This is a genomic window from Actinosynnema sp. NPDC050801, from assembly GCF_040673975.1.
Lineage (GTDB): Bacteria > Actinomycetota > Actinomycetes > Mycobacteriales > Pseudonocardiaceae > Actinosynnema.
Genome location: NZ_JBFAQZ010000009.1, coordinates 158,102 through 272,553, shown reverse-complemented (window position 1 = coordinate 272,553; position 114,452 = coordinate 158,102). Strand labels below are relative to the sequence as shown.

Annotated in this window: 104 protein-coding genes (2 of these 104 running past the window's edge); 54 read left to right on the top strand and 50 right to left on the bottom strand. The window is 72.2% G+C overall.

The features are described from left to right. Positions 1-221 carry the 5' portion of a VOC family protein gene (locus AB0K14_RS22185; protein ID WP_360455479.1) on the bottom strand. Its footprint begins 139 nt before the window's first position, so the window shows 221 of its 360 coding nt (coding positions 1-221); the start codon lies at positions 219-221; its stop codon lies beyond the left edge, outside the window. Between the two features lie 74 nt (positions 222-295). Between AB0K14_RS22185 and AB0K14_RS22180 the strand changes: the two genes are divergently transcribed. From AB0K14_RS22180 to AB0K14_RS22170, 3 genes are all read left to right on the top strand, one after another. Further along, positions 296-478 (top strand): CsbD family protein, encoded by a 183-nt coding sequence (locus AB0K14_RS22180; RefSeq protein ID WP_360455476.1) that lies wholly within the window; start codon positions 296-298, stop codon positions 476-478. Then, positions 462-1,106, top strand: coding sequence for a UdgX family uracil-DNA binding protein (locus AB0K14_RS22175; protein WP_360455473.1), 645 nt, complete (start codon positions 462-464; stop codon positions 1,104-1,106). The genes AB0K14_RS22180 and AB0K14_RS22175 overlap by 17 nt, the downstream gene beginning before the upstream one ends. Before the next feature lie 364 nt (positions 1,107-1,470). Next, entirely contained in the window at positions 1,471-2,199 is a 729-nt protein-coding gene (locus tag AB0K14_RS22170) for an SDR family oxidoreductase (RefSeq protein ID WP_360455470.1), read from the top strand. A 125-nt stretch (positions 2,200-2,324) separates the two neighbouring features. Here AB0K14_RS22170 and AB0K14_RS22165 read toward each other — a convergent pair whose 3' ends face one another. Beyond that, positions 2,325-2,840: a lytic polysaccharide monooxygenase auxiliary activity family 9 protein gene (locus AB0K14_RS22165; protein WP_360455467.1), complete on the bottom strand. Its 516-nt coding sequence runs from the start codon at positions 2,838-2,840 to the stop codon at positions 2,325-2,327. A 362-nt stretch (positions 2,841-3,202) separates the two neighbouring features. Between AB0K14_RS22165 and AB0K14_RS22160 the strand changes: the two genes are divergently transcribed. After that, positions 3,203-3,742, top strand: coding sequence for a hypothetical protein (locus AB0K14_RS22160; RefSeq protein ID WP_360455464.1), 540 nt, complete (start codon positions 3,203-3,205; stop codon positions 3,740-3,742). 154 nt (positions 3,743-3,896) lie between these two features. Continuing rightward, the gene (locus tag AB0K14_RS22155) at positions 3,897-4,706 is read left to right on the top strand and encodes a hypothetical protein (RefSeq protein WP_360455461.1); all 810 of its coding nucleotides are present in this window, start codon (positions 3,897-3,899) and stop codon (positions 4,704-4,706) included. A gap of 223 nt (positions 4,707-4,929) precedes the next feature. Here AB0K14_RS22155 and AB0K14_RS22150 read toward each other — a convergent pair whose 3' ends face one another. Beyond that, positions 4,930-5,733 (bottom strand): hypothetical protein, encoded by an 804-nt coding sequence (locus AB0K14_RS22150; protein WP_360455458.1) that lies wholly within the window; start codon positions 5,731-5,733, stop codon positions 4,930-4,932. Positions 5,734-5,845: 112 nt separating this feature from the next. Beyond that, positions 5,846-6,829, bottom strand: a complete 984-nt coding sequence (locus AB0K14_RS22145) for a helix-turn-helix domain-containing protein (RefSeq protein ID WP_360455456.1) — start codon at positions 6,827-6,829, stop codon at positions 5,846-5,848. A gap of 197 nt (positions 6,830-7,026) precedes the next feature. On the opposite strand from AB0K14_RS22145, the gene AB0K14_RS22140 reads away from it, so the two are divergent. After that, entirely contained in the window at positions 7,027-7,533 is a 507-nt protein-coding gene (locus AB0K14_RS22140) for a hypothetical protein (RefSeq protein WP_360455453.1), read from the top strand. A 271-nt stretch (positions 7,534-7,804) separates the two neighbouring features. On the opposite strand, the gene AB0K14_RS22135 is transcribed toward AB0K14_RS22140, so the two are convergent. Further along, the gene (locus tag AB0K14_RS22135) at positions 7,805-8,695 is read right to left on the bottom strand and encodes a DUF4231 domain-containing protein (RefSeq protein ID WP_360455451.1); all 891 of its coding nucleotides are present in this window, start codon (positions 8,693-8,695) and stop codon (positions 7,805-7,807) included. Beyond that, positions 8,695-9,321 carry a hypothetical protein gene (locus tag AB0K14_RS22130; RefSeq protein ID WP_360455583.1) on the bottom strand — a complete coding sequence of 209 codons (627 nt, stop codon included), beginning with the start codon at positions 9,319-9,321 and terminating at the stop codon, positions 8,695-8,697. Before AB0K14_RS22130 ends, AB0K14_RS22135 begins: the two co-directional genes overlap by 1 nt. A 216-nt stretch (positions 9,322-9,537) precedes the next feature. On the opposite strand from AB0K14_RS22130, the gene AB0K14_RS22125 reads away from it, so the two are divergent. Both AB0K14_RS22125 and AB0K14_RS22120 read left to right on the top strand, forming a co-directional pair. Then, positions 9,538-9,723 (top strand): hypothetical protein, encoded by a 186-nt coding sequence (locus AB0K14_RS22125; RefSeq protein WP_360455448.1) that lies wholly within the window; start codon positions 9,538-9,540, stop codon positions 9,721-9,723. Between the two features lie 89 nt (positions 9,724-9,812). Beyond that, positions 9,813-11,534 carry an HEXXH motif-containing putative peptide modification protein gene (locus tag AB0K14_RS22120; protein ID WP_360455445.1) on the top strand — a complete coding sequence of 574 codons (1,722 nt, stop codon included), beginning with the start codon at positions 9,813-9,815 and terminating at the stop codon, positions 11,532-11,534. Between the two features lie 5 nt (positions 11,535-11,539). Here the strand turns inward: AB0K14_RS22120 and fxsT are convergent, their stop codons facing one another. The 6 genes from fxsT to AB0K14_RS22090 are packed head-to-tail and all read right to left on the bottom strand — an operon-like array spanning position 11,540 to position 20,816. Continuing rightward, positions 11,540-15,892, bottom strand: a complete 4,353-nt coding sequence (gene fxsT, locus AB0K14_RS22115; RefSeq protein WP_360455442.1) for an FxSxx-COOH system tetratricopeptide repeat protein — start codon at positions 15,890-15,892, stop codon at positions 11,540-11,542. Continuing rightward, positions 15,889-16,899 carry a MoxR family ATPase gene (locus tag AB0K14_RS22110; protein WP_360455440.1) on the bottom strand — a complete coding sequence of 337 codons (1,011 nt, stop codon included), beginning with the start codon at positions 16,897-16,899 and terminating at the stop codon, positions 15,889-15,891. The genes fxsT and AB0K14_RS22110 overlap by 4 nt, the downstream gene beginning before the upstream one ends. Then, positions 16,896-18,458, bottom strand: a complete 1,563-nt coding sequence (locus tag AB0K14_RS22105; protein WP_360455437.1) for a hypothetical protein — start codon at positions 18,456-18,458, stop codon at positions 16,896-16,898. Before AB0K14_RS22105 ends, AB0K14_RS22110 begins: the two co-directional genes overlap by 4 nt. A gap of 31 nt (positions 18,459-18,489) precedes the next feature. After that, complete coding sequence (locus tag AB0K14_RS22100) at positions 18,490-19,203, bottom strand: hypothetical protein (RefSeq protein WP_360455434.1); 714 nt, start codon at positions 19,201-19,203, stop codon at positions 18,490-18,492. Between the two features lie 3 nt (positions 19,204-19,206). After that, positions 19,207-20,637 (bottom strand): aldehyde dehydrogenase family protein, encoded by a 1,431-nt coding sequence (locus AB0K14_RS22095; RefSeq protein ID WP_360455431.1) that lies wholly within the window; start codon positions 20,635-20,637, stop codon positions 19,207-19,209. After that, positions 20,634-20,816, bottom strand: a complete 183-nt coding sequence (locus AB0K14_RS22090) for a hypothetical protein (protein WP_360455428.1) — start codon at positions 20,814-20,816, stop codon at positions 20,634-20,636. The genes AB0K14_RS22095 and AB0K14_RS22090 overlap by 4 nt, the downstream gene beginning before the upstream one ends. 81 nt (positions 20,817-20,897) lie before the next feature. Between AB0K14_RS22090 and AB0K14_RS22085 the strand changes: the two genes are divergently transcribed. The 4 genes from AB0K14_RS22085 to AB0K14_RS22070 all read left to right on the top strand — a co-directional run bounded on the left by AB0K14_RS22085 (position 20,898) and on the right by AB0K14_RS22070 (position 24,856). Next, positions 20,898-22,166, top strand: a complete 1,269-nt coding sequence (locus tag AB0K14_RS22085) for a PucR family transcriptional regulator (protein ID WP_360455426.1) — start codon at positions 20,898-20,900, stop codon at positions 22,164-22,166. Positions 22,167-22,221: 55 nt separating this feature from the next. Further along, positions 22,222-22,686 (top strand): hypothetical protein, encoded by a 465-nt coding sequence (locus AB0K14_RS22080; protein WP_360455423.1) that lies wholly within the window; start codon positions 22,222-22,224, stop codon positions 22,684-22,686. A 31-nt stretch (positions 22,687-22,717) separates the two neighbouring features. After that, positions 22,718-23,206 (top strand): hypothetical protein, encoded by a 489-nt coding sequence (locus AB0K14_RS22075; protein ID WP_360455420.1) that lies wholly within the window; start codon positions 22,718-22,720, stop codon positions 23,204-23,206. Between the two features lie 288 nt (positions 23,207-23,494). Beyond that, positions 23,495-24,856, top strand: a complete 1,362-nt coding sequence (locus AB0K14_RS22070) for a serine/threonine-protein kinase (protein WP_360455418.1) — start codon at positions 23,495-23,497, stop codon at positions 24,854-24,856. A 121-nt stretch (positions 24,857-24,977) separates the two neighbouring features. On the opposite strand, the gene AB0K14_RS22065 is transcribed toward AB0K14_RS22070, so the two are convergent. From AB0K14_RS22065 to AB0K14_RS22045, 5 genes are all read right to left on the bottom strand, one after another. After that, positions 24,978-25,934, bottom strand: coding sequence for an LLM class F420-dependent oxidoreductase (locus tag AB0K14_RS22065; RefSeq protein ID WP_360455415.1), 957 nt, complete (start codon positions 25,932-25,934; stop codon positions 24,978-24,980). A gap of 8 nt (positions 25,935-25,942) precedes the next feature. Next, a complete protein-coding gene (locus AB0K14_RS22060; protein WP_360455412.1) occupies positions 25,943-26,590 on the bottom strand; it encodes an HAD family hydrolase in 648 nt (215 codons plus the stop codon). A gap of 216 nt (positions 26,591-26,806) precedes the next feature. Further along, a complete protein-coding gene (locus tag AB0K14_RS22055) occupies positions 26,807-27,724 on the bottom strand; it encodes a sensor histidine kinase (RefSeq protein ID WP_360455409.1) in 918 nt (305 codons plus the stop codon). 55 nt (positions 27,725-27,779) lie between these two features. Continuing rightward, positions 27,780-28,274, bottom strand: a complete 495-nt coding sequence (locus AB0K14_RS22050) for a GNAT family N-acetyltransferase (protein WP_360455406.1) — start codon at positions 28,272-28,274, stop codon at positions 27,780-27,782. A 10-nt stretch (positions 28,275-28,284) separates the two neighbouring features. Beyond that, the gene (locus AB0K14_RS22045; protein WP_360455404.1) at positions 28,285-28,656 is read right to left on the bottom strand and encodes a hypothetical protein; all 372 of its coding nucleotides are present in this window, start codon (positions 28,654-28,656) and stop codon (positions 28,285-28,287) included. A 51-nt stretch (positions 28,657-28,707) separates the two neighbouring features. Between AB0K14_RS22045 and AB0K14_RS22040 the strand changes: the two genes are divergently transcribed. Continuing rightward, positions 28,708-28,890: a hypothetical protein gene (locus AB0K14_RS22040; RefSeq protein WP_360455401.1), complete on the top strand. Its 183-nt coding sequence runs from the start codon at positions 28,708-28,710 to the stop codon at positions 28,888-28,890. A 142-nt stretch (positions 28,891-29,032) separates the two neighbouring features. On the opposite strand, the gene AB0K14_RS22035 is transcribed toward AB0K14_RS22040, so the two are convergent. After that, positions 29,033-29,839, bottom strand: coding sequence for an SDR family NAD(P)-dependent oxidoreductase (locus AB0K14_RS22035; protein WP_360455398.1), 807 nt, complete (start codon positions 29,837-29,839; stop codon positions 29,033-29,035). Between the two features lie 98 nt (positions 29,840-29,937). Here AB0K14_RS22035 and AB0K14_RS22030 point away from each other — a divergent pair, with 98 nt between their 5' ends. From AB0K14_RS22030 to AB0K14_RS22010, 5 genes are all read left to right on the top strand, one after another. Beyond that, the gene (locus AB0K14_RS22030) at positions 29,938-30,894 is read left to right on the top strand and encodes an exopolyphosphatase (protein ID WP_360455396.1); all 957 of its coding nucleotides are present in this window, start codon (positions 29,938-29,940) and stop codon (positions 30,892-30,894) included. Then, positions 30,866-31,396, top strand: coding sequence for an STAS domain-containing protein (locus AB0K14_RS22025; protein WP_360455393.1), 531 nt, complete (start codon positions 30,866-30,868; stop codon positions 31,394-31,396). The genes AB0K14_RS22030 and AB0K14_RS22025 overlap by 29 nt, the downstream gene beginning before the upstream one ends. Positions 31,397-31,401: 5 nt before the next feature. Continuing rightward, positions 31,402-31,842, top strand: coding sequence for a DUF4383 domain-containing protein (locus AB0K14_RS22020; protein ID WP_360455390.1), 441 nt, complete (start codon positions 31,402-31,404; stop codon positions 31,840-31,842). Further along, a complete protein-coding gene (locus AB0K14_RS22015; protein ID WP_360455387.1) occupies positions 31,826-32,464 on the top strand; it encodes a hypothetical protein in 639 nt (212 codons plus the stop codon). Before AB0K14_RS22020 ends, AB0K14_RS22015 begins: the two co-directional genes overlap by 17 nt. Before the next feature lie 197 nt (positions 32,465-32,661). Beyond that, positions 32,662-34,236 (top strand): S8 family serine peptidase, encoded by a 1,575-nt coding sequence (locus AB0K14_RS22010; protein ID WP_360455384.1) that lies wholly within the window; start codon positions 32,662-32,664, stop codon positions 34,234-34,236. 66 nt (positions 34,237-34,302) lie between these two features. Here AB0K14_RS22010 and AB0K14_RS22005 read toward each other — a convergent pair whose 3' ends face one another. The 5 genes from AB0K14_RS22005 to AB0K14_RS21985 all read right to left on the bottom strand — a co-directional run bounded on the left by AB0K14_RS22005 (position 34,303) and on the right by AB0K14_RS21985 (position 38,732). Then, positions 34,303-34,662, bottom strand: coding sequence for a DUF2203 domain-containing protein (locus AB0K14_RS22005; protein WP_360455381.1), 360 nt, complete (start codon positions 34,660-34,662; stop codon positions 34,303-34,305). 133 nt (positions 34,663-34,795) lie between these two features. Beyond that, a complete protein-coding gene (locus tag AB0K14_RS22000; protein WP_360455378.1) occupies positions 34,796-35,953 on the bottom strand; it encodes a glycoside hydrolase family 6 protein in 1,158 nt (385 codons plus the stop codon). Between the two features lie 120 nt (positions 35,954-36,073). Continuing rightward, entirely contained in the window at positions 36,074-37,003 is a 930-nt protein-coding gene (locus AB0K14_RS21995) for an ornithine cyclodeaminase family protein (RefSeq protein WP_360455375.1), read from the bottom strand. Further along, positions 37,000-38,091: an alanine racemase gene (locus AB0K14_RS21990; RefSeq protein ID WP_360455372.1), complete on the bottom strand. Its 1,092-nt coding sequence runs from the start codon at positions 38,089-38,091 to the stop codon at positions 37,000-37,002. The genes AB0K14_RS21995 and AB0K14_RS21990 overlap by 4 nt, the downstream gene beginning before the upstream one ends. Beyond that, entirely contained in the window at positions 38,088-38,732 is a 645-nt protein-coding gene (locus tag AB0K14_RS21985; protein ID WP_360455369.1) for a helix-turn-helix transcriptional regulator, read from the bottom strand. The genes AB0K14_RS21990 and AB0K14_RS21985 overlap by 4 nt, the downstream gene beginning before the upstream one ends. A gap of 62 nt (positions 38,733-38,794) precedes the next feature. Between AB0K14_RS21985 and AB0K14_RS21980 the strand changes: the two genes are divergently transcribed. Next, complete coding sequence (locus AB0K14_RS21980; RefSeq protein ID WP_360455366.1) at positions 38,795-38,977, top strand: hypothetical protein; 183 nt, start codon at positions 38,795-38,797, stop codon at positions 38,975-38,977. 115 nt (positions 38,978-39,092) lie between these two features. On the opposite strand, the gene AB0K14_RS21975 is transcribed toward AB0K14_RS21980, so the two are convergent. Then, entirely contained in the window at positions 39,093-39,785 is a 693-nt protein-coding gene (locus AB0K14_RS21975) for a hypothetical protein (RefSeq protein ID WP_360455363.1), read from the bottom strand. Between the two features lie 323 nt (positions 39,786-40,108). Here AB0K14_RS21975 and AB0K14_RS21970 point away from each other — a divergent pair, with 323 nt between their 5' ends. Together AB0K14_RS21970 and AB0K14_RS21965 are read left to right on the top strand one after the other, a co-directional pair. Continuing rightward, positions 40,109-41,101: a glycosyltransferase gene (locus tag AB0K14_RS21970; RefSeq protein WP_360455360.1), complete on the top strand. Its 993-nt coding sequence runs from the start codon at positions 40,109-40,111 to the stop codon at positions 41,099-41,101. Continuing rightward, positions 41,098-43,218 (top strand): glycogen debranching N-terminal domain-containing protein, encoded by a 2,121-nt coding sequence (locus AB0K14_RS21965; protein ID WP_360455357.1) that lies wholly within the window; start codon positions 41,098-41,100, stop codon positions 43,216-43,218. Before AB0K14_RS21970 ends, AB0K14_RS21965 begins: the two co-directional genes overlap by 4 nt. Here the strand turns inward: AB0K14_RS21965 and AB0K14_RS21960 are convergent. Beyond that, complete coding sequence (locus AB0K14_RS21960) at positions 43,198-43,446, bottom strand: hypothetical protein (protein ID WP_360455354.1); 249 nt, start codon at positions 43,444-43,446, stop codon at positions 43,198-43,200. The genes AB0K14_RS21965 and AB0K14_RS21960 overlap by 21 nt on opposite strands. A gap of 470 nt (positions 43,447-43,916) precedes the next feature. Here AB0K14_RS21960 and AB0K14_RS21955 point away from each other — a divergent pair, with 470 nt between their 5' ends. Further along, positions 43,917-44,135: a hypothetical protein gene (locus tag AB0K14_RS21955; RefSeq protein ID WP_360455351.1), complete on the top strand. Its 219-nt coding sequence runs from the start codon at positions 43,917-43,919 to the stop codon at positions 44,133-44,135. Positions 44,136-44,173: 38 nt separating this feature from the next. Here AB0K14_RS21955 and AB0K14_RS21950 read toward each other — a convergent pair whose 3' ends face one another. After that, on the bottom strand, positions 44,174-44,980 hold the full coding sequence (locus AB0K14_RS21950; RefSeq protein WP_360455349.1) for an alpha/beta hydrolase: 807 nt from the start codon (positions 44,978-44,980) through the stop codon (positions 44,174-44,176). Between the two features lie 360 nt (positions 44,981-45,340). Between AB0K14_RS21950 and AB0K14_RS21945 the strand changes: the two genes are divergently transcribed. The 4 genes from AB0K14_RS21945 (at position 45,341) to AB0K14_RS21930 (ending at position 49,247) form a co-directional block, all read left to right on the top strand. Beyond that, on the top strand, positions 45,341-45,622 hold the full coding sequence (locus AB0K14_RS21945) for a metal-sensitive transcriptional regulator (protein WP_360455346.1): 282 nt from the start codon (positions 45,341-45,343) through the stop codon (positions 45,620-45,622). A 29-nt stretch (positions 45,623-45,651) separates the two neighbouring features. Then, positions 45,652-45,858 (top strand): heavy-metal-associated domain-containing protein, encoded by a 207-nt coding sequence (locus AB0K14_RS21940; protein WP_360455343.1) that lies wholly within the window; start codon positions 45,652-45,654, stop codon positions 45,856-45,858. A 148-nt stretch (positions 45,859-46,006) separates the two neighbouring features. Next, the gene (locus AB0K14_RS21935; protein ID WP_360455340.1) at positions 46,007-46,963 is read left to right on the top strand and encodes a hypothetical protein; all 957 of its coding nucleotides are present in this window, start codon (positions 46,007-46,009) and stop codon (positions 46,961-46,963) included. Beyond that, the gene (locus AB0K14_RS21930; RefSeq protein ID WP_360455337.1) at positions 46,956-49,247 is read left to right on the top strand and encodes a heavy metal translocating P-type ATPase; all 2,292 of its coding nucleotides are present in this window, start codon (positions 46,956-46,958) and stop codon (positions 49,245-49,247) included. Before AB0K14_RS21935 ends, AB0K14_RS21930 begins: the two co-directional genes overlap by 8 nt. 187 nt (positions 49,248-49,434) lie before the next feature. Here AB0K14_RS21930 and AB0K14_RS21925 read toward each other — a convergent pair whose 3' ends face one another. After that, on the bottom strand, positions 49,435-50,460 hold the full coding sequence (locus AB0K14_RS21925; RefSeq protein ID WP_360455334.1) for a LacI family DNA-binding transcriptional regulator: 1,026 nt from the start codon (positions 50,458-50,460) through the stop codon (positions 49,435-49,437). 167 nt (positions 50,461-50,627) lie between these two features. On the opposite strand from AB0K14_RS21925, the gene AB0K14_RS21920 reads away from it, so the two are divergent. The 8 genes from AB0K14_RS21920 (at position 50,628) to AB0K14_RS21885 (ending at position 63,907) form a co-directional block, all read left to right on the top strand. Continuing rightward, on the top strand, positions 50,628-52,538 hold the full coding sequence (locus tag AB0K14_RS21920) for a beta-L-arabinofuranosidase domain-containing protein (protein ID WP_360455331.1): 1,911 nt from the start codon (positions 50,628-50,630) through the stop codon (positions 52,536-52,538). A 49-nt stretch (positions 52,539-52,587) separates the two neighbouring features. Continuing rightward, a complete protein-coding gene (locus tag AB0K14_RS21915; RefSeq protein WP_360455329.1) occupies positions 52,588-53,856 on the top strand; it encodes a sugar ABC transporter substrate-binding protein in 1,269 nt (422 codons plus the stop codon). A 19-nt stretch (positions 53,857-53,875) separates the two neighbouring features. Then, the gene (locus tag AB0K14_RS21910; protein ID WP_360455326.1) at positions 53,876-54,913 is read left to right on the top strand and encodes a sugar ABC transporter permease; all 1,038 of its coding nucleotides are present in this window, start codon (positions 53,876-53,878) and stop codon (positions 54,911-54,913) included. Then, the gene (locus AB0K14_RS21905) at positions 54,910-55,713 is read left to right on the top strand and encodes a carbohydrate ABC transporter permease (RefSeq protein WP_360455323.1); all 804 of its coding nucleotides are present in this window, start codon (positions 54,910-54,912) and stop codon (positions 55,711-55,713) included. The genes AB0K14_RS21910 and AB0K14_RS21905 overlap by 4 nt, the downstream gene beginning before the upstream one ends. Positions 55,714-55,776: 63 nt before the next feature. Further along, complete coding sequence (locus tag AB0K14_RS21900) at positions 55,777-56,619, top strand: hypothetical protein (protein WP_360455320.1); 843 nt, start codon at positions 55,777-55,779, stop codon at positions 56,617-56,619. A gap of 66 nt (positions 56,620-56,685) precedes the next feature. Further along, positions 56,686-59,184: a beta-L-arabinofuranosidase domain-containing protein gene (locus AB0K14_RS21895; protein WP_360455317.1), complete on the top strand. Its 2,499-nt coding sequence runs from the start codon at positions 56,686-56,688 to the stop codon at positions 59,182-59,184. A 29-nt stretch (positions 59,185-59,213) separates the two neighbouring features. Further along, on the top strand, positions 59,214-60,644 hold the full coding sequence (locus tag AB0K14_RS21890; RefSeq protein ID WP_360455314.1) for a glycoside hydrolase family 43 protein: 1,431 nt from the start codon (positions 59,214-59,216) through the stop codon (positions 60,642-60,644). Further along, positions 60,641-63,907 (top strand): discoidin domain-containing protein, encoded by a 3,267-nt coding sequence (locus AB0K14_RS21885; RefSeq protein WP_360455311.1) that lies wholly within the window; start codon positions 60,641-60,643, stop codon positions 63,905-63,907. Before AB0K14_RS21890 ends, AB0K14_RS21885 begins: the two co-directional genes overlap by 4 nt. 54 nt (positions 63,908-63,961) lie before the next feature. Here AB0K14_RS21885 and AB0K14_RS21880 read toward each other — a convergent pair whose 3' ends face one another. Then, complete coding sequence (locus tag AB0K14_RS21880; protein ID WP_360455308.1) at positions 63,962-64,507, bottom strand: hypothetical protein; 546 nt, start codon at positions 64,505-64,507, stop codon at positions 63,962-63,964. Positions 64,508-64,765: 258 nt separating this feature from the next. On the opposite strand from AB0K14_RS21880, the gene AB0K14_RS21875 reads away from it, so the two are divergent. The 3 genes from AB0K14_RS21875 (at position 64,766) to AB0K14_RS21865 (ending at position 68,408) form a co-directional block, all read left to right on the top strand. Further along, complete coding sequence (locus AB0K14_RS21875; RefSeq protein ID WP_360455305.1) at positions 64,766-65,353, top strand: redoxin domain-containing protein; 588 nt, start codon at positions 64,766-64,768, stop codon at positions 65,351-65,353. Further along, entirely contained in the window at positions 65,353-66,195 is an 843-nt protein-coding gene (locus AB0K14_RS21870; RefSeq protein ID WP_360455302.1) for a cytochrome c biogenesis protein CcdA, read from the top strand. Before AB0K14_RS21875 ends, AB0K14_RS21870 begins: the two co-directional genes overlap by 1 nt. 191 nt (positions 66,196-66,386) lie before the next feature. After that, positions 66,387-68,408 carry a translation factor GTPase family protein gene (locus AB0K14_RS21865; RefSeq protein ID WP_360455580.1) on the top strand — a complete coding sequence of 674 codons (2,022 nt, stop codon included), beginning with the start codon at positions 66,387-66,389 and terminating at the stop codon, positions 68,406-68,408. Positions 68,409-68,459: 51 nt separating this feature from the next. Here AB0K14_RS21865 and AB0K14_RS21860 read toward each other — a convergent pair whose 3' ends face one another. After that, complete coding sequence (locus AB0K14_RS21860; RefSeq protein ID WP_360455299.1) at positions 68,460-69,029, bottom strand: GNAT family protein; 570 nt, start codon at positions 69,027-69,029, stop codon at positions 68,460-68,462. Positions 69,030-69,087: 58 nt separating this feature from the next. After that, positions 69,088-69,474 carry an STAS domain-containing protein gene (locus AB0K14_RS21855; protein WP_360455296.1) on the bottom strand — a complete coding sequence of 129 codons (387 nt, stop codon included), beginning with the start codon at positions 69,472-69,474 and terminating at the stop codon, positions 69,088-69,090. A 132-nt stretch (positions 69,475-69,606) separates the two neighbouring features. Here AB0K14_RS21855 and AB0K14_RS21850 point away from each other — a divergent pair, with 132 nt between their 5' ends. After that, positions 69,607-69,753, top strand: coding sequence for a hypothetical protein (locus AB0K14_RS21850; RefSeq protein ID WP_360455293.1), 147 nt, complete (start codon positions 69,607-69,609; stop codon positions 69,751-69,753). A gap of 3 nt (positions 69,754-69,756) precedes the next feature. Further along, a complete protein-coding gene (locus tag AB0K14_RS21845; RefSeq protein WP_360455291.1) occupies positions 69,757-70,800 on the top strand; it encodes a TerC family protein in 1,044 nt (347 codons plus the stop codon). 230 nt (positions 70,801-71,030) lie between these two features. Here AB0K14_RS21845 and AB0K14_RS21840 read toward each other — a convergent pair whose 3' ends face one another. Further along, entirely contained in the window at positions 71,031-71,903 is an 873-nt protein-coding gene (locus tag AB0K14_RS21840) for an alpha/beta hydrolase (protein ID WP_360455288.1), read from the bottom strand. 188 nt (positions 71,904-72,091) lie between these two features. Here AB0K14_RS21840 and AB0K14_RS21835 point away from each other — a divergent pair, with 188 nt between their 5' ends. Continuing rightward, the gene (locus AB0K14_RS21835) at positions 72,092-75,274 is read left to right on the top strand and encodes a BTAD domain-containing putative transcriptional regulator (RefSeq protein ID WP_360455285.1); all 3,183 of its coding nucleotides are present in this window, start codon (positions 72,092-72,094) and stop codon (positions 75,272-75,274) included. Between the two features lie 71 nt (positions 75,275-75,345). Beyond that, positions 75,346-76,554, top strand: coding sequence for a lipase (locus AB0K14_RS21830; protein ID WP_360455283.1), 1,209 nt, complete (start codon positions 75,346-75,348; stop codon positions 76,552-76,554). Positions 76,555-76,558: 4 nt separating this feature from the next. On the opposite strand, the gene AB0K14_RS21825 is transcribed toward AB0K14_RS21830, so the two are convergent. Both AB0K14_RS21825 and AB0K14_RS21820 read right to left on the bottom strand, forming a co-directional pair. After that, positions 76,559-77,230 (bottom strand): response regulator transcription factor, encoded by a 672-nt coding sequence (locus AB0K14_RS21825; protein ID WP_360455280.1) that lies wholly within the window; start codon positions 77,228-77,230, stop codon positions 76,559-76,561. Beyond that, positions 77,227-78,606 (bottom strand): sensor histidine kinase, encoded by a 1,380-nt coding sequence (locus AB0K14_RS21820; protein ID WP_360455277.1) that lies wholly within the window; start codon positions 78,604-78,606, stop codon positions 77,227-77,229. The genes AB0K14_RS21825 and AB0K14_RS21820 overlap by 4 nt, the downstream gene beginning before the upstream one ends. A gap of 205 nt (positions 78,607-78,811) precedes the next feature. Here AB0K14_RS21820 and AB0K14_RS21815 point away from each other — a divergent pair, with 205 nt between their 5' ends. After that, the gene (locus tag AB0K14_RS21815; RefSeq protein WP_360455274.1) at positions 78,812-79,504 is read left to right on the top strand and encodes an ABC transporter ATP-binding protein; all 693 of its coding nucleotides are present in this window, start codon (positions 78,812-78,814) and stop codon (positions 79,502-79,504) included. Beyond that, entirely contained in the window at positions 79,501-81,846 is a 2,346-nt protein-coding gene (locus tag AB0K14_RS21810) for an FtsX-like permease family protein (RefSeq protein WP_360455272.1), read from the top strand. The genes AB0K14_RS21815 and AB0K14_RS21810 overlap by 4 nt, the downstream gene beginning before the upstream one ends. Positions 81,847-81,867: 21 nt before the next feature. Here the strand turns inward: AB0K14_RS21810 and AB0K14_RS21805 are convergent, their stop codons facing one another. Continuing rightward, on the bottom strand, positions 81,868-83,058 hold the full coding sequence (locus tag AB0K14_RS21805) for an MFS transporter (RefSeq protein WP_360455269.1): 1,191 nt from the start codon (positions 83,056-83,058) through the stop codon (positions 81,868-81,870). A 115-nt stretch (positions 83,059-83,173) separates the two neighbouring features. Between AB0K14_RS21805 and AB0K14_RS21800 the strand changes: the two genes are divergently transcribed. Continuing rightward, positions 83,174-84,169: a LacI family DNA-binding transcriptional regulator gene (locus AB0K14_RS21800; protein WP_360455266.1), complete on the top strand. Its 996-nt coding sequence runs from the start codon at positions 83,174-83,176 to the stop codon at positions 84,167-84,169. On the opposite strand, the gene AB0K14_RS21795 is transcribed toward AB0K14_RS21800, so the two are convergent. From AB0K14_RS21795 to AB0K14_RS21770, 6 genes are all read right to left on the bottom strand, one after another. Continuing rightward, positions 84,133-84,738: a hypothetical protein gene (locus AB0K14_RS21795; RefSeq protein WP_360455263.1), complete on the bottom strand. Its 606-nt coding sequence runs from the start codon at positions 84,736-84,738 to the stop codon at positions 84,133-84,135. The two genes, AB0K14_RS21800 and AB0K14_RS21795, sit on opposite strands and share 37 nt — an antisense overlap. Before the next feature lie 4 nt (positions 84,739-84,742). Then, positions 84,743-85,579: a carbohydrate ABC transporter permease gene (locus tag AB0K14_RS21790; protein ID WP_360455260.1), complete on the bottom strand. Its 837-nt coding sequence runs from the start codon at positions 85,577-85,579 to the stop codon at positions 84,743-84,745. Continuing rightward, on the bottom strand, positions 85,576-86,547 hold the full coding sequence (locus tag AB0K14_RS21785) for a sugar ABC transporter permease (RefSeq protein ID WP_360455257.1): 972 nt from the start codon (positions 86,545-86,547) through the stop codon (positions 85,576-85,578). The genes AB0K14_RS21790 and AB0K14_RS21785 overlap by 4 nt, the downstream gene beginning before the upstream one ends. Beyond that, a complete protein-coding gene (locus tag AB0K14_RS21780) occupies positions 86,544-87,815 on the bottom strand; it encodes an extracellular solute-binding protein (protein ID WP_360455254.1) in 1,272 nt (423 codons plus the stop codon). Before AB0K14_RS21780 ends, AB0K14_RS21785 begins: the two co-directional genes overlap by 4 nt. Positions 87,816-88,021: 206 nt before the next feature. Beyond that, positions 88,022-88,990 carry an arabinan endo-1,5-alpha-L-arabinosidase gene (locus AB0K14_RS21775; RefSeq protein ID WP_360455252.1) on the bottom strand — a complete coding sequence of 323 codons (969 nt, stop codon included), beginning with the start codon at positions 88,988-88,990 and terminating at the stop codon, positions 88,022-88,024. 302 nt (positions 88,991-89,292) lie between these two features. After that, positions 89,293-90,150 (bottom strand): alpha/beta hydrolase, encoded by an 858-nt coding sequence (locus tag AB0K14_RS21770; protein ID WP_360455249.1) that lies wholly within the window; start codon positions 90,148-90,150, stop codon positions 89,293-89,295. 131 nt (positions 90,151-90,281) lie between these two features. On the opposite strand from AB0K14_RS21770, the gene AB0K14_RS21765 reads away from it, so the two are divergent. The 5 genes from AB0K14_RS21765 to AB0K14_RS21745 all read left to right on the top strand — a co-directional run bounded on the left by AB0K14_RS21765 (position 90,282) and on the right by AB0K14_RS21745 (position 94,084). Then, complete coding sequence (locus tag AB0K14_RS21765) at positions 90,282-90,848, top strand: CGNR zinc finger domain-containing protein (protein ID WP_360455246.1); 567 nt, start codon at positions 90,282-90,284, stop codon at positions 90,846-90,848. Between the two features lie 166 nt (positions 90,849-91,014). Next, entirely contained in the window at positions 91,015-91,302 is a 288-nt protein-coding gene (locus AB0K14_RS21760; RefSeq protein ID WP_360455243.1) for a hypothetical protein, read from the top strand. Positions 91,303-91,356: 54 nt separating this feature from the next. After that, positions 91,357-91,920, top strand: a complete 564-nt coding sequence (locus AB0K14_RS21755; RefSeq protein WP_360455240.1) for a YdeI/OmpD-associated family protein — start codon at positions 91,357-91,359, stop codon at positions 91,918-91,920. Between the two features lie 281 nt (positions 91,921-92,201). Continuing rightward, positions 92,202-93,662, top strand: a complete 1,461-nt coding sequence (locus AB0K14_RS21750; protein WP_360455237.1) for a family 43 glycosylhydrolase — start codon at positions 92,202-92,204, stop codon at positions 93,660-93,662. A 5-nt stretch (positions 93,663-93,667) separates the two neighbouring features. Then, on the top strand, positions 93,668-94,084 hold the full coding sequence (locus AB0K14_RS21745) for an RbsD/FucU domain-containing protein (RefSeq protein WP_360455234.1): 417 nt from the start codon (positions 93,668-93,670) through the stop codon (positions 94,082-94,084). Positions 94,085-94,191: 107 nt separating this feature from the next. Here the strand turns inward: AB0K14_RS21745 and AB0K14_RS21740 are convergent, their stop codons facing one another. Beyond that, positions 94,192-94,533, bottom strand: a complete 342-nt coding sequence (locus AB0K14_RS21740) for a hypothetical protein (protein ID WP_360455231.1) — start codon at positions 94,531-94,533, stop codon at positions 94,192-94,194. 167 nt (positions 94,534-94,700) lie between these two features. Further along, positions 94,701-94,868, bottom strand: coding sequence for a hypothetical protein (locus AB0K14_RS21735; RefSeq protein ID WP_360455228.1), 168 nt, complete (start codon positions 94,866-94,868; stop codon positions 94,701-94,703). Positions 94,869-95,060: 192 nt separating this feature from the next. On the opposite strand from AB0K14_RS21735, the gene AB0K14_RS21730 reads away from it, so the two are divergent. After that, the gene (locus AB0K14_RS21730; protein WP_360455225.1) at positions 95,061-95,486 is read left to right on the top strand and encodes an Hsp20/alpha crystallin family protein; all 426 of its coding nucleotides are present in this window, start codon (positions 95,061-95,063) and stop codon (positions 95,484-95,486) included. A 42-nt stretch (positions 95,487-95,528) separates the two neighbouring features. Beyond that, a complete protein-coding gene (locus tag AB0K14_RS21725; RefSeq protein WP_360455223.1) occupies positions 95,529-96,659 on the top strand; it encodes a winged helix DNA-binding domain-containing protein in 1,131 nt (376 codons plus the stop codon). Positions 96,660-96,725: 66 nt separating this feature from the next. Here the strand turns inward: AB0K14_RS21725 and AB0K14_RS21720 are convergent, their stop codons facing one another. The 5 genes from AB0K14_RS21720 to AB0K14_RS21700 all read right to left on the bottom strand — a co-directional run bounded on the left by AB0K14_RS21720 (position 96,726) and on the right by AB0K14_RS21700 (position 102,143). After that, on the bottom strand, positions 96,726-97,946 hold the full coding sequence (locus AB0K14_RS21720; protein ID WP_360455220.1) for a DUF6239 family natural product biosynthesis protein: 1,221 nt from the start codon (positions 97,944-97,946) through the stop codon (positions 96,726-96,728). Positions 97,947-97,950: 4 nt separating this feature from the next. Beyond that, the gene (locus AB0K14_RS21715) at positions 97,951-98,514 is read right to left on the bottom strand and encodes a hypothetical protein (RefSeq protein ID WP_360455217.1); all 564 of its coding nucleotides are present in this window, start codon (positions 98,512-98,514) and stop codon (positions 97,951-97,953) included. A gap of 373 nt (positions 98,515-98,887) precedes the next feature. Beyond that, complete coding sequence (locus tag AB0K14_RS21710; protein ID WP_364338553.1) at positions 98,888-99,571, bottom strand: winged helix-turn-helix transcriptional regulator; 684 nt, start codon at positions 99,569-99,571, stop codon at positions 98,888-98,890. Positions 99,572-100,309: 738 nt separating this feature from the next. Then, positions 100,310-100,705 carry a RidA family protein gene (locus tag AB0K14_RS21705; RefSeq protein WP_360466724.1) on the bottom strand — a complete coding sequence of 132 codons (396 nt, stop codon included), beginning with the start codon at positions 100,703-100,705 and terminating at the stop codon, positions 100,310-100,312. Positions 100,706-100,958: 253 nt separating this feature from the next. Continuing rightward, the gene (locus AB0K14_RS21700) at positions 100,959-102,143 is read right to left on the bottom strand and encodes an acyl-CoA dehydrogenase family protein (protein WP_360466720.1); all 1,185 of its coding nucleotides are present in this window, start codon (positions 102,141-102,143) and stop codon (positions 100,959-100,961) included. 387 nt (positions 102,144-102,530) lie between these two features. On the opposite strand from AB0K14_RS21700, the gene AB0K14_RS21695 reads away from it, so the two are divergent. Beyond that, entirely contained in the window at positions 102,531-104,000 is a 1,470-nt protein-coding gene (locus tag AB0K14_RS21695; RefSeq protein ID WP_360466717.1) for an MFS transporter, read from the top strand. A gap of 423 nt (positions 104,001-104,423) precedes the next feature. Here the strand turns inward: AB0K14_RS21695 and asnB are convergent, their stop codons facing one another. The 3 genes from asnB to AB0K14_RS21680 all read right to left on the bottom strand — a co-directional run bounded on the left by asnB (position 104,424) and on the right by AB0K14_RS21680 (position 108,838). Next, positions 104,424-106,259, bottom strand: coding sequence for an asparagine synthase (glutamine-hydrolyzing) (asnB, locus tag AB0K14_RS21690; protein WP_360461552.1), 1,836 nt, complete (start codon positions 106,257-106,259; stop codon positions 104,424-104,426). Positions 106,260-106,342: 83 nt separating this feature from the next. Further along, positions 106,343-107,860 carry a GMC family oxidoreductase N-terminal domain-containing protein gene (locus AB0K14_RS21685; RefSeq protein ID WP_360461555.1) on the bottom strand — a complete coding sequence of 506 codons (1,518 nt, stop codon included), beginning with the start codon at positions 107,858-107,860 and terminating at the stop codon, positions 106,343-106,345. A 135-nt stretch (positions 107,861-107,995) separates the two neighbouring features. Beyond that, a complete protein-coding gene (locus tag AB0K14_RS21680) occupies positions 107,996-108,838 on the bottom strand; it encodes an SAM-dependent methyltransferase (RefSeq protein WP_360461558.1) in 843 nt (280 codons plus the stop codon). A 702-nt stretch (positions 108,839-109,540) separates the two neighbouring features. On the opposite strand from AB0K14_RS21680, the gene AB0K14_RS21675 reads away from it, so the two are divergent. Together AB0K14_RS21675 and AB0K14_RS21670 are read left to right on the top strand one after the other, a co-directional pair. Then, entirely contained in the window at positions 109,541-110,233 is a 693-nt protein-coding gene (locus tag AB0K14_RS21675; RefSeq protein ID WP_360461561.1) for a Crp/Fnr family transcriptional regulator, read from the top strand. A gap of 88 nt (positions 110,234-110,321) precedes the next feature. Next, a protein-coding gene (locus AB0K14_RS21670; RefSeq protein ID WP_360461564.1) for an amino acid adenylation domain-containing protein crosses the window boundary here: on the top strand, positions 110,322-114,452 show its 5' portion. It continues 2,760 nt past the right edge of the window; the window shows 4,131 of its 6,891 coding nt (coding positions 1-4,131); it begins with the start codon at positions 110,322-110,324; its stop codon lies beyond the right edge, outside the window.

Here is a 114,452-nt window from a genome sequence, read left to right as displayed (position 1 = left end):
GCGAGGTCGAGGTGCAGCCGGTTCTTCACCTGCTTCGGCTCCGCCACCGGTTGCAGCAGGAGCATCGGGCCGTCACCGGTCAACTCGGTGTACTCGATCCCCTTCGGGTCCTTCCAACGGCGTGCCACGCGGTGTCCCAGGGCCGCGCACCAGAACTCCTCCAGGGCCTTGACCTGGTCCGACGGGCAGTCGACGGCGATGGCGACGATGTGTGAGGTCATGTGGTCGGAGTTTCCCCGTCCGGGTGAGGGGTATCCCCCCGGAGACGGAAGAGACGCAGACGAGAGGAGCGGTCATGGGGACCGACGACAAGCTCAACAACAAGGCCGAAGAGCTCAAGGGCAAGGCCAAGGAAGCGGTCGGGGACGCCACCGACAACGAGCAGTGGCAGGCCGAGGGGCGCGCCGAGCAGACCAAGGGCTCGCTCAAGCAGGCGGGGGAGAAGGTCAAGGACGCCTTCCGTGGCGACAACCGCTAGTTCCACCGGTCGAAGGCCCAGCGCCGCCGAGTTCGTGCCCGAGGGCGCGGACCTGGCGGCGCTCCGCCGTGCGGCGGCCGGGTGCCGTGGCTGCGAGTTGTACAAGCCGGCCACCCGGACCGTGTTCGGCACGGGGCCGGAGAACGCCAGGTTGGTGCTCGTCGGGGAGCAGCCCGGCGACGTCGAGGACCGGCAGGGCGAGCCGTTCGTCGGTCCGGCCGGGCGGTTGCTGGACAAGGCGTTGGACGAGGCCGACCTGGCCCGTGAGGGCGTCTACCTGACCAACGCGGTCAAGCACTTCAAGTTCGTGCCCGCCGAGCGCGGGAAGCGGCGCATCCACAAGAACCCGACGCGGGGCGAGGTGGTGGCCTGCCTGCCGTGGTTGCGGGCGGAGCTGTCGCGGGTGCGGCCGGACCTGGTGGTGTGCCTGGGTGCGACGGCGGCCAAGGCCGTGCTGGGCACCGAGTTCAAGGTCAGCGAGCGCCGGGGCCAGGTGGAGCGGGTCGAGGACCACGACGTGATCGCGACCGTGCACCCGTCGGCGGTGCTCCGCGCTCCGGACCGGGACGAGGCGTACCAGGCGTTCCTTGCCGACCTGCGGGTCGTGCGCACCCACTTGGGCGAGTGATCCGCAGCCGGTTGGCGTTCCGCCGCTGCGGTGGACGTGAAACGGCCCCCTGACCGCTTCCCGCACCAGGTGCGGGCCGAGCTGGACTGGGCTCGGGGTCACGGGGGCCGGGTGGCTGCCTGGGATTCGCCCAGACCACCTGGGAAAGGTCGGTCCTAGCGGACAGCCACCTCACGACGAGTCCTATAGCTATTCAACTTCGGACCACCTCCTTCCTCGTGTACCACGAACTTATGCGAGCCTCGGCGGGCCTCGCAACGTGAATTCCTGCTCGGCCCGGGGAGAGGCCCGGTCACCTGCCCGGTGGGACGTGACGTCCGTTTCCCGCCGGACTCGCGGGCCGCGGGGCCGCAGGATCGGTGGCATGAACTTCGACGGCAAGGTCGCCCTGGTCACGGGCGGCAGCAGGGGTATCGGCGCGGCGATCGCGGTGCGGTTGGCGGAGCTGGGCGCGGACGTCGCGTTCACCTATCGCAACGACCCGGGCGACGTGGTCGACCGGGTGAAGGGGTTGGGGCGGCGGGTGGTCGCCGTGCGGGCGGACAGCGGTGACGCGGCGGCGGTGGTCGCCGCGGTCGAGGAGGCCGTCGCGGTGCTGGGGCGGTTGGACGTGCTGGTGAACAACGCGGGCGAGTTCATCGTGGCGCCGGTCGAGGAGTTGGGGGTGGCGGAGTTCGACCGGACGTTCGACGTGAACGTGCGGGCGGCGTTCCTGGCGGTGAAGGCGGCGTTGCCGCACCTCGGTGACGGTGGGCGGGTGATCGGCATCGGCAGCAACGTGGCCGAGCGCGCGGTGTTCCCCGGCTTCTCGCTGTACTCGGCGAGCAAGTCCGCGTTGGTGGGGTTGACGAAGGCGTTGGCGCGGGAGTTGGGGCCGCGGGGGATCACGGTGAACCTGGTGCACCCCGGTGCGACCGACACCGACATGAACCCGGCGGACGGTGCGGCCGCGGACGTGATCCGCGGCTTCACCGCGCTCGGGCGTTACGCGCAGCCGGCGGAGGTGGCGGCGGCGGTCGCGTTCCTCGCCTCCGACGAGGCCCGTTACGTGACGGGCGCCCAACTCCACGCCGACGGCGGCTTCACCGCCTGACCCCGCGAGTCGAACCTCCGAGTTCCGCGAGTCGAACACTCAGGACCCCCGAGTTCGCCACCTGGGCGTTGAACTCGGGGGTCCTGAACGTGGGACTCGCGGGACCTGGATGTTCGACTCGCGGGTTAGCTGGCGTTGACGTCGATGCAGGCGTAGAAGGCGTTCGAGGTGTCGCCGATGTTCCAGATGGCGAGCACGGTCTGGCGGCCGGACGCGCCCAGGTTCACCGTGTGCGACACGGTGGCCGGGGGCTGCTGGTTGCCGCCGTCGAAGAAGCCGACCCGCCTGCCGCTGACGTAGTACTCGTAGTTGGCGGTGCGGTGCCGGGCGGTGAAGGTCCAGTTGAACGTGACGGAACGGCCGGTGCTCGCGACCCTCCAGCCCTTGTTGTTGTCGTTCAACTCGGCGAACCTGGCGACGCCGCCGTTGCAGCTGCGCAACCCCTTGGGCCCTTCGACGCTCTGCGGCTCGTACTTGATGTCGCCGCACGGCACCAGACCGCGGGCGCACTGCGCCTGACGACTGGCGGGCGACGACACGTACCCGTGCGCGAACGCGGGTGCCGAGGGCAGGGCGACCGTCACGAGCGGCGCGACGAGCACGCCCGCCGCCACCGCGGCGATCCTTCGGCGGAGTGACATGTGGACTCCTCTGATCGGATGGGCGGAAACGCTTGTGGCGAACGCCAACCCGAGTGCGCTGGGTGGAGCGTTCACCCAAACGCGGCGGCAGGTCTAGACCATACTCTCTGTGATTGGCCCGTGACAACCGTCAACCGGCAGGTCCAGTGGACAGCGACGACAGGCATACAAGCCTGTTGGGCCGGTCGGCGCGATCGACGCCAAAACGTGGTCGGGAACCACATGCGGCCTTGTAGCGTGCGCGCAGGCCTTCGGGGTCGTGAGCGGAGGGTGGCGACGTGGCGAAGGCGAGGGGGAGGGGGCGCAGATCCAGATCGTTGGCCTCCCCGGCGGACAATGTCGCTCCGGTCATCGCGGTCATCGTGGTCCTCGCGCTGCTCTTCTTCCAGAAGCACTTCTGGATGCCGCTCGGCGAGGCGCTGACACCGGTGGGCCTTGAGCCGACGCTGCTGCGCGAGGACCGGCCCCGGATGACCGCGCTGTACGTGGTCGCCTTGGTGCTGTTCGTGCTGCCCACCCTCGTGGCCGGCTTCGCGCACGCCCACCGGGTCAACGACGGCCTGACGGTGGATTCGATCGGCCGGCGCGGGAGAGTCGGCCGGGGGCTCACGATCATCGCGGTGTCGGTCCAGGCCGCCTTCGCGGTGACGTTGCTCCCGGGCAAGCGCAATCGTCCTTCGCCGGTCGAGTCCTGGTCTCGGGACGACGACATGACCATCGCCGCGTCGACCGTCTTGGAGCACGCCTTCATCATGGGGCTGGCCGGCTGTGCCGCCGTGTTGGTGGCGGGCCTGGCCACGACGGCGTGGCGCAGCCGCCACCGCGCCGTGCTCCTGGCCTGCTGCTACCCGGTGCTGCTGTTCCTGCCCGGCCTGCTGTTCCACGACGGGTTCCTCGGCTGACCATCCGGACGCCGTGGTCACGTGTACCGCGATCGGAGTACGGGCACGAGGCCTGCGGCTGCCCGATCCGAGCGAGATCGAGTCCGGCGAGTTGGTTGGTGCTTCGCCGGCCGGGTGACGTGGCGGCGGTGCCCGCGGCAGGCACGATGGTGGCGTGCCCCGGACATGGATCTGCGTACGACAGGTTCTGCTGACCCTCGGATTCCTGCTCGCCGTCGTGGTGACCAGCGGCGGAGTGGCCTTCAGCTTCAGCTTCGGCTTCACCTGGCTCACCGTCCTGGTCTCCTTGCCCCTGCTGGTCGGCGTGTTCGCCAGCGGGGTGGTGTGGTTCATCGGCGAACATTCGCTGGATGTCGAACCGCAGTGGATCCTGCCGGTAACGATCGCCTCGGTCTGCCTGTTCTTCTACGCCCCGATCGGTCTGTCGCTCGCCTACCTGCACACGGCCGGCGATCGGGTGGCCGTCGTGGTCGTCGACGACGTCCACGGCGACTCCGCTCCGGACACCGACCAGAAGATCCGGGTCGCGGACGCCGGCACCGGCGCGGACCTCGGCGAGCTCGCGTACCACGCCGACCGGGACCTGCGGGTCGGCGACCGGCTGGAGGTCCTGGTCGATCCGCGGGGCTGGCTGCCGACGGAGGGCCCGGGGATGTCGCCCACGACGCGCACGATGACCTACCTGTTCGCCGGCACCGGGTTCGGCGTGATGTTCCTGCTCACCGGGTTGCGCATGCGCCGGGATCTGCGCCGCTATCGGCTCACCGGCTCCCGCCTGCCGTTCGCGGCGCCGGCGGACGTGCGGAACCCCGAACTCCGGCGCAAACCGACGGCGGACGACCCGGCTGCACCGGAGTTCGACCCACCCGGTTCCGACGGCGTGCTGGAGCGGGCTGATCAGGGGGGCGGTGGTGGCTCCTCCGGCGGCGACCACGGCGACTCTGGCGGTGATTCCGGTGATTGAGCCGTCCGGGACGTGGGGCGTCCCGTCTCGGGCGGCTAGTGGTCGCAGGACGTCGACGCGGCGGGCCGGGAAGATGACTGGCGTTGTGCCGGTCAAACCGGTGTCCAGCTGTCCAGGGCTGGTTGGCGGGCCGCAGCTCAACGGCACACAGTCCGCCAACTTCGAGCGGAACGGAGCGGGCGAAGTGGTTGCCGGTAGCAGGAGCCTGCCGGCCTGACGAGGTTCAGCCGGTCCGCGGGCTTGGTTCCGGGGTCGACTCCGGTGCGGGCTCCAGCACGACCCTCGGCACGGCTCCCGGCGGTGTCTCGTCCGGGGACTCCGGCTTGGGCTCCGGCGATGTCTCGGGCCACGACTGCGGTGCCGGGCCGAATGCCCGCCGGGCGGCGCGGACGGCCAGGGCGGCGACGGTGGCGTTGGCGCCGCCGCCGATGACTGCTCCGATGCCGAACGGGGCTACCCGGCCGAGCACGATGATCCCCTGCTTGGTGCCGTACTTGGTGATGAAGTTCCTGCCCAGGACGCTGTTGATCTGGCGCAGCGTTGCCGTGGGCACCTTGCTGACGAGCTGGCGGCCCCAGTGCTGGCCGGTGCGCTCGGCGACCTTGCCGATGGTCGTCGAGCCGGATTGGCCGAGCAGGATCCCCATGACGAGTGTGCGGCGGCGTTCGATCTCGTCGAGCCGGACACAGTGGACCTCGGCGACCGAGAGCACGAACAGGGTGCTCAGTTCGAGCGAGGAGAACGCCTCGCCCGCCGACAGCGCCAGCGCGATCCCGGTGCCGACGGCAGGCGCGGCGGCGACGCCCCCGACCGCGGCCCCCGTGCCCGCCAGCGCGCTGACGTACATCCGCTCCAGGGTGCGGACGACCTCGGCCGGCGTCGCCTCCGGGTTGCGCTGGCGGGCCCGGGCGATGTTCTTGCGGACCAGCGGTGTCTGCAGGCCGATGGCCTTGTCCAGCAGGTCGAGGATCAGCTGGCCCCGTCCGCTCGACGCCGGGACCGGTCCTTCGAGGGCGTCAGAGGCCACACCGAGCTCCTTCGAGTCGTCACGTCCTCGATCAGTGTCGCACCCGAGCGCGGCGATGGAACGCAGCACGAACGCCGTCGGGCTGTGCGTCGTTGGCCTGCGGGCACTACGGCTAGTCGCGGGCTTCTTCGAGCAGGCGCGCCGCCTGAGCGGTCCGCTGGTACAGCACGTAGCGCCCGTCCCTGACCTTGGTGACGAGGCGTGCGCGGTGCAGGGCGGCGAGGTGGTAGGAGACGGTGCCCGGTGTGTACCCGATCCGGGTGGCGAGTTCCGCGGTGGACCGGGCGGTGTCGAGGTCTGCCAACAGGGCCGCTCGGGCGTTGCCCACCACTTGCACGATCCCGCCGGAGCCGCGGTCGCGGCCGGCTCCGATCCGCTGGGCCGGGTAGTAGAGGACGAACTGCCCGGGGACGTCGACCTGGATGACGAGGTCGGACCAGCTGAGCACGCCGGGGGCGAGGACCAGGTCCCGGCCGGTGACGTCGATCTCGCCGTCCGACGTCCGGGCGAGGGTGACGGCGTCGCCGGCCCAGTCGATGTCGGGGTGGAGCGTTCCAAGCATCCGGCCCACGCCGTGGGTGGCGATGGCCGTCGCACGACGGACGATGTCCTGGTCGATGATCGAGCGCAGTTCGGGCCAGCCGTCGGACAGGGTGTCCCGCCAGAACCGGGCGAGGCCGTTGGCGAGGCGCCGCTGCATCCGCCCCGACTCCGCGATCCGGCGGGTCGCGGCCCGCAGCGGCCTGCTCCAGTGGGTCCGGGTGTAGGTGAAGACCTGGGTTTCGAGGTCGTCCTGCGCCGTCGCCTCGATCCGCGCGATCTGCTCGTCGAGCAGGTCACGACGCTGCGCGTCCGTCCCCGGCTGCGGCGTGAGCAGGTCGGGCGTGTAGGTGTCGCCGTTCTGCGGCAACAGGTCCGCGAGCAGGGCGACGTCGGGGTGGGCGAGTGACGCGCGGGCGAGTGGTCCGGGATCTCCGAACACCGGGTGCCGTCCCGACGCGGCGGTGAGCTTCAGCCACGCCATGGACTCCGACGCCGGGGAGGGTGACAACCGCGTCCTGGCCACCGTGTCGGCGTCTACACGCAGCGTGAGCACCGCCCGGACGCTAGCAGTCGTCGCGGCGGATTTGAACTGGCTCGAATGCTTTCCGGTGCGAGGTCCGCGCGGGGTTGAGTGGTGTGGCCGAACAGCGGCGGCAACGTTCACCGCCCGATTCCGGGCGGTCGCCTCCGCACGACGGTGATACGCGCCAGTGCACCTGTTACTCGAAGAACCCTGGGAGTGGTTGTCACATGAGGTTGAAGGACACACCGAAGGCGAAGAGCCGCACGAGGAGGGTCGGCGCGGTCCTGGCCGCGGTGGCGTCGATCGCCGGAATGATCTTCGCGGTGGCACCCGCCACCGCCGCACCCGCCGCCGCTCTCGCCGCACCCGCCACCGCGCCCGCCGACACCGCCACCGTCGCCGGCTACCCCACCAGCAGCTTCTCGATCGTGTACGGGGCGAGCTACTACAGGGGCACCGTGACCTGGTACAACCGGGCGGTCGGCGTCACCGGAACGTTCAAGGCCGTCGGGTGCAGGCGGATCTACGGAGAGGCGTGGAACAACGACACCTTCCTGGACGACGCCAGTTCCAGCACCTGGTGCGACCGGGTCGGGTCGGCACCCTTCACGCTCGACGCGAACACCGTCGGCGGGGCCAATGAGGTCTACATCTGGATGACCACCGAAGATCCCCGCTACTTCCTCGAAGGAGTCGTCTGCTATCGCGGCGTGAGCGTTTGCGTCCCCTTCTAAGAGGCCATCGCCAAGCCGTTCGCACGCCGAGAGCGTGAAACGCCGGCGCACACCGGGACTGCCCCGTCCGCGCGAACCTCGCGGTGTGCCGGATCCGGTTCGGGCCCCGTCGTCGGGAGCGGAGTCGCCGTCCAGGGGCGAGTTGCGACGGGGACGGTGAGTCGACGCTCACCGAGGCGTGATCCGTGCCGGCCGGCTACCAGCACCGTTGCGGGCGGGGGCCGAAGGGGGGCGGCGAGGGCGGGTGCCCGCGCCGCCCCCCGACGAACCGTCAACTGGAGGGTCGCGTCCGGGACGCCCGCCACATGGTGTGCTCCCGGCTCACCGCCTCCTCGGCGTCCGCGACCTCGCTCGCCCAGGACGCCTCGTCCTGCACCAACTCCAACCGGCCGCGCACGATCGCCAGCTCGTTGGCCGCGAACGTGTAGGCGCGGGCGAGGGTCGACAACTGGCGCAGGCTGATCCACGCCGTACCCGCGGCGATCACCGCCGCCACCACGCCCGCCAGGTCGAACCGGACCGCGCCGACCGCCTTCGCCAACGCCGCGCAGATGCCGACCACCTCGATCGCCAGCAACCCGGCCCGCCACCAGCCGGCCAGCCGCTCGTTGCGCGCCGCCTTGGCCGTGTACCAGCGCTGCTGGTCGGCGATGCGCGCCTCCAGGTACGCGGCCTTGCGCTCGGCCAGCGGCGCGGCGCGCAGCAGCCGCATCCCCTCCGTGACGACCGGCCGCTGCGACGGTTTGATGCTCGTCGGCGGCGCGTCCTCCAGCAGCTCGTGCATCTGCTGGATGAGCCGGTGCTCGGTCGCCCCCTCGCCGCCGTCCTTGTCGAACGGCAGACCGCCCACGCTGAACTTCCACGCCAGGCTCTTCGCCGACTCGGCCAGCGCCCGCCCGTCGTACCAGCGGTCCTCAGGGCGCGCGGCCTTCAAGTTCAGCTCGGTGACCGTCACCGCGGCCAACGCGATCGCCGTGCCGATCGCGGCCACGTCGACCCGGCCCATGATCAACGGCACCGCGCCGGTCGCGGCGGCGGTCACCGCGAGCAGCAGCCGCAGCCGCACCGCGCGGATGTACCGGTGCTGGCCGTCCAGCGACGCGCTGTCCGCGGCCTCGAACAGCCCCGGTAGGTCGTCGTCCCCCAGACCCCTCGCGGTCATCACTCCCCTTCCCGGCGTAACACCTGGTCGACGTGGGCCCGCAGGTCGGCGTAGCCGAGCACGGTGGTCAACGGCGAGGTGGCGATCGCGGTGGACCGCTCGTCCGCGCCGTCGGCGATGGCGTCCGCGGTGCGCCCGCTGCCGCGCAGCACGACCAGCGGCCGGTCGCGGTGCAGGCTGTGCTCGGCGTCGTCGAAGGTGATCAAGCCGCCGTTGGCCAGCACGGTCAACGAGGGCTGCGACCCGGCGACCACGTCCGCCACGTCGGCCAGCCACGGCGACTCGTCGCCCCACGTGCCACCGGGCACCAGCACCAGGTGGGTGTGGTTCGGCTCGAACGCACCCACGTCGACCGCGACCTCGGCGGCCACCCCGATCAACGGGAACGCCCCGCCCGCCGCCGCCCGCGCCCGACCCGCGGCCCGCATCACGCCGACGTCCGTGCCGCCGTCGACCACCACCGCACCGCACTCGTCCAGCAACGGCACCAGGTCGCGCAGCGCCGACGCCAACGCGTCCAGGTCCGTTCGCTCCATCCCGTCCGCGCCACCGACCAGCACCAGCACCGGCCGATCGCGCGGCAGGCCCGCCCCGCTCAGCTGGGTCTTCGACGTGACCCGCACCATGTCCACGATCCGCGACCGTACCGGCGCGTCGCTCGTGCCACCGCGTTTCCGCGCAGGTGCCGCGCCGCCGGAGATCCGATCGGGAGATCCGCGCGGTCGAAGGGGGCCGTTCGTCGTAGGCCCGATGGCCGTCGGACGGATTATCCGTTCGGCCACTCCCGGACATGTGCATGTTCGTGCATGATGGAATCGGGCGGTATCGGGGAGGCGGCCGGTATGACCGTGGAAACACCAGAAGAACTGTCCTCGGACTTGTTGGATCTGACCTCGACGTCGTTGTCCGAGATGAGAACGCTGCGCGACACCGTGCTCGACCAGGCCGTTCACCGCCTGCTCCACCGGTTCCGCTTGGGTGACTTCGGCGATTCGGTGCAGGAGCAGGCGGGAGGGCGGGACGCGTGAACCCGGTCGGGCTGAGCACACACCGCTTGCCCCGATTCGTGTTCGACGAGATCTGCTCGGGTCCGGTCTCCACGGCTGGAATGGCATTTTTGCGGAGAACGCAGTACAGCGTCCGCAAACTGCGCCTCCGCGCTTTTCTCGAGGCCGCTTCCCCGATCGCGAACCGACTCGGCCCGTTCGCGGACCTGGATGGGGCCTGGACGCTGCTGTCCGAAGTGGAACGGGTCGCGCCGGATGTGGTCGAGGACGTCCTGATGCACCACTCGGTGGGCGTCTGGCTGAGCCGCGCCCTGCGCCAGGTGGTGGGTACGGCGGGCGACGCGACGCCGTTGTGGTCGGAGGTCGGCTGGTTCCACGCCGTGGCCGCCGCCGCGGCCGTTCGCAGTGGACAGCCGTGTGCGGTCACCGTGCCGGTGGTGCACGGCGCCGTGACGCTGCCGACGGTCGGTGCGTACCGGTTGACCGGGTCCTTCCCCGTCGGCCAGGCACGCGTGGTGAACTCGGCGTCCGGCACGGTGGTCGAGGTGTCGGGGGCAGTGCGCCGGCAACCCGTTCGACGGCACCGCAGTTCCGCGCGCGGGTACGCGGTCGAAGTGGTGGTGGACGACCTCGGGCCGTACCGGGAGTTCGGCGGACCGGTGCCACCGGCACCGTTGGGTGACGGCGAGTGGGACGAGTGGCGCAAGTACCTGGACGAGGCATGGGAGCTGCTGACCGCACGGCACCCCGGCGCGGCAGAGGAGCTGTCGGCCGGGTTGTCGACCGTGGTTCCGCTGGACGCGCGGCGGGATGTGTTCGCGGCGTCCTCGGCGGCGGCGTTCGGCGCCATCGCCATGTCGCCCAAGCGTTCCGCGACGGAGCTCGGCGAAGCGCTCGTGCACGAGCTGCAGCACTCCAAGGTCAACGCGCTGCTCGACCTGGTCGACCTGCACACCTCCGACTCCACGCCGCGGCACTACGCGCCGTGGCGGGACGACCCTCGCCCGATCGACGGGTTGCTGCACGGGGTGTACGCGTTCGTCAGCGTGGTCGAGTTCTGGCACGCCCAGCGCGGCCTCGCGCCCGCGGCGCTGGCCCGGCGAGCCGAGTTCACCCTCGCCTACCGGGCGCGGCAGGTCGGGCTCGCGATCGACGGGATGCGCGGCCTGGTCGAGCTCACCGACCTCGGACGCGAGTTCGTCGCGGCGGTGGCCGTTCGGCTCGCGGCGTGCGGGCTGGCGGACGCCGCACCGGAGATCACCGAGGTCGCGGAGGAGGTCACCGCCGAGCACGCGATCACCTGGCGGCTGCGGCACGTCCGACCCGATCCGCACGCCGTCGGTGACGCGGTCGCGGCGTGGCTCGACCGCCGCCCGTTCGACCGCCGCCCGTTCGACCGCCGCCCGTTCGACCGCCGCCCGTTCGACCGCCGCCCGTTCGACCGCCGCCCGTTCGACCGGGGTGAGTTCGGCCACGGCACGGTCGTGCCCGCGGCCGCCTCGGGTGAGTCGCTGCTGGCGGCGCTGCTCAAGCTGCGCGTGCTGGACCCGCGCGAGTTCGACCGGGTACCGCACCGGGACGGGCCGGAATTCGCCTACCTGCGCGGTATGCGCGACTCGGCCGCCGAGGGTTTCGCCGCGAGGCTGCATGCCGCGCCGCACGACGTGGCCGCGTGGGCGGGACTGGGTCTCGCGCTCGGCTCGGACGTGCTGCGGCGGGCGCCGGAGCAGGTGCGCGCGGTGCACCGCGGGGTGGCCGTGCGCACCGGCGCCGCGCCATCGCCCGTGGAACTGGTGACCTGGTTCGACCGGGCCACCACCTCCACCGGCTGACGGCGTCAGAACTGCATCGTGTCGGTGTCGCAGTTCGCCCGGACGTACTGGGTGGCCGCGATCGTGCCGGGGTGCTCGTCACCGAGCACCCGGCGGTAGCCCGTGACAGTGCGGGAGTGCAGCACCGCCGCCGCGTTCTCGTCACCGAGGTTGCCCAGGTCGATGGACAGGTTCAACGCGACCGCGAGGGTCGACGGGTGCTCCGGGCCGAGCACCCTGGTCGACCGCTCCAGGGTGTCCTCGTCCAGCGCCCGTGCCTCCGCGTGGTCGCCCGCGGCGGCCAGGTCGCTGGCCAGGTTCGTGGCCGCGACCAGGGTGAACGGGTGGTCGGCGTCGAAGACCTCGGTCAACGTCGCGCGCAGCTCCCGGTCCAGCGCCAGCGCGGCGTCGATGTCGTCTACCGCCCGGTACGTCACCGCCAGGGCGATCCCGGTGACCAGGGTGTACGGGTGGTCGCGGCCCACGATGCGCTGGAACGTCTCGTGACTGCGCCGCGCCAGCTCCAACGACCGGTCGAGCTCACCCAGGTGGCGCAGGTCCAGCGCCAGGTTCATCCGCGCCGTGGTGGTGTCGATGTGCTCGTCGCCGTGCCGCTTGCGGTAGCGCTTGATGACGTCCTCGATCACCTCCCGGGCGCGCACGTGCTCGCCCGCCTTGCGCAGCGCGACCGCCAGGTTCCGCGACGCACCGATCACCTGCGGGTGGTCCTCGCCGAACAACTCCCGCTGCTGCACCAGGGAGTCCCGCTGCTGCCGCGCGGCCTCGGCGTAGTGCCCCAGCTCCCGCCGGTCCATGCACATGCTGTTGTAGGAGGCGAAGGTGAGCGGGTGGTCGGTGCCCATGACCGCGTCCCGCCTGCGCAGCACGTCCTGGTCGATCTCCAGCGCCTTGGCGTAGTCGCCCATCAACCGGAACGAGCTGGCCAGGTTGTTGGCGTAGGTGAGGGTCTGCGGGTCGTCCTCGCCAAGGATCTCGACGGCCCGGTCGTGCACGCGCTGCCTCGTCCGCAGCTCCTCGCCGAACACGCCTTGGGCGCGCTGGTCGAGCGCGAGGGTGTCCAGCATGTTCAGCATGCCCTCGTGGTCGTCACCGATCACCTCGCGGAACAGCTGGTAGGTGCGCTGGTTGAGGCTGCGCGCCTCCTCGATGCGGCCCAGCCTGCGCAGCGAGATGCCGTACCGGCGGGTCACCTCCAGCGTGTCGAACTCCTTCTCGCCCAACGACTTGCGCCACGCCTCCGACGCCTGGCCGGCCAGGTCGCGGGCGCCGGCGAAGTCACCGGCGTTGAGCAGGTACCGGACCAGGTTGTGCACCAGCACCCGCACCCACCGGTCCTGGCAGTCGACCACCCGGGACACGTGGGCGTGCGGCAGCAGTTCGGCGTAGCGGGGCCAGTTGGTCGAGGCGTCGGGGTCGCCCGGGTCGCCGTTGACCAGCAGCACGTGCACCGCGTGCCGCATGAGGTCCCGTTCTTCCTGGTTGAGGCGGTTCTTCATCACCGTCTGCACGAGGCGGTGCAGTTGCAGGGCGTTGTTGCGGTGGTCGATCTTGGCCAGGCTGTACCGGCTGATCTCCCGGATTGCGCGGCTGAGCTTGATCGGGTCGCTCAACGCCTCGCGCAACGCGTCCGGCACGGGCATGTCGCGGACGCCGCGGAACAGCTTCTGGGAAATGGGTTCCGGCCCGAAGAACGCGCACACGTGGAGCAGCTGGAACGCGGCCCGGTGGTCGTTCTTCAGGCGGTTGAGCGGCACGTTCCACGCTGCCGCGACCGGGAGTTGGTCCTCGCTGGACGTGCCCGCCTCCAGCAGCTCGGTGCGGTTCTGCTCCAGCAGCTGGAGGTACTCCGAGACCTGCATGCCGGTCTGCGCGCGCCACGCGGCGGCCTGCTCGACGGCCAGCGGCAGGTCGCCGAGGGCCTCGGCCAGGGCGTCAGCCTCGGCGTCGTCGAGGTCACCCGCACGGCGGTGCAGCAGTTCCATGCTCTCGGCGCGGGTGAACAGGTCGACCGCGACCGGGCGGGCGAAGCCTCCCCACTCGGAGTTGCGCGAGGTGACCACGATGTGCCCGTTGCCGGCAGGGAAGTACTGGCGCACGTCCTGCGGGCGGTCGGCGTTGTCGAACACCAGGATCCAACGCCGGTATGGCTCGCCGCGGCGCAGCGCCTCCAGCACGGCGGGCACGGCGGTCTCGGCCGAACCGGAGGCGGCCACGCCGATCTTCTTGGCCAGCTCGACGAAGCTGGACTTGATCTGCGCGGGTTGCTCCGCCGAGATCCACCACACCACCTCGTACTCGGAGGCGTGCCGGTGGATGTACTCGACCACCGTCTGCGACTTGCCGACACCGCCCATGCCGTGCAGGGCCTCGGGCAGCACAGCGGTGGGGCCCAGCTCGCTGAGCCTCATCCTCAGCTGCTCCAGCAGGTCGCCGCGGCCGACGAAGTCCGGGTTGCGCAACGGCACGTGACCCCACACCTGCGGCTGTGTGGAACCGGGCTGCCGCTCGCCGGTGAACAGGGGGCTCCCGGGAGCGTTCACGTCTTCTCCTTCGCGCGGCAGCGACCCGGCCTCTGGTGCCTGAGGCCGGGTGTCGATGTTCGTCACAGAGTTGTTCTCCTGGTGATTCGGTGTGCCGTCCGGAGCTCCGCCACCAGGGGGTACGCGGGTCCGGTCGCCGAGACCGAGGGAGCGCCGGATGCGCTGCGACCGTCGGCTGTACGGTCCACTGAGGGCGCGGAACACCGCCTCCTGGACCTTGAGGTAGGGCACGTTCTCGGGGGACGGCTCCGGTTCCGCGGTGTGGTCCGGCTCGTCCAGCGCCAGTCGGAAGTTGCGCAGCGCCTCGTTGTCGCCGCCCGCGTACTGGTCCAGCACGCGCGCGACCCGCGCGGTGTCCGAGCGCCGCGACGTGGCCAGCAGCTCTTCCCGGACACCGGCGTCGAAGTCGTAGGCGACGGCGTCGGTCGCGCCGTTCCCGCGGTGCGCGTCGGGCAGCCGCGTCATCAGGCCGCCGAGCATCACCTCGGCCAACGCCGAGAGGTCCGAGCCGGGCAGCAGCACCCGCTGCACCAAGCCCATCAGCTTCGGGCTCAGCGGCGTGGCGGCCAGCAGGCCCGCGAGTTGGAACCCGTCCACCGAGGCGTAGGTGCGGAACCGCAGCACGCGTTCGGCCGCGGTCAACGGCTCGTGGCCCTCGTCGGGTCGCGGCGGCGGCGCGATCTGGGGTGTGACGAGCGCGGCGGTCGTCTCGATCCACTCCGAGCCCGGCGCGGTGAGCAGCCGGGCCCAGCCCGCCATCCACCGGGCGGACAGACCGAGCACGGGCACGGCCGTACCGTCGCCGGTCGCGCCCGCGATGCGCAGCCGCCGGTTCGGCACCCCCGGCGAGGGCGCGGACAGCCGCATCCGCCTGGTCGGCAGGCCGCCCCACGACCACAGCCGCTGCGCCAGCGTCTGCACCACCGCGACCGGCATCGACCGGCCCCACTCGTGCAGCACGTGCCCGACCGCGCCGCTGTGCCAGGCGCGGCCGATGGTGTCGGTGAGCACTAGCACGATCCGGTTGCCCGTCGGCTCGACCAGGTACCGCCACTCGTGCCGGGCACCGCCCTCCGACCGCAGCCCCACGTCCCGGGCCGCGGCCGGCGAGCTGTCCAGCTCGTAGGTCCGCACGTCCCGGAACGCGCCCTGCCGCTCCAGCAGTACGCGGAACTCGCGCACGGTCTGCCGCCAGAGTTCGGCCGCCACGGTCGTGTCGACCACCAGCGCCACCTCGAACCGACGCCACGGCGCGGCGCGCCACTCCGGCAGCCACAGACCGTCCCGCGCGGCCCGGACGGCGGTCGCCTCTTCGTCCAACGCCTTGCGCCGGGGCGACGGCTGCCTGCGCCCCAGCGGCCGCAGCGCCCGGCTGATCCCGAGTCGCTCCGGCAGCGCGGGCACGGTCGGCCACGCCGACACCGCGCTGACCGTGCCGCCCAACGCGAGCACTGGGTCGGTTTGCGTCAACGTCGTCGGCGTCTGGGTCCACCGCTGGATCCGAGCTGGATCGAGCTCCGCGTGCGGCTCCGGTTCCGGGTCGGGTTCGGTGCCGCGCGTCGGCGTGAGGTCTTCGCGCTCCTCGGGGACCGGTTCGTCCGAAGGCACCGGGGCGGGTGGTTCGTCGGCACCCGTTCCGGCGCCGGCGGGCATGGGCTCGGGACCGGGTGGGCGCAGCGCGCCGGCGAGCCACAACGAGTCCCGGACCTCGCGCAAGGTCAGGTCCGCAGTGCGCAGCACCTCCACCCGGCTGTCGGTCGCGTCGAGGTGCTGCAGCAGCACCTCACCGGCCGGCGCCCCGGTCCGCGGTCCGGTCATCCGGCCTCCGCGGACAACGGGTGCCAGATCGCCTTGAGCAGCTCGGTCCACTCCTCGTCCGGCTGGTACGCGCCGGACGTGGCCAGGTGCACCGCGTTGAGCAGCTGGTCGGCCGACACCGTGCCTACATCGGAGCGGTGGTTCAGGAAGTCGGCGATGAGGCGGGCCACGTCCACGCCGTGCGCGTCGCCGAAGTGCACCGCCACCATCTCGCCCAACTGCTCGCGGCCCGGCTGCCGGACGTGCAACCGCAGGCAGCGGCGCAGGAACGCAGGCGGGAACTCGCGCTCGCCGTTGCTGGTGATGATCACGATCGGGAACTCGCGGCACCGCACGACGCCGTGGTGCACGGTCGCGGTGTGCCCGCGGTCGGCGGTCAGCACCTCCACCTCGTCGCGGTGCTTGGCGTACCGGACCAGTTCCGGCACCTCGTACTCGCCTTCCTCGAACGTGTTGAGCAGGTCGTTGGGCAGGTCGATGTCACCCTTGTCCAACTCGTCGATCAGCAGTACCCGAGGCAGGTCGTAGGGCAGCAGTGCGGTGCCCAGCGGACCGAGGTGGACGTAGTCGCCGATGCCCGCGTCCGGGTCGTTCGCGCCCACCGCCTGCACGCGCGCGATCGCGTCGTAGAGGTAGAGGCCGTCCTTGAGCGTGGTGCGGCTGGTGATCGGCCAGCGCAGCACCGGTCCCAGCCCCAGCTCGCGCGCGACCAGGTAGGCGAGTGATGACTTGCCCGTGCCGGGCGCGCCGGTCACCAGCAGCGGCCGGCGCAACCGGATCGCGGCGTTGACCATCGCGACCTCGTTCGCGTGCGGTGTTCGCCGGACCGTGCGCACGCCACCCACCCGCCGGTCGCCCTCGCCGCCGTCGTCGTCGGGCCGGGACGCGCTGCCGCGACCGGTGAACGTCCGCCACGGCGGGGGCGGTGGCAGGTCGGCGACCGGCGTGCGCGCGACGTCGCCCGTGCCGTGGTAGACGGTGCCGGAGTGGACCTGGCCGTCGTTCATCCGACCGCAACCCCTTCCAGGGGCGGCCCCGGTTGGCTGGGCACGACGAGCCGTTCGGGATCGTCGTAGAGGATCGTCAGCGCCTCGCCGACGTGGCGTCGCCCGGGGCCTTCCGCGAACGCCGTGGTCCGGGCCAAGCGGACGCGCTCCAGCAGGTGCAGCTCGTCCTGGCCGTGCAACACCGACTCGACCACCTCGGCGAACTCGGGCGTGCCGCAGTCGTGCCGGTGCCACACCGCCAGCGGCACGCCCGCCTTCACACCGGCCGCGATCTCGTCTCGCCCGGCGTGCTCCTGCTTCGGCGGTGCGCTGAGGACCAGCGACACCAGCCCGCGTTCGCGGTTGAACCGCGTCAACAGCTCCCGCAGACCTTGCTCGCCCTCGCTCGACGCGCGGCACGTGGCGGTGTGCGCGAGGCCGCCGGCGCGACCGAGTTGGCCGGTCAGCTCGTCCCACCGCTGCCGCCACTCCCGGTGGTACTTGCGCATCGCCATCCGTTCGAGGCTGCGCACGACCACCGGGTACCGGCAACCCATCGGCTGGGCCATGAACTCGTCGTTCTCCCAGGGCCACTGGTCGACGTCGAGGTTGAGGTTCTCGTAGTCGAGGACGAACTCGATCCGGATGTCCGGGCTGTACTGCGCCCAGTCGTCCTCGACCTTCTCGATCAGCGCGGCCACCCGCCGCTTCACCTCGGCCAGCGTGCCGAGGAAGTCCTCGCCGTGCAGGGGCGACCACGGGCTGGGCGCGCCGAGCTGGCGCCAGTGCGACAACCGGTACACCTCCCCGGTCGGCCCCTCGCGGCGCAGCTGGAGCACGAGGTAGGCAGGCGAGCCGGGCGGCGGGGTGAGTGGCTGCGCGGTCTCCGGGCGCAGGCTCTCCCGGACCGCGGTCAGCTCGGGCAGCAGGTTGATCGACACCGCCTGGGCCTCGTTCCACCGGTGCAGCTCGATCGCCAGTTCGGTGCGGACGCGCGCGGCTATGTGCTCGACGAGCACCAGCGGGCGCGGCAGGCCGTCCGGACCCGCGTTGAGCGTCTCCAACACCCGGAACACCTCGAAGTAGGTGGTCGGCCCGTGCAGGCCCGGAGCCGTCGGTCCGGCCACGACGCGGTAGATGTCCGCGATGTCGGGCACGACGACGCCGGCAAGCAACGTGAACAACCTTGCTCGTTCGGGTGTGCGAATCAGGTCGAGCGGCGTCAGGTCGGTGACGACGCGGCGCAATTCAACCATTGCGCGCGAGCCCTGTTCGAACCGGCTTACGATACGAATGAGTGCCGCTAAACGTTCCGGGCTCTGCTGGCACACCTCGGCGAGGCTGAACAGGTGGCCGTAAGTGGTCGAGTGCTCCTCGACCGTCAAGGTTTCCCGCAATTCTGCGGACATCATCCGGATGACCATGTTACGACTGGCGCGGTCGGCCAGGGTCGGCACGTGGCTCAACGCGTCGGCCAGGGGAATGAGCAGCCCTCGGCCGCCGGTGTCGTCCGCGTGGACCAATGGTGGTCCCCCATTCGAGCGGTCTGCGCGCAGTGTTCCAACTCCTTCCCGTAGCACACTATTCCGGTTACACCGTACGGATTGTCGCTCAGTCGAGGCCGGATTCCTTGCGCAATAGGGTCTCGATTCGCCTCATTGGTGTGGAATCCTCACCTTCCACCACGTGCAAAGCGTGGCGGAGTGCGGTCAGGCCGCCCTCGTGCTCCAGGCAGGTCAGCAGGAGGCCGCTCACGTGCACCGCGCTGACCGGGTGGTGCGGCACGGCGGCGGCGATCGACGGGGGCAGCAGGTCCAGTACCAGCCGGCGGGACTCCTCGCGGGCCATCGACGGCACCGCCATCAGGGCGTGGAACAGCGCCTCGGTGTCCGGCACGCTCGCGTCGAGCAGCCAGACGGGTTCGGTCACGCCGGGTACGCGCACGACCCGGTGGCGGTCGGGTTCGGTAAAGGGGTGGGTACGGGCGTAACCCTCCGTCACCGCGATCATGACCGGACGGCTCGACTCGGCGTGGGCGGACCGGAAGGTGCCGGAATCGAGGACGGCGAGCGCTTCGCCGATCTCGCCGTCCGCCAAGACCAACCGCAAGCGCAGCGATGGCCCGGACGAGTCGTTGTGCCGGTGGACGGCCTCGGTGAGCCGCACCGGGAAGCGGTCCGACGGCGGGCGCGTCAGCAGCACGGCGTGGTGCTCGGGCGCGGTGCGTGCGGGTCCGTCGAGGACGGCCTCGACCAGCTGCCGCGCCTGGTCGAGCGCGGTGGTAGGGGTGGTGGCGATCGCGATGACGGCGGGCCGTGGTGTCACGGCTTACAAGTCCAGCCCGGTGAGGACGAGGACCCGCTGTTCGGTGAGGTCCTCCATGGCCGCGCGCACCCCCTCGCGGCCGGTGCCGGACTCCTTGACGCCGCCGTAGGGCATCTGGTCGGCGCGGAAGCTCGGCACGTCGCCCACGATCACCCCGCCGACGGCCAGGCGTCTGGCCGCGCGGAACGCCACCCGGACGTCGTGGGTGAACACACCTGCCTGCAAGCCGAACCGCGAGGCGTTCACCCGGTCGAACGCCTCCTCGACCGACGGCGTCGAGTCCAGCACCACGACCGGGCCGAACACCTCCTCGTCCACGACCTTGCACGCCGGCGGCACGTCGGCCAGCACGGTCGGCTCGTAGGTCGCGCCCGCCCGCCGCCCGCCGGTGAGCACCCGCGCGCCCGCGGCCACGGCCTCGTCCACCCACGCCTCGACCCGCCGCGCGGCGGCCTCGTTGATCAGCGGGCCGACGTCGGTGTCGGGGTCGGTCGGGTCGCCCGTGCCGAGCTTGCGCACGTGCGACACCACGGCCTCGGCCAACGCGGGGTACACGTCCTCGTGGGCGTACACGCGCTGCACCGAGATGCACGACTGCCCGCCTTGGTACATCGAGAACGTGGCGATCCGCTGCGCCGCCCGGTCGATGTCCGTCCAATCCGGACAGACGATGGCCGCCGCGTTGCCGCCGAGCTCCAGCACCACGTGCTTGCGCGGCACCCGGTCCAGGATCGAGTAGCCCACCGGGCCGGAGCCGGTGAACGACACCACCGGCAGCCGGAGGTCCTCGGCCAGGGTCCCGGCCACCTCGTTGGGCACCGGCAGCACGGACCACGACCCGGCGGGCAGCCCGGTCTCCGCCAGCAGTTCGCCGAGCAGCAGCGCGACCAGGGGCGTCGTCGGCGCCGGCTTGACCACGATCGGGGCGCCCACCGCCAGCGCGGGCGCAACCTTGTGCGCCACCAGGTTCAGCGGGAAGTTGAACGGCGCGATGCCCAGCACCGGGCCGCGCGGCGCCCGCCGCACCAGCGCGAGCCTGCCGTCCGCCGCCGGGTCGGTGTCCAGCCGCTGCAACTCGCCGGAGAACCGGCGCGCCTCCTCGGCGGCCCAGCGGAACGTCGACACCGCGCGGTTCACCTCGATCCGCGACCACTTCACCGGCTTGCCCGACTCGGCCGTGATCAGCGCGGCCACCTCGTCGGCGCGCTCGGCGAGCCGCCGGGACACGTGGTCCAGCGCCGCCGCCCTGGCGTGCGCGGGCAGGTCGGCGAAGTCACCGGCCACGGCGTGCGCGGAGGCGACGGCCCGTTCCACGTCCTCGGCGGTCGCGTTGGACGTCACGCCCGCCACCGCGCCGTCGTGCGGTGTGCGGATCTCGACCGGGTCATCGCTCGTCGCGGGCTGTCCCGCGACCCAGTACGGCGTCGTCGTCACTCGATGGGCTCCTTCAAGCACGGCCGGGCCTTCTCGGCCGGCGGTTCGTCCGGGATGACGAGCGGTGGCAGCAGGCCGATCACGTTCCCACGGGTGCCGCGCGTCGGCACGACACCCGCCGCGACCGCGCCGTTCGGCCGGGTCGCGTGAGCGGCTGCCTCCGGGCGCGGTCGGGCCATGGCACCAGCATCGACCGGTCGGGCGTCGGAGGACAGTGTCCGAGGTGGCCGGCAGGCGTGCTCGGGCTGTACACAGTGGCCATGGCGGTGACGGTTCGGGCGTTGGCCCGCGAGGTCGGGCTGGACGTGCTCGTGGACACCGGGCTGGACCGGGTCGTGGCGTGGGTGCACAGCACCGAGCTGGCCGATCCGACGCCGTTCCTGGAGGGCGGTGAGCTGCTGCTGACCACCGGCATCGCGCTCGGGCCGCACGAGGAGTACGTGCGGCGGCTGGTGGCGGCGGGCGCGGTGGGGCTCGGGTTCGGCACCGGGTTGAGCCACGACCGGGTGCCCGAGGACCTGGTCCGGGCCGCCGGGGAGGTCGGCCTGGCGCTGCTGGAGGTGCCGCGGGACACGCCGTTCATCGCGATCACCAAAGCCGTGTCGCGGGCCGTGGCGGCGGACGAGTACGCGGCGCTCGCCCGCACCGGCGCGGCGCAGCGGGCGCTGACCCGTGCCGCGGTGGCCGACGGGGCTCCGGGCGTGGTGCGGCGGCTGGCCCGGCTCATCGACGGCGCGGCGGCGTTGTTGGACCCGGACGGGTCGCCGGTGCACGCCGTGGGCTCGCTGCCCGACCTCGCCGGGCACGTGCGGCGGCTCGCGGCGGCCGGCGGACCGGCGGGCGCCGCGTGGCGGGCGGGGGAGCGGCACGTCGCGATGCAGGTGCTGGGGCGACGTGGCTATCTCGCCGTCGCGGCCGGGCTGCCGTTGGACGCGGGCGTGGTCAACACCGCCGCGTCGCTGCTCACGGTGGCCCTGGCCCGGTCGGACGAGGTGGACGCGGTGCGGCGGGAGCTGCGGGAGGCGCGGTTCCGGCTGGCACTGGCAGGTGTCGCGGTGGACGGGGTGCCCGACGGGTTGTTCCGGGTCTTCGTGCTGCACGAGCGGGCCGAACCCGAGGGGTTCTGGGCGGAGGTGGACGGGCGGGTGGTCGTGCTCGCCGCCGCCGTGGACGTGTCCGCCGCCGCGTCCAGCCCGGTCGACGCGACCGACGTCGCCCGCGGCTACCGGGAGGCGCTGCGGGCGTTGGAGGCGGGCGTGGCCACGTTCGAGGAGGTCGCCGGCGCCGGTCTGCTGGCGCCGGACGCCGCGCGGTTCGCCGCCACCCTGCTCGCGCCGCTGGACGACGTGCTGCGCGAGACGGTGCGGGTGTGGCTGGCGTGCCACGGCCAGGCCGACCCGGCCGCCACGCGGCTGAACGTGCACCGGCACACGGTGCGCAACCGCCTTCGGCGGGTGGAGCAGCTGCTGGGGCGTTCGCTGGAATCCGCAGGCGTGCGCGCCGAACTCTGGCTGGCCCTGCACGCCTGACCGTACGCTGAGCGCACACCGCCGCCGACCACTCCTTAATCCACAAGGGGGACCTTTGGCGCGCCCGCGATTCATAGCCCACACGGCCGGCGTCTTCACCGCCACCGCCGTCCTGCTCGCCGCCGTGTTCACCAGCCCGGCCAGCGCCTGCATCTGCAACCCCGGCAACGAGGCGTTGCGCTACCAGCAGGCCACCTACGTGTTCTCCGGTGAGGTGGTCGCCGAGAAGGTGGAGGAGTCCGTCTACCGCTACACGGTCGTGGTCGACACCGAGTACAAGGGCGACGTGCCGCGCCGGGTCCACGTGCTGACGCAGCGCAACAACTCCTGCGGCCTCACGCTGGAAGTGGGCACCGAGTACCTGGTGTTCGCGAAGGGCGACGTGGCCGACCGCCGGGTGGAGACCGACCAGTGCAGCGGCATCCGGCTCGCCGCGGGCGGCCCGCCGGTGACCACGTCCCCGGCCGGCACCACCACGACCATCCCGACCACCACGCCCTGCGCGACCGCCACCCCGTGACGGTCGACGCCCTGACCCGAGGGGGATTCCCTTGGCACGTCTTCGATTATTCGCCCACGCGGCCGGTGTCGTCACCGTCACCGCCGCCCTGCTCACCGCCGTGTTCACCAACTCCGCCAGCGCGTGCAGCTGCCTGCCCAGCACGGAGGGCGAGCGCTACCAGCGGGCGACCCACGTGTTCTCGGGGGTCGTGCTGAGCGAGTCGGTGGAGGCGGGCGACCCGACGTCGCCCTACGACGACAAGTACCGGTACGCCGTGGCCGTCCGCAAGGAGCACAAGGGCGACGTGCCGCGCCGGGTGGACGTCCTGACGTCCACCAGCGGTGGGACGTGCGGCATCCGACTGTTCCTGGGCACCGAGTACCTGGTGTTCGCCCACGGCGACTCGGCCGACCGCCGGGTGGAGTCGCACTCGTGCAGCGGCACCCGACCGGCTTCGTTCGGCCCGCCGGTGACCACCGTGCCCTCTACCACCACCACGACCCCGCCGACGACAACCTGCGCGACCGCCACACCGTAACGTGGCGCGAGTTCGCCCGGCCGTGCGCCGGAGGTCACTCGGACGGGTGGTCTCCGGCGCGCAGTCGGTCGGCTCGACTCCGTCGACCGCGCCGTGCTCGTACTGTTTGTCCGGGTCGGGGGCGGGTGTCCGTCACGGCTTCGGAGAGCCGAACAGATCGGTGGTTTGTGACAAGCGCGCAACGGGTAGGGAAACGCAGAACCACGAACGAGGTGGCTCGACGTGCCGCGGGACCGGTAACTTCCGGCGTCCGGACCGAAGTCGTCGACGCAGCGGAGGTTCAACCGGATGTGGGACGGTGAGCTGACCGGCGAGGTGGTCGACGGCAGGTACACCCTGGGCAGCCTGTACGGCTCGGGTGGCATGGCCGAGGTGTACCGCGCGCTGGACACCCGTCTCGACCGGAAGGTCGCGATCAAGTTCTTCCAGGGCGAGGCTTCCAGCGAGGACCGGATCCGGCTCGACCGCGAGGCGGAGGTGCTGGGCGCGATGCGCTGCCCCGGCCTGGTCGAGGTGTACGGCACCGGCAGCTTCCGCGGCCGCCCCTACTTCGTGATGCAGCCGGTCGAGGGTGGCACGCTGCGCCGCCGGATGCGCGGCGCGATGTCGCCCGAGGTGGTGGCCGCGATCGGGGCGCAGGTCGCCGGCGTGCTGGCCCACGTGCACGCCAACGACGTGGTGCACCGGGACGTGAAGCCGTCGAACATCCTGCTCGACGCGACCGGGCGGCGCGCGTACCTGGCCGACTTCGGGCTCGCGCTCCAGGCGCAGGTCACCCGGGTCACCCGGTCGGGGATCCTGGTCGGCACGGCCGGTTACCTCGCGCCGGAACAGGTGCGCGGCGGCGACGTGCTGCCCGCCGCCGACGTCTACGCGCTGGGCCTGGTGCTGCTGGAGTGCCTGACCGGGCGGCCCGAGTACCCCGGCGGCGACACGGAGGCGGCGCTGTCGCGGCTGCACCGGGAGCCGCGCATCCCGACCGACCTGCCCGACCCGTGGGCCGAGGTGCTGACCGCGATGACCGCGTCGAGCCCGGCCAGGCGGCCCTCGGCGGCCGAGTGCGAGCGGTTGCTCACGCGGGCGCAGCGGGCGAGCGAGGGGCTGCCGCCGCTGGTCGACGTCGCGGTGGTGGACCGGCCCGCGGTGGCCGAGCCGGTGGTGGAGCACCCGGCGGCCGAGCCCGCGGAGAAGTCGGACAACCGGCTGTTGCTGTTCGGCGCGGCCGCGGCGGCCGGGGTGTTGACGGTGGTCGGTTTCCTGGCGATGGGCAACCCGTTCACGTCGGACTCCGATGACCGGTCCGGGCGGCCGACCACGAGCACCGCGCCGGGCCGGGTCGCCGAGCAGGCGCCGGACACGGGTGCCGCCGTGCCGCTCGACCCGTCGGTCTCGACGGTGACCGTGGTGGAGGGCGCGCCCTCGCGGCAGCCGCAGGACGGGGTGGGCGGTGGTGACGACGCCGAGGGCGATGACGGCCGGGCGGACGACGCCGCACCGACGACCACCACCGCGAAGACCACGACGACCCGGCGGGAGACGCCGGCCAACGCGCCGACGAACGCACCCGTCGTGATCACACCCAACCCCGTGCCGCCGTCGGACGTAGGCCCGCCGTCGAAGAAGCACAGCGGCTCGTCCGGTAGGGGCTGACCCGCCGGCCGGGTCGGCAGAGTGCCTGGTCAGCGCCGGGCGAGTGGGCAGCGCCTGGTCAGCGCAGGGGCGGGCGGGCAAAGCGCCTGGTCAGCGCCGGCCGGGTCGGCACAGTGCCTGGTCAGCGCAGGGCGGGGAGCAGTTCGCCCTTGGCGAACTCCAGGAACTCCGGCTGGTGGTCGCCGCCGATCTGCACCAGCGCCAGGTCGGTGAAGCCCGCCTCGCGGAACTTCGCCACCGCCTCCACCACCGGTCCGACGTCCGGGCCGCACGGGATCCGGGCGGCCACGTCCTCCGGCCGCACGAACTGCGTGGCGCCGGCGAACCCGGCCGGCCCGGGCAGCTCCGAGTTGACCTTCCACCCACCCGCGAACCAGCGGAACTGCTCGTGCGCCCGCTCGACCGCCGCGTCCCGGTCCGGGTCCCAGCAGATCGGCAGCTGACCGATCTTGCGCGACCGCCCGCCCTGGAACACGTCCCACTCCTGGCTCAGCGACGCGTCCGGCTCGGTCGCCACCATCGCGTCGGCCAGCGGCGCGAACGTGCGCACCGACTGCCCGCCGGACACGGCGACCGCGATCGGCACGCGCTGCTCGGGCAGGTCCCACAGCTTGGCCGAGTCGACCCGGAAGTGCTGGCCCGAGTAGTTGACGTACCCGCCGTCGAACAGCTGGGAGATGATCTCCACCGCCTCGCGCAGCAACTCGTGCCGCACGTTCACCGGCGGCCAGCCGCGCCCGACCACGTGCTCGTTGAGGTTCTCGCCCGCGCCGATGCCCAACGTGAACCGGTTGCCCGACAGCAGCTGCACGGTCGCCGCCTTCTGCGCCACCACCGCCGGGTGGTACCGCACGGTCGGGCACGTCACGTACGTCATCAGCTCGACCCGGTCGGTCGCCTGCGTCACGGCGCCGAGCACGCTCCACGCGTAGGGCGCGTGGCCCTGCTCGTCCAGCCACGGCGAGTAGTGGTCGCTCATGACCTCGAAGTCGAACCCGGCCTGCTCGGCCTGGGCGGCGTGCTCGACCAACTCGCGCGGGCCGGCCTGCTCGGTCATCAAGGTGTAGCCGATCCGCACGCTTCCTCCTACGCCATGGGCAGGTCGGTCAGGTCCGCCCGCAACCCGTCGAGCTCCTCGTAGACTGCCGACGCGCCGGAATCGCGCAACTCGGCTTCGCCGAAACCACCCGTGAGTAGGCAAACCGAGGGCAGCCCGGCCCGGCGCGCGGCCTCGCAGTCCCACACCGAGTCGCCGATGACCACGGCCCGGCCGCTGCCGTCGACGCGCCGCAACGCCAACTCGATCAGGTCCGGCGCCGGTTTGCTGTCGTCCACGTCGTCCGCCGACGTCGACGTGATGCCGGCGGCGTCGATCAGCTTCAGGTAGTGGTCCACGTGGTGGCGCTTGCCCGAGCTGGCCAGCACCACGCTGAAGTTCTGCTCCAGCGCCGAGGTGACCAGGCGGTGCGCGCCCTCCAGCGGCCTGACCTCGGCGAGCATCGGCTCGAACGCGACCTCCCACGCCTTGCGCAGGTCGTCGCCGTGCTCCCGTTCCACGTGCTCGCCCGCGACGGCGGCGACGAGCTTGTCGCCGCCCATCCCGATGGCCCGGTGCAGCCGCCAGGTCGGCACGGTGATGTCGAAGCGGCGGAACGCGCGGAACCAGGCCACCGCGTGGTGGTAGTTGGTGTCCACCAGCGTCCCGTCGACGTCGAGGACGAGCGTGTTGGTCATGGGGCCTGGTTAACCCGACCGCACCACCCGCAAACCGGCGGACCTCGCGAACCGCGCCGGCGCCCGGTCCAGGTCGGGGTGCTGACCCGCAGCCGGTTGGGCCGCCACGGCGCACCCCGCACCACCAGTGCAGGACCAGGGCGCACACACCGAGGACGGCCGCGACCGCCCAGGCCGGGGCCACCACCGATGAGCGGGATCCTGCCGGGCGGGTGGTCAGCCGACGTACACGCGGATCGCCGTGCCGTCGTCGCGCGTGTGCACGCGCACCAGGTCGCACAGCAGGTTCACCAGCATCACGCCGTACCCGCCACGCCCGTGCGCGCCGGGGTTGCGCCTGCCCATCATGGGGTTCGCGATCCGGCCCGCGTCACGCACCTCGCACACCACCGCGTCGCCCTCGCGCCACAGCAGCAGCGTGCCGGAACCGCCGCCGTGCACCACGCTGTTGGTGGTGAGCTCGTTGACCGCCAGCACCAGGTCCTCCACCTGGTCGGCGGTCAGTCCCGCCGCGGTGGCGAACCCGGCGACCATCCGCCGGCCTGCGCCCAGGCCGTCGAGGTCGAACCGGTGGGTCAGCGCGTCCGGCGGCGGCGCGGGCAGCGGCCGGTTGAACTCCTCCGCGATCAGGAACGGCTCGCGGTAGCCGGCGCTGGGCCTGCGCCGCTGCCCCTCGACCACGATCGGGTGCGTGGTCTCCGCGTCCCGCACCGCGGTCGGCGTGAGGTTGGTCGTGTCGTACGGGCACAGGATCCAGGCCGGCCGGTCCTCGAACGCGGTGTTGATCAGCGCCTCGTGCTGCACGCACGCCGGGTACTCCAGCTCGGTGCGCTCCGGCCAGGTCGGCTCGCCGATGATCCGCACCCGGCCGGTGGTGGCGACGTTGTCGGTGAACGCGGTCAGCACACCGGGGATGATGCGGCCCGGGTTGCGGCCGGCCCGCCTCATGTCCAGGAACTCGACCTGCTCGGCCTGCCGGCCCAGCGCCCGCCGCATCAGGTCGATGCCCCGTTGCGGCACGGCCACGAGCACCGGCTCGCCCGCCGCGAGACCGTCCCGCACGAACGGCACCGTCCCCGCGAGGTACTGCTCGTCGTCGCGGTACAGCAGTGCCTCGTGCACGAAATCGACCACCGGGAAGCCCTCCGAACGGTGTACTGGCGGGGAGGCCACCTGTCCAGTATCGCTCTCAAACACCGTTACGGACGAGCCTGCGCAGGCAGACGCGGGTCTCGGGGGCCAGACCGCGTGCGGCCTCGGCCGCGATGATCGCCGTGAGACCCGGCGACGGGTCCGTCACCTCGTGGAACCCGAGGCGCCGGTAGTAGGGGCCGTTCCACGGTATGTCGCGGAACGTGGTCAAGGTCAACGCGGTCAGACCGCGGGTAGCGGCCCAGCGCTCGACCTGGTCGAGCAGCGCGGCGCCGATGCCGCGCCGGGCGTGGTCCGGGTGCACGCTGAGCTGCTCCACGTGCGCCGCGCCGTCGACCACCTCCACCGCGACCCACGCCACCGGGTGCGGGTCGGCGGCCACCCAGACGTGCAGGTGTTCCAGCGTGCTCAGCGGCATCGGGTCGTCGTCGGCGATCCCGGGCATCCCGAAGTCGCGGAACGGCTCACCGGAAGCGCGTTCGATCGGGGGCAGCAGCGGCAGTTCGTCCGGTCGGGCGGGGCGGAGGTCCACCGGCCCATGATCAGCCGGCGGTGAGGTTCCCCTCAACCTCATTGGCCAGCGCTTCGAGCAAGCGCGACGGCAGCTGGTCGTCGGGGCAGTCGTCCACCCGGAGCTCGGCGACGCTGCCCGCGGCACCCGCCAGCGAGACCCGCAACCGGCCCCTGCAGCCGTGCCCGGCCAGCGGTTCCCAGGTCAGGAGCAGCTGGTCGTAGTCGGCGGCCAGGCTGACCTGGTGCGGCTCGTCGTGCGCGCGCAGGATCAGCACGTCGTCCGAACGGCCGATCACCTGGTAGGGCTGGGGCAGCCACGAGGCCAGCCGGACGGGGTCGGCGGCGGCGTTGAACACCAGGTCGGGCAGGGCGGGGACATCTCGTCTCGCGTGGATGGTCACGGCGTCACGGTTACCCCGTTCGGCCAGGCGCACACGGGGTAACCAGCGGCCATGACCGCAGCAGAGGGAACCGCGCCGGAGCAACCAGTGGACGACGAGCCGGTCGACCCGGACGAGATCGCCGAGGAAGCGCCGATCGACCCGACCCCGCAGGAGGTCGACGAGTACCGCGCGCTGATCGGCGACGAGGTGCCCGAGCCCGACGACGGCGGGCCGGAGATCCCCGAGTTCTGAGCCGCCGCACGACTCCGGCCTGGCCGGGTCCACGACTCCGGCTTGGCGGGTCCGCGACTCGACCAAGCTGAGGGCCGCGACTCGACCAGGCAGGGGCCGCGACCCGGCCGAGCAGAGGTTCACGACCCGGCCGAGCGGGGGTTCACGACCCGGACGGTGCCAAGCCCGGTTCCGTCATCGTGCGCATCGCCCGCGCCTTCACCGGGTCGGGCAGCACGCGGCCGGCGACCGCCTGCGCCTTGTTGCGCAGCGACCCGGCCACCACGTGGTCGTCACCGCTCATCAGCCCCTCGAACCCGGCCCGCGCGACGTCCGCCGGGTCGTCCTTCGGCCCGGTGGCGATCTTCGTGTCGGTCATGCCCGCCCGGCGGAAGAAGTCGGTGTCGGTCGGGCCGGGCATCAACGCCGTCACGGTGACACCGCTGTCGCGCAGCTCCTCCCGCAGCGACTGGGAGAACGACGCCACGAACGCCTTCGACGCCGCGTACACCGAGTGGAACGGTCCGGGCGCGGTCGCCGCCACCGACGAGGTGAACAGCACCCGGCCGGCACCGCGCTCCACCATCGCCGGCACGAGCCGCTTCGCCAGGTGCACCGCCGAGCCGATGTTGAGGTCGACCACCCGCAGGTGGGCGCGCAGGTCGCTGTCGTCCACGAAGTCGCCGCCGACGCCCACGCCGGCGTTGACCGCCAACGCGTCCACCGGCCGCCCGACCTCCTCGACCACCGCGACCAGGTCTTCGTTGCCCTCGAACGTGGCCAGGTCGGCCCGCGCGGGGTCGACCCGCGCCCCACCGGAGGCCAACTCACGCGCCACGTCGTGCACCCCGTCGTTCTCCGCCGCCACCACCAGGTCGAACCCGTGCTCGACGAACACCTTCGCCAGCTCCAGCCCGATCCCGCTGGACGCGCCGGTCACCACCGCCAACGGCCTCTCGGAAGCACTCATGGCTGTGAACTACCCGGAGTCGGATCACCCAATCCGGTTTCATCCGACGCACCATTGGGCATCCCGTCCGGTACCTCTCTCGCGAATGGTGGTGACGCATGTCCGGAAGACCCCGGCAGGTCGGTGTGCTGGACGTCGGCTGCTTCAGCGCACACCTCGTCGTGGTTTCGGGCTCACCGCTGCACCCCGTCCTCTCGCACAAGACCCGCCTGCGGCTCGACCGGGCGCTCGACTCGCACAACCGACTGCGCCGCGAAGGCGTCGAACAGGTCGTGACCGCGGTCCAGACCGCGCACCGGGTCGCGGAACGGGCCGGTGTCTCCGGCATCGTCCCGCTCGCCACCTCCGTCATCCGCGACGCCGCCAACGCGAGCCAGGTGATCGCCGAGGTCACCCGCCGCACCGGCACGCAACTGCGCGTGCTGCCGGGCAAGGAGGAGGCCCGCCTCGCCTACCGGGCCGCGCGGCACTGGTTCGGCTGGCACGTCGGCGCGCTGCTGGTCCTCGACGTCGGCGGCGGCACGGTGGAACTGGCGGCCGGTGAGGACGTGGACCCGTCGTTGACGCGCTCGCTGCCGTTCGGCGCCCGCACGATGACCCGGCGGCTCGCGCTGGACGAGTCCCTGCCGCGCGACCGCCGGGGCCTGGCCCGCGCGCAGGGGCCGGTGCACGACCGGGTGCGGGCCGCGTTGGACGGGATGTCCGTCGCCGACCACCGGGCCGTCGGCTGCTCGAAGGTGTTCCAGCAGCTCGCGCGGCTGGCCGGGGCACGTCCGCAGCACGAGGGGCCGTTCGTGCCGCGCACCCTGCGGCTGGCCGACCTGCGCGGCTGGATACCCCGGCTGGCACGGATGCCCGCGCCCCGGCGCGCCCGGCTGCCCGGCATCTCCCGGCACCGCGCGGGGCAGTCGTTGGCGGGCGCGCTGGTGGCGGAGGCGCTGATGGTGGCCACCGGGCACGACGAGGTGGAGATATGCCCGTGGTCGACGAGGGAGGGGTTGCTGCTCTCGCTGATCGGGACGGGCGATGACGACGAGTACTACCGGGTGGCGTGAAGGGGTCGGGATGCTGGCGCTGTCGGTCGAGGCTCACCGGACGGGGTGCGCGGTGGTCGTGGCGATCGGGGAGTTGGACCTGGCGGGTGCGCGTCGGGTGCTGGACCGGATGGACCGCCTGGTGAGCGAGGGACGCGACCGGATCGTGCTCGACATGGCCGGGGTGGCGTTCTGCGGCGCGCAGGCGATGAGCGCGTTGGTCCGCACCAGGGCGAGGGCCCAGCGGTCGGGTGGTTGGCTGCGGCTGGCCGCCGTGCCGCCGCACGTGCGGCGGGTGTTCGAGCGCACCGACCTGGACCGGCTGTTCCCGCGCTACCCGGACGTGACGTCGGCGGCGACCGGGCGCGTGGTTCCCGGTGTGGTCGGGCGTGGCGGTTCGGGTGTGGACGGGCACGCCGGTTCGGGTGGTGACGGGCCAGCCGCGGCCGGCCGGGACGGTCAGGTCGTTTCGGGTGGTGATCGCGGGGTAGTCGAGCGGAAACCACCGTCACAGGCGAGGTGATCCGCATGAGTGCGACCACGCGGCTGCCGCACCCGGTCCGCGCGGCGGCGATGGCGGTCGCGGTCGTGTTCCTCGTGGTCGGCGTGCTCGGGTTCGTGCCGGGCATCACCACCCACGTCGACCGGATGACGTTCGCCGGACCCGGGTCCGGCGCGCACCTGATCGGCGTGTTCCACGTGTCCGTGCTGCACAACCTGGTGCACCTGCTGTTCGGCGCGGTCGGCCTGGCGATGGCGCGCACCGCGTCGGCCGGGCGGGCGTACCTGATCGGCGGCGGCGCGGTGTACCTGGTGCTGTGGCTCTACGGGCTGGTCGTGGACAAGGCGGGCGCGGCGAACTTCGTGCCGGTCAACGACGCCGACGACTGGCTGCACCTCGGCTTGGGCCTCGGCATGGTCGCGCTCGGCCTGGCGCTGAAGGGGAACCCCCATGCTCGCAGTGCCTGACGTCGTCGAACCCGCGTTCCGCGTGCTGGCCGGCACGCGCGACGCCAAGGCGTTCCACCCGCGCGGCCGGTGGTTCGAGGGTGTCGTGACCACGACGTTCGACCCCGCGCTGCCGCTGCCGGTCGGCGAGACGGAGGTGGTCGGTCGGCTGTCCAAGGGCGTGGGCACGCCGGGCGGGCTGCCCGACGTGCTGGGGCTGGCGTTCCGGCTGCCGGGACCGTGGGACGTGCTGCTGTCCACCTCCTTCGCCCGCGTGCTGCCCAGGCCGGCGCGGCGGTGGACGAGCGCCCGGTACGGCACCATCAGCCCGTTCCGCTGGCGGGGCGGGCTGGTGTGGCTGGCCGCCGTCCCCGACGCCTGCCGGGTCGGTTCCGCGGCGTTGGACGACCTGCCCGCCGAACTGGGGTTCACGCTGGAGGTCGGCGGCCCGTGGCGGCCCGTCGGCAGGCTCGTCGTCCGGCCGCTGGACGTCGACCGCGACCTGCCCGCGTTCGACCCCGTCCGGAACCGGCCGCCGGGCCTGGACCTGGCTCCCGCCGCGCTCGCCCGTGCCCGCGAGCGCGCCTACCGGGGTAGTCGACGCGGCCGATCGCCCGATCCAGTGACTGCTCCGGACGCATGACCGTGCGTTGCTCCGGGTAGTCGAAGGGTCATGACGAGTCAGTCGGGGTCCGGAGCACGCTGCCCTCTTGGTTCGCACAGCCCTACGTGCCGCTACCCGGATCGTTAGACGTCCCTCGTCGCCGGAGGGTGGGTCCACGTGGCCGCCTGTCTTCACGAAACCCCTGCTGGGCGGTCCAGTGGAACGGAGAACGACCGATGCGACACGATCGCTCGACCCGGCGACGGGTCGTCACGGCCTGCCTGGCGACGGCAGGCCTGCTGCTGGTCGGGGTCGACCCCGGCCACGGCGCCGGGCGCCAGGGCGAGGGCCGGATCCTCGGCGCCGACCGGGAGGGCGCGGTGGCGGGCAGCTACATCGTCGCGCTGCGGGAGTCCCACGTCGACATGCAGGAGACGCCCGCCGTCGCGGAGTCGCTGGTCGCGACCTACGGCGGTGAGGTCAAGCTGACCTACACCACCGTGCTGCGCGGCTTCTCCGCCGCCATGTCCGAGGACCAGGCGCGGGCGCTGGCCGCCGACCCGGCGGTGGAGTACGTCGAGCAGGACGGCGTCGCGCACGCCACCGGCGCCCAGGAGAACCCGCCCTGGGGGCTGGACCGGGTCGACCAGAAGAACCTGCCGCTGGACAAGAAGTACACCGCCAAGGGCACCGGCGCGGGCGTCACCGCGTACGTGATCGACACGGGCGTCCACAAGACGCACGCCGACTTCGGCGGCCGGGCCGTCGACGGGCACGACTTCGTCGACGACGACGCCGAGGCGCAGGACTGCCACGGCCACGGCACGCACGTCGCGGGCACCATCGGCGCCACCACCTACGGCGTGGCCAAGGGCGTGAAGCTGGTCGGCGTCCGGGTGCTCAACTGCCAGGGTTCCGGCCAGTGGTCGCAGATCGTCGGCGGCCTGGACTGGGTCGCGCAGCACGCGGCCAAGCCCGCGGTCGCCAACATGAGCCTCGGCGGCTCGGCCAACACGTCGGTGGACAACGCGGTCAAGAAGACCGTCGCGGCCGGCGTCACGGTCGTCGTGGCCTCGGGCAACGACAACCGCGACGCGTGCAACACCTCGCCGGCGCGCACCCCCGAGGCGATCACGGCGAACGCGACCGACGACGCGGACAACCGGGCCTCGTTCTCCAACTTCGGCTCCTGCACCGACGTCTTCGCGCCCGGCCAGAACATCACCTCCGCCTGGAACAACGGCGCCGAGCGCACCATCAGCGGCACGTCGATGGCGTCGCCGCACGTGGCGGGCGCGGCGGCGCTGTACCTGGGCGCCGCGGCCGCGGCGTCCCCGGCCGACGTGGCCAAGGCCCTGACCGACAACGCCACCGCCGGCGCGGTCAAGAACTCGGGGCCGGGCTCGCCGAACAAGTTGCTGCACACCGGGTTCATCGGCGGCGACAAACCGAACCCGCCGACCTGCGCCGGTGGCTCGAACGCCGACGACGTGGCCATCCCGGACGCCGGTGAGGCCGTCACGTCCGACATCGTGGTGGCCGACTGCGAGGGCAAGGGCGTCGCGGCGACCGCCGTGAAGGTGGACATCGTGCACCCGTACGTGGCCGACCTGGCGGTGGACCTGATCGGTCCGAGCGGTGCGGTGTTCGCGCTGCGGCCCGCGGGCACCAGCAAGGACGCCGACGGCATCCACGAGACCTTCAAGGTCGACACGTCGGCGGAGAACAAGAACGGCACGTGGAAGTTGCGGGTGAAGGACATCTACACCTACGACACCGGCAACGTCGACGCCTGGTCCATCGCCTTCTAGGGCACGAGGACCGACCGACCGCGAGGGTGCGGGCGGGTGGACCGGATCCGGTTCACCCGCCCGTGGTCACGCCAGCGGACGTCGTCCGGCGAAGCCCAGGTCCGTGCGGTGGTACCAGTCCAGGCCTTCGTCGCCTTCGAGCCAGCACAGCAGCACGGGCACGCCGTCGAGCTCGGACGGGAAGTCGACCAGCAGGGGAGCGAAGCCCTTCAGCTCGGCACCGGTCTCCTGCACCGCGGTCATCAACTCGTCGAGCCGGGCCTGCGCCGCCTTGAGCTCGGGCAGCCCGCCGAGGTCGGTCGGTCCGCCGCCGTTGAGCGAGGCCGCCAGCTCGGCGGCGTCGGCCCGGATCGCGACGATCTCCGTGAGCACGGGCAGCAGCCCGGCCAGCTCTTCCCGCGCCTCGGGCACGCTGAACAATGCCACCCCTGGTTCGCCGTGATCCGCCTGACCCGCCCAGGTTACCGCCGCCGTCCGAGACGCCGTGCCGCTGCCCGGCGAGTGGTGGGGGTGGTGGGTCGGGGCCGCCTGGGCGGTCGTCAGGCGGCCCCGCGTCACCTCAGCGCAGCGGCGGAGAGGCGAGCTTCGCCAGTTCCAGGGCCTGCTCGGGCCACCAGCGGCCGGCGGCCGGGCCGCCTTGGCACTCGCCGTCCGACTCGCCCGGGCGCTTGATCCACAGGAACGCGTCCACCAGCGGGATGCCGGTGTTCGCCGTGGGACGTGCGCCCAGACCGCGGCCGGGCGGGTTGCACCAGTCGGTCTCACCCTCGCCGGGCGTGTAGTGGCCACGGCCGTTGCGGCTGGTGTCGAGCACGAAGTGGGTCATCTTCGACTTGCGCACCGGCATCGCGTCCAGCTCCGCGTCGGCCGGGCAGCTGGTCGCACCTTCCTCCGTGCGCAGGTAGATGCACTTGGACACGCGCGTGCCGTACTGGACGAGGTCCTCGGTGAAGCGGTAGTTCGAGGTGTTGAGCGCGAACCCGTCCGCCCGCGTGACACCGCCCCGGAGCAGGCGGTTGACGATGCCCAGCTGCTGTCGCGGCTCGCCGTAGCCCGCGTCGTAGTCGTTGAGCGCCTGCCACGCCGAGTGCCCGGCGTCCAGGTAGACGCGGGTGTGCTTGCCGCGCTTGAGCGCGTCCACGGCGTGGTTGATCTCGCGGAACCGCTGCGGCACCAGCTCCTCGTCCGGCCCGATGGTGCACCACGGCTCGCTGGTCAGCAGGGCCAGGCCGTCCGGCTCGACCACCACGACGGCCTTCTCGTCACCGATGCCGGCGGCGAAGGCGTCGATCCACTCCTTGTACTCCTGCTCGCTGCGCGCGCCGCCCGCGGACCACTGCGAGCAGTCCCGGTAGGGCACGAAGTACGCCACGAGCACCGGCACCTGGTGCTTGGCCCGCGCGGCCCGCACGACGTTCCGCACGTTCTCGCGCACCTGCTCGGCGCCCGCCGTGGTGAACCAGATCGCGGTCGGCTGGGCGGCCACGCCCCGCATCAGCTCGGCGTCGGCGACCCGGCCCTCGGCCTGCCACTGCTCGGCCTGGCGCGCGGCGTTGCCGTCCGGCTCGACGTAGAACGACGTGCCCTTGGGCAGGTGGGGCGGTCCCGCAGCCGTCACGATCCCCTCCGCTCCGGCGCCACTCGCGCCGATCAACGCGCACACCGCGGTCGCCGCCAGGGTCAGCCCGACGCGCCGTCGTCCCGCTCCGTTGCTCACTCGTCTGCTCCTCACGGAGCGCTGCCTGGGAGCGCTCCCAACCGGCCGCAAGCATGCGTCTTGATGAGCTGCATCACAACCCCCGGTCGCGGGTGCGGGCACCGTTTCGCAATGCGGTCGTTACCTGGCGGACCGCGGGGTGAGGCCGGCGGCACGCAGGAGGGCCAGGGCGAGGTGCAGGTCCTGGAGCGCGATGCCCGAGCTGTCGAACACCGTCACGTCGTCGGCCGCCTCCCGTCCCGGCGCACGGCCCGCGAGCACGTCGCCCACCGCGGTCGGCCGGACGTCGGGCACGTGCTGGAACTCGCCGAGCACCGCAGACTGCGCCGGCCAGTCGCAGAACGGCCGCGCGGACGCCAGCAACTCCACCGGCAGCTCCTGCTTGCCCTCGGCGTCGGACCCCATGCTCGCCACGTGCGTGCCGGGCCGCACCCACCCCGCCTCGAACAACGGCGCGCGTGCCGTGGTCGCCGTGACGATGATGTCCGCCGAGCGGCACGCCTCCTCCGGTCCGGTCACCGCGGCCGCCAGGCCCTCGGCCTCCAGCGAGGCCGCGAACCGCGCGCCACGACCGGCATCGCGCGCCACCACGTGCACGGCCGAGAGGTCGCGCACCCGGGCCAGCGCCAAGCACTCGTGCCACGCCTGCGGGCCCGTGCCGAAGACCGCCAACGACCGGGCGTCCGGCCGGGCCAGCACGTCGGCCGCGACCGCGTCGGCCGCGGCGGTGCGGAACGCGTTCGCCAGGCCCGCCTCGACCACCGCCCCGATCCGGCCGGTGTCCTGGTCGAACAGCAGCACCACCGAGCTGTGCCGCGGCACCCCGCGCTCGGCGTTGCCCGGCCAGTAGCTGCCGATCTTCACCCCGGCCGCCTCCGCCGCCGCGGCGGACTTGACCGTGAACCGGTTGGCGGGCGACGACCCGTGCCCCACCACGGCCGGGAACAGGACACCGGAACCCGCCGCCTCCAGCAACGCCGACCGGGCGGCCGCGTAAGCCAGGTCCCGGGTGACCAGCGCGCTCGACTCCTCCTCGGACAGGAAGATCACCAGCCGTTCACCCGCCGCCACGTCGTGCCCGCGTCACCGACGAGGCGGTAGGCGTCGTGCTGCGCGGCCGTGGCGCACGCGTGGTTGGGCAGCACCCGGACCAGCGTGCCGATCGGCAGGTCGGGCAGCGGCGCGTCGCTGCCGGGCCGCACGGACAGGGTGCCGTGCTCCTGGCTCGCGTCGGTCATCAGCAGGTCGGGGAACGGCGGGCCGTCCAGCGGTGCGACCAGGCCGTAACCCTGGTCGACCGGCTGCCGGGACGTGCCGCGGTCGCGCGAGGTGGCCATCCAGCCGCCGTCGGTCATGATCTTCCCGGGCCGGTGGCCGATCACCGTCACCACGACCGACAGCGCGAGGTCGTCCACCGAGCACACGCCGATGCCCGCCATCACCAGGTCGAAGAACACGAAGTTGCCCGCGCGGACCTCCGTCACCCCGGTCAGGTCGGCCGCGGCGTGCGCGGTGGGCGTCGAGCCGACGCTCACCACCGGGCACGCGAACCCCGCCGCGCGCAGGTCCTCGGCCACCCGGACGGCGGCGGCGCGTTCGGCCTCCGCCGCCTCGACGAGCGCGTCACGCGTGTAGCAGAAGTACGACTCGCCCGCGTGGGTCAGCACGCCGCGCAGTTCCGCGCCGTCGAGCGCGGCGGCGATCGCCGTCACCTCGGGCGAGCCGGGCGGCACGCCGCCGCGGTGGCCGTCGCAGTCGACCTCGACCAGGGCGGGGATCGCGATGCCCGCCCTGGTCGACGCCTCGGCCACCGCACGGGCCTGTGCCACGCTGTCCAGCAGCACCACCAGGTCCACCCCACGCCGCCGCAGCGCGAGCACGCGGTCCAACTTGGACGGTGCGATGCCGACCGCGTAGACGATGTCGGTGAAACCCGCGTCGGCGAACGACTCGGCCTCGCGCAACGTCGACACCGTGATGGGTCCCGTGCCGCCGTCGAACACCAGTCGGGCGACGTCGACCGACTTCGCCGTCTTCACGTGCGGGCGCAGGGGGGTGTCGAGCGCGCCGAGGTGGGCGCGCAGGCGGTCGACGTTGCGCCGCACCTTCGACTCGTCCACGAGCAGGTAGGGGGTCATCGCTCCTCATCGGTGGGTTCGGTGCGGCACGCGGCCAGATCGGCGTAGAGGGAGGCGCGCGAAATGCCCAGCCGTGCGGCCACCCGGGGCGCGGCGCCGCGCAGGTGGAACACGCCGCGATGGTCGAGGGCCCGCAGCAGGCGCAGGCGGTCGGGTTTGGCCAGGCCCGCCACCGGCTTGGCCAGGGCCAGTTCCTCGGCGCGCACGACGGCGTCGACGACCTCGTCGACGTCGTCGGTGAACGTCGTGGTCGTCGCCGTGCCGCCACCACCGGCGAGGTCCGCGAGCAGGTCCCCGACCTGGCGCAACGCCGTCACGTCCAGGTTCACGCACAACGCGCCGAACACGTCGCCGTGCTCGTCGCGCAGCGGCATGGTGGACGACTTGACCACCCGGCCGTCGGGCGTGCGGGTCAGGTAGTTGAGCTCGTCGACCGCCTCGTTGCCGCGGGCGAGCACGGCCAGGCCGATCTCGCTCATCGCGCCGCCGACGCGCCGCCCGGTCACCTCGCCCGCCACCGCCACCACCGAGTTGTCCGGCCGCCGGTAGTCGTGCAGCACCACCTCGCACGACCGGCCGAACGTCGCCGCCAACCCCGGCACCAGGTCCTTGAGTGCCCCGAGTATCGCGTCCGCTGTCATACCCGCAGTTTAGACATAAAGTCTGAGTGTTGGACGGTCCGTCCAGAGTCGGGAGGATCGGGGTGGCCGCCCGCCGCGAGCGGGACGGGTTCGCGCCGCAGCCCTGGGTGGACCGGCTCACGGCCGCCGCGCCCGACGCGTGGTCGGCCGTCGTGCGCGGCGCCCACACGTTCCCGTTCCGCCGGGGCGGGCTGACCGCGGCGCTCATCGCGCAGGCGGCCCGACGTGCCGGTCTCGTGCCTTGAGGGGATCCGGCGGGGCCACGTGATCGCACGGGCCTGACCGGCGTGCCGGGGGGGTGGACCCGACGTGGTCGGGCGGATCGGCTCCGGTGGTGTGCTCGCGGCGTCGCGCGCCCGATCAGGAGGTGGCGGCGGACCGGTCGAGGTCGGTAGGCGTCCGCTGTGCCGGGATCTCGTCCGGCGCCGCGTGCAGCAGCGGGGTCGCCTCGGCCAGCAGGGCGCGCGCGTCGCGCAGCCCGGCCGCGATGCGGTCACGGCGACCGCGCAACTCCTCCACCTGCCGCCGGGCGTCGGTCACGATGCGTCGCGCGTGGTCCTCGGCCTCGCGCACCACCCGCTCCGCCCGCGCCCGTGCGGCGGCCTCCTCCTCGGCCATCGCCGCCATCGCCTCGGCCCGCCGGGCGCTCATCGCCACCTCGAAGTCGACCCGGACCTCGTCCCGCAACGCCGCCGCCCGCTCGTCCAGCTCACGCCGCCGCCGTTCGGCCTCCCGCGTCGCGGCCACGATGCGCTCACCGGCCTCCCGCATCAGGTTCCGGTGCTCGGCCTCCGACTCCCGTCGACGGGCGTCGAGCTCGGCGACGAGCCGTTCCGACCGCTCCCGCACTCGCGTCGCGGCCCGTTCCGCGGTGGCCCAGTGCTGCTCGGCGACGGCCTGCGCCTCCGGCTCGACCGGTGTGCGGCAGATCCGGTCGCGGTGCGCGCGCAGCGCGCGGATCTCCGCCCGCGCGGTGTCCAGTCGGCGGGTGAGCTTCCGCCTCTCGAAGTTGAGCACGACCGGCTCAAGTTGCTTGAGTGTGATCGACGTCATTTCGGGGCGGACGGTGTTGCGCGCCGCCCACGATCTTTGTTAGCACTCTGAGGCGTTGAGTGCCAACAGTTCCCGAGTTCCCGGTGACCGCCGGAGGAGGTCGACTTGAGCACCCTGCCGTCCGCCGCAACGCCCTCTCGCCGCACCGCCCACGACCGGTTGCGCGTCGCGCTCGTGGCCCCGCCGTACTTCGACGTCCCGCCCAAGGCCTACGGCGGCGTGGAGGCCGTCGTCGCCGACCTCGCCGACTCGCTCGTCGCCCGCGGTCACGCGGTGTTCCTACTCGGCGCGGGGAGCCCGGCACCGCGGCCCGGTTCGTGCCCGTGTGGAACCGCACGGTCCCCGAACGCCTCGGCGAGCCGTTCCCGGAGATCGTCCACGCCGCCGCCGTCCGCCGGGAGGTCGAACGGCTCGCCGCCGCCGAGGGCCTGGACGTCGTGCACGACCACACCCTCGCCGGGCCGCTCAACGCGCCCGCGTTCGCCGCGATGGGCCTGCCGACCGTGGCCACCGTGCACGGACCCGTCGACACCGACATGCGCCGCTACTACCGCGAACTCGGCGGCGACGTCGGTTTGGTCGCCATCAGCGACCGGCAGCGCGCACTCGCGCCCGAGCTGAACTGGGTCGCCACCGTGCACAACGCGCTGCGCCTGCGCGACTGGCCGTTCCGCGCGAAGAAAGAGGACTACGCGTTGTTCCTCGGCCGCTTCCACCCCGACAAGGCGCCGCACCTGGCGCTGGAGGCCGCCCACGCCGCCGGCGTGCCGCTCGTGCTGGCGGGCAAGTGCGCCGAGCCGATCGAGAAGGAGTACTTCGAGGCCGAGGTCCGCCCCCGGTTGACCGGGCGCGACCACGTCTTCGGCGTCGCCGACGCGTCCGAGAAGCGCAAGCTGCTGTCCGCCGCACGGTGCCTCTTGTTCCCGATCCGTTGGGAGGAGCCGTTCGGGATGGTCATGATCGAGGCGATGGCCTGCGGCACGCCGGTGGTGGCGTTGCGCGCGGGCGCGGTGCCGGAGGTGGTGGTGGACGGCGTGACCGGGTTGGTCCTCGACGACCCCGAGGAGTTGGTGGCCGCGCTGCACGACGTGCGCGACCTGGATCCGGCCGCGTGCCGCGCGCACGTCGCCGCGCACTTCGACGTCGACGGCCTCAGTGCGGGGTACGAGGCCGCGTACCGCTCAGCGATCGCCGCCGACGGCTCGCTCAGCTCGCTGCGCCGCGACTACGCCGCGCTGGACTCCGCGCTCGACCGGGTCTACGAGCGCAACGTCGACGGTGGGCCCGCGCTGCACGCCTCGGGGGACCGCGCGTGACCGCCGACCTGCCACCGGAGCCGTTCAACGCGGGCGAGCCGGCGTTCGCCGGTGACGTCGGCGGCACCACGACCCTGGTCGAGGGCAGCACGTTCTGCCTGTCCGGCGGCACCGGCGACATCGAGCCCGGCACGTCGCACGGGCTGTTCTTCCGCGACGCGCGCGTGCTGTCGCGGTGGCAGCTCCGGCTGGACGGTCGCGCACCCCACCCGCTGTCGGTGTCGCACCCCGAGGCGTTCGCGGCGCGGTTCGTGCTGCGCAGGCCGCCCGCGGCCGGGCTGGCCGACAGCACCCTGCTGCTGGTGCGGGAACGGCTGGTCGGCGACGGGATGCGGGAGACGATCACGGTCGACAACCTGGGCCGCGAGGCCACCGCCGTGCGGCTGGAGCTGCACGTGGACGCCGACTTCGCCGACCTGTTCTCGGTCAAGGAGGGCCGCGCCGTGCCCGGCGGGTCGGACGCCACCACCGCCGGACCGGAACTGGTGCTGCGCGACCGCAGGGACGGCTCGCGCGGGGTGTCGTTCACCGCCACCGCCGAGCCCGTCGTGGTGCCGGGCGCGTTGAGCTGGCACGTGGTCGTGCCCGCGGGTGGTCGGTGGTCCACCGAGGTGGTCGTGCAGCCGACCGTGTCCGGCCGACCGGTCCAGCCCCAGTTCCGCCGCGGCGAGCGGCTGGAGGCCAGCGGGCCCGCGCGCAAGATCCGGGCGTGGCGCGAGACCAGCACGCTGGTCACCGCCGCCGACCCGGTGCTGACGGGCGTGCTGCGCCGCACCGGGAGCGACCTCGGCGCGCTGCAGATCCACGACCCGGCGCGCGACGGCCGACCGTTCGTCGCCGCGGGCGCGCCGTGGTTCATGACCTTGTTCGGGCGCGACAGCCTGCTGACCGCGTGGATGGCGCTGCCGCTGGACGTCGGCCTCGCGCTGGGCACGTTGCAGACCCTCGCCGAGACCCAGGGCAAGGTCGTCGACCCGCTGACGGAGGAGGAACCGGGACGCGTCCTGCACGAGCTGCGCGTCGGCCCGGACAGCACGGCCGTCCTGGGCGGCACCCACTACTACGGCACCGTCGACGCCACGCCGCTGTTCGTGATGCTGCTGGCCGAGTGCTGGCGGTGGGGCGCGGATCCCGGGGTGGTGCGCTCGCTGCTGCCCGCCGCCGACGCCGCGCTCGCGTGGGTCGACCGGTACGGCGACCGCGACGGCGACGGCTTCGTGGAGTACCGCCGCGCCACCGACCGCGGCCTGGTCAACCAGGGGTGGAAGGACAGCTTCGACGGCATCAACGACGCCTCCGGCAGGCCCGCCATCCCGGCGATCGCGCTGTGCGAGGTGCAGGGGTACGTGTACGGGGCGTGGCTCGCGCGGGCCGAGCTGGCCGAGGGGTTCGGCGACGACGCCACCGCCGCACGCCTGCGCGCACGCGCCGCGGACCTGCGGCAGCGGTTCGCCGAGGCGTTCTGGCTGCCCGACCGGGGCTGGTACGCGGTCGCGCTCGACGGGCACAAGCAGCCGATGGACGCGTTGACCAGCAACACCGCCCACTGCCTGTGGACCGGGATCGCGACCGACGAGCACGCGGCCACGTTGATCCGGCGGCTGGCCGAGCCGGACATGGACAGCGGCTACGGCCTGCGCACGCTCTCGTCGTCCATGGGGGCGTACAACCCGATGAGCTACCACAACGGGTCCGTGTGGCCGCACGACACGGCCATCGCGGTGGCCGGCCTGCTGCGCTACGCCCACCTGCCCGGCGCGGTCGAGCTGGCGCACCGGTTGGCGGACGGCCTGCTGGACGCGGCCGAGGCGTTCGGCGGCCGGCTGCCGGAGCTGTACTGCGGGTTCTCCCGGGACGACTTCAGCCCGCCCGTGCCGTACCCGACGTCGTGCTCGCCGCAGGCGTGGGCCAGCGCGTCACCGCTGCTGCTGGTGCGCGCGTGCCTCGGGCTGGAGCCGCACGTGCCGCGCCGGACGCTGGCCACCAGACCGCACCTGCCGCCGCGGTGGGGTGAGCTGACCCTGTCCGACCTGAAGCTGGGCGACGTGACCGCGCACCTGAGCGCGGCGGGCGAGAAGGTCGTGGTGTCCGGCCTGTCAGACGACTGGACCACCTGACGCCGGGCCGTCGCCCGCCTCCAGCCGGCCGCGCAGGTCGGCGATCTCGGCGCGGGCGGCGGCCAGCGTGTCCTCCGGCTCCAGGATGCGCGTGGTCGCGGCGAGTGAGTGGCCCTGGTCGAACAGCGAGGTCGGGCGGGCCGGCTTCGTCGACGTGGTCCTGGCGGACCAGGGCTGGTTCGACGCCGAGTTCGACGCGATCGTGGCCGCGAACTTCGGTGCCGTCATCCGGCGCCGTCCCTGGTACATCGCGCGAGGGGCGTCCGGAGGGTCTCGCCGCCGCGACCGGTCCGTCGGGCCGGCGACCCGTCACGTGGTCCGTGTGGCGCATCGGGTCGATCCGCGCGAGCGGGCTCCTCCTCCGCCCGGGTCGATCCGCGGGAGCGGGCTCCTCCGCGCGTCGGATCGACGGTGGCTCACATCGACGGTGGCTGAACGTGTGCTCGATGAGGAGGTGACCGCGAACGGGGACTCGGCTCGTTCGGCGAGGTGGCTCGCCCCCACCGATCTCCGGGTGCCGCGCCCGGCGGGCGCTGGTGCCCCGGCCCGCGTCTTGTGACGCGATTGGGCGGGCACCGCGGGTTTGAGTCCCCCGATGGTGTGTGAATCCACTTCTGACCGTCGTATCCGTCCGCCCGCTGCGACGCTTGGTCGCGGCGGGCGCCGTCCTGCCCGCGCCGTTGTGGAGGATCACACCGATGAGCCTGGAAAAGCCGTGGAACGACGTGGCGGACCAACTGCGTCCCGTCGAGCCGGAGACCGACGCCGGGGTGGAGGACGAGGAGGCCTCCGTCGGCCGGGCGCAACCCGATGCGGAACCGCCGGAGGTGTCCGAGGCCGATCCGGCGGACGTCGCCGACCAGAACCGCGTCGTGCCGCTGCCCGAGGACGGTCCGGAGCCCGACCAGGGTTGGTAGCCCATCAAGGTTGGTAGCCGACGAGGGTTGGTAGCCGGTCAGGGCCGCGCCGCGTCGGCGATCGCGTCGACCAGCTGCGGACCGTCCAGCAGCACGCGGTCGTTGTGGTCGGCTCCGGTGACCTCGACGGAACGGCCGCGTGCCGCCGTCGCCACCGCGCGGCTCTGCTCGGGCGGGACGATCGTGTCCGACGTGCCATAGACGACGGTGACCGGCGCGTCGACGCGTGCCACGTGCCGCTCGGTCGCGAACTCGTCCGACAGCAGCCACCGGACCGGCAGGAACGGGTAGTGGCGCGCGCCGACGGAAGCCAGGTCGGTGAACGGCGAGCGCAGCACGAGCCCGGCGGGTGGGTGCTCGGTGGCGAGTTCGGCGGCCACCGCCGCGCCCAGGCTCTCGCCGAAGTACACCACCCGCTCGGGCGGCACACCGGCGTCGCGGACCAGGAACTCGCGGGCCGCGCGCGCGTCCAGCGCCAGCCCGCCCTCGGTCGGGTCGCCGGGGTTGCCGCCGTAGCCGCGGTAGTCGAGGAGCAGCACCGACAGGCCCCGAGCGGTGAGCGCGCGGGCGAGCGGGACGCGCAGGTGCCGGTTGCCGGCGTTGCCGGGCGCGACGAGCACGGTCGCGCGCGCCGACTCGACCGGGAAGTGCCAAGCCGCCAGGCGCAGGCCGTCGCCGGTGGTCAGGGTGACGTCCACGCCGCCCGGCAGGACCTCGGCCGCACCGGGCAGCGGCCCGCCGGTCGGCAGGTAGATGAGCTTGCGCTGGAACGCGAACGCGCCGCCGAACACCACGGCCACGATGATGGCGGTCACCCCGACCACGGACAACACCCGCCTGCGCATCGGACCATCATGCGGCCGGGACCGCCACGCCCGTCAACGCCGGGTGCCGTGGCGGTGAGGTGGGTCGGCGCGCCGCCGCCCGCCTGCGCGGCACGTGCGGCGACCGGATCGCACAGCGGCCGGCACAAGCGCCGCGGCCCTCGTCTTCCGCTGCGCCGGCTGAACCCGGGCGACCCGCGCGGGCGGTGCGGTGACCCGTCCTCGATACAGTACGGGGGTAGGGTGCTGGTACGGCCCCATCGTGCGTGACGGCGGTCACCAGGCGTGCCGTTCGAGTTGACCCTGATACCCCCTGGGGGTATAAATGTCCCTGAAGGCACCACGTCGGAACACGACGGGTGGCCGAAGGGAGTGTGGGACGTGCGTGGTTACACCTCGGACAAGGATGCCGTCCTCAAGCGCTTGCGCCGGGTCGAGGGGCAGGTCCGCGGGTTGCAGCGGATGGTGGAGGACGACGAGTACTGCATCGACGTGCTGACCCAGATCGCGGCGGCGACCAAGGCCCTGCAGGCGGTCTCCCTCGGGCTGCTCGACGAGCACCTCAAGCACTGCGTCGCGCAAGCGCTGGCGCAGGGCGGCGAGGGCGCCGACGCCAAGGTCCGCGAGGCGAGCGACGCGATCGCACGCCTGGTGCGGTCCTGAACCGACACGACGAAAACCGGGAGTTCACGATGGCCGAGTCCACTTTCACCGTCACCGGCATGACCTGCGGTCACTGCGTGGCGTCCGTGACCGAGGAGGTCACCAAGATCGACGGCGTGACCGACGTGGCCGTCGACCTGCCGACCGGCGCGGTCAAGGTGACCAGCGCCGCCCCGGTCGCGGAGGCGGACGTCCGCGCGGCCGTCGAGGAGGCGGGCTACGCGCTCGCCGGCTGAACCGGCACGACGCCGGTACGACGCCGGCACGGGAGACGCATGACCACGGCCCCGCCGGTGGTAACCGGTGGGGACGAGCACGAACGGCACAACGGCCGATCCGGAGCCCGTCGCGAGACGGGCTCCACCAGTCTCGAGGACTGAACCGATGAACACAGCAGTGAAGCTCTCCGCCTACGGTGCGGCACTCGCCCTGGTCGCCGGTGGCGCCTGGGCGGCCGGTAGCGCTGTCGGTCCCTTCACCGTCGAAGCCGCCCCCGGCGGTCACGACGGCACGTCCGGTGCTGAGGGCACCGGCCACGGGGACGACCACGGCGGCACCGTCGCGGAGGCACCCGACCAGCCTGCGGGGCTGGCGTCGTCCAGGGGCGGTCACACCCTCGCGCCCACCGACACGACGCTGACCACGGGAACCGACTCCTTCTCCTTCCGCATCCTGGGCCCCGACGGCGCGGCCGTCACCGCCTTCGACGTCGAGCACGACAAGCGGATGCACCTCATCGCGGTCCGGCGCGACACGTCCGGCTTCCGGCACGTCCACCCCGAGATGGCGCCGGACGGCACGTGGACCGTGCCGCTGGACGTCCCCGAGGCGGGCTCCTACCGGGTGTTCGCCGACTTCAAGCCCACCGGTGGCGAGGCGACCACGCTCGGTGTCGACGTGGACGCGGCCGGTCAGTACGAACCGCGCGTCCACGCGCCGTCCCGGGTGGCCGAGGTCGACGGCTACCAGGTGCGACTGGACGGCGACCTGGTGCCGGGCAAGGCCTCGCCGGTGCGGCTGACCGTCAGCAAGGACGGCGCGCCGGTCACCGACCTGGAGCCCTACCTGGCGGCGTACGGTCACCTGGTGGCGTTGCGCCAGGGCGACCTGGCCTACCTCCACGTGCACCCGGAGGGCGTGCCCGGCGACGGCAGGACGCCCGCCGGCCCGGAGATCGCGTTCGTCGCCGAGGTGCCGTCGGCGGGCGGCTACCGGCTGTTCCTGGACTTCCGCCACGACGGGGTCGTGCGCACGGCCGAGTTCACCGTCGACACCGCGGGCACGCCGTCCACCCCGGCCGAGGGCGGCCACGAGGAAGAGGAAGGGCACGGTCATGGCTGAGGCGCGGATCGAACTGGCGATCACCGGCATGACCTGCGCGTCGTGCGCGGCGCGGATCGAGCGCAAGCTGAACAAGCTCGACGGTGTCACGGCGACGGTCAACTACGCGACCGAGAAGGCGCGCGTCACGTTCCCCGACGACCTCGACCCGCGGACGTTGGTCGAGCAGGTCGAGGCCGCCGGCTACCAGGCCGCGCTGCCGGTCGTGGAGACCGAACGGGCGCAGGCTCCGGTCGAGGAGGACCCCACCGGGGCGTTGCGGCAGCGGTTGGTCGTGTCGGCGGTGCTGGCGGTGCCGGTGATCCTGCTGGCGATGGTGCCGGCGCTGCAGTTCACCTACTGGCAGTGGATCTCGTTGACGTTGGCCGCGCCGGTGCTGGTGTGGGGCGCGTGGCCGTTCCACCGGGCGGCGTGGGCGAACCTGCGCCACGGCGCGGCCACCATGGACACGTTGATCTCGATGGGCACGATCGCGGCGTTCGCCTGGTCGTTGTACGCGCTGCTGTTCGGCACGGCGGGCACGCCCGGCATGACGCACCCGTTCGAGCTGACCGTGCAGCGCACGGACGGCGCGGGCGCGATCTACCTGGAGGTGGCCGCCGGTGTGACGGTGTTCATCCTGGCCGGTCGGTACTTCGAGGCGCGGTCCAAGCGGCGTGCGGGTGCGGCGTTGCGGGCGTTGCTGGAGCTGGGCGCGAAGGACGTCGGTGTGCTGCGGGACGGCCGTGAGGTCCGGGTCCCGATCGGCGAACTCGCCGTCGGCGACCGGTTCGTGGTCCGGCCGGGCGAGAAGATCGCCGCCGACGGCGTGGTGGCCGAGGGCAGTTCGGCGGTCGACGCGAGCATGCTGACCGGCGAGTCCGTGCCGGTGGAGGTCGGCCCCGGTGACGCGGTGGTCGGTGCGACGGTCAACGCGGGCGGCCGGCTGGTCGTGCGCGCCACCCGGGTCGGGTCGGACACGCAGCTGGCGCAGATGGCGAAGCTGGTCGAGGACGCGCAGAACGGCAAGGCGCAGGCCCAGCGGTTGGCGGACCGGATCTCGGCGGTGTTCGTGCCGATCGTGATCGCCCTGGCGGTGGGCACGCTGGCGTTCTGGCTCGGCGCGGGCGGCGGTGCGTCGGCGGCGTTCACGGCGGCGGTCGCGGTGCTGATCATCGCGTGCCCGTGCGCCCTGGGCCTGGCCACGCCGACGGCGTTGCTGGTGGGCACCGGGCGCGGCGCGCAGCTGGGCATCCTGATCAAGGGGCCGGAGGTGCTCGAATCGACCCGTCGGGTGGACACGGTGCTGCTGGACAAGACCGGCACCGTCACCACCGGGCGGATGAGCCTGGTGTCCGTGCACCCGGCGGAGGGCGTCGAGGAGGACGAGGCGCTGCGGCTGGCCGGTGCGTTGGAGCACGCGTCCGAACACCCGATCGCGAAGGCCGTCGCGGCCGGTGCGGCGGAACGGGTCGGCGAGCTGCCCGACGTCGAGGATTTCCAGAACCTCGAAGGACTCGGCGTGCAGGGCGTGGTCGACGGGCACGCGGTGATCGTGGGCCGCGAGCGGTTGCTGGCCGAGTGGGGCGTCCACCTGGGCGGGCGGCTGGCCGAGGCGAAGGAGGCGGCCGAGCAGCGTGGCCGCACGGCCGTGCTGCTCGCGTGGGACGGCGAGGCGCGGGCGGTGCTCGTGGTCGCGGACACCGTGAAGCCGACGTCGGTCGAGGCCGTCCGGCAGCTGCGCGACCTCGGCCTGACCCCGGTGCTGCTGACCGGTGACAACGAGGCGGCGGCCCGTGCGGTGGCGGCCGAGGTCGGCATCGACCAGGTCGTCGCCGAGGTGCTGCCGAAGGACAAGGTCGACGTCGTCGCGCGGCTCCAGGGCGAGGGCAAGGTCGTGGCGATGGTCGGTGACGGCGTGAACGACGCCGCGGCGCTCGCCAAGGCCGACCTGGGGCTGGCCATGGGCACCGGCACGGACGCGGCGATCGAGGCGAGCGACCTGACCCTGGTGCGCGGTGACCTGCGTGCGGCGGCGGACGCGATCAGGTTGTCGCGGCGCACGTTGGCCACCATCAAGGGCAACCTGTTCTGGGCGTTCGCCTACAACGTCGCCGCCCTGCCGCTGGCGGCGGCCGGACTGCTCAACCCGATGATCGCGGGTGCGGCGATGGCGTTCTCCTCGGTGTTCGTGGTGTCGAACAGCCTGCGGCTGCGCGGCTTCCGCAGCACCGCGACCACACAGGACCAACCGCCCCGCCCGGCCGAGTCCACTCCGGACAAGCTCCCCGCCACCGTCTCCTGAACGGTGAACTCGACCATCCCGAACGTAGGACTCACGCGTTCCGAACGTAGGACACGCGCGTTCTGAACGTAGGACACGCGCGTTCTGAACGTAGGACACGCGCGTGAGTCCTACGTTCGGGGCGCGCGAGTCGTACGTTCAGGTACCTCGAGTTCGACGTTCAGGTACCCCGAGTTCGACGTTCAGGTCACGCGGAGCCCAGGGCCGAGGTCGACTCGCGGACGACCAGGCGGCACGGTTGGCGGATCACGCCGGACGGGCGGCGGCCGTCCAGGGCGTCGAACAGGTACCGCGCCGCCGTCGTGCCCAACCGCTCCAGGTCGAGGTCCACTGTGGTCAACGGCGGTCGGCAGTCGGCGGCGAACTCCTCCCAGTTGTCGTAGCCGACGATCGCCACGTCCTCCGGTATCCGCCTGCCCAGGCGGGACAGGGTGTCCGCGACGCCGGTCGCGATCTGGTCGTTGCCGCAGAACACCGCGTCCACCTCGGGATCGGTGGCCAGCAGCACCCGCGCCGCGTGCCTGCCCCAGCGCTGCGACCACTCCCCGTACAGCGGTGCGCCGCCCGCCAGGCCCAGCCCGTGCTCGGCCAGCACGCGGTGCAGCGCGGTGACGCGGTCGCGCGCGGCGCGGTAGGCCTGCGGGCCGGTGATGTGGCCGATGCGCTTGCGCTGCAACGACACCAGGTGTTCGACGGCCAGTCGCGCGCCGCCCTCGTCGTCGGCGATCACCGACAGGTCGTCCGGGTCGCTCGACTCGCAGTACACGTAGACGACCGGCACCGGGATGTCACGGGTGAGCGAGGGCCGGATGTCGTTGTCGTCGCCCAGGATGATGAACCCGTCGACCTGCCTGGCCAGCAGCGTGCTGATGTAGTGCCTGCGCCGGATCGCGTCACCGCGCGCGTCGCACAGCAGCACCGACATCTGCTCGTTCGCCAACGCGTTCTCCACCCCCAGCAGGATCGGGATGGCGAACCGGCCGCCGAGCTCGTCGGTGAGCAGCCCGATGGTGCGCGTCCGCCCCGAGATCAGCCCCCTGGCCAAGGCGTTGGGCTGGAACGACAACTCGGCCGCGGCACGCAGCACGCGTTCACGCGTGGCGGGCGCGACCTCGTTGCGGGCGTTGATGGCCTTGGACGCGGTGGAGATCGAGACGCCCGCCAGCCGCGCCACGTCGCTGAGGGTCACCGCGTCGGACCGCCGTCTGCCCATCGAAAGCCTTTCGAAAAGTTTGTCGAACGCCGAACCAAGTGTAGGTGCTCTTCACGACCGTGAACCGCCATGGTGGAGGACGTTGTCGGGCGGCCACAAGGACGATTGCCGAAAAGGTTTTCGGCTGTCAGAGTCGGGACGAGGCAGGTGGACCGCGGGAGGTTGGGATGACAGTGACGTCGCCGGGCACCACTGCCGTCGGAGGACGTCCCGTCGTCCCGTCCCGGGGGAAGTTGCGCCCGCTGGGCCAGGACGAGGTCCGGGTCACCGGCGGTTTCTGGCGCCGACGCCAGGACGTCAACGCCACCGCGACCATCCCGCACGCTCGCGAGTGGATGGACCGCCTGGGCTGGACCGGCAGCTTCACCGCGCCGGACGCCGCCTCGGCGAACCGGCGCGGCCGGGAGTTCACCGACTCCGAGGTCTACAAGCTGCTGGAGGCCATGTCCTGGGAGATCGGCCGCACCGCGCCGGCCGCCCTCGACGCCCAGGTCGCGGAGCTGACGACCGCGATCGCGGCCGCCCAGGCGCCGGACGGCTACCTGCACACCGCCTTCGGCCGCCCGGGCCAACCCGCCCGGTACGGCGACATGCTGTGGGGCCACGAGCTCTACTGCACCGGGCACCTGCTCCAGGCGGCCGTCGCCCGCGCCCGCACCGGCGGCGGTGAGGCGGACCCGTTGCTGGCGGTGGCCCGCCGTGCCGCCGACCACGTCTGCGACGCGTTCGGACCCGACGGCACGCCCGCCGTCTGCGGCCACCCGGAGATCGAGCCGGCCCTGGTGGAGCTGGCCCGCGCGACCGGCGAGCAGCGCTACCTGGACCAGGCCGCGCTGTTCGTCGAACGGCGTGGTCGCCGCACGCTGCCGCGCCACCACTTCGGCTGGTCGTACTTCAGCGACGACCAACCGGTGCGGCAGGCCACCGTGCTGCACGGCCACGCGGTGCGCGCGCTGTACCTGGCCGCCGGCGCGGTGGACGTCGCGGTCGAGACCGGTGACGACGAGCTGCTCCAGACCGTCGCGGCGCAGTTCGACCGCGCGTTGGCGCGGCGCACCTACCTCACCGGTGGCATGGGGTCGCGGCACGCCGACGAGTCGTTCGGCGACGACTTCGTGCTGCCCGCCGACCGGGCGTACTCCGAGACGTGCGCCGGGGTCGCCGCGATCATGCTGGCCTGGCGGCTGCTGCTGGCCACCGGTGACGGGCGCTACGACGAGGTGATCGAGCGCATCCTCTACAACGTCGTGGCCACCGCGATCGGTGACGACGGCCGTTCGTTCTTCTACGCGCACACCCTGCACCAGCGCACACCGACCACCGCGCTGCCGGCGGACGAGGAGCAGCTGGGGTTCGGCGGCGGGCCCAGGGCGCCGTGGTTCGAGGTGTCGTGCTGCCTGCCGAACGCGGCACGCCTGCTGGCGGGCCTCTCGTGCTACCTGGTCACGGCCGACGACACCGGGCTGCGCCTGCACCAGTACGTCGACTCCGAGGTGTCCACCCGCCTGACCGACGGCCGCGAGGTGGGGTTGCAGGTGCGCACCGGGCTGCCCGACGACGGCTCGGTGACCGTGCGGGTGACCAAGACCGACCACCAACCCTGGTCGATCACCCTGCGCGTGCCGCGGTGGGCGGTGGGCGCGGCGCTGGTCACCACCCACGGCCGTCGTCAGGTGCCGGTGGGCGACATCGTGGTGTACCGGTCGTTCGCCGTCGGCGAGGAGATCCGGCTGGAACTGCCCACGCGGCCGCGCTTCACCGCGCCCGACCCGAGGATCGACGCGACGCGCGGGTGCGTGGCCGTGGAACGGGGCCCGTTGGTGTACTGCGCCGAGTCGGAGGGTGGAGCGGACCTCGACGCGCTGCGCGTGGACGACACCGTGCCGCCGGTCGACACGGAAGCTGGCGTCGAGGTCCGCGCCCGGTTCGACGCGCCGGGCCCTGACGACTGGCCCTACGGCCCGCCGGGGCCGACCGACGGCGACACCCGGGCGACCACCCCGCTGAACCTCGTCCCGTACCACCGCTGGGCGCGCGGTGGCCCGTCCACCATGCGGGTCTGGCTGCCCAGGACCTGACCGACCACCACCTGATGACCCACCCGGACCGTGCTCAAAGGAGAGACCGGTGAAAACCAGAGGGCTTCGTGTTGCCTCCGCCGTGGCGGCGTGTGTGCTGGTGCTGGCCGCTTGCGGCGCCCAGGAAGCCGAAAGCCCGGCGGGCGCGGACGACGGCGCGGTGCTCACGCTGTGGACGCGGGCCGCGACCGAATCGGTGTCCAAGGCCTACGCCGACGCCTACAACGCCACCCACCGCAACAAGGTGGAGGTGACCGCGTACCCGAACGAGGAGTACCCGGCCAAGCTCGCGTCGGCGGCGGGTGCGAAGTCGTTGCCCGACCTGTTCGCCGCCGACGTGGTGTTCGCGCCGCAGTACGCCTCGCAAGGCCTGTGGGCCGACGTCACCGAGCGGCTGGCCGGGTTGCCGGTGCGGGACCGGCTCGCGCCGTCGCACGTGAAGGCGGGCACCTGGGAGGGCGCGAACTACGCGTTGCCGCACACGATCGACCTGTCCGTGCTGCTGTACAACAAGGACCTCTACGCGAAGGCGGGCCTGGACCCGGAACGGCCGCCGCGCACCCTGCGCGAGTTCGCCGACCACGCCCGCGCGGTCGACCGGCTCGGCGGCGACGTGCACGGCACGTACTTCGGCGGCAACTGCGGCGGCTGCGTCGAGTTCACCCTGTGGCCGTCGGTCTGGGCGGCCGACGGCGACGTGCTCGACGCCGACGGCGAGCAGGCGCGGGTCGACTCGCCGGAGATGGCGGAGGTGTTCGGGATCTACCGCGCGCTCTACGAGGACGGCGTGGCAGCGCCCGCGTCGAAGGACGAGGCCGGCCCGACGTGGCTGGGCGCGTTGCAAAGCGGGAACGTGGGCATCGCGCCCGCGCCGTCGGTCTGGCTGGACGCGTTGGAGCAGAAGGGCCTGAAGCTGGGCGTGGCCCCGATCAGCGGGCCGGCCGGCGGTGAGTCCACCTTCGTGGGCGGTGACGCGCTCGGCATCGGCGCCACCACGCGGCAGGCCGAGCAGGCGTGGGACTTCCTGTCCTGGACCACGTCCGACGAGGCGCAGGTCGAGGTCGTGGCCAAGAACAAGGGCGTGCCGACCCGCACGGACCTGGCGGACAACAGGTACTCGGCGGCCGACCCGCGCACGGTGCTGGTCAACGGCCTGGTGGCCAAGGGCCGCACGCCCTACGCGCGCAACTTCAACGTCTCGTTCAACGACCCGCAGAGCCCGTGGCTGCAAACCGTGCGCGGCGCGCTGTTCGGTGACGCGGGCAAGGCGTTGGCCGACGGCAACACCGCCATCACCAAGTCGCTCCAGCAGGGCTGAGCGGCCACCGGAGGCCCGGATGTCCACGACGACGACGCCCAACCCCGGCACCACGCCGAACACCGGCACCACGTCAGACCCCGGCACCACGTCAGACCCCGGCACCACCTCGGACACCGGCACCGCGTCGACACCGGGCACGCGAACTCCCCGACCGCGCCGGGAGCGCCGGCCGGCGAGGAGGAGCCGTCGGCTGCGCGCGCTCGTCGGCGCCGCCTACGCCGCGCCCACGGCCGTGATGGTGGGGCTGTTCTTCCTGGTGCCGTTGGCGCTGGTGGCCTGGATGTCCCTGCACCGCTGGCCGTTGCTGGGCAAGGCGAAGTTCAACGCGCCGGCCAACTACGGCGGCATCGCCGAGGACGAGCTGCTGCGCTCGGCGGCCTGGTTCACGGTCAAGTACACGGCGATCATCACGGTGCTGCTGTTCGTGGTCGCGCTCGGGCTGGCGCTGCTGGTGCAGCACCGGCGGCCCGGTGTCGGCTTCTTCCGCACCGCGTTCTTCCTACCGATGGCCGTCGGCTTCGCCAGCGCCTCGCTGCTGTTCCTCGGCCTGCTCAGCGACGAGATCGGGCCGGTGACCGACCTGCTGTCGTGGCTCGGGCTGGTCGACGGGTACGTGTCCTGGACCAGCGGCAGCCCCGGTTCCGCGCTCGCGTCCGCGGTGCTGCTGGTGCTGTGGCGGTTCGCCGGGTTCGCCATGCTGATCCTGCTGACCGGGTTGCAGGCCATCCCGCCGGACGTCTACGAGGCCGCGCGGGTGGACGGCGCGAACCGGTGGCAGACGTTCCGGCGCATCACCGTGCCGCTGCTGCGGCCGACGATCGCGCTGGTGCTCACGCTGATGACGACCGGCTCGCTGCTGGCGTTCGACCAGTTCTGGATCCTCACCCGCGGCGGACCGGACAACAGCACCACCTCGCTGGTGATGGTGATCTACCGGGAGGCGTTCGTCCGGCTCGACCTCGGCTCGGCCGCGGGCATCTCGGTGGTGCTGCTGGCGGTGCTCGTGGTGTTCAACGCCATCCAGTTCCGCGTGCTGCGCCGGAGGTCGTCGTGAACCCCCGGGGCACGCGCTGGGGCTACTACGTCACCGGCACGGCGCTGGCGATCCTGTTCCTGTTCCCGCTGGTGTGGAGCGCCTTCGCGTCGGTGCGCACGGACACCGGGTTCGGGCTGGAGAACTACGACCGGCTGTTCGGCTCCGCCAACGGCGTGCAGCTCAAGCACGTGCTCAACAGCGTGGTCGTCAGCGCGCTCACGGTGGGCGGCACGCTGGTCATCGCCACGCTGGGCGGCTACGCGTTCGGCCGGTTCCGCTTCCCGGGCCGCGACGTGCTGTTCCTGCTCACCCTGGCGATCCTCATGGTCCCGTACGCGACGATCCTCATCGCCCTGTACGTGCTGCTGGGCTGGTTGGGGCTGGAGGACTCGCTGATCGGGCTGAGCCTGGTGCTCATCACGTTCCAGCTGCCGTTCTCGGTGTTCATGATGCGCAACTCGTTCGAGGCCGTGCCGGTGGAGCTGGAGGAGTCGGCCCGGGTCGACGGCTGCACCAGCGTCGGCACGCTCGTGCGGATCATGCTCCCCGCCGTGCGACCCGGTCTGGTCACCGTGGGGCTGTTCGCGTTCCTGACCTCGTGGAGCGAGTTCTTCGCGCCGCTGATCCTGCTCAACTCGACCGACAAGTTCACCACCACCCTCGCCGTGGTCAACCTGCGGACCGCGAGCCACGGGTCGATCGACTACGCCGCGCTCGAAGCGGGGGTGGTGTTCATGGCAGTTCCCTGCCTCGTGCTCTTCGCCGCCATGCAACGCAGCTACGTCCGCGGGTTCACCTCAGGCGCCGTCAAGGGGTGACCCCGCGGTCCGATGCTGCTTCGTCCGGCAATCGGAAGGAAGATGATCGTGTCACGATCATGGATGAGAACAGTGCTCAGCGCCGTGGTGCTCGCATTGGCGGTCAGCGGTGCGGGCGTCGCGCAGGCCGAGCAGGCGCGTGACGTCACGGCCGCCGCGAACCCGGCGACGTGGAGCCCGCCGTCGAACCTGGTGACCCCGCTGAACCAGGTGTGGTCGCACCAGGAGAGCACGTACGGCAACCTGTACGGGTTCCGCAACTACGGCTGGGACCAGGTGTTCGTCAACGGCGGGTACCTGAACTTCTGCGTGCGGTGGGACTCGTCGGCCCCGGTGAGCGCGTCGCTGCGCGACCGCATCCACGCCAAGCTCGCCGAGCAGTACAGGAAGTGGACCGACCTCATGCTGGGCCACAACAACTGGCCCTACGCGCAGGTGCCGGTCAAGGTCGTCGGCTGGGCGGTGCGCGACCGCAACACGTTGCAGTGGAACGACAACTCGGTCGACATCTACGTCAACAACATCCGGGAGAACGCACCGCAGTGCGCCGAGCAGTGCGGCCGGTTCTTCGTCCGCGACGGCCAGTACCGCAACTGCCCCGGTGGGGTGCCCCGGCACTACGACCAGTCGCTGTGGCTGACCGCCGGGATGGGCGGCGGCGCTGGCGGTGACTGGGGCCAGCGGATGGGCAGCGAGTACTTCGTCAACAGCCTCGGCAGCACCGACGTGACGATCCTGCTGCACGAGATCGGGCACACGTTCGGCCTGGACGACTTCTACGACTGGACGCCGAGCGGCGTGTCCAACTTCATCATGAAGGCCGGCAGCGCCCGCAACATCACCGAGTTCGACGCCTGGATGTTCCGCGACTGGTGGCGGCACCTGAAGAGCCGCTACGGCCGCTGAGCGAACGCCGGCGCCCCCGGACCCCGCCCCGGGGGCGCCGGCCCCCTGCCACGGAAGGTCACGACCATGTCCCTGCCCACCCCATCCCGTCGCGCCGTGCTGCGCGCGGGCGCGGTGGTCGCCTCGACCACCGCCCTGCCCGCCCTCCCCGCGACGCCCGCCGCTGCCGCCCCCGCCGCAGCCGCCGCGAGACCGGACACGGGCGTGTCGGCGCACGCGTTCCCCCTCGGCGCGGTCACGCTGCTCGCCGGACCGTTCCAGTCCAACACCTCCCGCACCCACGCCTACCTGCGGTTCCTCGACGCGGACCGGTTGCTGCACACGTTCCGGCTCAACGTCGGCCTGCCGTCCTCGGCGACGCCGTGCGGCGGGTGGGAGTCGCCGACCACCGAGCTGCGCGGCCACTCCACCGGCCACGTGCTGACCGCGCTCGCGCAGGCGTACGCGAGCACCGGCGACACCGCGTTCCGCACCAAGGGCGACCACCTCGTCGCCCAGCTCGCCACCTGCCAGGACCGGGCGCAGGCGGCCGGGTTCAACACCGGCTACCTGTCCGCGTTCCCGGAGAGCTTCATCGACCGGGTGGAGGCGCGGCAGCAGGTCTGGGCGCCTTACTACACCCTGCACAAGATCATGGCGGGCCTGCTGGACATGCACGTGCTGGCGGGCAACGCCCAGGCGCTCACCGTCCTCACCCGGATGGCCGCCTGGGTCGGGTGGCGCAACGGCAGACTGACCCAAGCCCAGCGGCAGAACATGCTGAAGACCGAGTTCGGCGGCATGAACGAGGTGCTGGCCAACCTGTACCAGCTCACCGGCGACCCGGCGCACCTGACCGCCGCGCAGCACTTCGACCACGCGGAGATCTTCGACCCGTTGGCCGCCAACACCGACGCGCTCAACGGCTACCACGCGAACACCCAGATCCCGAAGGCGCTCGGCGCGATCCGCGAGTACCACGCCACCGGCCTGACCCGGTACCGCGACATCGCCACCAACTTCTGGAACATCGTGGTCGGCGGGCACACCTACGCCATCGGCGGCAACTCCAACGGCGAGTACTTCAAGGCGCCCGGCCGGATCGCGTCGGAGCTGTCGGACCACACGTGCGAGTGCTGCAACACCTACAACATGCTCAAGCTGACCCGTCAGCTGTTCCGCACCGACCCGAGGGCGCACCACTTCGACTTCCACGAGAAGGCCCTCTACAACCACCTGCTGGGCGGGCAGAACCCGTCGTCCGCGCACGGCCACCACAGCTACTACGTGCCGTTGCGGCCCGGCGGCCAGCGCACCTACAGCAACGACTACCAGGACTTCACCTGCTGCCACGGCACCGGGATGGAGACCAACACCAAGCACGGCGACAGCATCTACTTCCACGCCGGCAACACCCTGTACGTCAACCTGTTCATCGCCTCGGTGCTCACCTGGCCGGGCCGGGGGATCGGCGTGCGGCAGGACACCGGGTTCCCGGAGTCGGCGGCCACCCGGCTCACCGTCACCGGGTCCGGGCCGATCGACCTGCGCCTGCGGATCCCGTCCTGGGCGGCGGGCGCGCAGCTCAAGCTCAACGGCGTGGTGCAGGACGTGCCGGCCGTGCCGGGCACGTACGCGCGCCTGGACCGGACGTGGAGCAGCGGTGACGTGCTGGACCTCAGCCTGCCGATGGCGTTGACCCGGGAGCCCGCGCCGGACAACCCGGCCGTGCAGGCGGTCAGGCACGGCCCGATCGTGCTCGCGGGCGGGTACGGCACGACGAACCTGACGTCGATGCCCACGCTCCAGCCCGCCACGCTGCGCGCGACGTCCACCCCGTTGCGGTACACGGCGACGGCGAGCACCGGCCAGGTGACGTTGCTGCCGTTCTACCAACTCCACGGCCAGCGCTACACGGTCTACTGGAACGTCACCGACACGCCCGCGCCGCCGCCGTTCATCGCGCACTACCCGTTCGACGAGGCGGCGGGCTCGGTGGCGGCGGACGCCACCGGGAACGGCCGGACCGCCACCCTCGCCGGTGGCGCGCGGTGGACCACGGGCCGCACCGGCTCGGCGGTCGACCTCGGCGGCGCCGGCGAGCACGTGCTGCTGCCCGCCGGCCTGCTGGCGGGTGCGACGGCGTTCAGCGTGGCCACGTGGGTGTGGCTGGGCACGGTGGCCACGTGGGCGCGCGTGTTCGACTTCGGCGCCGGTCCCAGCACGTGCCTGTTCCTCACCCCGCGCGGTTCGGCGGGCGGCGCCAGGTTCGCCATCACCACCGGCGGTGCGGGCGCCGAGCAGCGCATCGACGCGCCGTCACCGCTGCCCGCGGGCGTGTGGACGCACGTCGCCGTGACGCAGACCGGCAACCTCGGCGTGCTCTACGTCAACGGCGCCGAGGTGGCCCGGAACACGGCGCTGACCGTGCGGCCGTCCGCGCTCGGCAGCACCACGCAGAACTGGATCGGGCGCTCCCAGTACGCGGGCGACCCCTACCTGGACGGTGCCGTGGACTCCTTCCGCGTCCACGGCCGCGCCCTCACCGCCGCCGAGGTGGCCGACCTGCACGCGACCGGCCGCTAGCCCACATCCCCCACCGTGAGGACACACCCATGCGCATCCGACACCGGGCGGTGAAGCTGGGCGCGGCACTCGCGCTCGTCGCCTCCGCCGCCGTCGCACCGGCCGCGTTCGCGGCCAACCCGATCGTCACGAACTACTACACCGCCGATCCGGCGCCCCTGGTCGTCGGCAACACCCTGTACGTCTACGCGGGCCGGGACGAAGCGCCCTCGGGCACGAACAACTTCGTCATGCGCGAGTGGCGGGTGCTGTCCTCCACGGACGCCGCCACGTGGACCGACCACGGCGCGCGGGCGAACATCGGCACGTTCCCGTGGGCGGGCGCCGACGCGTGGGCGAGCGAGGTCGAGGCCAAGAACGGCAAGTACTACTGGTACACCTCGGTCAACGGCAACGGCGCGGGCTGGATGGACATCGGCGTCGCGGTCGGCGACAGCCCGCTCGGCCCGTTCCGCGACGCCAAGGGCGGGCCGCTGGTCAGCGACGGCACGCCCAACTCCTCCGGGCTGAACATCGACCCGACCGTGTTCACCGACGACGACGGCCAGTCCTACCTCTACTGGGGCGGCTACTGGGGCGCGCGGGCGGCCAAGCTCAAGCCGAACATGATCGAGCTGGACGGTGCGGTGACCACGCCGCAGGGCCTGGCGAACTTCTGGGAAGCGCCCTGGATGTTCAAGCGCGACGGCCTGTACTACATGATGTACGCGGCCAACGACACCAACGGGTGCGTCACCAACTCCAACTACGCCTGCCAGCGCTACGCCACCGCCACCAGCCCGCTGGGGCCGTGGACGCACCGCGGCGTCGTGCTCGACCAGGTCTCCTCGACCACCAACCACGCGGGCGTGGTGCAGTTCAACGGGCAGTGGTACATCGTCTACCACAACGCGAACGCGCCCGGCGGCGGCAACTTCCGCCGGTCCGTCGCGGTGGACCTGCTGCACTTCAACGCCGACGGCACGATGCGCAAGGTCACCCAGACCACCACCGGGCCGCCGCCCAACCCCGGCACCAACCCCGGTACGGGCACGAACCTGGCGCCATCGGCGACCGCGTCCACCTCGCACGTCTCGGCGTGGGAAACGCTGGCCGCGCTCAACAACGGCGGCACGCCCGCGAACTCCGCGGACCGCTCCAACCTCGCCTACGGCAACTGGCCCGAGCGCGGCACGCAGTGGGTCGAGTACCAGTGGCCGACCGCCAAGTCGATCAACAAGGTGGCCACGTACTGGTTCGACGACGACCAGGGCATCGACCTGCCCGCGTCGTGCGGGGTGCAGTACTGGAACGGCAGCGCCTACGTCGACGTGCCCGGCCAGTCGGCGTGCGGCGTCGCGGGCAACACGCTCAACACGACCACGTTCACCGCCGTGAACACCACGCGGCTGCGGTTGTCGATCACCTCGAAGCCCGACTTCTCGACGGGGGTGTTGGAATGGCAAGCCTTCCAGGCGTGACCCGACGGCTCGCGGCCGCGGTGGTGCTCGGCGCGCTCCTCGTGCCCGTGCACAGCGCCTCCGCCGCGCAGACGATCGGCTACCCGACGTTCACCGGACCGTCGATCCCGGCGCCGCCGGTCGGCTACAGCACCGGCAGCACCATGCGCGCCATCTACGACGCCGAGAGCGGCGGTACCGACTTCTGGGTGGACCGCCTGCTCGCGCGGCCCGGCAACGACCCGGCGGGACCGTGGCTGATGACCCGCGGCCGCGGCCTGTTCATGTACACCCACAACCCCGCCGTGATCGGCTTCGGCGGGAACGCCGCGTACTGGGACAACATCAGCAGCCAGAACGCCTACGCCGTCACCGTCGGCTCGGGGACGCTGACCGAGCAGGTGGCGAGCCGGTGGCAGGCGCCGAGCCACTGGAAGGGCGTCTACACCGGCACCGGCGTCCGGGTGGAGGTGGCGAAGTTCATCACGCACGACAACGTCGCCGTGACCAACCTGACCGTCACCAACACCGGTTCGGCCTCGGCCACCCTGCCGCTGCGCGTCACCTCGCCGTACGCGACCACGGTCAGCGGCTCGGAGCTGACCGGCTCACGGCTGGTGAAGAACAACCTCACCACGATCCGGCCCAGGTTGTCCGGCGACGGGTTCACCGCCGCGAGCGGCGCGCTCACCCGGTCGATCACGCTGGGCGCGGGCCAGTCGACCACCACCAAGGTCGTCATGGGGTTCGTCACCGACGAGATCCCCGAGTCGCTGACCGAGTACAACGCCTACCGCGGCCACACGCCGCCGGTCGCGTTCGCCATCCACGTGCGCGCCTACAACCGCTGGTGGGCCGACAACATCCCCTACATCGACGTGCCCGACCCGGCGATCAAGAAGAACGTGTACTACCGCTGGTGGCTGATGCGCTTCAACCACCTCGACGTGGACATCCCCGGCCAGGACTTCCAGTTCCCGGTCTCGATCGAGGGCGTCACCGGCTACAACAACGCGATCGCGCTGACCCAGCCGATGCACATCGACGACCTGAAGTACCTGCGCGACCCGCTCTACTCGTACGGGCCGTGGCTGTCGGTGGGCCAGTCGTCCAAGGGCGGCCGGTTCATGGACAACCCCGGCGACCCGGAGAACTGGTCGAACTCCTACACCCAGTACATCTCCGAGGCGGCGTGGCGCAGCTACCAGGTCCACGGCGGCCAACCCGCCGTGGCCGGGAACCTGGCCAAGTACGCCGAGGGTGACGTGAAGGGCCAGTTGGCCACGTTCGACACCAACAACAACGGTGTCATCGAGTACGACTGGGGCGCGATGACCGGCAACGACGCCGACGCGGTGTCGTTCGACTGGCGGGCGGGCAACCTCGACCGGGCCGAGACGGCGTACGTGTGGAGCGGCGCGATGGCGGCGCAGCAGGCGTACGCGCTGACCGGGAACACGGCGAAGGCGACCGAGATGCAGGCGCTGGCCGACCGGATCCGCAACGGCGTGGTGAACACGCTGTGGAACCCGTCCCGGCAGTTGCTGGAGCACAAGCACGTGGCCACGAACGCGCACGTGCCGTGGAAGGAGATCAACAACTACTACCCGTTCTCGGTCGGCCTGATGCCGAGCACCGACCAGTACAAGCAGGCGCTGCGGCTGTTCGCCGACCCGGCCGAGTACCCGGTGTTCCCGTTCTACACGGCCAACCAGCGGGACAAGGCGGAGGCGGCGCAGGCGGGCCACCCCGGTTCCAACAACTTCTCCACCATCAACTCCACCGTGCAGTTCCGGCTGTACTCGTCGGTGCTGCGCAACTACCCGAACCAGTGGATGACCGCGGAGGACTACAAGAAGCTGCTCTACTGGAACACCTGGGCGCAGTACGTCGGCGGCAACACCCAGTGGCCGGACGCCAACGAGTTCTGGGCGAACTGGAACGCGGGAGCCAAGACCATCGACTACCGCTCGTGGATCCACCACAACATCCTCGGCAGCAGCAACTGGACCGTGGTCGAGGACGTGGCCGGGCTGCGCCCGCGCACGGACAGCCGGATCGAGCTCTCGCCGATCAACATCGGCTGGTCGCACTTCGCGGTCAACAACCTGCGCTACCGCAACATGGACCTGAGCGTGGTGTGGGACGACCCGGCCGACGGCGTCACCCGCTACAACAGCGTGCCGCAGGGGTACTCGGTCTACCTGAACGGCACCCGCGCGTTCACCGTCGACCGGCTCACCCGGGTGCTCTACGACCCGGCGAGCGGTCAGGTCACCTTCCCGTCCGGTGCGGGCACGGTGAACTACAGCGTGGCCATCAGCGGGTTGCAGGCGCCGCAGGACGTGGCGCACGGCGGCGCGCGGATGGTGGACATGTTCGCCAAGGCGGGCGTCGACCTGACCTCGACCACGCCGAACCTGGCGCAGGGCGCGGCCGTCACGGCGTCGTACACGGCGTCCGGCACGTCCACCGGCGCCGCGGTCGACGGGTTCCCGATCAACGAGCCGCTGTGGGGCACCTCGGGATCGCCCAACTCCTCGGACTGGTACGAGATCGACTTCCGGCAGCAGCGCACCGTGGACGAGGCGCGGCTGTACTTCCGCGACGACCGGGCGGGCAACCGCTACCGCGCGCCGTCGTCGTACGCGGTCCAGTACTGGAACGGCTCCGCCTGGGTGGACGCGGCGGCGCAGACCAGGACGCCGACGACACCGAAGGCCAACTACAACCGGGTCCGGTTCACCCCGGTGTCCACGCAGCGGATCCGGGTGCAGGTCACGCACGCGTCCGGGTTCAAGACCGGGTTGACCGAGGTGAAGGTGCACAACCGGGGCGGCGGCGATCCGGACCCGCTGCCCGTGAACCTGGCGCCGGCGGCGACCCCGTCCGCGTCCTACACCTCGGCGTGGGAGTCGGTGGCCGCGATCAACGACGGCGTGGACCCGCCGTCGTCCGACGACGCGGTGAACCCGCGGTGGGGCACGTGGCCGAACACCGGTGAGCAGTGGGCGGAGCTGACCTGGGACTCGGCCAGGTCGGTGAAGTCCGCGCAGGTGTACTTCTTCGACGACGGCCAGGGCATCGACCTGCCCGCGTCGTGGAAGGTGCAGTACTGGAACGGATCGGCCTACGCCGACGTGCCGGGTGCGAGCGGGTACCCGGTGGCGGCCGACCGGTACCAGGACGTGACGTTCACGGCGGTGAGCACGACCCGGCTGCGGGTGGTGCTCCAGAGCGGCGCCGACTCGGTCGGTCTGCTGGAGGTCAAGGTCTTCGGCTGACCGCGGCGGGGGACCGGTCACGCGCCGGCCGGTCCCCCTCCACCCGCGGCGGTGTCAGCAGCCGCCGCAGTTGTAGTAGGTGACGTCCCAGTGGTTGCTCTCCAGGAAGTAGATGTTCCCGGAGCCGGACTGCCACTTGTTGCCACCGATGTAGGCGAAGTTGCCGCGGATGTAGTTGCCGACGCAGCTGTAGAGGCTGTAGTCGAGCTTGTAGCCGTTCCAGTGGCTGTAGGTGCCGCTCGCGTGGCCGGTCTCGGTGCCGCCGGTGACGTTCAACGCGCAGCCGCTGGCCCGCTTGAGGGTCACCGCGCCCTGCACCGTGGTCAGGTTGATCTGCGAGAACGACGTGCAGGTCGGGTTGTTGCGGTCGCTGCAACCGCCGCTGGAGGACCACGTGATGCCGGCGGCGCGGAAGCGGGCGGCGGCGTCGGCGTGGGTCAGCTTGGTGACCAGCGCGGTGACCGGAGTCTCGGCGGTGGGGTGGAAGACGGTGTCCTGGACGGCTTCGGCGGGTGCCGCCGAGGCCGTGGTCGCGCCGGTGACGGTGAGCAGTGCCGTGGCGACGGCCACGAGGGCGGCGCGGAATCGACCGGTACGCATGGGAACTGTCCTTTCGACGGGCAGCCCTCGTCGGACCCGGGGTGACCGGGCCGGTGCAGGGGTGCGGCAGGGTCGACGGCCAGCTTAGGAGCCAGCGGGTTACCACACAGCGGCCAAGTGGGAGATTTTCTGACTGACCGACCGTGGTATGCGGTCGCCGTCGCGCGGGTCGTCGCACCCGAACGTCAGCGGTTCGTAATGGCCCACGGGCGGTGGGGTCGGGCAGGATCGGGTCCTGTTCCCGTGGAGGTGTGGTCGATGCGGTGGAAGTCCACGTCCGTTGTCGCTCTGCTGGCCCTGGTGGTGGGGTGCGGGTCCGCGCCGATGTCGAGCGGGGGCTCTCCCGCGACCACCGCGCCGTCCGGTGCGACCGACGCCCCGGCCACTTCCGCTCCGGCGACCTCGGCGACGACCACGGGGCCCGGCCGGTCCGCGCCGGTGGCCGACCAGCTGCGGTTCACCGCGAAGACCGTGGACGGGGCCGACTTCTCCGGTGACAGCCTCGCCGGCAAGCCGGCCGTGTTCTGGTTCTGGGCTCCTTGGTGCCCGACGTGCCAACGCGAGGCGTCCGGTGTGGCGGCGGCGGCCCGGGACAACGCCTCGGTGACGTTCGTCGGTGTCGCCGCGCTGGACGAGGTGCCCGCGATGCGGCAGTTCGTGGAGCGCTACGGACTCGGCGGGTTCGGGCACATCGCCGACACCGACACGTCGGTGTGGAAGCGGTTCGGCGTCACCGCGCAGCCCGCGTACGCGTTCGTCGGCCGCGACGGCGAGGTGGACGTCGTGACGACCCAGCTGTCCGAGCATCAGTTGCGGGACCGGGTCACCGCCATCGCGGGCCCCTGATGACCGAGGTCGTGCTGCTCGCGGTGCTGGCGGGCATGGTCGCGACGGTGAACCCGTGCGGCTTCGCCATGCTGCCCGCCTACCTCACCCTGGTCGTGCACGGCGACGACGGCCGTGACCGGGTGGGCGCGATCGGTCGGGCGCTGGCCGCGAGCGCCGTGATGACGGCCGGGTTCGTGGTGGTGTTCGGGGTCTTCGGCGTGGTGATCGCGCCGGTCGCGGCCTCGGTGCAGCGCTACCTGCCGTTCGTCACCGTGGTCATCGGCGCGGCCCTGGCGGTCACCGGCGTGCTGCTGGTGGCCGGGAAGACGGTGGCGCTGCTGATGCCCAAGCCGACCAAGGGCGCGCCGACCAGGCGGTTGGGGTCGATGTTCGGTTACGGCGTCGCCTACGCGGTCGCGTCGTTGTCCTGCACGATCGGGCCGTTCCTCGCGGTCGTCGGCACGGCGCTGGGCGGCGCGGACGTGGCCGAGGGCGTCGTGGCGTTCCTCGCCTACGCGCTGGGCATGGGGCTGGTGGTCGGTGTGCTCGCCGTCGCCGCCACGCTGACCGACAGCACCCTGGCGGCCCGGGCCAGGGGGTTGCTGCCCCACGTGTCGCGGATCGGCGGCGTGCTGTTGGTGCTCGTCGGCGCGTACGTCGCCTACTACGGGGTCTACGAACTGCGGTTGTTCTTCGGCGCCGCCGATCCCGCCGACCCGGTGGTCGACGCGGCGGCGGCCGTGCAGGGCGCCTTGGTGGAGGCGGTGACCGCGATCGGCCCGTGGCCGCTGGTGGCGGTGCTGGTGCTCCTGGTCGCGGGCGGGGTCGTGCTGGCCCGCCGCAAGGCCGCGCGGCGCTGAACCGCCGGTCGTGTGCCTGCGGCGCTGACTCCGGTCCTGTGCCTGCGGTCGTGTGCCGCCGGTTGTTTGCCTGCGGTCGTGTCGCGGCGGCGGAGAAATCGGCCGGCGGGATCCGGCGGTTCGATCTACCGTGTTCCGGTCCGCGTGTGCGGTGTGGTCTTTGAGGAGGAGTGGGATGCGGCGACTCGACGGTGTGCTCCGGTCAGACGCCCCTTCCCACACCCGCGAGGACCGTCATCTCCGCTCGAACCCTCAACCTGGGCGTGCTCGCGCACGTCGACGCCGGTAAGACCAGCCTCACCGAACGGCTGCTGTTCGACCACGGGAGGATCCCGCGGCTCGGCAGCGTCGACGGCGGTGACACGCAGACCGACAGCGGCGAGCTGGAACGCCGTCGCGGCATCACCATCCGCTCCGCCGTGGCGTGGTTCGCGCTGCGCGATCCCGCGCTGGGTGATCTCCAGGTGAACCTGGTGGACACACCGGGGCACCCCGACTTCATCGCCGAGGTCGAACGCGCCCTGTCCGTCCTCGACGGCGCCGTGCTGGTCGTCTCGGCGGTCGAGGGCGTGCAGGCGCAGACCAGGGTGCTGATGAGGTCGCTGCGGCGACTGCGCCTGCCGACGCTGATCTTCGTCAACAAGGTGGACCGGATGGGCGCGCGGCAGGACGACCTGCTCGCCGAGATCCGCCGCAGGCTCACGCCCGCCGTCGTGCCGATGGCGCGGGTCGAGCGGCTGGGCACGCGGGGCGCCACCGTGGTCGCCCGGTCGTTCGCCGACCGCGCGTTCGCCGCCGAGGTGGCCGAGGTGCTCGCCGACCACGACCTCCCGCTGCTCGGCCGGCTCGTCGACGGCGACCTGCCCGACGACGTCGCGGGCCTGCTGCGCGACCAGACGTGCCGCGGGGTGGCGCACCCGGTGTTCTTCGGCTCGGCGATGTCGGGCGCGGGGACGGCGGAGCTCGCCGACGGTGTGCGGAGGTTCCTCGCGCCGCGCCCTGCGTCGTCCGAGGGCCCGCGCGGCACGGTGTTCGCCGTCGAGCGCACCGGGAAGGGGGAGAAGGTCGCCTACCTGCGCCTGTTCTCCGGCACCCTGCACGGTCGGCAGCGGGTGGCGTTGCGACGGCGCGACGCCTCGGGCGCGGTCGAGGAGCACCAGGGGCGCATCGCCGGGCTGGAGGTCGTCGGCGGCGGGTCCGGACCGCTCACCGCGGGTGACATCGGCAAGCTGCGGGGCCTGCCGCGGGTGCGCGTGGGCGACCGGTTGGGTGCGGACGACGACGAGCCGGGGTCGCACTTCTCACCCCCGATCCTGGAGTCGGTCGTGCGACCCGAGCAGCCCGGCCGTGCCGCGGAGCTGCACGCCGCGCTCACCCGGCTGGCCGACGAAGACCCGCTGATCCGCACCAGGGCGACCGGTGGCGCGACGTCGGTGCTGCTCTACGGCGCGGTGCAGCGGGAGGTGATCGCGGATCGGCTCGATCGCGAGTACGGCATCAAGGCGGTGTTCGAGCAGGTCCGGCCGGTGTACTTCGAGCGGCCGGTGGGTCGGGGCGAGGCCGTGCACGAGTTCGACCCGCGCGGCCCGAACGACTTCTGGCAGACGGTGGGGGTGCGCGTCGAGCCGCTGCCGCCGGGGACCGGCACCACGTTCACCAGGCAGGCGCAGCTCGGCCTGCTGCCGAAGGCCTACCACCGGGCCATCGAGGAGGCGGTGACGACGACGCTCCAGCAGGGCCTGCACGGGTGGGAGGTGACCGACTGCGCGGTCACCGTCACGCACGTCGGCTACCAGGCGCCGAACACGGTCGCCGCCGACTTCCGCCACCTCACGCCGATCGTGCTGCTGCGGGCGTTGCGGCGGGCGGGCAGCGCGGTCCACGAGCCCGGCTACCGGGTCGAGGTGGAGGTGCCGGAGGACGCGCTGAGCGCCGTCACGGGTCTGCTGCTCTCGCTGGGCGCCGACCTCGCCCCGGCGGTGGCGTCCGGTTCGGCGTGGCTGGTACCGGGTGACATCCCGGCCCGGTCGCTGCACGACCTGGCCGCCGCGCTGCCGGGCCTGACCCGCGGCGAGGGGAGCATCTGGCACGAGCCGGGGCCGGCCCGCGTGGTCCGGGGGCGGCCGCCGACCAGGGCCAGGACCGACGGCAACCCGCTGGACCACGACGAGTACCTGCGATTCCTGTCGAACCGGAACCTGGCCACCCGGTGAGCGGCCGGGCCACCGGTCGGGCTTGCACCGGTCGGGCTTGCACCGGCTGGGCTACACCGGCTGGGCCGCCGGGCGTTCGAAGATCAGCTCCAGCCCGTCCTCGTCGTCCCACTGCTCGCCGACCTCGACGAACCCGAAGCCCGCGATGGTGGCCAAGGACGCCGCGTTGTCCGGGCCGATCGTCGCCCGCACGGTCCGGACGCCGGGGTCGGCGGCGGCCCGGCGCAGCAGTTCCACCAGCGCGGCCCTGGCGTAGCCGCGCCGGCGGAACGCCGGGTCGACGGAGTAGCCGATCTCGACCATGCCCGCGGCGTCCGGCGGACCGTGGAACCCGGCGTGCCCGACCACCACGTCGCCGTCCACCGCAGCACCGTCCACCGCTGCACCGTCCACCGCTGCCCTGTCCACCGCGTCCTCGGCCACCATGGCGAGGCGCGCCATCCACCGGGCGTTGCCGGGGTCGGCGGCGATCTGGTCCAGCCGGTACCGCCACAGCCACCGCGCCCGGTCGGTCAGGAAGTACTCGGTGAGCGCGACCTCGGCCGCGGTCAGGTCACCGTCGAGCAGGGCGGCCATGACGCGGCCGTCCAGCTCGACGAAACGCACGTCATCCGCTGTCACGGTGCGCATGGTCGTCGCCCACCGGCGTCGCCGTCCACCGGGTTTCCGGGTTCGACGTTCAGCCGGGGTGGCGCTCGGCGGGCGTGGTCGGCGCACTCACCAGGTCGAGTGACGGCACCACGGTGAGCAACCGGTCGACCTCGGTGAGCTGGAGCGGGCGGACCACCGACCGCCGGCTCGCCACCACCGCGAACCCGACGCCCGTCGCGACCGCGCGGTGGTGGGCGTCGAGCAGCGCCGCGATGCCCAGCGAGCCGAGGATGGTCACCTCCGTCAGGTCAGCCACCAGCACCGGCGGCCGTCGTTCGAGCTGGGCGTGCAACTCGGCGCGGATCAGGTCGACACCCGCGAGGTCGACCTCGCCGGTGACACGGGTGACCGCGAAGCCGCGGACCTCGATCGTGTCGACGGCCAGCTCGTCGGCCTGCCAATGCCGATCGGTCATGGACGCGCTCCCTCGGGGTGGCCTGTGTGACCGTGGCGTCGTCCCGGTCCGGCTCGGCGTTACGCCCGGCGTGAGCGGGGAACCCGGAGCACGACGACGCCGCGAGGCCGTCGAGGCCATGAGGAGGGACGCGTGAGCTCGCACCGGGGTGACCACGAGCCCGACCCGCCGGACCCGTCGGTGCCGGCTCCCGTGCCGCGCCGGCCGCAGCCGACCGGGCCCGATCCGATACCGCCCAAGCCGTTGCCCCCGCCGGTGCCGCCCACCTCCGGTACCTGATCCGTGGCTGACATCGGGGTCCTGACCTGGGTGGTCACCATCGGCGTCGTCCTCGCGCTGCTCGCGGTGGACCTGGTGCAGGCGGTGGTGCGGCCGCACCGGGTCGGGATCGGTGAGGCGACCGCCTGGTCGGTGTTCTACGTGCTGTTCGCGCTGCTGTTCGGCGTGTGGTTCACGGTGAAGCACGGCGGGGAGGCGGGGACCGAGTACTTCGTCGGCTACCTGGTGGAGAAGAGCCTGTCGGTCGACAACCTGTTCGTGTTCGTGATCATCATGTCGACGTTCGCCGTGCCGGAGGCCCACCAGCACAAGGTGCTGACGTTCGGCATCGTGCTCGCGCTGGCGTTGCGCGGGGTGTTCATCGCGGTGGGCGCGACGTTGCTGGCGTTGTTCTCGTTCGTGTTCCTCGTGTTCGGCCTGTTGTTGATCTACACGGCCGTGCAGCTGTTCCGGCACCGGGACGAGGATCCCGACGTCGAGGACAACGTCGTGGTCAAGACCGCGCGCCGGGTGCTGCCGGTGGCCGACGACTACGACGCCGGGAAGCTGTTCACCCGCGGCGAGGGCAGGCCGATGGCCACGCCGCTGTTCGTGGTGCTGCTCGCGATCGGCAGCATCGACGTGCTGTTCGCGCTGGACTCCATCCCGGCGGTGTTCGGGATCACCTCGGAGCCCTACGTCGTGTTCGCCGCGAACGCGTTCGCGCTGCTGGGGTTGCGGGCGTTGTTCTTCCTGGTCAAGGGGTTGCTGGACCGGTTGGTGTACCTGTCGACCGGGTTGTCGCTGATCCTGGCGTTCATCGGGGTGAAGCTGATCCTCCAGTGGGCGCACAAGGACGTGGACGCCCGCGTGCCGGAGGTGCCGACGTTGGTCAGCCTCGCGGTGATCGTGGTGGTGTTGTCGGTGGTGACCGTGGCGAGCCTCGTCAAGACACGGCGTGACCCGTCGGTGAAGGCACGTCCGGGTTCGTTGCGGGCCCGGCGCGCCAGGGCGGAGGGCGGCGAGGACGCCGCGCGGCCGCGGCCACGTCGTGGGGAACCGACGTGACCGTGCCACCCCGCGCGTGTCCTACACCCGGGTCGCGCGTGTCCTACGTTCAGAACAGCCGAGTTGAACGTTCAGAACAGCGCCGGCCGTTCTGAGCGTTGAACTCGGGGTACGCGAACGTAGGACACGCGCGTTCTGAACGTAGGACACGCGCGTTCTGAACGTAGGACACGCGCGTTCTGAACGTTGGACACGCGGGTTTTGGAGGTAGGACACGCGCGGGGGTGGGGTTAGCGGGTCAGGAGGTGGCGCAGGGCCTTGACCACGTCGCCGGGTGCTTCTTCGGCCATGAAGTGGCCGGACGAGACGGTGTGGTGCTCCAGGTCCGGTGCCCACTCGCGCCAGCGGGCGGTGGCGTCGAAGCCGAGGGCGGCGCCCCAGTCCTGTTGCAGCACGGTCACCGGCATCCGCAACCGGTTCCCGGCCTCGCGGTCGGCCCGGTCGTGGTCGACGTCCACGGTGGCCGAGGCGCGGTAGTCGGCGACGATCGAGGGGACCGCCTCGCGGGACGCCTTCAGGTAGGCGGCGCGGACGTCGGCCGGGATCGCGGCCGGGTCGGTGCCCCAGAGGTCGAGGAAGTGGCCGAAGAACGCGTCGGCGGAGGCGCTGATCATGGCTTCCGGCAGGCCGGGCGGCTGCGCCATCAGGTAAAGGTGGAAGCCGACGGCGGCGGTGGTGCCGTGCAGCACGTCCCACATGTCGAGGGTCGGCAGGACGTCCAAAGACGCCAGGTGGGTGACCACGTCCGGGTGGTCGAGCCCGGCGCGGATGGCGACCAGCGCGCCCCGGTCGTGACCGGCGAGCGCGAAGCGGTCGTGCCCGAGTGCACGGGCCAGGGTGACGACGTCGGCGGCCATCGTGCGCTTGGCGTAGGTCTGCCCGTCGACGTCGACCGGCTTGTCGCTGTCGCCGTAACCGCGCAGGTCGGGGCAGATGACGGTGTGGTCGGCGGCCAGGTCGGCGGCGACGTGCCGCCACATCAGGTGGGTCTGGGGGAAGCCGTGGAGCAGCACGACGGGGCTGCCCGAGCCGCCCACGGCGACGTTGAGCGCGACGCCGTCGGCGACGGTGACGCGCTGCTGGGTGAACGAGGCGATCTTCATGTCCGGCTCCCGGTCGAGGGTGTTGGTGGTTCGTCGACAACCGTGCGTCGTGCCGATCAGCGTTCGGTCAGCCGCCGGTCAGCGGTCGGATCAGCGCCGCCGGTCGGCGGCGGGTCGACGCAGGTCAGCGGTCCGATCAGCGGCGACTCGGTCGGCCGGTGGGTGGGGCGTCGGATACGTTGTCGGCGATGGTGCGTTTCGGGGTGTTGGGGCCGCTGGAGGCCGTGGACGAGCGCGGGCCGGTCGACCTCAAGGGACCGCGGCACCGGGCCGTGCTGGCACGGCTGCTGGTCGCCAGCGGTCGGGTCGTGCCGGTCACGCGGCTGATCGACGACCTCTGGGACGACGCGCCGGACGGGGCGCTCGGCGCCGTGCAGACGTTCGTGGGCGCGTTGCGCAAGGCCCTCGAACCGGACCGCCCGCCCCGGACGCCGGCCCGGCTGCTGGTCACCACGCCGCCCGGTTACGCCCTGCGGGCGCAGGACGTGGACGCCCGGCGGTTCGAGGACGCCGTCGCGTCGTCGGCCCGGTCGCACGCCGCCGGCCGGTTCGCGGACGCCTACGCGCTGCTGGGGGAGGCGCTGGCGCTCTGGCGCGGCCCCGCGTACGCCGAGTTCGCCGACCAACCGTGGGCCCGCGCCGAGGCGACCCGGCTGGACGAGATGCGGCTGCTGGCGGTCGAACGGCGGGCCGAGGCGGCGTTGGCGCTGGGCAAGGCCGCCGAGACGGCGCCGGACCTGGGTGCGCACGTCGCCGCGCACCCGCTGCGCGAGGACGGCCGCAGGCTGCTCGCCCTCGCGCTCTACCGGACGGGCAGGCAGGGCGAGGCGTTGGCGACGCTGCGCGAGGCCCGTGAGGCGCTGCGCACCGAACTCGGCGTGGACCCCGGCCCGGCCCTGCGGCGGCTGGAGTCCGACATCCTCGCCCACGCCCCGGACCTGACCACCGGCCCGGACACCGCGGCACCGCCGACCCCGCCCGCGCCGGACCCGCGGCCCGTCCCGTTCGTCGGCCGCACGGACGAGTTGGCCGAGCTGGCGCGGGCAGCCGCGACGGTGGCGGCGGGTCGGCCGGGGTTGGCGTTGGTGTCCGGGGTCGCGGGCGCGGGCAAGACGGCGTTGGCCGCGGCGCTGACCGAACGGCTCGCCGCCGCCGGGTGGACGACCGCGTGGGGCACGTGCCCCGAACTGCGGGGTGCGCCCGCCGCCTGGCCGTGGACGCAGGTGCGGGACGCCCTCGCCGCGGACCACGAGCCACCGCCCATCCCCGACACGACCCCCGACGACCCCGTCGCGGCACGGTTCCACCGGCACCGCGCCATCGGCTCCTACCTGGCCGCCGTCGCCGCGCACCGCCCGGTCCTGCTGGTCTTCGACGACGTGCACTGGGCCGACGAGGAAACCCTCGCCCTGCTGACCTCGTTGGCCACCGACCACGACACCGGACCGGTGCTGATCGTCGCCACCTACCGCTCCACCGAGATCCCCGCCGCGCTGACCGAGGCACTCGGCCGGGCCGCCCGCGCCGAACCGACGCGCGTCTACCTGGGCGGGCTCACCGAATCCGGGGTGCGGGAACTGGTCGAGGCCATCACGGACCGCGAGCCGACGGCCGCCGACGTCCGCGCGATCCACACCCGCAGCGCCGGCAACCCGTTCTTCGTCCGCGAGCTCACCCGGCTCTGGGAGACCGACCCGGCCCTGCGCACGGTCCCCGCCGGCGTCCGGGACGTGATCCGCCACCGCCTCACCCAGCTCACCGAGACCGCCCGCACCCACCTGCGGCAGGCGTCGGTCCTCGGCCAGGACGTCGACCTGGACGTGCTGATCCCGCTCATCGGGGACGACGAGGACGCGGTGCTGGACTCCGTCGAGTCGGCGCTGCTCGCGGGTTTCCTGGTGGAACCGGACGCCGACCGCCTGCGGTTCGCCCACGCGCTGGTCCGCGAAACGCTGTACGACGACATCACCCGCACCCGCCGGGCCCGGTGGCACGCCGCGGCCGCCGACGTCGTCGAGCGGGCGCACCCCGACGACGTCGAGGCCATCGCCCACCACCTCCTGCGCGCCGGGAGCCGGGCCGCCGCCGCACGCACCGCGCACTACGCCCGCGCCGCCGCCGAACGGGCCGAGCGCCGGTTCGCGCCCCACCAGGCCGCGGTGCTGTGGCGGGAGACGCTCGACCGCTCGCCGCGCACCGAACCGACGGCGCGCCTGGAGGCCGTGATGGGCCTGGTGCGGTCGTTGGCCGTGACCGGAGACCTGGAGCAGGCCCGGCGGTACCGGGCGGAGGCGGTCACCGAGGCGGTCGGCGACCCGGTGCTGACCGCGCGCACGATCGGCTCCTTCGACGTCCCCGCGATCTGGACCACCAACGACGACGAAGCCCTGTCCGCCCGCCTCACCCGTGCGGCCGAACGAACCCTGGCCCTGCTCCCGCCCGGCCACGAGGCCGAACGCGCGCGCCTGCTGATCACCATCGCCATGGAACGGCGCGCCGACCCGGGGCGAAGGGGCATGGAGGCGGCCCGGGAAGCGGAGGCGATCGCCCGCGACCTGGACGACCCGTCGTTGCTCGCGTTGGCGCTCAACGGCCGTTTCCTCCAGACGTGCCACCGGGCGGGCCTCGCGCCCGACCGGGCCCGGATCGGTGACGACCTGCTCGACCTCGCCGCGCGCCACGGCCTGGTGACGTTCGAGGTGCTCGGCCACCTGATCGGGCTCCAGGCCCGCGCCGCGCTCGCCGACCTGGCCGCCGCCGACCGGCACGCGGCCGAGGCCGACGCGCTCGCCGAGCGCCACGACCTGCCGCTGGTCGGCGTCTTCACCGCCTGGTACGCCGCGCTGCGACTGGCGTTGTCCGGTCGGCGGGCCGAGGCCGAGGCCGCCTACCGCGCCGCCGCGTCCCGGCTCGCCGGCGCCGGCATGCCCGGCGTGGAGCGCGGGATGCTCCCGTTGGCCCTGCTGAGCATCGGCGTGGTCCAGGACGGCGACTGGGGTCCGCACGAGCCGTGGGCACGCCCCGTCGCGCTGCTGGCACGGGGCAAGCGCGCCGAGGCCCTCGCCGCCACCGTGCCCGATCCGCCGCACGACCTGCTCCTGGAAGCCAGGACGTGCCTGCACGCCGTGATCGCGGTCGAGGCAGGCGACCGGCCGACGGCGGAACGCCTCTACGCACGCCTGCTCCCGGCGGCCGGGGAACTCGCCGGCGCGGGCAGCGGCTTGGTCTCCTTCGGCCCCGCCGCGCACCACCTCGGCAACCTCGCCACCGTCCTGGGACGCCACGACGAGGCCGCGGCGCACCACCGCCGGGCCGAGGAGCTGGCCGACCGGCTGAACGCTCCACAGTGGACCGTCCCGCACGTCACCTAGTGTGCGGTCTCAGGGTCGCGCTGGGTGGACATCCCGATTCCACGCACCCCGAACCGCCATAGGTTCGCCTGGTGACCGGAAAACGATTCGTGCGCGGGCTCGCCCTGCTCACCGGCGCCGCCCTGGCGGCCACCGCCCCGACCGCGACGGCCTCACCGGAGGCCCTGCGGTTCCACCTGCCCGCACCCACCGGACCCCACGCGGTGGGCATCACCGAGCTCCACCTCGTCGACCACGCCCGCCCCGACCCCTGGCTGCCGACCCGGACCCGGGAGCTGATGGTCACCGTCCGCTACCCGACCCCGTCCCGGGGCGACGCGCGGGCGCCGTTCATGCCGCCCCCGGTCGCCGAAGCCGTGGCCAGGTCCGACGCCGCGGCACTGCGCATCGACCCGGCCGAACTGGACTACGGCTTCGCCACCCACTCGATCCCCGACGCGCCCGCCCTGCCCGGTCGGCGGCCCGTCGTGCTGTACTCGCCCGGCCGCGGCAACCCGCGCGCCCTGGGCACCGGCCTCGCGGAACAGCTGGCGAGCGAGGGATACGTGGTCGTCTCCATCGACCACACCCACGAACCCCTGGCCGTGGAGTTCCCCGACGGACGGGTCGCCCCGCGATCGATCCCGTCGCCGCTGACGGTCGAGGTCAACAAGAAGCTGATGGCGACGCGCGTCCAGGACACGAGCTTCGTGCTCGACCGACTCGAATCCCTGACCAGGGGCGGGAACCCGGACGCCGGGCACCTGCCGGCGGGCCTGCGCCGGTCGCTCGACCTCACCCGGGTCGGCGTGGTCGGCCACTCCGCGGGGGGCTTCACCGCGGGCGAGACCATGGTGTCCGACCGGCGGATCGACGCGGGCGCGAACCTCGACGGCAGCATGGGCTACTCCCAGTCCGCGCGCGACTTCGGCCGCGTCGCCGACGAAGGCCTGGACCGGCCGTTCCTGCTGATGAGCGCGGGCGACCACAGCTCGGCGTCGGACGCGTCGTGGCAGGAGTTCCTGGCCAACCACCGCGCCTGGGTCCGCCGGCCGCACCTGTCGGACGGCGAGCACTCCTCGTTCACCGACCACCAGTCCCTGGTGCCGCAGCTGGCCGCCCACCTCGGCCTCGACCCGGCCGTGACGGCGCCCATCACCGGCACGGTCGACCCGGCCCGCAGCACCGCCGCGCAGCGCGCCTACCTGACCGCGTTCTTCGACGTGCACCTGCGCCACCGGCCGGACCACCTGTTCGACGGCCTGTCCGCGCGCTACCCCGAGGTGCGGTTCCCCGGCTGAGCCGTCAGCCCTGGCCGCTGGGCGTGATCAACCCCGTCTCGTAGGCCACGACTACGGCCTGGACGCGGTCGCGCAGCCCCAGCTTGGCCAGGATGCGGGCGACGTGGGTCTTCACCGTCGCCTCGGACAGGTGCAGCCGCCCGGCGAGTTCGGCGTTGCTCAACCCCCGCGCCAGCAGGCGGAGGACCTCCAGCTCACGCGGTGTCAGCGCGGCCAGGTCGCGGTGCAGCGAGGCGGTGTCCGCGCCGCGGTTGGCGAACCGCTCCACCAGGCGGCGGGTGATGGCGGGCGCCAGCAGCGCGTCGCCGGAGCGGACCATGCGGACCGCGGCGACCAGGTGCTCCGGCGTCACGTCCTTGAGCAGGAACCCGCTCGCGCCCGCGGACAACGCGGCGTAGACGTAGTGGTCGAGGTCGAACGTGGTCAGGATGATCACGCGCGGCTCGGCGTCGCCGCCGGTGAGGATGCGCCGGGTGGCCTCCAGGCCGTCCAGCTCCGGCATCCGGATGTCCATCAGCACCACGTCGGGCACGGTGCGGCGCACCGCTTCCACGGCCTCCACGCCGTTGGTCGCCTCACCGACCACGTCGATGCCGTCGGCGGTCAGGATCATCCGGAAACCGGTGCGGACCAGCACCTGGTCGTCGGCGACCACCACCCGCAGCGGGTCGGTCACGGTGCCTCCGAGGCAGGTTCGACGGTGGTTGACGCAGGCTTGACGGTTGTTGGCGCAGGCCCGGAGGTGGTTGGCGCGGGCTCGGAGGTGGGCGGTACGGGCTCGGAGGTGGGCGGTACCGGCTCGACGGGGATCGACGCGGTCACCTGGTAGCCGCCGTCGGGGCGGCGCCGGGCGTCCAGCGTGCCGCCGTAGACCGCGAGGCGTTCCCGCAGCCCGATCAGCCCGTGCCCGTCACCGGTGGCCGCACCGGGCCCCGGCTCGCCGCCGGTGTCGACCACCTCCACCCGCAGGTGGTCGGCGCCGTAGTCCACGGTCACCGCCGCCGACGCGCCCGCCGCGTGCTTGACGGCGTTCGTCAACGCCTCCTGCACCACCCGGTAGGCGGCCAGCTCGACCCCGGACGGCAACGGGCGCGGCCGCCCGGTCACCCTCGACCGGACCGGCACACCGGTGTCGCGGACCCGGGCCACCAACGCCTCCAACTGGTCCAGACCCGGCTGCGGGGTCAGGTCGACGGGTTCCGGACCGTTCATCGTCAGCAGCCCCATCACGTGCCGCAGCTCCGTCATCGCCGCCCGGCCGCCCGCCTCCACCGCGAGCAGCGCCTCCTGCGCCTGGTCGGGCGAGGACACCATCACCTTGCGCGCCGCGCCCGCCTGGATCGTCATGACGCTCACGTGGTGGGTCACCACGTCGTGCAGCTCCCGCGCGATGCGCGCCCGTTCGTGCTCGACCGCCCGGTGCAGCGCCTCGGCCTGCTCCCGCTCCAACGCCGACACCTGCGCCCGACCTTCGTCCGTGCGGGTCTTCCACGTGCGCAGGCCGTTCGCCGCCACGATCAACGGCACCAGGATCAGCAGCGGGACGTACTCGTTGGGCACCACCGGCAGCTCCGACTCGCGGAACACCGCCACCGCCAGCACCATCACCGACAGGCTCGCCAACGCGGGCGGCCGGAACGGGCTGTAGGCGGCGGCCGAGTAGGCCGCGACGATGCAGGCGTAGAACGTGAGCCTCGGCGTGTCGGTCGACGCCACCAGGGTCGTGTACAGCACGACCCACATCACGGCCAGCGGATAACGGCGGCGCAGCACCAGGGCCGCTGCCGCCACCACCGCGACGACCACCGCGCCGGCCACCACGCCCGGCTCGGGTGGGGGAGGGCGCATCGGCGGGACCGGGCCACCGATCACCACGCGCGCGGGCACGTCGCCGCTGTCGAGCGCGTACAGGACCGAAGCGATGCCGATCACCAGCGCGAGCACCGCGTCGAACAGGTAGTTGCGCCGCGTCGGCCGGGGCAGCGGACCGCTCGGCACGGCCACCAGGGCGGCCCAGGCCCGCAGTCGGTCCACCACCGGCGCGCTCGTCACCCGGCCATTCTCACCGACGGCCCCGCCGCGGGACATCCGCCCGCCGACCCCTGCGCCTACACCGCTCGACTACATCGCGGGGATGACACCGCACCGCCCTCATCCCGGCGGAGTACCGGAAATGCCCCGGCCGACCGACGCGCCCCGGCCGGCCCCGCTCCTAGCGTCCACCGCGCCGAACCAGGACGACCCGAGGAGCAGACCCATGACCACGCCGGTGATCGAACTGCGCGACGTGAGCCGCAGGTACGACGACGGGCCGCCGGCGTTGAGCGACGTGTCGCTGACCGTGGGCGCGGGGGAGGCCGTCGCCATCCTCGGCCCGTCCGGCAGCGGCAAGTCCACGCTGCTCAACCTCATCGCGGGCCTCGACCGACCCGACGCCGGCACGGTCACCGTGGACGGTGTGCGGGTCGATGGGCTCGGTGAGGCCGGGTCCGCGCGCTACCGCCGGGCCCGCGTCGGCATGGTCTTCCAGTTCTTCAACCTGCTCGACGACCTGACCGTCGCCGACAACGTCGTGCTGCCCGCGCAGCTGGCCGGCATGGCGCGCGGCGAAGCGGGCAAGCGGGCGGCGGAACTGCTCGACCAACTCGGCATCGCCCGGCACGCCCGCGCCTACCCGGGCCGGCTGTCCGGCGGCGAACGGCAGCGCGTCGCGGTGGCCCGGGCGTTGATGAACCGGCCCGCGCTGCTGCTCGCCGACGAACCGACCGGCGCGCTGGACACCGCCTCCGGCGAGGACGTCAGCGCGCTGCTCACCGAGCTGAACGCCGACGGCCAGACCCTCGTCGTGGTCACCCACGACCTGGCCCTGGCCCGGTCCTGCACGCGCCGCACCATCCAGCTGGTCGACGGCCGGATCGCGGGCGACGTCGTGGCGGAGCCCACCCGATGAGCGCGCTGGGTCGCGTCGTGCGCTCCGGCGTGGCACGACGGCGCGTGCAGACCGTCCTCATCGGACTCGCCACGACCATGGCCGTGACCTCGTCCGTGCTGGGCGGCTCGCTGCTGGAGGCGTCCACCGCGCCGTTCGACGACGCGTTCGCCGAGCAGCGCGGCGCCCACCTGTCCGCCCGGTTCGACCCGACCAAGGCGACCGCGGCGCAGCTGTCCGCGCCGGTCGCGGGCGTCACCGCGACGGCCGGACCGTTCCCGGTCCTGACCATCACGCCCGGCGACGACGGCCCCGGCCCGCGATCGCCGCTGACCGTCGTGGGCCGCGCCGACCCCGGCGGCGGCCCGGTGGACGCGGTGACGTTGACCGAGGGCGCCTGGGCCGACGCGCCCGGCGAGATCGTGGTGTCCGCCGACGGCCCGTACGCGCACTCGCCCACCGGCTCCGGCGTCGGTCGCGAGCTCACCCTCGCCGACGGCTCGACGTTGACCGTGGTCGGCCTGGCCCGCTCGGTCAGCCGCACCGCCGACGGCTGGGTGCCACCGTCCTGGATCACCACGCCCGACGGGCACCAGGTGCTCTACCGGTTGGCCACCGCCGACACCGCCGAGCAGGTCGAGGCGGGCCGTGCGGCGATCGAGGCGGCGGTGCCCGAAGGCGCGCTGACCGGGTCGCAGTCCTGGCTCGTGCTCAAGCAGACAGCCGACCGCTCCATCGCGGTGTTCGTGCCGTTCCTCGTCGCGTTCGGCATCCTGGGGCTGGCCATGTCGCTGCTCGTGGTCGGCAACGTGGTGGCCGGCGCGGTCGGCGCGGGTACCCGGCGCATCGGCATCCTCAAGGCGCTCGGCTTCACCCCGGCGCAGGTCGTGCGCGCGTACATGGCCCAGGCGCTCATCCCGGCGACCGTCGGCACCGCGATCGGGGTCGTGGCGGGCAACCTGCTCGCCATCCCGGTGCTGGCCGAGACCGAGGACGTCTACGGCGCGGTGACGCTCACGGTGTCACCCTGGGTGAACGCCGTGGTGGTCGCCGGCGCGCTGGTGCTGGTGTCGGTGACGGCGTGGGGGAGCGCGTCCCGGGCCGGACGGCTGCGCACCGTGGACGCGATCGCCGTCGGCCGCACCCCGCGCCCCGGACGCGGTCGGTGGGCGGCCCGGCTGACCGCGCGGCTCGCCGTGCCGCGACCGATCAGCCTCGGGCTGGCCCGCCCGTTCACCCGACCCGTGCGTGCGGCGGCGATGGTGGCGGCCGTCCTGTTCGGCGCCACCGCGGTCACGTTCGCCGTCGGGTTGGCGTCCTCGCTCAACCAGGTGCAGATCGCCCGCAACCACGACCTGGCCGACGTGACGATCGGCGTCGAACGCCCCGGCACGGGAGGCCCGGGCGCCCGCCCTCCCGGCGGCCGCGCACCCGGTGGCAAGGCAGACCCCGACCCCGTCGCCGTGTCCGCCGCCATCGACGCCCAGGCCCGGACCCGAGCGCACTACCGCACCACGCGGACCACCGTGACCGTCGCCGGGGTGACCGGGTCCACCAAGGTCGTCTCGTTCACCGGCGACGCCACCTGGGACGGCTACCAGATGGTCGCGGGCCGGTGGTTCACCGCACCGGGCGAGGCCGTCGCGGCGACGCCGTTCCTGAACGCCACCGGCACCCGCGTCGGTGACACCGTCACGCTGCACGACGGGGACAGGTCGGTCACCGTCCGGATCGTCGGCGACGTCTTCGAGATGAGCAACGACGGCATGGTCGTCCTCACCGACACCGCCACGTTCGCCGCCACCTCGACCGACGTGAGCCACTACATCGCGGTCCAACCGGGCACCGACGTCACCGCGTACGTCGAGAGCCTGAACAAGGCGTTGGAACCGCTGGACGCCACCGCGGCACCCGGCGGGGACGACCAGGCCAGCGACACGATCATCCTGATCAACAGCCTGACCGCGGTGCTCACCCTGATGCTCGTCGCGGTCGCCGCCATGGGCGTGCTCAACACCGTGCTGCTCGACACCCGGGAACGGGTCCGAGACCTGGGCGTCCACAAAGCACTCGGCATGACGCCCCGGCAGACCGTCGCGATGGTGCTCGGGTCGGTCGTGGTGGTCGGGGTGCTCGGCGGTGCGGTCGGCGTGCCCGTCGGCGTCGCCCTGCACCAGTGGGTGCTGCCCGCCATGGGCGAGAGCGCCGGCATCGGCCTGCCCGCGTCGGCCTTCGCCGTGCACGAGCCGCTGCGACTCGTCGCGCTGGGTGTCGGCGGCCTGCTGATCGCGATCGTGGGGGCGTTGCCGCCGGCGACCTGGGCGGCCCGGACCTCCACCGCCACCGCGTTGCGCACCGAGTAGGGCCCGGTCCGCACCCTCCGCCTACCGCCGTGACGGTGGGCGGAGGGCGGGCACCAGGGCGAGCGCGGGCAGCAGCAGCAACGGCACGACCAGCAACGCGCGGAGGACGCCGACCTGGTCGCCGAGGATGCCGACCACCGGCGGGCCCGCCAGGAACGCGGTGTACCCGATCACCGCCACCACGCCGACCCGTGCGGCCGCACGGTCCTTCTCGTCGGCCGCCGCGCTCATGCCCACCGGGAAGCCGAGCGAGGTGCCCAACCCCCACAGCGCCACCCCGGCCACGGCCACCGCGGGCGACCCGCCCAGCACCGCCGTCGTCACGCCGACGATCGCCAGCAGCATCGTGCCGACCAGCACCGGCACCCGTCCCCAGCGGTCGAGCGCGACCGTGCCCACCAGTCGCCCGAACGTCATCGTGGACACGAACACGCCGAACACCACCGCGCCCGCCGCCGGCCCGAACGCGTAGCCGTCCACGAACGCCACCGCGAGCCAGTCGTTCGCGGTGCCCTCGGTGAACGCCAGCACCAGCACCAGCAACCCGATCAGCAGCGTGCGCGGCTCCCTCCAGGCCGCCAGCACGCCGCTCTTCGCGCCCACCGCGTCGTCACCCCCGTGGCGGAAGGAACGCGCCGCGACGACCGTGCCGACCAACGTCACCACCGCGACACCCGCCAGGTGGGCGGTCACCGGCAGGCGCGCCCACGCGGCCAGTGCGGCCGCCCCGGCCGCCGCGACCGTGCCCAGGCTCCAGACCGCGTGGAAGCGCGGCATGACCGTCCGGCCGAGCTCGCGCTCCACGGCCGCCGCCTCGACGTTCATCGCGACGTTGCAGGTGCCCGACCCGTAGCCGAGCAGGAACAACCCGATCCCCGCCGCCGCGGCGGACGGCCACGTGCCGATGGCCACGCCCGCGACCACCAGCCCGAGCGCGACACCGGCGGTCGACACGCGGACCGTGCGCCGCGCGCCGAGCCGGTGGGTCACCTCGCCGGCCGTCAGCATCGCCACCGTCGCGCCGGCCGACATGGCCAGCAGCAGCACGCCGAGCGCGGCGGGGTCCAGGTGCAACGAGTCGCGGGCGGCGGGCACGCGGGCGAACCAGGACGCCACCGCCACCCCGTTGAGCCCGAACGTCACCGCGACCCCGGTGGCGGTGGCGCGGACGGACTTCGCGGCCGAGCCGGCCGTCCCCCCGGTGACCGACATGCGTGCTCTTCCCATCGTCCCCGCCTCGCTCGTTCCCGACACCCGCCCCTCGGCGTCCCCACCCCACCCATGGAAGCGCTTCCACCACAAGGCCCGGAGCCGGCAGACTGGCGCCGTGGTCGCACATCCGTCACGGCGGCGCGAGGCGACGCTGGAGGACGTGGCACGCGAGGCGGGCGTGTCGGTGGCCACCGCGTCCCGCGCGCTGACCGGCCGCGGGCCGGCGTCGAACGCCACCCGCACCCGGGTGGCCGCGGCCGCCCGCGAACTCGGCTACGTCCCGCACGCCGCCGCACGCGCCCTCGCCACCCGCAGCGGCACCCACGTCGTCGTCGCCGTCGGCGGCCACACCGCGCACGTGCTGGACGACCCGTACGTCGCCCGCGTCCTGACCGCGACCGCCCGGACCGCCGCCGCCCGCGACGTCGGCGTGTCCGTGCGCTGGCTGCCGCTGCACGACCCGGGCGAGCTGGGCAGGTTGGCGGAGGACCGGGGCATCGGCGGCATCGTCCTGGTGAACCCGACCCGACCGGCCCTGGCCGCGGTCCCGCGCGCGGCGCGCGGCCGGATCGCGGCCATCGGCATCGGCACCCGCGACGTGCCGTCCTTCGACGTGGACAACGGCGCCGCCGCCACCCGCCTGGTCGAGCACCTCGTGGCAGGCGGCCGCCGACGCGTCGCCATGATCACCGGCCCGCTTTGGCTGCCGTGCACCCGACGCGCACTCGCGGCGTACCACCGTGCCGCGGCCGAGTCGGCCATCCCACCCCGCGCGGTCCCCGGCGACTTCACGGCCGCCCGCGGCGGGTCCGCGGCCGCGGAGATCATGGCCCGCTGGCCGGACACCGACGCGATCTTCGCGCTGGGTGACCTCTCGGCGCTGGGAGCCCTCGGCGCGCTGCGCCGCGCGGGGGTGGACGTGCCGGGGGACGTCGCGGTCGCGGGCTTCGACGACATCGACTTCGCCGCCCTCAGCGACCCCGGCCTCACCACGACCACGAACCCGGTCGAGGCCATCGCCACCGGCGCGGCGACCGCCGTCCTGGACCGCCGCGCCCCGGGCCCGCCGACCCTCTACCCCTCCACGCTGGTCCTGCGGGACAGCGCCTGACCGCCGGGTCGCGGTCGCCCGGCCGCGGCAGTGTGCCTGCGATCCACCGCGACCGCCGCCATCAGCACGCACCCGACCATCGGCACCGCCAACGGCGGCAGCTGCCACGTCACGATCAGCAGCACGGCCAGGGCCATCACCAGCAGCAGGGACCCGCCGAAGTCGACCGCAGACCGTCGCGCCGCCTCACGGCCCACCACGGCCCACCGCACGTCCTCCGACCACGCCGCCGCCGCGCGGAGCACCACCACCGCCAGGCCGACCGCCGCCGCACCGCACACGGCGGCCACCAGCCCGCCCCCCGCCACCCGCGTCCGCAGCAGCACCACGTCCACCGCCAGCACGGCGAAACCGCCGACCACCGCGAGCGACGCGACCCAACCGCCGGGCAGCGCCGCCCGCACCCGCTCGAAGAACGCCCGGACCGACGTGGTCTCCCCGTCGACGTGCGCCTTGATGTGCGCGCACCCGGCCGCGAGCGCCGGCATCAGGGTCACCACCGGCAGGGCGACGAGCAGCACCAGCAACCCCGCCGTCAGGCACTCACCGAACAACGCGAACCGCTTCACCGGCTCACCCCTTCAACCCCGACGTGGACACGCCCTCCACCAGGAACCGCTGGAAGAACAGGAAGAACAGGATCACCGGCACCAGCGCCAGCATCGACATCGCCATCAACGCGCCGAAGTCCGACCCGGTCGACTCGTCGATGAACAGCTGCAACGCCAGCGGCAGCGGGTACTTGTCCGGTGTGCTCAGGTAGATCAGCGGCCCGAAGAAGTCGTTCCAGCTCCAGATGAACGTGAAGATCGCGGTGGTGATGAGCGCCGGCCGGCACAGCGGCACGATGATGTGCCAGAACACGGTCCAGTGCCCGGCACCGTCGAGCTTCGCCGACTCGTCCAGCTCACGCGGCAGCTGCCGGATGAACTGCACGATCAGGAACACGAAGAACGCCTCCGACGCCAGGAACTTGCCCGCCAGCAACGGCACGTACGTGTCCACCAGGTCGAGGTTCTGGAACACCACGTACTGCGGGATGAGCAGCACGTGGAACGGCAGCAGCAGCGTCGCGATCATGATCCCGAACAGCACCGTCCGACCGCGGAACCGCAGGCGGGCGAACGCGTACGCCGCCAACGCCGACGACGCGACCGTGCCGACCACCGACAACACCGCCAGCACGGCCGAGTTCCAGAAGAACCGGCCGACGCCGATGCCGACGACGCCCTCGAACACGCGCTCGTAGTTGGCCAGCGTGGGCTCGGTCGGCAGCAACTGGAGGCTGCCGATGATGGCCTCGGACGGCTTGAACGTCGCCGCCGCCACCCACACGATCGGGTACAGCACGATCGCGAGCAGCGCCAGCACGCAGACGTGCCAGGCCACCCTGCTCAACGGGTGCTTCATCGGTTGTCCCCCGAGTCCCCGGAGTAGAAGACCCACCCCCGTGCGGTGCGGAACAGGAACACGGTGACCAGGCCGACGCCCAGCAGCAGCATCCACGCCATCGCCGACGCGTAGCCCATGCGGTAGTCGCCGAAACCCCGGTCGAACAGGTAGATCGTGTAGAACAGCGTGCTGCCGGCCGGCTGGCCGTTCGGCCCGCCCACCACGTACGCCGACGTGAACACCTGGAAGGAGTTGATCGTCTCCAGCAGCAGGTTGAAGAACAGCACCGGCGAGATCATCGGCAACGTGATCGACCAGAACCGCCGGGCACGACTCGCGCCGTCGACCTCGGCGGCCTCGTAGAGCTCCCGCGGCACCTGCTTCAGCCCGGCCAGGAAGATCACCATCGGCGCGCCCAGCTGCCACGTGGCCAGCAGCACCAGCATCATCAGCGAGAAGTCGGGGTTGCCCGCCCAGCCGCCGGTGTCGATGCCGAACCGCTGGAGCACCTGGTCGACCACCGAGTCGTCGCTGAACATCATCTTCCACACGATCGCGACGCCGACGCTGCCGCCGATCAGCGACGGCCCGTAGAACGCGGCCCGGTAGAAGCCCTGACCCGCCCGCTTGCCGTTGAGCAGCATGGCGACGGCCAGCGCGACGGCCAGCTTGATCGGCACGGCCAGTGCCACGTAGATCGCCGTGACCTCGACCGACCGCAGCCACCGGGCGTCGGAGAACATCCGCTGGTAGTTCTCCAGGCCGATCCAGGTCGGTGTGTTGAACAGGTCGTAGTCGGTGAACGAGAGGTACAGCGAGGTCACCATCGGCCCGAGGGTCAGCAGGACGATCCCGATGATCCACGGCGACAGGAACAGGTAGCCCGCCAGCCCCTCACCGGACCGGCGGGCCCGCTTGCGCGGACCCGCCTGCCGCGACACCTCGACCTCGGCGCGCCGGTCGGGCGCGATCGACGCCCTGGTCACGACCCGAGGGTCTCTTCGGCCTCGGTGAAGAACTGCTCGACCGCCTCGTCCACGGTGATGCGGCCGTACTGGAGTTCCTCGGTGATCCGGATGAACGCCTGCTCCAGCGTGCCCGCACCCTTCGGCGGCGCGGGAGGCGTCTTGCCGAACTTGTCCTTCAGCCCCTCCTCGTAGGCGGCCACGGCGGCCAAGGGGCCTTCGAGCTGGACGGCGGCGCGCTGCGCGTTCGTCGGCGGCAGGCCCCGGTTCGCGCCGAAGATCTTGCCGACCTCGGGGTCGTTGACCATGAACGACACCAGCTTGGCGGACGCCGCCGGGTGCTCGGTCTTCTGCGACACGCTCAGCAGCATCGACGGCTTCAGGTACTGGCCGGACGTGTCCGCCTTGTCCGTCGGCACGGGCCCCAGCTTCAGCTCCGCCTTGGCGCCCTTGTCGTAGCGGGCCATGAAGTTGTCCCAGCCCAAATCACCGGCGATCAGGTCCTGCTCCAGCGCGTGGGCGGGCTTGATCTGGACGCCCTTCTCGATGGGCAGGGTGACCTTGGCGTCGGTCAACGCCTTGCCCTCCTTGAAGAAGTCCGCCAGCCGCGCCTTGTCGAAGCCGAGCTTGCCGTCCTCGGTGTAGAGCAGCTTGCCCTCCTGGCGCAGCTGGAGCTCCAGGTTGTAGTAGCTGCCGACGTAGTTGCCGCCGCCGGGCACCCCGGTCTTCTCCGCGATCGTCTTCACGGCGGCGTGGTAGTCGTCCCAGGTCCACCCCTCCTTCGGCTCCTCGACGCCGGCCTGGGCGTACAACGCCGGGTTGTACATGTAACCCCAGGTGTTGCCGCCCGTGGGCACGCCGTACAGCTTGCCGTCGATCTCGCCGGCGCCCTTGAGCCCGGGCAGGAGGTCACCCAGTTCGAGGTTCTTGCCCTCCTGCTTCTTCAGGTCGTACAGGGCGTTGCGGTCGGAGTACTCGCGGAGGTACGCGAAGTCCATCTGCAGGACGTCGGGCGCGTTGCCGCCGGCGGTCTCGGTGGCCATCTTCTGCCAGTACGCCTCGAACTCCTGGAAGCTCGGCGTCACCTTGATCTCGGGGTTCTTGCTCTGGAAGAGGTCGATGGCCTTCTGCATCAATTCGGCGCGCTCGGCGTTCCCCCACCACGAGAACCGCAACGTGGCGGGACCGGCCTGGGTCTCCTCGCCGCCGCCACCGCTGCCGCCGCAGGCTACCGCCAGCAGCGCGACGGCCGACGTGGCCAGGATTCTGAAACGTTTCAGTGCACCCATTCGATTCCTCCGGTCTCAACCGCTTGCCGACGTTGAGGGCGGTGCGGCGGGGAAAGCGCTTTCCGGGAGGCTACGAGCAGGGTGCGCAAACGTCAATGCCCGCTTCGGCAGCCGTTCGGCGGCCGATCGGCGACCATCCGGCGGTGCCGCCGCCCCCGGCCCTCGCGCAGCGCGGTGGCCAGGGGCGGCGGCGAGTCGCACCGGTGTCATCGGACGTAGGGCCACCCTGCGGAATCCCAAGCGAGCCAATTGATACCCAACCTCGAAGCGCCGTCGTCGCCGTAATAGTGGTAGACGAGGATGTCGCTGTCGACGTCGGAGAACACGTCCTGGTGACCGGGGCCGTGGATGCTGCCCTGACCCGCGAGGATCTCCGTGCCGCCGCCGGCGGTCATGGCCGTGCCGTTGCGGTCGTAGTACGTGCCGGTGACGCTGGTCGAGCGGCCGACCACGACCCGGTAGTTGCTCGACGCGCCGCGGCAGCAGTAGTCGAAGGACGCGAACAGGTAGTAGTAGGAGCCGCGCTTGACGATGTTGGGCGCCTCGATCGGGCCGCCGTTGCGGCCGGCGATGGAGCGCACCGTCGAGTCCGACCGCAGGCCGGTGGACGGGTTGAGCGCGATCATCTTGAGGCCGGACCAGAACGAGCCGAAGCTCAGCCACCAGCGGCCCTGGTCGTCGACCACGAGGTCGGGGTCGATGGCGTTGAAGTTGTCGCTGGTGCGCGACTCGACGACCAGGCCGCGGTGGGTCCACGTGCCGGAGTTGCCGCTGGAGCTGGTGGCCAGGAAGATCGCCGAGCGGTTCGAGCCGAACGTCGAGGCCGAGTAGTACAGGTAGTACTGGCCGTTGCGGTAGGAGATGTCCGGCGCCCACAGGTTGCGGCCGCCGTTGGTGTAGGTGGTGGTCCAGGACGCGCCGCTGGGGAAGGCGACGCCCGCGTTGCGGAAGGCGGTGCGGTCGGCGGAGGTCTTCAGGCCGATGTTGTCACCGGTGTGCGCGACCAGGTAACTGCCGTCGGGTCGCTTGACGACGCTGGGGTCGTGCACCCTGATGTCGCCGGTGACCACGCCGGGTCCGGGGTAGGCCGAAGCCTGCGGCGCGAGTGCGACCGACGCGGTGGTCATCGCCAGTGCGGCGATCAGGCCGAGGGCGCGTTTCCTCGATGCAGCCACGGTTTCCTCGATCTCTCGGGGGTGTGGAGCGGGCGCGGCGGCGGCGGTGTCCGGAGTGGACTAGGGGAGGACGGCGCAGCGTCTCGGCGCGACAGGTGTCGACGTGCGCGGACTCATGCTTCGCCTCCTTGCGAGCAGGAATCGTGTCGCGCGTCCGGCCGCCTGCGGATCGGCCTGACCGGGGAGCGCTTCCCGGCACGGTAGCGCAGCCCCGTCGAGGTGGGCAAGAGTTCCTGTTATCGCTAACAGGCTGCTTTGCCCACCTCGCGGGTCAGTGTCTGTTAGCGCTCACAAGTGGCTGATCAACTCAGCACCCGACCGAGGAAGCCGCGGATGTAGCCGGTGACGGTGTCCAGGTGGTCCTCCAGCGCGAAGTGGCCGGTGTCGAGCAGGTGGATCTCGGCGTCGGGCAGGTCGCGCCGGTACGCCAGCGCGCCGTCCGGGCCGAAGATCTCGTCGTGCCGCCCCCACACCGCGAGCAGCGGTACCCCGGTGTCGCGGAAGTACCGCTGGAACGCCGGGTACGCGTCGAGGTTGTTGCGGTAGTCGCGGAACAGGGCCAGCTGCACCTCGGCGTTGCCCGGCCGGTCGAGCAGGGCCTGGTCGTGCGCCCAGGTGTCCGGGCTGATCCGGCTCGGGTCCTTGACGCCGTGGGTGTACTGCCAGCGGGTGGCGTCGAGCGTGAGCAGCGCGCGCACGGCCGGTTCGGTGTCGGGGCCGGGGTTGGTGGCGTAGGCGAACAGCGGCTCCCAGAACGGGGTGAAGCCCTCGGTGTAGGCGTTGCCGGACTGGGTGATGATCGCGGTGACGCGCTCGGGGTGGCGTGACGCGATCTTGAGCCCGATGGGTGCGCCGTAGTCCTGGACGTACAGCGCGTGCCGCCGCACGCCGAGGTGGTCCAGCAGCCCGAGCGTGATGTCGGTGAGCGCGTCGAAGGTGTAGTCGAACTCGTCCACCGACGGCGCGGAGCTGTGGCCGAAGCCGACGTGGTCCGGCGCGATCACGCGGTAGCGGTCGGCGAGTCGCGGGATCAGCTCGCGGAACATGTGCGAGCTGGTGGGGAAGCCGTGCAGCAGCACCAGGACCGGGGCGTCGGCGTGGCCCGCCTCCCGGTAGAACACGCGCTGCCCGTTGACGTCGGCGTACCGGTACGAGGTCATCGACTGCTCCTGTCTCGAAAGGTGCCTAACTGTTCTAACTGCTATGAACGGTTAGGTGATGCGGTCAGGTAAGCAGGCGCGTGTTAACCTGTCAAGCGACTCTCAACGGTTAGACAGGGGAGGTTGGGGCCGTGCTCGGTGCCGATGACGCCGTGACCGGCGCGCTGCTGGCCCGTGGCTGGCCCGCGCGTCCGCTGGCGGACCAACCCCTGGCCATCGACCTGCTGAACACGCGTTGGGTGACCGGCGGCGTGCCGTACGACCTGCTCGACCACGACGACCTGGCCGTGTCCTGGCTCGCGGACCGGGAACTCCCCGCCGGCCGACCCGTGCCGCGGCAGCCGCTGCGCCAGGCCCGGGAAGCGCTGGCCGCCGTGATCGCGGACCCGGCCGACCACGCCGCGCTCAACTCCCTGCTGGAACGGGGGCGGGTGCGGTTGGCGGTCGACGAGCGCGGCCGGGTCGAGCACGACGACGTCGCCGACCCGCGGTGGCGCGCGGCCTGGGCGTGCCTGCGCGACTTCGTCGGCCTGCGCGAGGCGACCCCGGACCGCATCCGCAAGTGCGCGAACCCCGAGTGCGTCCTGCACTTCCAGGACACCTCGCGCACCGGCAGGCGGCTGTGGTGCTCGATGACGGCCTGCGGGAACCGGCTGAAGGCCCGCCGCCACCACAGCCGGGTTCGCGCCACACCCTGACCGCGCCACACCCTGACCGCGCCCTTACGCGGCGCGCCGCGCCCTGACCGCACCGTCGCGCGCCGAACCGTCACGCGCCGCACCGCGGCCATCCGAACCTGACCGTGCCGAACCCCCGCCGACGGGCGGGGCGTCAACCGGGCGCCGGTGGGGTATGGCAAGGCACATGACGCAACAGGAACCGCTGGACCTCGGCGCGACCGAGCTGTCGCCCGACGAGGAGGAGCGCACCAGGCGCGAGCACGACCTCGACCGGCCGGAGGTCTTCGACCGGCGCAACGACGTCGACCGCCGGGTGCGGACCAGGGCCAACCTGCTGCCGGAGGAGTTGGAGACCGGCAGTGCCGACCCCGAGGCCCAGGCACGCGAGGTGCTGCGCGACTCGGACGTGCGCACCGAAGTCCCGGAGTCCGCGCCGGACACCATGGCGGAACGACGCGAGTCCGACGCCTGACCGCTCCGACAAAGTGCTCACTCGGTGAGCACTTTGTCGGCGCACCATGGGGGCATGGACGAGCGCACCGAAACGCAGGCCCTCGACTTCGCCGACGCCGACGCGTGGGCGTCGTGGCTGGCCGACCACCACGGCACCAGCGACGGTGTCTGGCTCAAGATCGCCAAGAAGGGGTCCGGGCGGTCGTCGGTCACCATCACCGAGGCCCTCGACGTCGCCCTGTGCCACGGGTGGATCGACAGCCACCGCAGGGGCCTCGACCAGCACCACTACCTCCAGCGGTACTCGCCGCGCCGGCCGGGCGGCTCCTGGTCGCGGGTCAACGTCGAGAAGGCCGAGGCGCTCATCGCCGCCGGGCGGATGCGGGAACCCGGCTTCGCCGCGATCGAGGCCGCCCGGGCCGACGGCCGGTGGGACGCGGCCTACGAGCGGCAGCGCGACGCCACCGTGCCGCCCGACCTGGCCGAAGCGCTGGCCGACGACGAACGCGCCCGCGAGCGGTTCGGACTGCTGGACCGGACCCGCCAGTACGCGCTGTTCCTCCGGCTCATGAAGGCGAGGACACCGGCCGCCCGTGCCGTGCAGTTGCGGCGGATCGTCGGTGAGCTGACGCGGTGACGCGGGGTGGGAGCCGGGTGGGGGGACGGGGGAGAGTCGCGTCCGCCCACCCGGCAAGTCGAGGGCTCGCGTGTCGGCGAAGGTAGCGCAATGTTATCGCTAACACCAGCCTTGTTCGCTGATCATGCCGATAACCAGCCGCTATGGAGGGCGACCGTCAAGCCGGCGCAACTCACTGGATCTCAGACCTCAATCGTCTCGTAAGTGGGTATTGAGGCGCGCCGACCTGCGCTGTTAGCGTTAACACCCACATCCCTTACGCCCACGATGGAGTGGAACCGATGAACAGTGCCGTTCCCCGGTGGATATCGCGCAGGTTGGCGGTGGCCGCGGTGGTGGCCGTGACCGCCGTCGCGGGTCTGGCCGTGACGCCCGCCGCACAGGCCTCACCCGCCGTGCAGTACACGAACCCGCTGGCGGCCCAACGGGCGGACCCGCACATCTTCAAGCACACCGACGGCTACTACTACTTCACCGCGACCGCGCCGGAGTACGACCGGATCGTCCTGCGCCGCGCGACCACGATCCAGGGCCTGGCCACCGCACCGGAATCGGTGATCTGGCGCAGGCACTCGTCGGGTGAGATGGGCGCGCACATCTGGGCGCCGGAGATCCACTTCATCAACGGCAAGTGGTACGTCTACTTCGCCGCCGGCCGGACCGACGACGTCTGGCGCATCCGCCCGTACGTGCTGGAGAACGGCAGCGCCAACCCGCTGACCGGCACGTGGACCGAGCGGGGCAAGGTGAACGTCCCCTGGGACACCTTCTCCCTGGACATGTCGACCTTCACGGTCAACGGCGTGCGGTACCTGACCTGGGCGCAGTCCGAGCCGGGCATCGCCACGAACTCGAACCTCTACCTCGCCCGCATGGGCGCCACCCCGTGGAGCATCACGGGTTCGGTGGCCCGGCTGACCGTGCCGACGTTGGCGTGGGAGACGCGGGGCGGGGTGAAGGTCGCCGAAGGTCCGTCGGTGATCCAGCGCGACGGCCGGGTCTTCATGACCTACTCGGCCAGCGCCACGGACGCCAACTACTGCCTGGGCATGCTGACCGCCTCCGCGTCGGCGGACCTGCTCAACCCCTCGTCGTGGACCAAGGGCGCGAACCCGGTGTTCGCCTCCAACGCGGCGACCAGCCAGTACGGCCCGGGGCACAACTCGTTCACCGTGTCCGAGGACGGCCAGAGCGACATCCTCGTCTACCACGACCGCAGCTACCGCGACATCTCGGGCGACCCGCTGCGCGACCCGAACCGGCGCACCCGCGTGCAGAAGGTCTACTGGAACGCCGACGGCACGCCGAACTTCGGCATCCCGGTGGCCGACGGCGTCACGCCCGTGCGGCTCAAGTCCTACAACTACCCGGACCGGTTCGTCCGGCACTGGGAGTACCGGGGCCGGCTCGAAGCGAACGTGAACCCGCTCGCCGACTCCCAGTTCCGCGTCGTCACGGGCCTGAACGGGTCGGGCACGGTGTCGCTGGAGTCGACCAACTTCCCCGGCTACTACCTGCGGCACCGCAACCACGAGATGTGGGTGGAGCGCAACGACGGCAGCGCCACCTTCCGCGCCGACGCGTCGTTCTTCCGCCGCGCCGGGCTGGCGTCGGGCTCCGGCGTCTCGTTCGAGTCGCAGAACTACCCCGGCCAGTACATCCGCCACAATGGCACCAACATCAACCTGACCACCACGCCCGACACCGTCGCACGCGCCGACGCCACGTTCATCCTGGAGTGACCCCTGTGCTGCGCTACCCCTTGCTCCACCCACCGCTGCTGCACGCCCTGGCCACGGCGGGCCACGGGTCGAAGGTCCTGCTCGCCGACGCGAACTACGCGCACCGGACCAACGTGCACCACCGGGCCACGCTGATCCACCTCAACCTGCGCCCCGGCCTCGTCCCGGTCGACGACGTGCTGGAGCCGGTGCTGTCGGCGATCCCGGTGGAGGCGGTGCACACCATGCGGCCGGACGACCTCGGTACGCCGCCGGTCTGGGCGGACTACGAGCGGATCCTCGGCCCGGACCTGCCGTTGCAGCCCTTGGCGCGGCAGGACTTCTACGCGGCGTGCCGGTCGCCGGAACTGGCGGTGTGCGTGGCCACCGGTGACGGGCGGCTCTACGCGAACCTGTTGCTGACGGTCGGGTTCGTCGCCTGACCCGGACTCCGGCCCGCACGTCCGCGTGCGGGCCGGAGCCAGCATGGTCCTTTGTGGATAGCTAACAGGCGGGGTCCATTTCGGACGGCCGGGCTCCGGGGTGGGTGTCAGGAAGCCAAGGGGCTGTGCAGGATCGCCGCGTACCCGTCCGGGCCGACGGCGACGCACCGCCGCTCGTGCGGGCCGGTGCTGATCTCGCCGACCTGGAAACCCAAGGCCTGCGCGCGCACCCGTGCCTCTTCGAGGTCGGGCACCTTCACCAGCATGGCCGGACCGTCGTGCACGCGGTCCGCACCGGACAGCGCGAGCCGACCACCCGCGACGTCGAACTGGGCCCAGCGGTCGCCGTCGACGAACGTCGGCGCCACGCCGAGCAACGCCGACCACCGCTCGACCGCGCCGGCGAGATCGTCTGTCGGGACAACGGGAGCAATGCGTTCGGCAGCCACGTGTTGGAAGCTAATGAGCCCCCGGCAGGCCGTCAATCGGCCCGGCCGCCGGTGCGGCGGATCCAGCAAAAACGAGGAAGCCGCGGTGCGGCCGCCGCGGCTCGGCGGCCGCGTTCGCCGGTCGACGGGGCTCGTGGCCGCCGTCGGTCAGCCGGACTCGTGGACGGTCAACGGGGCTCGTCGATGCCGGGCACCGTCACGTCGTCGTCCGCGGGCGGCTCGGGGTCGCGCCACTCCTCGGCGCGGCCGGGTCGGTTGCCGCGCAGGGTGCCCTCCAACTCGTGCTTGAGCTCGTCGTCCACGATCGGGCCGTGCTTGTCGCTCTCGCGGTGCATGGGACGGGTCCTCCTCCACGCTCCTCGGGGTTGGGACGCTTGCCCGGACGGAGTACCCACGCGCGTTCGGCCGAATCGCGTTGCGCCGAGCACGGCGGGATCGGCCGCCGACTTCACCCGATCGACCGAGCGTGCACCTCGCCGCAGCGGGTATTTCCCAGGACGAGGTGGGGCAAACGGAAAGGTGGCGTCGTGGTCGAGCGGTTGACAGTCCGACGCCGGGAGCCCTGCGAGGGCACGGACTCCGGCCCGGACCCGGTGGTCGAGATGGACGTGTGGTGGGAGCGCATCGGTCGGAGCCTGGGCCGCGAGTGGGACCTCGCCACGGCCGACGATCGGCCCCTGCTGGTCGACGTGGCGGTGACCGAGAAGGCCTACTTCTTCGCCACGCTGCTGGAGGACGTGGGGCCGCGGGACGTGCGGGTCGAGGTGCGCGACCAGGACCTGCGGCCGGACGGGACGCAGATCAGGCGCGACCGCGTCGGGATCACGGTGCGCCCGACCCGGTCCACGCGCACGTACTACTACTGCGCGACCGTGCCCGCGGCGGTCGACGTCGAGCGGATCGACGCGTGGTTGCTCGACGGCATGGTGGTCGTGCGGGTGCCGACCCGGTAGGCGCGCGGGCGGATCCCGCTGCCGGTGGGGGAGACTGCCCGCATGCGGATCAGCGCACGCGGTCTCAACCGGGCCACGCTCCACCGACAGCTCCTCCTGCGCCGGGAGGCGCTCGACGTCGGCGAGGCGGTCCGCCGCGTGGTCGCGCTGCAAGCGCAGCACCCCGCCTCGCCGTACGTCGCCCTGTGGAACCGGCTCACCGACTTCGACCCGGTCGACCTCGACGCGGCGATTGCCGACGGCACCCTGGTCAAGGCGACGTTGATGCGGATCACCTTGCACCTCGTGCACGTCGACGACCACGCCGCCATGCACACCGCGATGCGGCCGACGCTGCGCGGGGCCAGGCTCGGCGACCGCCGGTTCACCGCGAGCGGGTTGTCCGTCGCCGAGGCCGACGCGGTGGTGCCGGACCTGCTGGCGTTCACCGCACAGCCCCGCACGGCCGCAGAGGTCGAGGCGTGGCTCGCGGCGCGACTGGACGTGCCGCCGAAGGGCGTGTGGTGGGCGCTGCGCACGTTCGCGCCGCTGCTGCACGCCCCGGTGGGCGGCGCGTGGTCGTTCGGCCCCCGGCCGTCCTACGTCACCGCCCACACCGAGCCCGCGGGCACCCCCGACGAGTCGTTGCCCGCGGTGGTCCGGCGCTACCTGGAGGGTTTCGGCCCGGCGTCGGTGGCCGACGTGGCGCAGTTCGCCTTGGTGCAGCGCTCCAGGGTGCGGGACGCCGTAGCCGTCCTCTCCGACGCCCTGGACCGACTGGAAGGCCCCGACGGCACGGAGCTGCTCGACCTCCCCGACGCACCGCGCCCGCCCGAGGACACCCCAGCCCCGCCGAGGCTGATGGCCATGTGGGACAGCACCCTGCTCGCCTACGCCGACCGGTCCCGGATCATCCCGGCCGGGTACCGCAAGCTCGTCACCCGCTCCAACGGCGACGTGCTGCCGACCCTGCTCGTGGACGGCCACGTGGCCGGCGTGTGGCGACCGGCCGGGGGAGGGGTCGAGGCGACCGCGTTCCACCCGCTCCCGGACGAGGTGTGGCAAGGGCTCGCCGTCGAGGCCCGCGCGCTGGTGGCGTTCCTCGCCGACCGGGAACCCGGCGCCTACCGCCGCTACGACCGGTGGTGGTCCGACCTGCCCGCCGCCGAGGTCCGCGTGCTGCCGGGTGACTAGGCGAACGGGTTCGCCGACCGACCCGGGACAGGGGGAAGTTCCGGTGGGGCAGGGGTTTGCGGCGGTCTAGCCGGTCCAGGCCGCGAGTCCCGAACGGGACGGGGCGGCGCCGGGGAACGCGGCCGCGAGCGTCCGCACGTACCGACGTGCCTCGGGCGTCGTCAGGTCCGGCGGGACCAGCCACGGCGCGAGGTGGTGTCGCCGGTCGGCGGGCGGCGTGCCACCGAGCACCAGGACGTCCGGCGCGTCGGGCGTGATGGTCCGGCCCAGGCGCGCGGCCTCCTCCCGCACGACCTGCGCGGCCTCGGCCGCGCGGGCCGAACCGTCCGACACGACGGCGAACGGCCCGTCGATCGACGCGACCCGCGCGCGCAGCAACGCGGCGTCGTCACCGGTCAGCCCGGGCCACGGCAGGTCGCCGCGCTTGCCGGTCAGCTTCGCCGCCAACACCGCCGAGGCGTAGTCCGGACCCTCCGGGCCGCGGATGTCGGGGCCGCTCCACGCCACACCACCGGTGTGCACCGGGACCGTGGTGCGCGTGCCCGCCCGTTCCAGCCACAGGTCGCTGCGGCCCTCGGGCAGCCAGACCAACGCCCACCGACCCGTCATCCCCGGCCGCGGCAGCGCGGGCACGAGGGCGTTCGACGCGTTGCCCACCGACAGCGGGGTGTCGGTGGTGTGCACGATGTTCCAGCCCGGCATGTGCGGCACCACGAGCACGTCCACCGGGTTGCCGCCGAGCGGCACGCGGGTCAGCATCGGGTCGCCCGCGGCCGGGGTGGTGAGCTGACCGGCGATCGTGACCGTACCCAGACCCACCAGCAGCGTGACGCCGAGCGCCGCCCCGACGACCCGCACCAGGGCGGTCGGCGGGCACAGCGAGAGCCAGGACACCGCGACGAACGCCGCCATCAACGTGATGTAGGCGGACGACGACGGCGGCCCGGCGAACCACGCGCCGGCGGCTGCCGCGGTCACGACGGCAACCGCCACCACGAGCAGGCCGAGCACGGGTAGCTCGCGGCGCAACGCGGGAGGCGCCGCGAGCAGCCCGATCAACGCCACCGCGGCGAGCCCCGGCATCCACGAGGCTTCCGCGATGAGCAGCACCACGACGCCACCGATGCCCGCGAACCCGGTGACCACCCGCCGCGTCACCAACCCCGACGCGGCGGGGGCGAACGGTCGGACCAGGGCCCAACCCGCGACCACCGTCACCGCGCCGAGGAGGATCAACCGCAGGAGCGTGAAACCGAGCGGCAGGCCGACGGCGCCGTGGTTGTGCACGGGATCAGGCCGACGCGCCGACCGGGAGCGCGCACGAGCACTGCATCTCCGCGCGTTCCTCCCGCGACGGCCGCATGTGCAGCACCATCGCGATCACCATCGGGATGAACACGATCGTGTTGTAGAACAGGTGCAGCTCCACCCGCGGGATGATCAGCTGGATGATGCTCGTCGGCGCGGGCTTGCCGAGCAGGTTCGTGCCCGCGGACGACTGGATGATCAGCAGCAGGTGCTCGATGTGGTGCCAGAACTGCAGGCCCAGCGAGATCGTCCACCACTTCTTCGACCGCCCGACGAACCCCTTGCGCAGCGCGAAGAGGAAGCCGAGCATGATCAGCGCGTAGCCGTAGTGCATGACCTCCGACGTGACCAGCCACGGGAACCACAGGCCGAGCGCGCCCTTGGACTGCGGCACCGGCCAACCCAGGGCGTAGATCTGGACGGCCTGCGTGATGTGCTCCACCCAGTGCGCGATCACGATCAGCATGAACGCGTAGAGCGCCGGCTTGTGCCAGTGGGTGTTGAGCGACCCTCCCCTGGCGTGCGTATGGGCTTGTGCGTCGACCATGTGCTCCTCCTGATGGCTCGCCCCGACCGGTTCATTTCACCTGACCAGCGACGATATGGGATTTCGGGCTCGTGAAGAACGCATAGGTGCGGACACCGCAATCCTGGAGAAGCCCGGTAGTCCGAATGCCGGTACTGTGGTCGCCCCCCACCGGCAGTGCGGCACCCGCGAGCCGATGTTATAAGGCGTTCGGGTCCCCGGTCCTCTTCTGCCGTGCGGTCACCGGTCGACGACGAAGCGGTCGAGGCCGCACGTCATTGGCGGGAATGCGCAACGCGGAAGTAGCGCGAAGGGTTCCGGTGTGCTTTCCGGTATGCGCGCGCGATTGTCGAACGGGTGGTCGGCGCTCGGCGGGCGGGTACCCCGCCGCCCGTCAGGCGGTGGCCGGCGAGAACGGGAAGAGGGTGACGAAACGGTTGGCGACGGCCGTGTCGCCGTCCACGGTGAGGTGTCCTGAGGCGTGGGCGTCGGTGAGGGTCTGACGCCCCTGGATGACGCTGTTCAGCGTCGTCGTGTCGGTGTGGATGACCACGTGCGGTTCGTGGCCGTGGGTGGGGTTGCGGGTGACGTGGAGGGTGTCCTCGTCCGGGCTGATCGTGGTGTGGACGGTCTCCTCGCCCAGCTGGAGCGCGACGTGCGTGGCGCCCTGAGCAGTGAGTTCCCCGGCGCGGTGGGGGTCGTAGAGGGTGTGGAGGGCGAGCATGAGGGAGTCGACGCTGATGGGTGCGTCGTGGGGGAGTTGGGGTGAGCGTGCGCCCCAGCGTCCGAGTGCGGCGATGACGGGTTGGAGTTCGCGTCCTCGGGGGGTGAGTTCGTAGACGCGGGTGGCGGCGGGTGGGGGGAGGGTGCGGCGGTGGAGGATGCCGGCGTCGTGGAGTTCGCGGAGGCGTTGGGTGAGGATGTTGGGGCTGGCGCCGGGGAGTCCGGTGCGGAGGTCGGTGAAGCGTTTGGCGCCGTAGAGCAGTTCGCGGACGATGAGCAGTGCCCAGCGTTCGCCGACCAGGTCGAGGGTGTGCGCGGACGGGCATCCGTCGTCGTAGCTGCGCTTGGTCGCCATGACTTCCACCCTAACCCTCGTTAGTACGAAATCCGACCTTCTCAGTTGCTTTCTAGGACTAGCTGTGAGTAGGGTTACGAGCCAACGACGTCGACGAGGACAGAATTCCGAGGAGTGCCGGTGACCAGGGTCAGTGAGGCCGGGTCGCCGGACAATTCCCCCAGAACTCGGATTCTGTCCCGATTCTGCGTTCCGCTCCGCCGTGGCACCCCCCAGCCCGCCCGAGCGGAACGTGAGGGCGGCGCACAAGTCCTATTGGACTGAGCGACCGCCTCAACCGCGCGGGTGGGCTGGGCCCGGCCCACCCGCGCGGTCCGCCCACGCCGGGGCGGCTGCACCGTCGAATTGTCGAACAAAGAACCGCGCCGCGCCGGAAAGGCGTCGTACCGCTTTATCCGGCTGTCGTCGATCGTCAATCGTCACTATCGAGTCTGCCTCGTCATCGACCGTTTGTCACGGCCGCCGGTCCGGCCGACCTCGCCGAGCTGTCGCGCCCGTCGACCCCCGGCGGGCGCGCCTGTCGCGGCGGCCGCGGTCGGGTGCGCCACCACGAACGTCCACATGGGACACACGCGGGCGCCACCGCCGCCAAGCACATCACCTACCCGGCCCGGACCCGCGGGGTCGGCGACCGGTCGTCCGTCCGGAACGGGTCAACTGTCCGTTCTGCCGGTTCTGGCCCCACCGAAACGATCACGGTGGGGCCAGAACCGGTGGCACGTCAAGACAAACGCGATGCTAGTCGTACGCGTTGGCCTCAAGCAGAACCATCAGTCCGGGCGCCGCCAAGCGCGAGACGCCGACCACGGACGTCGTGAAGCGGCTGTCGGACTTGCCGAAGCGGTCGGTGAGCTGTCCCCAGTTCTTGATCAGCTCGTCGACGTCCGTGCTGTACACGGTCAGCCGCACGACGTTGCCGAGGGTCATGTCGGCACCCGACAGGACGGCCTCGAGGTTGTCGAGAGCTAAGGTCAGCTGAGCCGCCATGTCGCCGGGGTGCACCGGGGTTCCGTCGGCATCCACCGAGTCCTGGCCGCTGCAAATGAGCTGCCTGCGGTAGCCCTCGATGATCTGGGCCTGGTCGAATCCCAACGGACCGGCCCAGGACCAGGGGTTGACTGACGTTCGTTCCATCTAACGCTCCTAAACACCAACAGGTGGTGCGATTGATAACTCAACTGCGCCGGGACCGCGGAACTCCGCGCGCGTACCCGATATCGCACTAGCACCGTAGCACGCTAACGGGAAACGTGTGGGTCAATCACCACCGTCCGGATGAGTCGCGCGGAGCCGAACGTTCGCAATCACTCGATCGGTCGGCCACCGGTGCGGTGGGACGGATGGTCCGCACCGGTGCGTCCCGTTGGAGGTGGACAACCGGTGTCGATCAGATGTAGTTGGTGTTCGGCTCCAGCCCGACCAGCACGCGACCGTAGATCTCGGAGTTGACATCGGGAACCATCAGCGCGTGCAGGCCGTGGGTCTGCATGTCGTTGATGATGCGCTGGATCGGAACCCTGGAGTAGGCCGAGGAGCCGCCGCTGTTGGCGGCGAAGATGTCGGCCGCCTCCTTGGCGAGCCGGAAGGCCGCGCCCACGTCCGCCCGGCAGCGGGCGCGTTCGAGCATCGTCCACTCCTCGCCCGAGGCGGCCTTGGAGTCCACCGTGGTGGCGATCCGCTGGGCGTGGAACTCGGCCTCGTCGATCTTCATGACCGCCTCGGCGACCCGCAGGTGGGTCACGGGGGCCTCGCTCTGGGCCGCGTACTCGGTGTAGGTGAGCTTCCGGCCGGGCAGCCGCTCGAAGAAGAGGTCCCGGACCGCCTTCGCCATGCCCACGGAGATGCCGACGATCGACGCCGCGGACGCGGAGATGAACGGCGGCTGGTAGATCTCCCGGCCGGCGTTGACCTTCGAGACCGACTGGCTGGTGGCCACCATGTAGGCGGGGAGCGTGCGCTCGGTCGGGATGAACAGGTCCTTCGCGGTCACGCCGACGCTCTCGGTGCCGCGGAAGCCGTTGGTGAACCAGTCGTCGCTGACCTCCAGGTCGGAGAGCTTGACCGGGCTCATCACCGGGTAGGGCTCACCGTCGGGGGGCAGCACGATCGCGACGATCTGCTGGTACTGGCCGCTCATCGCGCCGCTGATGCACGGCCACGTGCCGTTGACCAGGATGCCGCCGTCGACCGGGATGGCGGTCGCGCTGCCGGGTCCGATGGTCGTGCACACCTGCACGTCGGGGTTCCCGAAGACCTCGTCCTGGATCTCGTCGGGGAACAGGCCGATGCCCCAGGTGGAGATCCATGAGCACGCCACCACCCACGCGGCCGACCCGTCGGCCTGGGCGATCGCGTCGGCGACCTCGACCATCGTGCGGGCGTCGCTCTCGTACCCGCCGTGACTGCGCGGGACCCGCATCCGGAACACGCCCGCGTCGGTCAGCGCCTTGACCGTCTCCTCGTGCAGCCTGCGGTGCTCCGTCGACCACTCGACGTTGGCCCGAAGTGTCGGCGCGATCTCGGACACCCGCCGTACCAGCTCTTCCCGGGACGGGACTACCACAGTTGACATGTCTCTCCCCTGCCGGATGTCGGACTCACCTGGAAGGCTCCACCAAGCCGCCCGTTCGCGCTTCTCCCCGATTGCTGCCCACACAGAGTGACTATGCTGGGCTTTCGGTTGGGCCGAACGGGTGTTTTGAGCTCGTCATTAGTCGGGGGTCGACCGGAACCGACGTCCGAGCGTCGTCCGACCTGCGGTTATTCCGCGAACCTCCCCAGAGAGCACGATTGAAGTAGTCGCGAGAAGCCTTCGGGTGACACCATCGAGTACCGCACGATTGAAGTAGTGAGTGTTGGTCTTGCGATGCAACGATCGGGCCCTGGCAGTGTCACAGGCGTGTGTTAGCGGCGTGTCTCACTGCGCAAAACCCCCCCGAAGTTAAGTTGGAGGATCGACATGAACCCAGCCGCGTCAGCGGTGGGTCCCAGCCCCCACAAGGGCTGGACGATCGCGCTCGCGTCGCTCGGTTTGTTCATGGCTGCCTTGGACGGGCTGGTCGTGACGACCGCACTGCCGGCCCTGAGGGAAAGCCTGAACGCAAACCTTGGCGACTTGGAATGGATCGTCAACGGCTTCACCCTCGCACTTGCCTGTCTCCTGTTGTTCGGCGCCGCTCTAGGTGACCGCTTCGGTCGCGTGCGCATCTACGCCCTCGGCCTCGCCATCTTCACCGTGTTCTCGGTCGTGGCCGCCCTGTCGCCGGACGTCACGGTGCTGATCGTGGCCCGCATCGGCCAGGGCATCGGTGCGGCGATCCTGATGCCGCTCAGCCTCACGCTGATCAGCGAGGCGTTCCCGCGCGAGAAGCGCGGCGCCGCGATCGGCCTCTGGGCCGCCGTCGGTGGCGCGGCCGTGGCGTTCGGCCCGGTCGTCGGTGGCGCCGTGGTCCAGGGCCTGAGCTGGGAGTGGATCTTCTGGCTGAACGTCCCGATCGGCATCGTCCTGATCCCGCTGTCCCTGATGAAGCTGACCGAGAGCAAGGGCCCGGACGGGAACCTCGACTTCGGTGGCGTGGTGCTGTCCAGCCTCGGCCTGTTCGGCCTCACCTGGGGCCTGATCAAGGGCAGCCACGCCGGCTGGGGCAGCTTCGAGGTCCTCGGCTCCATCATCGGTGGCGTCGTGGTCCTCGTGATCTTCCTCGCGTACGAGGCGCGTCGCCGCAACCCGATGTTCCACGTGAGCCTGTTCCGCGGCCGTGCCTTCTCGGCCGGTGTGCTGGTGAACTTCTTCATGTTCGCCTCGCTGTTCGGCGCGGAGTTCCTGATGGCGCAGTTCCTCATCACGGGCCTGGGGCACAGCCCCCTGATCGCCGGTCTGATGCTGCTGCCGTGGATGGCGACCGCGATGATCGTCTCCCCGATGGCGGGCTCGCTGTCCGAGAAGTACGGCAACCGGCCGTTCATGGTGGTCGGCCTGCTGCTCTCGGGCATCGGCATGCTGTGGATCGGCCTCATCGCGGAGCCGGGCATGGGTTACCCCATGATCGGTCTCGCGCTGCTGGTCAGCGGTATCGGCATCTCGCTGGTGTTCCCGACGGTCGCCGGCTCGGTGCTCAGCGCGGTCCCGCCGCCCCAGATGGGCATCGCGTCGGGCATGAGCACGATGATGCAGCAGGTCGGTGGCGTGTTCGGCGTCGGCCTGATCGCGACGGTGTTCGCCCAGGGCAACGAGTACGCCTCGTCCGAGGTGTTCGTCGGCAACTTCAGCGACGCGATCATGGTCCCGGCCGTGCTGTCCGGTCTCGGTGTCATCGCGGCGCTGGTGTCGCCGGGTCTGGCCGCGGCTCGCGCCGCGATGGCCCGCGTGCACGGTGCTCCGCCGGCGGGCGTCGCCCCCGAGGGTGAGCTGGCTGCCGAGAAGGGCTGATATCCGACCTTTCGCGACCTCCGGGAAGCCGCAGGTCGGGAGTGGACGGTAGAACGGACGAAGGGGCTGGGGGTCGTCACCACGGTGACGACCCCCAGCCCCTTCGTCGTGACCGAGGTGGGTACCCGCTCGCGCGGTGTGCCTGCGGGCGTCGGCACGCGGACGCCACGAGCCAACGCCCGCGCCAAGACTCCATGGCACCAAGGACAGGACTCCATGGCGTCAAGGAGACCAAGCCTCGACGGCGTCAAGGACATCAAGCCTCGACGGCGTCAAGGAGCAAGACTCAATGGGGTCAAGGACACCGAGACCCAACGGTGTCAAAGGACACCAGGACCCCGAGACGCCGACACGGCGGGGACTCCCGCGGCTGCGGCCGCTCTTGGGGAGTCCCCGCCGTGTCGGCGGTGGCCCGAAGGCCTGTCAGGACAGCTTGAGCTCGGGCTTGTAGACGTCCAGCCACATGCCCAGGTCGAGGGTCCGCTCCAGGGAGAGCCGGGTCAACCGGTCCACCGCGGTCGGGTCCTGCCCGGTCGCGCCGTCGAGCCAGCTCCGGTCGATCAGCTCGAACACGTCGTGGCTCTGGTGCGTCAGCAGTTCCTTCGCCTGCAACTGCAGTTCCCGGACGTAGAACGGGTCCTGGGTGGAGGGGTAGGGGCTCTTCGGCCGCCAGGCGACCGACTCCGGCAGCATGTGCGACACCGCACCGCGCAGCAGGCTCTTCTCCCGGCCGTCGTAGGTCTTCAACGCCCAGGGGGTGTTGTAGACGTAGTCGACGAGCCGGTGGTCGGTGAACGGCACCCGGACCTCCAGCCCCACCGCCATGCTCAACCGGTCCTTGCGGTCGAGCAGGAAGCGCATGAACCGGGTGATGTGCAGGTAGAGCATGGTGCGCATGCGGTGGTCGGCGTCGTTGTCCGAGTCGAGCCGGTCGACTTCCGCCGCCGCCCGGTCGTAGGCGTCCTGGCGGTACTCGTCCAACTTCAGCTCCGCCGCCAGCCCCGGGTTCAGGCCGCTGGTGTCGGTCGCCATCGGACCCGCGTTGACCGCGATCCACGGCAACGCCCGGGCGCTCTGGATGCCGGGGTCGTGCATGTGCCGGTAGCCGCCGAAGACCTCGTCCGCCGACTCGCCGGACAGGGCCACCGTCGTCCGTTCCCGGATCGCCTTGAACAGCAGGTACAGCGAGAAGTCCATGTCGCCCAGGCTCATCGGCGCGTCGCGCGCGGTGAGCGCGGCCTTGCGGACCTCGGGGTCGGCCAGTTCCTTGGGGTTGAGCACGATGTCGGTGTGGTCGGTGCCGACGTGCTTCACCACGTCCTGGATGTAGGGCGTGTCCGGCGTGTCGCGCAGCTCGTCCGGCACGAAGTTCTCGGCCTGGCCCATGAAGTCGACCGCGAACGTCCGCACCTGCTCGTCGCCCAGGTGCGCGGCGGCGAACGCGGTGAGCGTGCCGGAGTCGATGCCGCCCGACAGCAGCACGCCGCGCGGCACGTCCGCGACCAGCTGCCGGCGCACGATGTCGTCGAGCAGCTCGCGGACGTGCGCGACGGTGGTCTCCTGGTCGTCGGTGTGCGGCTTGGACTCCAGCTTCCAGTAGGTGCGCACCCGCAGGCCGTCGGCGTCGACCGTGACCACGGTGCCGGGCTCGACCTGGTGCAGGTCCTGCCAGACCGCGTGACCCGGCGTCATCGCGAACGCCATCGTCTCGCGCAGACCGTCCATGTCGACCACGCGCTTGGCGAACCGGTTGGCCAGGATCGCCTTCTGCTCCGAGCCGAACATCACGCCGTCGGGCGTGCGGTAGTAGAAGAGCGGCTTGATGCCGAGGCGGTCCCGGACCATCACCAGCTTGCGGTCGCGCGCGTCCCAGATGGCGAACGCGAACATGCCGTTGAGCCGCTCGGCCACCGCCTCGCCCCAGCGCAGGTAGCCGCGCAGCACCACCTCGGTGTCGCTCGACGTGGTGAACCGCTCGCCCTGCTTGATCAGCTCGTCGCGCAGCTCGACGTAGTTGTAGGCCTCGCCGCTGTAGACCAGCGTCACGTCGCCGTTCGGCGTGCGCACGGTCATCGGCTGCACGCCGCCGGACAGGTCGATGATCGCGAGCCTGCGGTGGCCGAGGGCGGCGTGCCGGTCGACCCACGTGCCGGAGGCGTCCGGGCCCCGACACGCCATCGTCTGCGTCATGGCGTCCAGGGTCTCCCGCTCGTGATTGAGGTCACGGTCGTACGAGACCCAGCCGGTAATTCCGCACATCTGTTGTCCTCCGGTGCGTTCAGAAAAGGTTTCCGTCTTCCGGTTCCGTCACCCGGTCCGGCCGCGCCTCCCGGTCGGCCGGTTCACGTCGAGTCTCGCAGCATCGCGGCCACCCGTTCGCCGATCATGACAACGGTGAGGTTCGTGTTGGCGCAGACCATGCTCGGCATCGTCGACGCGTCCGCGACGTAGAGGTTCTCCACGCCGTGCACCGCGCAGTGCTGGTCGACGACCGCGCCGGGGTCGTCCTCCGGTCCCATCCGCGCGGTGCCCACCGCGTTGTAAGTGGTGTCGACCGCGCGATCGATGTAGCCGCGCAGCAGTTCCTCGTCGTCGATGACCCGTTCGTCGATACCGACGATCCGCTCGCCCTTGTCCGCGATCTTCGGCGAGCGCATCAACTCCCAGCAGCCCCGCAGGCCGTCCGCGAACAGCTTGTAGTCCCGTTCGTCGGAGAGGTAGCCCAGGTCGACGCCGGGCGCGGCGCGCGGGTCGGTGGAGGCGAGCGTGACCCGGCCGCGGGAGAACTGCTTGCGCAGCACGACCATCACCCCGAACACCGTCGCGGCGCCGACGTCGTGCCGCAGTTCGGGGAAGTGGTGGGTCAGGTCGAAGCGGTTGACCATGGCGTAGTACAGGTCGTTGAACCGGTCGCCCGTGGTGCGGAGCACGATCTGCCCGGTCGACTTGCCGGTGTTCTCGTTGCCCGCCTTGGGCGTCATGAACACGCCGATGCGCGGCTGGTCGGTCAGCTCGGCGCCCACACCGGGGAGGTCGGCGACCACGGGGATGCCCAGCGAGCGCAGGTCGTCCGACGGCCCGATCCCCGAGCGCAGCAGGATCGCGGGCGAGCCGATGGTGCCCGCCGCGAGGATCACCCGCTTCGCCTTGATGGTCTCGTACCCGCCACCGGCGACGGACGCCACGACGCCGACCGCGCGCGAGCCCTCGAACACGACCCGGTCGACCGAGGTGTCGGACAGGATCGTGAGGTTCGCGCGCTGCTCCGCGGGCCACAGGTACGACATCGCGGTGGAGACGCGGACCCGGGTGTCGCGCCGGTTCGACGGGATGGGCCCGACACCGGTGGAGCAGGGATCGTTGTGGTCCTCCGCGTACGCGTGGCCCGCCGTGAGGCACTCGTCGAAGAACACCTGCTGCACCGGCGTCAGTTCCTCGGGGCGCCAGCGGCGGATCGGCACCGGGCCACCCACGCCGTGGTGGTCCCGGTCGCCGAAGTCCAGGTCGTCTTCCAGGGCGCGGAAGTGCGGCAGCACGTGCTCCCAGGACCACAGCGGGTTGCCCGCCTTGGCCCACTCGTCGTAGTCCTCCGGGGTGCCCCGGATGGCGACGGTGTTCCCGACCGCCGAGGAGCCGCCCGTCACCTTGCCCTGGGGGAACCTGACCTCGCGGTCACGGCCGACCCGCGCGGACAACCCCCAGCCGTGGTGGACCAGCGACATGGTGTTGGCGTCGAGGATGTCCTCGGGGGTGGTCCCGGTCGCCGGGTAGTGGGGCCCGGCTTCGACCAGGACCACCCGTCGGCCCGGATCCTCGCTCAGGCGGCTCGCCAGCGCGGCGCCCGCGCTGCCTGCCCCCACGACTATGTCGTCTACAACGGAATCCGATCCCCGCATGTGCGTTCCTTCGAGTTCTGGCCCCCGTCGATCAGCAGTGCGCAAAGCCCACTTCGCCGGCTCCCCTCCGACCCCGGCGCCCGAACAACCCGGCGCCCGTCAACGCTTGCGTGCGACGCCGACCCACATGGGCAGCGGCTTGGGGCCGCTGGTGTCGGTGGGGCGCCACTCGTGGGTGCCCACCACACCGGGCTCGACGATGTCCATGCCGGCGAAGAACTCCTCGACCTCGGCCCGGGTCCGGCGCACCACGGCCTCGCCCATCTGCTTGTCCATCGCGTCCAGCGTCGCGTTCATCGCGGTGTCCTCGTCGTCCTTCGCGAAGTGGGACACGGCGATGTAGCTGCCGGAGGGCACGGCGGCCAGCAGTTCGGCGAAGATCCGGTGAGGACCGTCGGAGTCCTCCATGAAGTGGAGCATCCCGTAGAGGACGATCCCGACCGGTTGGCTGAAGTCGAGCGTGGCCGCGGCCCGGCGCAGGACGTCCTGCGGGTCGCGGAAGTCGCCTTCGAGGAAGACGGTCTTGCCCTCCTCTTCGGACGCGAGGAGGTAGTGGGCGTGGGCAACCACCTGCGGGTCGTTGTCGACGTACACGACACGGCAGTCGGGGGAGACCGCGCGGGCCGCCTCGTGCGTGTTGTTCTCGGTCGGCAGGCCGGAGGCGAAGTCGAGGAACTGGCGGATATCGCCCTCCCCGGCCATGTGGCCCACGATGCGCACGAGCGAGTCGCGAGCCTCCTTGATGTCGACGCGCACGCCGTCGACCCCGCCGACCTCGCCCGGCCAGCCCGCGAACGCCTGCTCCGCGACCACGCGGTCGATCTCGAAGTTCGCCGTGCCGCCGAGCAGGTAGTCCAGGATCCGCGGCACGTGCGGCGCCGCGGGGTTCACCCCGGCGGGGGCCTGTTCCGGACTCATGGTCGTGGGACTGCTCTCAGCCATGGTGCACCCTTCCGACGCGGGACCGAAGCTCACGATGTAACGGCAACAGCATGACCAGCCACGTGTGCGGGGTCTTCTTTCCTGTTGCTCATCCGGACGAGCGGTACCCCCGGCCGAGTGGTCGGTGGTACCTGTGCGTAACCGGGGTCGCGATCCCCTGGATTCCCGGCCCCGCCCGAACCGGTGCCCGGCTTGTCCCGCCGGTCGTCCCGCGGGCCCGTGCGCCCGCTGTCGGCACCCCGGCCCGGTGAATTGAGATAGCGGTCATCAATGTCCCGCGCAGAATTTCCCATGACTGCGGAAAACGTCCGCTTCGCGCCGATCGACCGTCCCGCCGCCGGGGCGGAGCGGATCGCCGCGAGAGGGTGGACGCGAGTGTCGCTCCATTCCACTCCGACTGGAACCGGAACTGGCGGTCACACTTCGCGCTGGCGGCGACCCCGTCGAACGGCGGAGCCTTACCCGGAACGGCGCAGGCCAGGGGTCACTCCAGGTGACGGATCCGGCTGCCGGTGCTCCTTTGGAGGGAAAAATGTCCGGGTGCCGAGAAGTGTCACGTTCTGTGTAAAGTTGGGCCGCGGCAGAGCACCGGCACCGGCTCCGACGGCGTGGTCAGTGCGGGGTTGATCACGCGGTGCCGCGCATACTGGAGTTCGCCAACTCTGGACCTCTGGGGGGATCGGCGTGATGCCGGGATTTGGTATGGGGAATTTAGCCGACAAACTGCGGTCCGCCATCACCGATGACCTGATCAAGACTACCGTCCGTTTTTTCGACAAGAATGAGCACGTCTACAACTGGGGCGATCAGGACGATTGTGTCTACCTGGTGGAGCGGGGTCGGGTGAAGGCGACCAGGTTCTCCGAGGGCGGCAAGCAGTGCCTGCTGAGCATCCACGGACCGGGTGACGTGTTCGGCGAGTTGTGCCTCATTTCCGAGTCGCGCGCGGAAACCACCACGGCCATGACGGTGGTGGTCGCGCGCGAGATCCCGTGCCTGGCCTTCCGGTCCCTGCTGGCCCACGAGGGCCTGTCCGAGGCGTTGTTCGGGCACTTGGCGGGCAGGCTGGCCGAGCAGCAGCAGATGATCACGTACCTGGTCACGATGGACTGCAAGCAACGGCTGGCGGCCGTGATGCTGCACCTCGGCCGCAAGCTGGGTCGACGGTGTCCGGCCGGGCTGCGGTTGGAGGAGAAGATCACCCACGAGGAGCTGTCCGCGATGGTGGGCACGACCCGCTCGCGCGTCGGCTACTTCCTGAAGTCGTTCCACGAGGAAGGTCTCATCCGCCGCGGCCACGACGGCACGGTGATCATCGAGGAGGAGGGCCTGAGCGCGCGGGTCGCCGCGTGGCAGGGGCAGCTGACCCCGAAGGGCGTGGCCGCCGCCCCCTGAGTCGGTGCGCAAGCTTGAGCAGACCGGCGTCATCCCCCGTGGTTACGGTGCCGCGCACTCGGCAGTCGACGCGGGGGTAGCGCCACTGATGACCACCATGTCCGGACACCCCACCGACGAGGGACCGCTCGTGGACGGCACGGTCGACCGGGTGGTCCGGGTGGTGCTCGGCCACGTTGCCGACGACGCCCACTCCGACGACGCCCACTCCGACGACGACGCCCGCCCCGGCGCCGGCACCCGGTTGGTGGACCTGGGGTTGTCGTCGCTGGCGACCGCACGGCTGCTGATCGAGCTGGAGACCGAGTTCGACCGGGAGGTGGCGCACGCCGACCTGGCGGGGTGCGAGACGGTGGGCGACCTGGCCGGGCTGGTCGGGCACGCGACGCGGGCGGGCGCGAGTCCGGTGGCGGCCGATCCCTCCGCACGGCACGAGCCGTTCCCGCTCACGCCGATCCAGGAGGCGTACTTGGTCGGCAAGTACGTCGAGCTGGGCCCGGACGCGATCGGGTGCCACCACTACCGCGAGTTCGTGGTGCCCGACCTCGACGCGGACCGGCTGGTCGCGGCGTGGCGCCGGCTCGTCGGTCACCACGCCGCGCTGCGGCTGGTGGTCGGGGACGGCTCCGCGCAGCGGGTGCGACCGGACGTGCCGGAGCAGGTCGCGGTGGTCCACGACGGACCCTTGGACGTGCTGGGAACGCAGGTGCGCCAACGGCTCTCGCACCGCCGGTACGCGCCGGGGGAGTACCCGCCGTTCGCGGTGGAGGTCGTGCGCGACCGCGGCGCCGGGTCGGTGCACGTGAGCTTCGACGGCACGGTGATCGACGGGCACGGCATGGAGCGGGTGTTCGGCCAGTGGTGGCGGCTCTACCAGGAGCCCGAGGCCGGGATGTCGGGTCGGGCGACGGCCGGTCGGGCGACGGCGGGTCGGGCGGTGGCGGGGCAGGAGGTGGCGGGGCAGGAGGTGGCGGGGCAGGAGGTGGCGGGCCGGGAGGTGCCGGAGCAGGCGTTGTCCGTGCGGGACTGCGTGGTCGCGCTCGCCGGACGCCGGAGCGGTCCGCGCCGCGACGCCGACCTCGCCTACTGGCGGGAACGGCTGCCCGAGGTGCCGCCCGGTCCGGAGATCGTGGCAGGTCCGGAAGGAGCGGCGGACAAGCCGTCCCCGCCGCTGGAAGGGCTCGGGTGCCACCTCCGCACACCGCGCACCGGGTTCCTCGACCCCGCGCGGTGGCGGGCGTTGCGGCGGCGCGCGGCGGCGCTGGGCGTGTCGCCGTCCTCGCTCGTGCTCACGGTGTTCTGCGAGGTGTTGACCACCTCGCCGCGGCCGTGGTCGCTCGTGCTGACGACCACCGACCGGATGCGGCTGGACCGCGTGGCGGCCGAGGTCGTCGGCCCGTTCACGTCGACCTGCCTGCTGGTGGTCGAGGACGTGGACCGGCCGCGCCCGGAGCTGGCCGCCGCGCTGCACCGCCAGGTGTGGGACGCGTGGGCGCACAACTCGGTGTCCGGTGTGGAGGTGGTGCGCGAGCTGCGCCGTGCCGGTGTCGCGGTCCCGGAGCTGCCGGTCGTGTTCACCGGCATGCTCGACGTCGGGGAACCCGACGCGGGCAGCCTGCTCGACCACCTCGTGCACGCGGTCGGCCAGACCTCCGGGGTCGCGCTGGACCACGTGATGTGGGAACGCGGCGGCGGCCTGCACTTCCGCTGGGACGCCGTCGACGCGTCGTTCCCGCCCGGCGCGGTGGAGGCGCTGTTCAGCCGGTTCACCGCCGCGATCCAGGCCGCCTGTGACGACGGCGCCCCGGCGGTCGACGTCGGGCTGAACGAGCTCCAGCAGGCCTACCACGTGGCCAGGGCGTCGGGTCGGACCGCCGGGTGCCAGGTCTACCAGAGCTTCCACGTCGCCGAGCTCGACGTCGGCCGGCTGGAACGGGCCTGGCTCGACCTGGTGGAGGAGCACGAGGTGCTGCGCACCGTCGTGGACCATGACGGCCGGACCGCCGTGCTGCCCCACGCGCCGCCGGGGTGGCGGGTCCCGGTCGTGGCGTCCGAAGCGGACCGGGCGGTCGCCCGCGACGTGGCCGACCGGCCGTTCCGGTTCGGACGCGCGCCGCACGCGGACCTGAGGGTGAGCCGCGCGGCCGGGGGGTCGGGCACGGTGCACCTGGCGATCGACCTCCTCGTGGCCGACGCGCCGAGCGCGCTCGCGCTGGGACGCGACCTCCTGCGCCGGTACGGCGATCCGGGCGCGGTGACCGTCCCGCCCGCCGCGCCGCGCCGGTCCGCGGTGGATCCCGCGCACCGGGAGCACTGGCGCGCCCGGCTGGCGGACCTCCCGCCCGGACCGTTCACCCCGGCCGAGCCCGGTCCGACGACCCGCACCCGGTTCGCGGTCGACTCGGCGGTGGTGCGGCGGTGGGCGGCGCGGCACGACGTGACGGTGGACGCGGCGCTGCTGGCCGCGTTCTGCGACGCCCTGGCCCACGCCTTCGAGCCGCCGTTCACGGTGCCGGTGGTGCGCTGGGCGGCGGGTCGCGAGGCGCACCGACCGGGCGAGCAGACCGCGCTGAGCTGGGTGCGGGTGGACGACCGGGACGTGACGTTGCCCGACCGGGCGCGCCGGCTCGCGGCTCTGCTCGCCGAGGACGCGGGCGCCGACGGCGCGAGCGGGCTGGCCGAGCTGCGGGTCACCGTGCTGCGGGAACGCCGACGCGGCCGGCCGTTCGCGCTGCCGGTGGTGTTCACCAGCGTGCTGGACGTGTCGGGGCAGCCGCTCCCGCCGGGCGTCACGGCCGGGCCGTGGCACACCACCACGTCGGACGTGTCGCTGGACTGCGTGGCGATCGACGACGGCGACACCCTCGACATCGCGTGGGACGTGGCGCCCGTGCCGGGGTCGGCCGAGGTGCTCGACGCCGCCTTCGCGCGGTTCCGCGCCGCGGTCGTGGGCTTCGCCGACCCGCCGGCCGAGCGGGCGCGTCCCGACCGGCTCGACGAGGCCGAACGGCGCAAGGTGCTGTACGAGTGGAACCGGACCGCGACGCCGTACCCGGCGGACGGCCCGGTGCACCTGCTGCTGGAGGAGCAGGCGCGGCGCAGACCGGGCGCGGTCGCGCTGCGGTGGCGTGGCGGCACCGCCACCTACCGCGAGGTCAACCAGTGGGCCAACACCATCGCGCACCGCCTGCGTGCCGAGGGCGTCACGGCCGAGACGACGGTCGCCGTCGCGACCCGTCGCGGCCCGGAGCTGGTGGCGTCGGTGTTCGGCGTGCTCAAGGCGGGCGGCGCGTACCTGCCGCTGTCGCCGACCCTGCCGCGCGACCGCGCGCTGGAGATGCTGGAACGCACCTCCGCGCGGGTCGTGCTGACGACGGCCGGCGCACCGGAGTGGTTGTCCGACGCCCGGGTGGTCGAGGTCGACCGGCTGCTCGCGGACGCCGTCGACGACCCGGGCGACCCGGAACCGGTGACCGGCCCCGACAACACCGCCTACTTCATCTTCACCTCGGGCAGCACCGGGCGGCCCAAGTGCGTCGCGGTCGCGCACCGGCCGCTGTGGAACCTGTTCCACTGGTGCTACCGGACGTTCGGCTTCGGGCCCGACGACGTGGGGCTCGGCGTCACGTCGCTGGGGTTCGACCTGTCGGTGTTCGACCTCCTCGGGCTGCTCGGCCGGGGCGCGGGCCTGTACGTCGCCGACGAGCGGGAGCAGCGGGACCCCGAGCTGCTGGCCGACGTGCTGGCCGAGCAGCCGATCACGTTCTGGAACTCCGCGCCGACCTCGTTGACGACGCTGCTGCCGTCACTGCGCGACCGCACGGGCATCGACCTGCGGTTGGTGTTCCTCAGCGGCGACTACACGCCGCTCGGCACGCCCGCAGACCTGTGGGCGGTGTCGCCGGGGGCGCGCCTGGTCAGCCTGGGCGGCGCGACCGAGGCCACCGTGTGGTCCAACTGGTTCCCGGTCGAGCGGGTCGACCCGGAGTGGCGCAGCATCCCGTACGGCCGGCCGATCGACAACGCGCGGTACTACGTCCTCGACGACGGGATGCGGCCCTGCCCGGTCGGGGAGGAGGGCGACCTCTACATCGCGGGCGACTGCCTCAGCCTCGGCTACCACGGCGATCCGGGACTGACCGCGCACGCCTTCCCGCCGGACCCGTTCACCGACCGTCCGGGCGAGCGGATGTACCGCACCGGCGACCGGGCCGCGTTC

What these genes read in the sequence shown, in the direction of transcription:
- AB0K14_RS22180 (WP_360455476.1), top strand. Translation starts at nt 296, where the DNA reads ATGGGGACCGACGACAAGCTCAACAACAAGGCCGAAGAGCTCAAGGGC.
- AB0K14_RS22170 (WP_360455470.1), top strand. Translation starts at nt 1,471, where the DNA reads ATGAACTTCGACGGCAAGGTCGCCCTGGTCACGGGCGGCAGCAGGGGT.
- AB0K14_RS22165 (WP_360455467.1), bottom strand. Translation starts at nt 2,840, where the DNA reads ATGTCACTCCGCCGAAGGATCGCCGCGGTGGCGGCGGGCGTGCTCGTC.
- AB0K14_RS22140 (WP_360455453.1), top strand. Translation starts at nt 7,027, where the DNA reads ATGAGGTTGAAGGACACACCGAAGGCGAAGAGCCGCACGAGGAGGGTC.
- AB0K14_RS22135 (WP_360455451.1), bottom strand. Translation starts at nt 8,695, where the DNA reads ATGACCGCGAGGGGTCTGGGGGACGACGACCTACCGGGGCTGTTCGAG.
- AB0K14_RS22130 (WP_360455583.1), bottom strand. Translation starts at nt 9,321, where the DNA reads ATGGTGCGGGTCACGTCGAAGACCCAGCTGAGCGGGGCGGGCCTGCCG.
- AB0K14_RS22125 (WP_360455448.1), top strand. Translation starts at nt 9,538, where the DNA reads ATGACCGTGGAAACACCAGAAGAACTGTCCTCGGACTTGTTGGATCTG.
- fxsT (WP_360455442.1), bottom strand. Translation starts at nt 15,892, where the DNA reads ATGACCGGACCGCGGACCGGGGCGCCGGCCGGTGAGGTGCTGCTGCAG.
- AB0K14_RS22110 (WP_360455440.1), bottom strand. Translation starts at nt 16,899, where the DNA reads ATGAACGACGGCCAGGTCCACTCCGGCACCGTCTACCACGGCACGGGC.
- AB0K14_RS22090 (WP_360455428.1), bottom strand. Translation starts at nt 20,816, where the DNA reads ATGGCCCGACCGCGCCCGGAGGCAGCCGCTCACGCGACCCGGCCGAAC.
- AB0K14_RS22085 (WP_360455426.1), top strand. Translation starts at nt 20,898, where the DNA reads ATGGCGGTGACGGTTCGGGCGTTGGCCCGCGAGGTCGGGCTGGACGTG.
- AB0K14_RS22070 (WP_360455418.1), top strand. Translation starts at nt 23,495, where the DNA reads ATGTGGGACGGTGAGCTGACCGGCGAGGTGGTCGACGGCAGGTACACC.
- AB0K14_RS22060 (WP_360455412.1), bottom strand. Translation starts at nt 26,590, where the DNA reads ATGACCAACACGCTCGTCCTCGACGTCGACGGGACGCTGGTGGACACC.
- AB0K14_RS22040 (WP_360455401.1), top strand. Translation starts at nt 28,708, where the DNA reads ATGACCGCAGCAGAGGGAACCGCGCCGGAGCAACCAGTGGACGACGAG.
- AB0K14_RS22035 (WP_360455398.1), bottom strand. Translation starts at nt 29,839, where the DNA reads ATGAGTGCTTCCGAGAGGCCGTTGGCGGTGGTGACCGGCGCGTCCAGC.
- AB0K14_RS22030 (WP_360455396.1), top strand. Translation starts at nt 29,938, where the DNA reads ATGTCCGGAAGACCCCGGCAGGTCGGTGTGCTGGACGTCGGCTGCTTC.
- AB0K14_RS22025 (WP_360455393.1), top strand. Translation starts at nt 30,866, where the DNA reads ATGACGACGAGTACTACCGGGTGGCGTGAAGGGGTCGGGATGCTGGCG.
- AB0K14_RS22020 (WP_360455390.1), top strand. Translation starts at nt 31,402, where the DNA reads ATGAGTGCGACCACGCGGCTGCCGCACCCGGTCCGCGCGGCGGCGATG.
- AB0K14_RS22015 (WP_360455387.1), top strand. Translation starts at nt 31,826, where the DNA reads ATGCTCGCAGTGCCTGACGTCGTCGAACCCGCGTTCCGCGTGCTGGCC.
- AB0K14_RS22010 (WP_360455384.1), top strand. Translation starts at nt 32,662, where the DNA reads ATGCGACACGATCGCTCGACCCGGCGACGGGTCGTCACGGCCTGCCTG.
- AB0K14_RS21990 (WP_360455372.1), bottom strand. Translation starts at nt 38,091, where the DNA reads ATGACCCCCTACCTGCTCGTGGACGAGTCGAAGGTGCGGCGCAACGTC.
- AB0K14_RS21985 (WP_360455369.1), bottom strand. Translation starts at nt 38,732, where the DNA reads ATGACAGCGGACGCGATACTCGGGGCACTCAAGGACCTGGTGCCGGGG.
- AB0K14_RS21975 (WP_360455363.1), bottom strand. Translation starts at nt 39,785, where the DNA reads ATGACGTCGATCACACTCAAGCAACTTGAGCCGGTCGTGCTCAACTTC.
- AB0K14_RS21960 (WP_360455354.1), bottom strand. Translation starts at nt 43,446, where the DNA reads ATGACGGCACCGAAGTTCGCGGCCACGATCGCGTCGAACTCGGCGTCG.
- AB0K14_RS21955 (WP_360455351.1), top strand. Translation starts at nt 43,917, where the DNA reads ATGAGCCTGGAAAAGCCGTGGAACGACGTGGCGGACCAACTGCGTCCC.
- AB0K14_RS21950 (WP_360455349.1), bottom strand. Translation starts at nt 44,980, where the DNA reads ATGCGCAGGCGGGTGTTGTCCGTGGTCGGGGTGACCGCCATCATCGTG.
- AB0K14_RS21940 (WP_360455343.1), top strand. Translation starts at nt 45,652, where the DNA reads ATGGCCGAGTCCACTTTCACCGTCACCGGCATGACCTGCGGTCACTGC.
- AB0K14_RS21935 (WP_360455340.1), top strand. Translation starts at nt 46,007, where the DNA reads ATGAACACAGCAGTGAAGCTCTCCGCCTACGGTGCGGCACTCGCCCTG.
- AB0K14_RS21930 (WP_360455337.1), top strand. Translation starts at nt 46,956, where the DNA reads ATGGCTGAGGCGCGGATCGAACTGGCGATCACCGGCATGACCTGCGCG.
- AB0K14_RS21925 (WP_360455334.1), bottom strand. Translation starts at nt 50,460, where the DNA reads ATGGGCAGACGGCGGTCCGACGCGGTGACCCTCAGCGACGTGGCGCGG.
- AB0K14_RS21920 (WP_360455331.1), top strand. Translation starts at nt 50,628, where the DNA reads ATGACAGTGACGTCGCCGGGCACCACTGCCGTCGGAGGACGTCCCGTC.
- AB0K14_RS21910 (WP_360455326.1), top strand. Translation starts at nt 53,876, where the DNA reads ATGTCCACGACGACGACGCCCAACCCCGGCACCACGCCGAACACCGGC.
- AB0K14_RS21900 (WP_360455320.1), top strand. Translation starts at nt 55,777, where the DNA reads ATGAGAACAGTGCTCAGCGCCGTGGTGCTCGCATTGGCGGTCAGCGGT.
- AB0K14_RS21895 (WP_360455317.1), top strand. Translation starts at nt 56,686, where the DNA reads ATGTCCCTGCCCACCCCATCCCGTCGCGCCGTGCTGCGCGCGGGCGCG.
- AB0K14_RS21890 (WP_360455314.1), top strand. Translation starts at nt 59,214, where the DNA reads ATGCGCATCCGACACCGGGCGGTGAAGCTGGGCGCGGCACTCGCGCTC.
- AB0K14_RS21880 (WP_360455308.1), bottom strand. Translation starts at nt 64,507, where the DNA reads ATGCGTACCGGTCGATTCCGCGCCGCCCTCGTGGCCGTCGCCACGGCA.
- AB0K14_RS21875 (WP_360455305.1), top strand. Translation starts at nt 64,766, where the DNA reads ATGCGGTGGAAGTCCACGTCCGTTGTCGCTCTGCTGGCCCTGGTGGTG.
- AB0K14_RS21870 (WP_360455302.1), top strand. Translation starts at nt 65,353, where the DNA reads ATGACCGAGGTCGTGCTGCTCGCGGTGCTGGCGGGCATGGTCGCGACG.
- AB0K14_RS21855 (WP_360455296.1), bottom strand. Translation starts at nt 69,474, where the DNA reads ATGACCGATCGGCATTGGCAGGCCGACGAGCTGGCCGTCGACACGATC.
- AB0K14_RS21840 (WP_360455288.1), bottom strand. Translation starts at nt 71,903, where the DNA reads ATGAAGATCGCCTCGTTCACCCAGCAGCGCGTCACCGTCGCCGACGGC.
- AB0K14_RS21835 (WP_360455285.1), top strand. Translation starts at nt 72,092, where the DNA reads ATGGTGCGTTTCGGGGTGTTGGGGCCGCTGGAGGCCGTGGACGAGCGC.
- AB0K14_RS21815 (WP_360455274.1), top strand. Translation starts at nt 78,812, where the DNA reads ATGACCACGCCGGTGATCGAACTGCGCGACGTGAGCCGCAGGTACGAC.
- AB0K14_RS21810 (WP_360455272.1), top strand. Translation starts at nt 79,501, where the DNA reads ATGAGCGCGCTGGGTCGCGTCGTGCGCTCCGGCGTGGCACGACGGCGC.
- AB0K14_RS21805 (WP_360455269.1), bottom strand. Translation starts at nt 83,058, where the DNA reads ATGTCGGTCACCGGGGGGACGGCCGGCTCGGCCGCGAAGTCCGTCCGC.
- AB0K14_RS21790 (WP_360455260.1), bottom strand. Translation starts at nt 85,579, where the DNA reads ATGAAGCACCCGTTGAGCAGGGTGGCCTGGCACGTCTGCGTGCTGGCG.
- AB0K14_RS21780 (WP_360455254.1), bottom strand. Translation starts at nt 87,815, where the DNA reads ATGGGTGCACTGAAACGTTTCAGAATCCTGGCCACGTCGGCCGTCGCG.
- AB0K14_RS21770 (WP_360455249.1), bottom strand. Translation starts at nt 90,150, where the DNA reads ATGACCTCGTACCGGTACGCCGACGTCAACGGGCAGCGCGTGTTCTAC.
- AB0K14_RS21760 (WP_360455243.1), top strand. Translation starts at nt 91,015, where the DNA reads ATGACGCAACAGGAACCGCTGGACCTCGGCGCGACCGAGCTGTCGCCC.
- AB0K14_RS21755 (WP_360455240.1), top strand. Translation starts at nt 91,357, where the DNA reads ATGGACGAGCGCACCGAAACGCAGGCCCTCGACTTCGCCGACGCCGAC.
- AB0K14_RS21750 (WP_360455237.1), top strand. Translation starts at nt 92,202, where the DNA reads ATGAACAGTGCCGTTCCCCGGTGGATATCGCGCAGGTTGGCGGTGGCC.
- AB0K14_RS21735 (WP_360455228.1), bottom strand. Translation starts at nt 94,868, where the DNA reads ATGCACCGCGAGAGCGACAAGCACGGCCCGATCGTGGACGACGAGCTC.
- AB0K14_RS21725 (WP_360455223.1), top strand. Translation starts at nt 95,529, where the DNA reads ATGCGGATCAGCGCACGCGGTCTCAACCGGGCCACGCTCCACCGACAG.
- AB0K14_RS21715 (WP_360455217.1), bottom strand. Translation starts at nt 98,514, where the DNA reads ATGGTCGACGCACAAGCCCATACGCACGCCAGGGGAGGGTCGCTCAAC.
- AB0K14_RS21710 (WP_364338553.1), bottom strand. Translation starts at nt 99,571, where the DNA reads ATGGCGACCAAGCGCAGCTACGACGACGGATGCCCGTCCGCGCACACC.
- AB0K14_RS21705 (WP_360466724.1), bottom strand. Translation starts at nt 100,705, where the DNA reads ATGGAACGAACGTCAGTCAACCCCTGGTCCTGGGCCGGTCCGTTGGGA.
- AB0K14_RS21700 (WP_360466720.1), bottom strand. Translation starts at nt 102,143, where the DNA reads ATGTCAACTGTGGTAGTCCCGTCCCGGGAAGAGCTGGTACGGCGGGTG.
- AB0K14_RS21695 (WP_360466717.1), top strand. Translation starts at nt 102,531, where the DNA reads ATGAACCCAGCCGCGTCAGCGGTGGGTCCCAGCCCCCACAAGGGCTGG.
- asnB (WP_360461552.1), bottom strand. Translation starts at nt 106,259, where the DNA reads ATGTGCGGAATTACCGGCTGGGTCTCGTACGACCGTGACCTCAATCAC.
- AB0K14_RS21680 (WP_360461558.1), bottom strand. Translation starts at nt 108,838, where the DNA reads ATGGCTGAGAGCAGTCCCACGACCATGAGTCCGGAACAGGCCCCCGCC.
- AB0K14_RS21675 (WP_360461561.1), top strand. Translation starts at nt 109,541, where the DNA reads ATGGGGAATTTAGCCGACAAACTGCGGTCCGCCATCACCGATGACCTG.